The sequence below is a fragment of the Streptomyces venezuelae genome, from assembly GCF_008642275.1.
GTDB classification, from domain to species: domain Bacteria; phylum Actinomycetota; class Actinomycetes; order Streptomycetales; family Streptomycetaceae; genus Streptomyces; species Streptomyces venezuelae_E.
On record NZ_CP029189.1, the window covers coordinates 6476915 to 6592257 of the forward strand.

General features: G+C 73.7%; 92 protein-coding genes and 1 tRNA gene (2 of these 93 running past the window's edge). 42 read left to right on the forward strand and 51 right to left on the reverse strand.

Going from position 1 to position 115343, the window contains the following annotated elements:
• The 6 genes from DEJ51_RS28685 to DEJ51_RS28710 all read left to right on the forward strand — a co-directional run.
• On the forward strand, positions 1-612 hold the 3' portion of the coding sequence (locus tag DEJ51_RS28685) for an agmatine/peptidylarginine deiminase (RefSeq protein WP_150260465.1). The gene continues 417 nt to the left of window position 1, outside the view; only the last 612 of its 1029 coding nucleotides appear in the window; the start codon falls outside the window, past its left edge; it ends in the stop codon at positions 610-612.
• A gap of 95 nt (positions 613-707) precedes the next feature.
• Positions 708-2390: an ABC transporter substrate-binding protein gene (locus tag DEJ51_RS28690; RefSeq protein WP_150260466.1), complete on the forward strand. Its 1683-nt coding sequence runs from the start codon at positions 708-710 to the stop codon at positions 2388-2390.
• Positions 2387-3349, forward strand: a complete 963-nt coding sequence (locus DEJ51_RS28695; protein WP_150260467.1) for an ABC transporter permease — start codon at positions 2387-2389, stop codon at positions 3347-3349. Before DEJ51_RS28690 ends, DEJ51_RS28695 begins: the two co-directional genes overlap by 4 nt.
• Entirely contained in the window at positions 3346-4200 is an 855-nt protein-coding gene (locus DEJ51_RS28700) for an ABC transporter permease (RefSeq protein ID WP_150260468.1), read from the forward strand. Before DEJ51_RS28695 ends, DEJ51_RS28700 begins: the two co-directional genes overlap by 4 nt.
• Positions 4197-5204, forward strand: coding sequence for an ABC transporter ATP-binding protein (locus tag DEJ51_RS28705; RefSeq protein ID WP_150260469.1), 1008 nt, complete (start codon positions 4197-4199; stop codon positions 5202-5204). Before DEJ51_RS28700 ends, DEJ51_RS28705 begins: the two co-directional genes overlap by 4 nt.
• Entirely contained in the window at positions 5194-6018 is an 825-nt protein-coding gene (locus DEJ51_RS28710; protein WP_150260470.1) for an ABC transporter ATP-binding protein, read from the forward strand. Before DEJ51_RS28705 ends, DEJ51_RS28710 begins: the two co-directional genes overlap by 11 nt.
• A gap of 9 nt (positions 6019-6027) precedes the next feature.
• On the opposite strand, the gene DEJ51_RS28715 is transcribed toward DEJ51_RS28710, so the two are convergent.
• On the reverse strand, positions 6028-6678 hold the full coding sequence (locus DEJ51_RS28715; RefSeq protein ID WP_150260471.1) for a TetR/AcrR family transcriptional regulator: 651 nt from the start codon (positions 6676-6678) through the stop codon (positions 6028-6030).
• Between the two features lie 157 nt (positions 6679-6835).
• Between DEJ51_RS28715 and DEJ51_RS28720 the strand changes: the two genes are divergently transcribed.
• The 4 genes from DEJ51_RS28720 to DEJ51_RS28735 all read left to right on the forward strand — a co-directional run bounded on the left by DEJ51_RS28720 (position 6836) and on the right by DEJ51_RS28735 (position 13018).
• Positions 6836-7993, forward strand: a complete 1158-nt coding sequence (locus tag DEJ51_RS28720; protein ID WP_150260472.1) for an agmatine/peptidylarginine deiminase — start codon at positions 6836-6838, stop codon at positions 7991-7993.
• Between the two features lie 168 nt (positions 7994-8161).
• The gene (locus DEJ51_RS28725) at positions 8162-9979 is read left to right on the forward strand and encodes an ABC transporter ATP-binding protein (protein ID WP_150260473.1); all 1818 of its coding nucleotides are present in this window, start codon (positions 8162-8164) and stop codon (positions 9977-9979) included.
• A gap of 162 nt (positions 9980-10141) precedes the next feature.
• A complete protein-coding gene (locus DEJ51_RS28730; protein WP_150260474.1) occupies positions 10142-10879 on the forward strand; it encodes a carbonic anhydrase in 738 nt (245 codons plus the stop codon).
• A gap of 177 nt (positions 10880-11056) precedes the next feature.
• Positions 11057-13018: a flavin monoamine oxidase family protein gene (locus DEJ51_RS28735; RefSeq protein ID WP_150260475.1), complete on the forward strand. Its 1962-nt coding sequence runs from the start codon at positions 11057-11059 to the stop codon at positions 13016-13018.
• A gap of 24 nt (positions 13019-13042) precedes the next feature.
• Here DEJ51_RS28735 and DEJ51_RS28740 read toward each other — a convergent pair whose 3' ends face one another.
• Together DEJ51_RS28740 and DEJ51_RS28745 are read right to left on the reverse strand one after the other, a co-directional pair.
• Positions 13043-15010: a CASTOR/POLLUX-related putative ion channel gene (locus DEJ51_RS28740; RefSeq protein WP_150260476.1), complete on the reverse strand. Its 1968-nt coding sequence runs from the start codon at positions 15008-15010 to the stop codon at positions 13043-13045.
• 80 nt (positions 15011-15090) lie between these two features.
• Positions 15091-15672 carry an isochorismatase family protein gene (locus DEJ51_RS28745; protein WP_150260477.1) on the reverse strand — a complete coding sequence of 194 codons (582 nt, stop codon included), beginning with the start codon at positions 15670-15672 and terminating at the stop codon, positions 15091-15093.
• A gap of 111 nt (positions 15673-15783) precedes the next feature.
• Here DEJ51_RS28745 and DEJ51_RS28750 point away from each other — a divergent pair, with 111 nt between their 5' ends.
• Positions 15784-16344 carry a DUF6434 domain-containing protein gene (locus tag DEJ51_RS28750; protein ID WP_150260478.1) on the forward strand — a complete coding sequence of 187 codons (561 nt, stop codon included), beginning with the start codon at positions 15784-15786 and terminating at the stop codon, positions 16342-16344.
• A 7-nt stretch (positions 16345-16351) separates the two neighbouring features.
• Here DEJ51_RS28750 and DEJ51_RS28755 read toward each other — a convergent pair whose 3' ends face one another.
• Positions 16352-16915 carry a dihydrofolate reductase family protein gene (locus DEJ51_RS28755; protein ID WP_150260479.1) on the reverse strand — a complete coding sequence of 188 codons (564 nt, stop codon included), beginning with the start codon at positions 16913-16915 and terminating at the stop codon, positions 16352-16354.
• On the opposite strand from DEJ51_RS28755, the gene DEJ51_RS28760 reads away from it, so the two are divergent.
• Positions 16914-18074 (forward strand): enoyl-CoA hydratase/isomerase family protein, encoded by a 1161-nt coding sequence (locus tag DEJ51_RS28760; protein ID WP_150260480.1) that lies wholly within the window; start codon positions 16914-16916, stop codon positions 18072-18074. The two genes, DEJ51_RS28755 and DEJ51_RS28760, sit on opposite strands and share 2 nt — an antisense overlap.
• On the opposite strand, the gene DEJ51_RS28765 is transcribed toward DEJ51_RS28760, so the two are convergent.
• From DEJ51_RS28765 to DEJ51_RS28815, 11 genes are all read right to left on the reverse strand, one after another.
• On the reverse strand, positions 18061-18792 hold the full coding sequence (locus DEJ51_RS28765; RefSeq protein WP_150260481.1) for a TetR/AcrR family transcriptional regulator: 732 nt from the start codon (positions 18790-18792) through the stop codon (positions 18061-18063). The two genes, DEJ51_RS28760 and DEJ51_RS28765, sit on opposite strands and share 14 nt — an antisense overlap.
• 198 nt (positions 18793-18990) lie before the next feature.
• Entirely contained in the window at positions 18991-19914 is a 924-nt protein-coding gene (locus DEJ51_RS28770) for an SDR family oxidoreductase (protein WP_150260482.1), read from the reverse strand.
• The gene (locus DEJ51_RS28775) at positions 19889-21151 is read right to left on the reverse strand and encodes an MFS transporter (protein WP_150260483.1); all 1263 of its coding nucleotides are present in this window, start codon (positions 21149-21151) and stop codon (positions 19889-19891) included. Before DEJ51_RS28775 ends, DEJ51_RS28770 begins: the two co-directional genes overlap by 26 nt.
• A 23-nt stretch (positions 21152-21174) precedes the next feature.
• On the reverse strand, positions 21175-22446 hold the full coding sequence (locus tag DEJ51_RS28780; protein ID WP_150260484.1) for an alkaline phosphatase family protein: 1272 nt from the start codon (positions 22444-22446) through the stop codon (positions 21175-21177).
• A gap of 56 nt (positions 22447-22502) precedes the next feature.
• Positions 22503-23507 (reverse strand): galactokinase, encoded by a 1005-nt coding sequence (locus DEJ51_RS28785; protein WP_223836004.1) that lies wholly within the window; start codon positions 23505-23507, stop codon positions 22503-22505.
• A complete protein-coding gene (locus DEJ51_RS28790) occupies positions 23504-25372 on the reverse strand; it encodes a class I SAM-dependent methyltransferase (RefSeq protein WP_223836005.1) in 1869 nt (622 codons plus the stop codon). The genes DEJ51_RS28785 and DEJ51_RS28790 overlap by 4 nt, the downstream gene beginning before the upstream one ends.
• On the reverse strand, positions 25369-26544 hold the full coding sequence (locus DEJ51_RS28795; protein WP_150262213.1) for a glycosyltransferase: 1176 nt from the start codon (positions 26542-26544) through the stop codon (positions 25369-25371). The genes DEJ51_RS28790 and DEJ51_RS28795 overlap by 4 nt, the downstream gene beginning before the upstream one ends.
• A 2-nt stretch (positions 26545-26546) precedes the next feature.
• The gene (locus DEJ51_RS28800) at positions 26547-27431 is read right to left on the reverse strand and encodes an alpha/beta fold hydrolase (RefSeq protein WP_150260485.1); all 885 of its coding nucleotides are present in this window, start codon (positions 27429-27431) and stop codon (positions 26547-26549) included.
• Between the two features lie 7 nt (positions 27432-27438).
• Positions 27439-27759 (reverse strand): acyl carrier protein, encoded by a 321-nt coding sequence (locus tag DEJ51_RS28805; protein WP_150260486.1) that lies wholly within the window; start codon positions 27757-27759, stop codon positions 27439-27441.
• On the reverse strand, positions 27749-32293 hold the full coding sequence (locus tag DEJ51_RS28810) for a type I polyketide synthase (protein WP_150260487.1): 4545 nt from the start codon (positions 32291-32293) through the stop codon (positions 27749-27751). The genes DEJ51_RS28805 and DEJ51_RS28810 overlap by 11 nt, the downstream gene beginning before the upstream one ends.
• Positions 32286-39161 carry a type I polyketide synthase gene (locus DEJ51_RS28815; protein WP_223836006.1) on the reverse strand — a complete coding sequence of 2292 codons (6876 nt, stop codon included), beginning with the start codon at positions 39159-39161 and terminating at the stop codon, positions 32286-32288. The genes DEJ51_RS28810 and DEJ51_RS28815 overlap by 8 nt, the downstream gene beginning before the upstream one ends.
• Before the next feature lie 718 nt (positions 39162-39879).
• Between DEJ51_RS28815 and DEJ51_RS28825 the strand changes: the two genes are divergently transcribed.
• From DEJ51_RS28825 to DEJ51_RS28840, 3 genes are all read left to right on the forward strand, one after another.
• The gene (locus tag DEJ51_RS28825; RefSeq protein ID WP_150260489.1) at positions 39880-40773 is read left to right on the forward strand and encodes a LysR family transcriptional regulator; all 894 of its coding nucleotides are present in this window, start codon (positions 39880-39882) and stop codon (positions 40771-40773) included.
• Positions 40774-40861: 88 nt separating this feature from the next.
• Entirely contained in the window at positions 40862-42145 is a 1284-nt protein-coding gene (locus tag DEJ51_RS35285) for an Ig domain-containing protein (RefSeq protein ID WP_223836007.1), read from the forward strand.
• Positions 42146-42229: 84 nt separating this feature from the next.
• Positions 42230-43513, forward strand: coding sequence for a cytochrome P450 family protein (locus DEJ51_RS28840; RefSeq protein ID WP_150260490.1), 1284 nt, complete (start codon positions 42230-42232; stop codon positions 43511-43513).
• Here the strand turns inward: DEJ51_RS28840 and DEJ51_RS28845 are convergent.
• The 3 genes from DEJ51_RS28845 to DEJ51_RS28855 form a co-directional block, all read right to left on the reverse strand.
• Positions 43469-45052: a molybdopterin-dependent oxidoreductase gene (locus tag DEJ51_RS28845; protein ID WP_150262216.1), complete on the reverse strand. Its 1584-nt coding sequence runs from the start codon at positions 45050-45052 to the stop codon at positions 43469-43471. The two genes, DEJ51_RS28840 and DEJ51_RS28845, sit on opposite strands and share 45 nt — an antisense overlap.
• Positions 45053-45193: 141 nt before the next feature.
• A complete protein-coding gene (locus DEJ51_RS28850) occupies positions 45194-47479 on the reverse strand; it encodes an alpha-N-acetylglucosaminidase TIM-barrel domain-containing protein (protein WP_150260491.1) in 2286 nt (761 codons plus the stop codon).
• Between the two features lie 18 nt (positions 47480-47497).
• Entirely contained in the window at positions 47498-49174 is a 1677-nt protein-coding gene (locus DEJ51_RS28855; protein ID WP_223836008.1) for a ricin-type beta-trefoil lectin domain protein, read from the reverse strand.
• A gap of 156 nt (positions 49175-49330) precedes the next feature.
• Here DEJ51_RS28855 and DEJ51_RS28860 point away from each other — a divergent pair, with 156 nt between their 5' ends.
• The 3 genes from DEJ51_RS28860 (at position 49331) to DEJ51_RS28870 (ending at position 51751) form a co-directional block, all read left to right on the forward strand.
• Positions 49331-49987, forward strand: a complete 657-nt coding sequence (locus tag DEJ51_RS28860) for a TetR/AcrR family transcriptional regulator (RefSeq protein ID WP_150260492.1) — start codon at positions 49331-49333, stop codon at positions 49985-49987.
• Positions 49988-50001: 14 nt separating this feature from the next.
• Positions 50002-50979 (forward strand): serine/threonine dehydratase, encoded by a 978-nt coding sequence (locus DEJ51_RS28865; RefSeq protein WP_150260493.1) that lies wholly within the window; start codon positions 50002-50004, stop codon positions 50977-50979.
• Positions 50980-51115: 136 nt separating this feature from the next.
• The gene (locus DEJ51_RS28870; protein WP_150260494.1) at positions 51116-51751 is read left to right on the forward strand and encodes a hypothetical protein; all 636 of its coding nucleotides are present in this window, start codon (positions 51116-51118) and stop codon (positions 51749-51751) included.
• Positions 51752-51946: 195 nt separating this feature from the next.
• Here DEJ51_RS28870 and DEJ51_RS28875 read toward each other — a convergent pair whose 3' ends face one another.
• Positions 51947-52417, reverse strand: coding sequence for a universal stress protein (locus DEJ51_RS28875; RefSeq protein WP_150260495.1), 471 nt, complete (start codon positions 52415-52417; stop codon positions 51947-51949).
• A 189-nt stretch (positions 52418-52606) separates the two neighbouring features.
• On the opposite strand from DEJ51_RS28875, the gene DEJ51_RS28880 reads away from it, so the two are divergent.
• A complete protein-coding gene (locus tag DEJ51_RS28880) occupies positions 52607-52972 on the forward strand; it encodes a hypothetical protein (RefSeq protein ID WP_150260496.1) in 366 nt (121 codons plus the stop codon).
• 46 nt (positions 52973-53018) lie between these two features.
• Here DEJ51_RS28880 and DEJ51_RS28885 read toward each other — a convergent pair whose 3' ends face one another.
• Positions 53019-53309 carry a hypothetical protein gene (locus DEJ51_RS28885; protein ID WP_150260497.1) on the reverse strand — a complete coding sequence of 97 codons (291 nt, stop codon included), beginning with the start codon at positions 53307-53309 and terminating at the stop codon, positions 53019-53021.
• Positions 53310-53533: 224 nt separating this feature from the next.
• Here DEJ51_RS28885 and DEJ51_RS35770 point away from each other — a divergent pair, with 224 nt between their 5' ends.
• Positions 53534-54322 (forward strand): hypothetical protein, encoded by a 789-nt coding sequence (locus DEJ51_RS35770; protein WP_317852427.1) that lies wholly within the window; start codon positions 53534-53536, stop codon positions 54320-54322.
• Here DEJ51_RS35770 and DEJ51_RS28895 read toward each other — a convergent pair whose 3' ends face one another.
• Together DEJ51_RS28895 and DEJ51_RS28900 are read right to left on the reverse strand one after the other, a co-directional pair.
• Positions 54323-56188 carry a hypothetical protein gene (locus DEJ51_RS28895; protein ID WP_150260498.1) on the reverse strand — a complete coding sequence of 622 codons (1866 nt, stop codon included), beginning with the start codon at positions 56186-56188 and terminating at the stop codon, positions 54323-54325.
• A tRNA-Cys gene (locus tag DEJ51_RS28900) sits at positions 56188-56263 on the reverse strand. Before DEJ51_RS28900 ends, DEJ51_RS28895 begins: the two co-directional genes overlap by 1 nt.
• Positions 56264-56657: 394 nt before the next feature.
• Here DEJ51_RS28900 and DEJ51_RS28905 point away from each other — a divergent pair.
• From DEJ51_RS28905 to DEJ51_RS28920, 4 genes are all read left to right on the forward strand, one after another.
• Positions 56658-57992: an ABC transporter substrate-binding protein gene (locus DEJ51_RS28905; protein WP_150260499.1), complete on the forward strand. Its 1335-nt coding sequence runs from the start codon at positions 56658-56660 to the stop codon at positions 57990-57992.
• 89 nt (positions 57993-58081) lie between these two features.
• On the forward strand, positions 58082-58975 hold the full coding sequence (locus DEJ51_RS28910) for a carbohydrate ABC transporter permease (protein WP_190620714.1): 894 nt from the start codon (positions 58082-58084) through the stop codon (positions 58973-58975).
• A complete protein-coding gene (locus DEJ51_RS28915; protein WP_223836009.1) occupies positions 58972-59886 on the forward strand; it encodes a carbohydrate ABC transporter permease in 915 nt (304 codons plus the stop codon). The genes DEJ51_RS28910 and DEJ51_RS28915 overlap by 4 nt, the downstream gene beginning before the upstream one ends.
• A 194-nt stretch (positions 59887-60080) precedes the next feature.
• Entirely contained in the window at positions 60081-63104 is a 3024-nt protein-coding gene (locus DEJ51_RS28920) for an alpha-mannosidase (protein ID WP_150260500.1), read from the forward strand.
• Here the strand turns inward: DEJ51_RS28920 and DEJ51_RS28925 are convergent.
• Positions 63079-63888 carry a hypothetical protein gene (locus DEJ51_RS28925; protein ID WP_190620716.1) on the reverse strand — a complete coding sequence of 270 codons (810 nt, stop codon included), beginning with the start codon at positions 63886-63888 and terminating at the stop codon, positions 63079-63081. The two genes, DEJ51_RS28920 and DEJ51_RS28925, sit on opposite strands and share 26 nt — an antisense overlap.
• Before the next feature lie 183 nt (positions 63889-64071).
• Between DEJ51_RS28925 and DEJ51_RS28930 the strand changes: the two genes are divergently transcribed.
• From DEJ51_RS28930 to DEJ51_RS28950, 5 genes are all read left to right on the forward strand, one after another.
• A complete protein-coding gene (locus tag DEJ51_RS28930; RefSeq protein ID WP_150260501.1) occupies positions 64072-66096 on the forward strand; it encodes an NADPH-dependent 2,4-dienoyl-CoA reductase in 2025 nt (674 codons plus the stop codon).
• Positions 66097-66142: 46 nt separating this feature from the next.
• Entirely contained in the window at positions 66143-66556 is a 414-nt protein-coding gene (locus DEJ51_RS28935; protein ID WP_150260502.1) for a PaaI family thioesterase, read from the forward strand.
• 86 nt (positions 66557-66642) lie between these two features.
• Positions 66643-67392 (forward strand): DUF4839 domain-containing protein, encoded by a 750-nt coding sequence (locus tag DEJ51_RS28940; protein WP_150260503.1) that lies wholly within the window; start codon positions 66643-66645, stop codon positions 67390-67392.
• Between the two features lie 49 nt (positions 67393-67441).
• Positions 67442-68899, forward strand: a complete 1458-nt coding sequence (locus DEJ51_RS28945; protein ID WP_411757361.1) for an MFS transporter — start codon at positions 67442-67444, stop codon at positions 68897-68899.
• A gap of 50 nt (positions 68900-68949) precedes the next feature.
• Positions 68950-69402, forward strand: a complete 453-nt coding sequence (locus tag DEJ51_RS28950; RefSeq protein WP_150260504.1) for an SRPBCC family protein — start codon at positions 68950-68952, stop codon at positions 69400-69402.
• A 141-nt stretch (positions 69403-69543) separates the two neighbouring features.
• Here the strand turns inward: DEJ51_RS28950 and DEJ51_RS28955 are convergent, their stop codons facing one another.
• From DEJ51_RS28955 to DEJ51_RS28975, 5 genes are all read right to left on the reverse strand, one after another.
• Positions 69544-71118 carry an alpha/beta hydrolase gene (locus DEJ51_RS28955; protein ID WP_150260505.1) on the reverse strand — a complete coding sequence of 525 codons (1575 nt, stop codon included), beginning with the start codon at positions 71116-71118 and terminating at the stop codon, positions 69544-69546.
• Between the two features lie 193 nt (positions 71119-71311).
• On the reverse strand, positions 71312-71881 hold the full coding sequence (locus DEJ51_RS28960; RefSeq protein WP_150260506.1) for a hypothetical protein: 570 nt from the start codon (positions 71879-71881) through the stop codon (positions 71312-71314).
• Positions 71882-71983: 102 nt separating this feature from the next.
• Entirely contained in the window at positions 71984-72982 is a 999-nt protein-coding gene (locus DEJ51_RS28965) for an SCO0930 family lipoprotein (protein WP_263411719.1), read from the reverse strand.
• A gap of 127 nt (positions 72983-73109) precedes the next feature.
• Entirely contained in the window at positions 73110-74564 is a 1455-nt protein-coding gene (locus DEJ51_RS28970) for an NADH-quinone oxidoreductase subunit NuoF family protein (RefSeq protein WP_150260507.1), read from the reverse strand.
• On the reverse strand, positions 74561-75412 hold the full coding sequence (locus DEJ51_RS28975; protein WP_190620719.1) for a hypothetical protein: 852 nt from the start codon (positions 75410-75412) through the stop codon (positions 74561-74563). The genes DEJ51_RS28970 and DEJ51_RS28975 overlap by 4 nt, the downstream gene beginning before the upstream one ends.
• Positions 75413-76191: 779 nt before the next feature.
• On the opposite strand from DEJ51_RS28975, the gene DEJ51_RS28980 reads away from it, so the two are divergent.
• Positions 76192-77310 (forward strand): PucR family transcriptional regulator, encoded by a 1119-nt coding sequence (locus DEJ51_RS28980; RefSeq protein ID WP_223836010.1) that lies wholly within the window; start codon positions 76192-76194, stop codon positions 77308-77310.
• 528 nt (positions 77311-77838) lie between these two features.
• Here the strand turns inward: DEJ51_RS28980 and DEJ51_RS28985 are convergent.
• The 4 genes from DEJ51_RS28985 to DEJ51_RS29000 form a co-directional block, all read right to left on the reverse strand.
• The gene (locus DEJ51_RS28985; protein WP_150260508.1) at positions 77839-79212 is read right to left on the reverse strand and encodes a DUF1996 domain-containing protein; all 1374 of its coding nucleotides are present in this window, start codon (positions 79210-79212) and stop codon (positions 77839-77841) included.
• Between the two features lie 9 nt (positions 79213-79221).
• The gene (locus DEJ51_RS28990; protein WP_223836011.1) at positions 79222-79863 is read right to left on the reverse strand and encodes a DUF4142 domain-containing protein; all 642 of its coding nucleotides are present in this window, start codon (positions 79861-79863) and stop codon (positions 79222-79224) included.
• A gap of 621 nt (positions 79864-80484) precedes the next feature.
• Positions 80485-81174: a sigma-70 family RNA polymerase sigma factor gene (locus tag DEJ51_RS28995; protein ID WP_150260510.1), complete on the reverse strand. Its 690-nt coding sequence runs from the start codon at positions 81172-81174 to the stop codon at positions 80485-80487.
• A 148-nt stretch (positions 81175-81322) separates the two neighbouring features.
• Positions 81323-82030: a hypothetical protein gene (locus tag DEJ51_RS29000; RefSeq protein ID WP_223836012.1), complete on the reverse strand. Its 708-nt coding sequence runs from the start codon at positions 82028-82030 to the stop codon at positions 81323-81325.
• Between the two features lie 354 nt (positions 82031-82384).
• Here DEJ51_RS29000 and DEJ51_RS29005 point away from each other — a divergent pair, with 354 nt between their 5' ends.
• Both DEJ51_RS29005 and DEJ51_RS29010 read left to right on the forward strand, forming a co-directional pair.
• Positions 82385-83503, forward strand: coding sequence for an MFS transporter (locus DEJ51_RS29005; protein ID WP_150262223.1), 1119 nt, complete (start codon positions 82385-82387; stop codon positions 83501-83503).
• A complete protein-coding gene (locus DEJ51_RS29010) occupies positions 83500-84597 on the forward strand; it encodes a sugar ABC transporter permease (RefSeq protein ID WP_150260512.1) in 1098 nt (365 codons plus the stop codon). Before DEJ51_RS29005 ends, DEJ51_RS29010 begins: the two co-directional genes overlap by 4 nt.
• Before the next feature lie 58 nt (positions 84598-84655).
• On the opposite strand, the gene DEJ51_RS29015 is transcribed toward DEJ51_RS29010, so the two are convergent.
• From DEJ51_RS29015 to DEJ51_RS29025, 3 genes are all read right to left on the reverse strand, one after another.
• Positions 84656-84904, reverse strand: a complete 249-nt coding sequence (locus DEJ51_RS29015; protein ID WP_150260513.1) for a hypothetical protein — start codon at positions 84902-84904, stop codon at positions 84656-84658.
• A 79-nt stretch (positions 84905-84983) separates the two neighbouring features.
• Positions 84984-86027, reverse strand: coding sequence for a hypothetical protein (locus DEJ51_RS29020; RefSeq protein WP_150260514.1), 1044 nt, complete (start codon positions 86025-86027; stop codon positions 84984-84986).
• 157 nt (positions 86028-86184) lie between these two features.
• Positions 86185-87336: an acyl-CoA dehydrogenase family protein gene (locus DEJ51_RS29025; protein WP_223836013.1), complete on the reverse strand. Its 1152-nt coding sequence runs from the start codon at positions 87334-87336 to the stop codon at positions 86185-86187.
• A gap of 203 nt (positions 87337-87539) precedes the next feature.
• Here DEJ51_RS29025 and DEJ51_RS29030 point away from each other — a divergent pair, with 203 nt between their 5' ends.
• Together DEJ51_RS29030 and DEJ51_RS29035 are read left to right on the forward strand one after the other, a co-directional pair.
• Positions 87540-89363 carry a CoA transferase gene (locus DEJ51_RS29030; RefSeq protein ID WP_150260515.1) on the forward strand — a complete coding sequence of 608 codons (1824 nt, stop codon included), beginning with the start codon at positions 87540-87542 and terminating at the stop codon, positions 89361-89363.
• A complete protein-coding gene (locus DEJ51_RS29035) occupies positions 89360-91036 on the forward strand; it encodes a class I adenylate-forming enzyme family protein (RefSeq protein ID WP_150260516.1) in 1677 nt (558 codons plus the stop codon). The genes DEJ51_RS29030 and DEJ51_RS29035 overlap by 4 nt, the downstream gene beginning before the upstream one ends.
• Positions 91037-91095: 59 nt before the next feature.
• On the opposite strand, the gene DEJ51_RS29040 is transcribed toward DEJ51_RS29035, so the two are convergent.
• The 5 genes from DEJ51_RS29040 to DEJ51_RS29060 form a co-directional block, all read right to left on the reverse strand.
• Positions 91096-91437 (reverse strand): ferrous iron transport protein A, encoded by a 342-nt coding sequence (locus DEJ51_RS29040; RefSeq protein WP_223836014.1) that lies wholly within the window; start codon positions 91435-91437, stop codon positions 91096-91098.
• Positions 91438-91810: 373 nt separating this feature from the next.
• On the reverse strand, positions 91811-92623 hold the full coding sequence (locus tag DEJ51_RS29045) for a metal ABC transporter solute-binding protein, Zn/Mn family (RefSeq protein ID WP_150260517.1): 813 nt from the start codon (positions 92621-92623) through the stop codon (positions 91811-91813).
• Positions 92581-93447, reverse strand: coding sequence for a metal ABC transporter permease (locus tag DEJ51_RS29050; protein ID WP_150260518.1), 867 nt, complete (start codon positions 93445-93447; stop codon positions 92581-92583). Before DEJ51_RS29050 ends, DEJ51_RS29045 begins: the two co-directional genes overlap by 43 nt.
• Positions 93444-94079 (reverse strand): metal ABC transporter ATP-binding protein, encoded by a 636-nt coding sequence (locus tag DEJ51_RS29055; protein ID WP_150260519.1) that lies wholly within the window; start codon positions 94077-94079, stop codon positions 93444-93446. Before DEJ51_RS29055 ends, DEJ51_RS29050 begins: the two co-directional genes overlap by 4 nt.
• 160 nt (positions 94080-94239) lie before the next feature.
• Positions 94240-94896 carry a DUF2278 family protein gene (locus tag DEJ51_RS29060; RefSeq protein ID WP_150260520.1) on the reverse strand — a complete coding sequence of 219 codons (657 nt, stop codon included), beginning with the start codon at positions 94894-94896 and terminating at the stop codon, positions 94240-94242.
• Positions 94897-95047: 151 nt separating this feature from the next.
• Between DEJ51_RS29060 and DEJ51_RS35635 the strand changes: the two genes are divergently transcribed.
• Complete coding sequence (locus DEJ51_RS35635; RefSeq protein ID WP_263411720.1) at positions 95048-95179, forward strand: hypothetical protein; 132 nt, start codon at positions 95048-95050, stop codon at positions 95177-95179.
• Positions 95180-95206: 27 nt separating this feature from the next.
• Here DEJ51_RS35635 and DEJ51_RS29065 read toward each other — a convergent pair whose 3' ends face one another.
• From DEJ51_RS29065 to DEJ51_RS29075, 3 genes are all read right to left on the reverse strand, one after another.
• Positions 95207-95647, reverse strand: a complete 441-nt coding sequence (locus DEJ51_RS29065; RefSeq protein ID WP_223836015.1) for a molybdopterin-dependent oxidoreductase — start codon at positions 95645-95647, stop codon at positions 95207-95209.
• 83 nt (positions 95648-95730) lie between these two features.
• Complete coding sequence (locus DEJ51_RS29070; RefSeq protein WP_150260522.1) at positions 95731-98499, reverse strand: molybdopterin-dependent oxidoreductase; 2769 nt, start codon at positions 98497-98499, stop codon at positions 95731-95733.
• Entirely contained in the window at positions 98496-99320 is an 825-nt protein-coding gene (locus DEJ51_RS29075) for an FAD binding domain-containing protein (protein WP_150260523.1), read from the reverse strand. Before DEJ51_RS29075 ends, DEJ51_RS29070 begins: the two co-directional genes overlap by 4 nt.
• 225 nt (positions 99321-99545) lie before the next feature.
• Between DEJ51_RS29075 and DEJ51_RS29080 the strand changes: the two genes are divergently transcribed.
• Positions 99546-101033, forward strand: a complete 1488-nt coding sequence (locus tag DEJ51_RS29080) for a PucR family transcriptional regulator (protein WP_150260524.1) — start codon at positions 99546-99548, stop codon at positions 101031-101033.
• 18 nt (positions 101034-101051) lie between these two features.
• On the opposite strand, the gene DEJ51_RS29085 is transcribed toward DEJ51_RS29080, so the two are convergent.
• Positions 101052-101450, reverse strand: a complete 399-nt coding sequence (locus DEJ51_RS29085) for a molybdopterin-binding protein (RefSeq protein WP_150260525.1) — start codon at positions 101448-101450, stop codon at positions 101052-101054.
• 276 nt (positions 101451-101726) lie between these two features.
• Between DEJ51_RS29085 and DEJ51_RS29090 the strand changes: the two genes are divergently transcribed.
• From DEJ51_RS29090 to DEJ51_RS29105, 4 genes are all read left to right on the forward strand, one after another.
• On the forward strand, positions 101727-102107 hold the full coding sequence (locus DEJ51_RS29090; protein WP_150260526.1) for a hypothetical protein: 381 nt from the start codon (positions 101727-101729) through the stop codon (positions 102105-102107).
• 168 nt (positions 102108-102275) lie between these two features.
• Entirely contained in the window at positions 102276-102695 is a 420-nt protein-coding gene (locus DEJ51_RS29095) for an ATP-binding protein (RefSeq protein ID WP_150260527.1), read from the forward strand.
• Positions 102696-102939: 244 nt separating this feature from the next.
• Positions 102940-103536 (forward strand): ECF RNA polymerase sigma factor SigK, encoded by a 597-nt coding sequence (gene sigK / locus DEJ51_RS29100; protein ID WP_411757406.1) that lies wholly within the window; start codon positions 102940-102942, stop codon positions 103534-103536.
• Positions 103533-104294, forward strand: a complete 762-nt coding sequence (locus tag DEJ51_RS29105; RefSeq protein WP_150260529.1) for an anti-sigma factor domain-containing protein — start codon at positions 103533-103535, stop codon at positions 104292-104294. The genes sigK and DEJ51_RS29105 overlap by 4 nt, the downstream gene beginning before the upstream one ends.
• Before the next feature lie 45 nt (positions 104295-104339).
• On the opposite strand, the gene DEJ51_RS29110 is transcribed toward DEJ51_RS29105, so the two are convergent.
• A complete protein-coding gene (locus DEJ51_RS29110) occupies positions 104340-104789 on the reverse strand; it encodes a GNAT family N-acetyltransferase (RefSeq protein WP_150260530.1) in 450 nt (149 codons plus the stop codon).
• A 560-nt stretch (positions 104790-105349) separates the two neighbouring features.
• Here DEJ51_RS29110 and DEJ51_RS29115 point away from each other — a divergent pair.
• Positions 105350-107416: a SpoIIE family protein phosphatase gene (locus DEJ51_RS29115; protein ID WP_150260531.1), complete on the forward strand. Its 2067-nt coding sequence runs from the start codon at positions 105350-105352 to the stop codon at positions 107414-107416.
• 7 nt (positions 107417-107423) lie between these two features.
• Here the strand turns inward: DEJ51_RS29115 and DEJ51_RS29120 are convergent, their stop codons facing one another.
• From DEJ51_RS29120 to DEJ51_RS29130, 3 genes are all read right to left on the reverse strand, one after another.
• On the reverse strand, positions 107424-108179 hold the full coding sequence (locus DEJ51_RS29120) for a DUF4118 domain-containing protein (protein WP_150260532.1): 756 nt from the start codon (positions 108177-108179) through the stop codon (positions 107424-107426).
• 149 nt (positions 108180-108328) lie between these two features.
• Positions 108329-109441: a mechanosensitive ion channel family protein gene (locus tag DEJ51_RS29125; protein ID WP_150260533.1), complete on the reverse strand. Its 1113-nt coding sequence runs from the start codon at positions 109439-109441 to the stop codon at positions 108329-108331.
• Between the two features lie 200 nt (positions 109442-109641).
• A complete protein-coding gene (locus tag DEJ51_RS29130; protein ID WP_150260534.1) occupies positions 109642-110916 on the reverse strand; it encodes a pyroglutamyl peptidase in 1275 nt (424 codons plus the stop codon).
• 284 nt (positions 110917-111200) lie between these two features.
• Here DEJ51_RS29130 and DEJ51_RS29135 point away from each other — a divergent pair, with 284 nt between their 5' ends.
• On the forward strand, positions 111201-112190 hold the full coding sequence (locus DEJ51_RS29135) for an MBL fold metallo-hydrolase (RefSeq protein ID WP_150260535.1): 990 nt from the start codon (positions 111201-111203) through the stop codon (positions 112188-112190).
• Here DEJ51_RS29135 and DEJ51_RS29140 read toward each other — a convergent pair.
• The 3 genes from DEJ51_RS29140 to DEJ51_RS29150 form a co-directional block, all read right to left on the reverse strand.
• Entirely contained in the window at positions 112177-113010 is an 834-nt protein-coding gene (locus DEJ51_RS29140) for an alpha/beta fold hydrolase (RefSeq protein WP_150260536.1), read from the reverse strand. The two genes, DEJ51_RS29135 and DEJ51_RS29140, sit on opposite strands and share 14 nt — an antisense overlap.
• Before the next feature lie 184 nt (positions 113011-113194).
• Positions 113195-114340 (reverse strand): ABC transporter substrate-binding protein, encoded by a 1146-nt coding sequence (locus tag DEJ51_RS29145; protein WP_223836016.1) that lies wholly within the window; start codon positions 114338-114340, stop codon positions 113195-113197.
• 133 nt (positions 114341-114473) lie between these two features.
• Positions 114474-115343, reverse strand: the 3' end of a protein-coding gene (locus DEJ51_RS29150) for a SpoIIE family protein phosphatase (RefSeq protein ID WP_150262227.1). The gene runs 1917 nt beyond the window's last position; only the last 870 of its 2787 coding nucleotides appear in the window; its start codon lies beyond the right edge, outside the window; the stop codon is at positions 114474-114476.

Here is a 115343-nt window from a genome sequence, read left to right on the forward strand (position 1 = left end):
CTCGAAGGCGGAGCCATCACCGTCGACGGCGAGGGCACGCTGATCACCACCGAGCAGTGCCTCCTGCACCCCAACCGCAACCCCGGCATGAACCGCGACCAGATCGAGGCCGAGCTCAAGTCCCGCCTCGGCGTCACCAAGGTCATCTGGCTCCCGTACGGCGGCCTGCTCGACACCGAGACCGACGGTCACGTCGACGGCGTCTGCGCCTTCGCCGCCCCCGGCACGGTCGTCGTCTCCCTGCCCTCCGACCCGGACCACCCCGACTACGCCCGGATGCGCGCCAACCGCGCCGTACTGGAAGCCACCACCGACGCCCGCGGCCGTCGCCTGGAGATCGTCGACGTGCCGCAGACCGCCTTCGCCGACGTGGCCGACGGCGAGATCGAGGTGTCCTACCTCAACTACTACGTCGCCAACGGCGGCGTCGTCGTCCCGGTGGCCGGCGTGCCCCAGGACGAGGAAGCCCTCGCCGTGATCGCCACCGCCTACCCGGGCCGCAAGGTCGTCGGCGTACGGGCGCTCGCCATCGCGTTCGGCGGAGGCGGCGTCCACTGCATCACCCAGCAGATCCCCGCGCAGCGGATCCCCGCGGCGCGGCCCACCGGCTGACCGTCCGCCCCGGGAAACCGGCCGCTCCCGGCGGGCCGCTCCGGCGGTCCGCCCGCTCCTCCCCCCGCATCCCTCACGGAACAGAGAGCGCGACGATGACCACCACCCCGCCCCGCACCGGCAGACGCCTGCCCGGCCTGCCCGGCCGGCTCGGCCGACTCCGCCCCGTGGCCGCGGCCGCGGCCGCCGCCCTGACGTCCGTCTCCCTGCTCGCGGCCTGCTCCGGCCCGCCGAAGGAGAACGCCGGAGGTGTCACCGACGTCCGGCTGTCGCCGTCCACGCCCGAGGCCGGCGGCGAGATCGACTCCTTCACCTGGGCCGTCTACGCCGAACCGCCCACCCTCGACTACACGGTGGCCTTCGACTACCCGCAGAACACCGTCCTGTCCAACGTCTGCGAAAGCCTGATGCGCTGGACCCCGGGCCTCACCACCGAGCCCGGTCTCGCCCAGAAGGCCTCCAACCCGGACCCCACCACCTGGGTCTACGACCTGCGCCCCGGCGTCCGGTTCCACGACGGCAAGGAGATGACCGCCGACGACGTGGTCTTCAGCCTCGGCCGCCAGAGCGACCCGGACAACGCGGCCGCCTGGGCGCAGGTGTTCCAGAACGTCGCCTCGATCACCAAGAGCGGCCCGCTGCAGGTCACCGTCAAGCTGAACAAGCCCGACTCGCAGTTCCCCCAGTACATGGCCACCGCCGCCGGCGTGGTCGCCTCCAAGGCCGCGATCGAGGCGGCCGGCAAGGACTACGGCACCACGGGCGGCCTCGGCTGCACCGGCCCCTTCCGGCTCGGCACGTGGAACAAGGGCCAGTCGATCGAGCTGGAGCGCTTCGACGGCTACTGGGGCAAGAAGGCCAAGTCGAAGAAGGCCGTCTTCCGCGTCCTGACCGACCCCTCCGCCCGGACGAACGCCCTGCTCAGCGGGGAGGCCGACGGCGGCTACCTGATCCCCACCGAGAGCTACGCCCGCCTCAAGAACAGCGGCACCGGCACCCTCTACTTCGGGGAGGGCCTGAGCACGGTCAACGTCAACGTCACCGACATGCAGGGCCCCCTCGGTGACATCCGCGTGCGCCGGGCGCTGTCCCTGGCGCTGGACCGCTCCGGTTTCGTCAAGGCCGGCCTCGGCGGGGCGGGCACCGTGACCAACTCCCTCACCACCCGGGCCGCCTGGGCCGCCGCCCCCGAACGCACCCTGAAGACCGCCTTCGACAGCCTGCCGCCCACCGGCCAGGACATCGAGAAGGCCAAGGCCCTGGTCAAGGAGGCCGGCGCCACCGGCAAGACGCTGACCGTGGCCACCAGCTCCATAGGCCAGGACGTCTCCCTCCTCGCCACCGCCGTCCAGGCGGCCGGCACGCAGATCGGCCTGGACATCCAGCTGAAGACGATCGCCCCGAACGCCTTCACCGCGCTGTTCACCGACCCCCAGGCGCGCGAGGGCATCGACATGTTCCCGCTCACCTACTACGACTCGATCACCGACCCGCTCGACCTGCTGCAGAACTTCAAGACCGGCGCGTACATGAACTTCGCCGGCTACAGCGACCCCGAGTACGACAAGCTCGTCGACCAGGCGAGCGCCGTCTACCCGGTCGAGCAGCGGATGGACATCGAGGCGAAACTGCAGCACCACGCCTCGGAACAGCTGCTGTGGATCCCCGTCGCCGAGTGGCCCACCGCGCTGTTCATGAACAAGCGGATCACCGGCGCCCCCACCACCATCTCGTACATGTACTACCCGTGGGCCGCCGACGTGGGGGCCGCGCAGTGAGTTTCGTCAGATTCGCGCTGCGGAGGGCGGCGGAGATGGCCGCCACCCTCCTGACCGCCTCGTTCGTGGTCTTCGGGGCCATGTACCTGGCACCGGGCAACCCGGCGAGCTTCCTGCTCGCCGGCCGCTCGGCCTCCCCGGAGGCCCTCGCCTCGATCAACGCCCAGTACCACCTGGACGACCCCTTCCTGATGCGGTACCTCCGCTGGCTGGGCGACATCCTGCAGGGCGACTTCGGACGGTCGATCACCTACCGCACCGACGTCTCGCGCCTGCTCGCGGACCGGCTGCCCACCACCCTGGTGCTCATCGGGATGTCGCTCGTCGTGGTCGCCGCCGCGGGCCTCCTCCTCGGCCGGATCGCCGCCGTCCGCGGCGGGGCCGCCGACTCCGCGATCCTCGTCACCACGACGTTCGCCGTCGGCACCCCGTCGTTCGTCGCGGCGGTCCTCCTCCAGGGCCTCTTCGCCGTCAACCTCGGCTGGTTCCCCAGCAGCGGGACCGGTGAAGGCGGCTTCGGCGACCTTCTGTGGCACCTCACGCTCCCCTCCGTCGCCCTCGCGCTCTACCTGATCGGCATGCTCGCCCGCGTCACCCGTTCCGCGATGCTCGAAGCCCTCGACAGCGACCACGTCACCGTCGCCCGCAGCCGGGGCGTCCCCGAACGCCAGGTCATCAGGCGCCACGTGTTCCGCAACTCGCTCGGCACCGTCCTGACCACCGGCGGCCTCATCGTCTCCACGCTGCTCGTGTGCACCATCCTGGTGGAGACGGCCTTCAGCATCGGCGGCATCGGCCAGCTCCTCGAACTGTCCACCACCACCAAGGACTTCCCGACCGTCCAGGCGATCTCCCTGATCATCGTCGCCCTCTTCATGACCGTGAACCTGATCGTGGACCTGCTGCTGCCCCTGGTCGACCCCAGGGTCACCCTCGGATCGAGGAGCGCCGCCGTATGACCGCCGTCCTGACCCGCAGGCCCGGCCTCTCCCGGATCCGCGCCACCGGCTCCCCGCTCCACCTGGTCTGCCTGGTGCTCGTCGCCGTCGTCGTCCTGGCCGCCCTGCTCGCGCCCTGGCTCGTACCCCACGACCCCAACGCCGTCGACCTCGGTGACGCGCTGGCCGCGCCCTCCGCCGCGCACCCGCTCGGCGTGGACGCGGCCGGCCGCGACACCCTCTCCCGGCTGCTGCTGGGCGCCCGTACCTCGCTGCTCGGGCCGCTGGGCGTCGTCGCCTTCTCCACCGTCGCCGGCATCGCCGTCGGCACGGCCGCGGCCTGGCGGGGCGGCTGGATCGACTCCGTGCTCTCCCGCAGCACCGAGCTCGTCTTCGCCTTCCCCGGCATGCTGCTGGCCATCCTGATCATCTCGGTCTACGGAGAGGGGCTGCTGGCCCCGGTCATCGCCCTCGCCGTGGCCTACCTGCCCTACGTGAGCCGCCTCACCCGTTCGCTGGTCCTGGCCGAACGGGCCCGCCCGTACGTCAGCGCCTACCAGGTCCAGGGCCATTCGGCGCCGCAGATCTGCCTGCGCCACATCCTGCCCAACATCGCCCCCGTCGTCCTCGCCCAGTCCACCATCAACTTCGGCTACGCCCTGATGGACCTGGCCGGACTGTCCTTCCTCGGGCTGGGCGTACCGGCCCTCACCCCCGACTGGGGCCGCATGGTCTTCGACGGGCAGACCGCCATCCAGCACGGCTACCCGCTGTCCGCGATCCTGCCCTGCGCCTTCGTCGTGCTGACCGTGGTCGCCTTCAACGTGGTCGGCGAACGCTGGGCCGACCGTATCGCCAGGAGGGCCCGATGAGAGCTCCGCAATCCACCACACCGGTGCCCACCCTCGACATCCAGGGGCTGCGGATCACCCTGCCCGGTACCGCCCGGCCCGTCCTCGACGGCGTCGACCTCACCGTCTCCACCGGCGAGACCGTCGCCCTCGTCGGCGAGTCCGGCTCCGGCAAGAGCCTCACCTCGCGCAGCGCGCTGAACCTGCTGCCGCCGGGAGCCGTCACCGAAGGAGCCGTCCGGGTCGGCGGCGAGGACGTCCTCACCCTGAACGCCGACCGGCTGCGCGCGGTACGCGCCTCCGCCGTGGCCATGGTCTTCCAGGACCCGCGCGCCGCCGTCAACCCCCTGCGCCGCATCGGGGACTTCCTCACCGAGAGCGCCACCCTGACCCGCGCCACGAGCCGGGCGGCGGCGACCGCGCGCGCGACCGAACTCCTGCAGGCCGTGGGCCTGGACCCGGCGGTCATGCGCAAGTACCCCGGCCAGGTGTCCGGCGGCATGCTCCAGCGCGTGGTGATCGCGGCGGCCCTCATGGGCGACCCCGTCCTGCTGCTGGCCGACGAGCCCACCACCGCGCTGGACGTCACCTCCCAGGCCGAGGTCGTCGCCCTGCTGGCCGGACTCCGGGCCCAATTCGGCACCGGCCTGCTGTTCGTCACGCACGACCTCGACCTCGCGGCGGCCATCAGCGACCGGGTCTACGTCATGTACGCCGGCCGGATCGCCGAGAGCGGGCCCGCCGAGGCCCTCTTCGAGCGCCCCCGGCACCCGTACACGGCCGCCCTGCTGGCCTCCACCCCGCGGATGGACGGCCCGCGCGGCCGGCTCGCCGCCATCGAGGGCCAGCCGCCGGACCTGCGCCAGGCCCTGCCCGGCTGCGCCTTCGCCACCCGCTGCCCGCTCGCCACGGAGGTCTGCGACCGGCAGGTCCCCCTGCCGGTGGCCGCCCCGGGCCGGCCGGGACACCTGGCCGCCTGCCACCACGTGGACCGGCTCGAAAGGAGCACCGCCGATGCCCGATAACGGACCCGGACCTCACGGCAACGTCCTGGAGGTCACAGGGCTGCGCCGCTCCTACGGAGCCGTGCGCGCCGTGGACGACGTGTCCTTCGTCCTCCCCGAAGGCGGCTCGCTGGGGATCGTGGGGGAATCCGGCTCGGGCAAGACCACCACCGCGCGGATCGTCGTCGGCCTGGAACGTGCCGACGCGGGCGAGGTCCTGGTCGGCGGCCGGAACCGGACCGCGCGGGGGGAGGGCCGTGGCCGTGCGCGGCGCCTGGCCCGCGCCCGCGAGGTCCAGATGGTCTTCCAGGACCCGTACCTCTCCCTCGACCCGCGCACCAGCGTCGAGGCGGCCCTGCGCGAGACCCTGCGCCTGCACTTCCCCGGCCGTGACCACGCCGGGCGGATACGGGAGCTGCTCGACCAGGTGGGTCTGGGTACCAGGGCAGCCGAGGCCCTGCCGCGCCAGCTGTCCGGCGGACAGCGCCAGCGCGTGGCCATCGCCCGGGCCCTCGCCGTCGAGCCGTCCGTCCTCGTCCTGGACGAGGCGGTCGCCGCGCTCGACGTCTCCGTACAGGCGCAGATCCTCAACCTGCTCGCGGACATCAGGGAGCAGACCCGTATCGGGTACCTCTTCATCACCCACGACCTGGGCGTCGTACGGTGCGTCACGGACGAGATCGTCGTGATGCGCCGCGGCCGGATCGTCGAGGCGGGCGCCACGGCCGAGGTGCTGGCCGCGCCCCGGCACCCGTACACCCGGCTGCTCCTGGAGTCGGTGCCCCGCCCGGGGTGGGACCCGCAGGCGATCGCCGCGGCCCGCCGGGCGCTGTAGCGGGGGCGGTCAGGTTCCCGGTCCGGCTCCCGCGGCGAGGGTACGGACCAACGTCCGCAGGACCGGCTCGGTGCCGCCGTCGGCGCCGAGGGAGTCCATGGCCGCCAGGCCGTCCACGGCGGCGGCCACGGCCAGGCCCAGGGGGCGCGGGTCGAGGCCCCCGCCGCGTTCGTCTGCCAGGACCTGGAAGAGGGCGACGAAGCAGGCGCGCCAGCGCCGGTATTCGGCTTCCAGGCTCTCCCGGACCCGGGCGTCGTTCAACGCCTGCCAGTGCAGGGCGGAATGGAGGTGGGAGAGCTCGGGACCCTCGGGCCGGCCGAGCAGGGAGACGACGCGTTCGGCGCGCTCGGCGAAGGGGCCGGGTCCGGCTACCGCCGCCTCCAGCGGTGTGATCCATTCCGGGCGGATGTCCTCGATGACCGCCAGGACGAGGTCGGTCCGGTCCTGGAAGTGGTAGTGGCACATTCCGTGCGAAACGCCCGACAGCGCGGCGACGTTGCGGGTGGTGAAGCCCTCGCCGGTCTCGCCCGCGAGCAGGGTCCGCGCGGCGGCGACCAGCCGTGCCCGGGTCTGTTCGCCCTTCGCCGAGGCCCGTGGCCGGCCGGCCCTTGCGGGGGGAGCGGCCGGCCGGCCCCCGGAGTCCTTCGCGACAGCTGCCATGGCGTCACTCTAACCAGCCTTCGGGGCGCGACCTGGGGCTTTCCGTGATCCACCGGAATAGCCTCGTCCAAACTATTGACCGAGCGCTTGGCCAGTTTTAGCTTTCCGGTCAACCCCGCTGTCCCCGCGGGGAGTTGAGTCATCGGAGGACCCCCACATGAACGATCACGCAGTGAACCGGCCCGCAGCCGAGGGCATGGGCAGACGCAGGTTCCTGGCAGCCGCGGGACTCACCGCCGCCGCGGCCGCACTGGCCGCGGCCGAAGGACGGGCCGGGGCGGCGCCGGCACCCCGCCCGGCGGCGGCGGGCGCCTTCCGCGTGCCCGTCGAGGACGTCCGGCACACCCGCACCTGGATGGCCTGGCCGGACTCCACCGCCATCTGGGGCAACACCCTCGGCGGCGTCCAGCAGGACATCGCGCTCATCGCGCGGACCATCGCCAAGTACGAGCCGGTCTTCATCTGCGCCAACTCCGGCAGCGCCGCCAAGGCCCGCTCGATGTGCGGCTCCGCCGTCACCGTCATCGCCACCATCCCCGTCGACGACTGCTGGATGCGCGACACGGGACCCGTCTTCCGCACCGACGGGTCCGGCGCTCTGGACGCCGTCGGCCTCAACTTCAACGGCTGGGGCAAGAAGCAGGCCCACTCCCGGGACAACCTGGTCGCCGGACGGATCGCCTCCTACGTCGGGGTCCCCTTCACCGCCGCCGCCCTGGTCGGCGAGGGTGGAGCGGTCGAACAGGACGGCGCCGGAACCCTGATGGCGACCCGCAGCAGCCTGGTCAACAAGAACCGCAACCCCAACAAGACGCAGGCGCAGATCGAGTCCGCCCTGCTCGCCGCCTACGGCGCCACCAAGCTCATCTGGTTCGACGGGGTCAAGGGCCAGGACATCACCGACGACCACGTCGACGCGACCTCACGCTTCCTCGCCCCCGGCAGGGCCGCCGTCCAGATGCCCCTGGCCTCGGACAACGACGTGTACGCCAAGGACGCCCGCCAGCAGTACCAGATCCTCTCCGCGTCCACCGCCGCCAACGGCGCACGCATGACGGTCGACCAGATCCAGGGCCCCGACTACAACAAGATCCGCTCCTCCAACCCGGACTTCCTCGCCTCCTACGCCAACTACTACCTGTGCAACGGCGCCGTCATCAGTGCCCACTTCGGCGACACCCGCGCCGACACCGCCGCGAAGGCCACCCTGGCCCGGCTCTACCCCGGCCGCACCGTCGAGCAGCTCAACATCGACCGGCTCGGCACCGGCGGCGGCGGGATCCACTGCGTCACCCAGCAGCAGCCCGTCCCGTAGACCGGGACCAGGGGCCGTTCCGGAGCGATCCGGAACGGCCCTCCGGTGCTACCGGGCGCGAACAGGGACGAGATACCGCCATTCGGGAAAACCCTTGGACCACGCGGACGCCGCCACGGGACACTTCGGTTCCTGCAAGCCGCCCGCACACAACAGCACAGGGTTGTCATGGGAACGCCTGAATCGCCCGAAACCCCACCGGGCAAGGGCCCGGTACTCCTCGCACTTCGCTACTACGGACGGGAACTGGTCCGCCACCGATGGCTGACCGCACCCGCGATGCTGCTCCCGGCGCTGGGCAACATCGGCATCAACTACATCGCGCCGCTGATCGTCGCCAAGCTCGTCGGCCGCATCGCCGGCGGTGGCAGCCCCACCGTCGACGCGATGCTGCCGTACGTCCTCGCCTTCGCCGGAGTCCTGCTCCTCGCGGAGGCGCTGTGGCGCCTCGGCCTGCACTGCCTCAACCGACTCGACGCCCGCGGCATCGAGCGCCTGTACATCGTCGGCATGGACGAACTCTTCGCCAAGGACGCCGCGTTCTTCCACGACAACTTCGCCGGATCGCTGACCAAGCGGGTGCTGAGCTTCGCCTCCCGCTTCGAGGAGTTCGTCGACACCCTGACCTTCTCGGTCATGGGCAGTTTCGTGCCCCTGGTGTTCGCCTCCGTGGTGCTGTGGCAGTACGACCCGCTGCTCGTGGCCGGCCTCCTGGTCATGATCGCCGTGACGGCACTGGGTGTGGCACCGCTGATCCGGCGCCGCCAAGGGCTCGTCGCCCAGCGCGAGGAGGCGATCGCCCGGGTGTCGGGGCACGTCGCCGACAGCCTGATGAACATGGACACCGTCCGGGCCTTCGCCGCCGAGGAACGCGAGGCGGCCGAACACCGCTCGCGCGTCGCCGAGTCGCGCCGGCTCACGCTGCGCTCCTGGGACTACGGCAACCTGCGCATCGACACGGTGGTCGCACCGATGTCCGTACTGACCAACGCGCTCGGTCTGCTGCTCGCCGTCACGCTCGGCGGGGGAGAACACGGCGTGGAGGCGGTCATCGTCGCCTTCACCTACTACGCCAGCGCGACACGGATCATGTTCGAGTTCAACCAGATCTACCGCCGGCTGGAGAGCTCGATGACGGAGGCCGCGCAGTTCACCGAACTGCTGCTCACGCCGCCGACCGTACTCGACCCGGCATCCCCCGAGCCGCTGCGGCCCGGGTCCTCCGACGTCCGCTTCGAGCGGGTCACCTTCGCCCACGGCGGCGGCAAACCGCTCTTCGACAGCCTCGACCTGAACGTGCCCGGCGGGACGAAGATCGGCCTCGTCGGCCGCTCCGGGGGAGGCAAGACCACACTCACCCGGCTGCTGATGCGGATGACGGACATCGAGTCCGGCCGGATCCTGATCGGCGGCCAGGACATCACCCGGCTGCGCCAGGCCGACCTGCGCAGCCTGATCGCCTACGTCCCGCAGGACCCGGCGATGTTCCACCGCACCCTGCGGGACAACATCGCCTTCGCCCGGCCGGACGCCACCGAGGCCGAGATCCGCCGCGCGGCCGAGGCGGCCCACGTCACGGAGTTCACCGACGCCCTGCCCGACGGCTTCGACACCATGGTGGGCGAGCGCGGAGTCAAGCTCTCCGGCGGGCAGCGCCAGCGCGTCGCGCTCGCCCGGGCGATCCTGCGCGACGCGCCGATCCTCCTGCTGGACGAGGCGACCAGCGCCCTGGACTCGGAGAGCGAGATCCTCGTCCAGGAGGCCCTGTGGCGGCTCATGGAGGGCAGGACGGCCCTCGTGGTGGCACACCGGCTGAGTACGGTCGCGAACATGGACCAGCTCGTCGTCCTCGACCGGGGACGCATCGTCGAACACGGCACGCACCAGGAACTGCTCACCTCGGACGGCGCCTACGCGAAGCTGTGGCAGCACCAGTCGGGAGGCTTCATCGACGACACCCCCGCCGCGCGCTCCGACCTGCGCTGACCGCACGCTCCGACCTCCGCTGACCGCGGGCCCGGCCCGCCGGGCCCGCCCCGCGCGGTGATCGGCGGGGGTCGGCGGACCTGATCCCGAGACCCCGCCGAGTGGCCGCACCCGAGAGCGGCGCCCGCCCTCCCCACGGGAAGGTGCGTAGCTTGTCCGAATATGAGCTTCCCTGTTGAACGTCACGGCAGCCCGGGGCGGCGCCGGCTGCTCCGGGTGGTACTGACCGGCACGGTCGCCCTGGGGGCCGGACTGGTGTCCGGATCCCCCCGCGCCCCCGAGGCCCCCGTCACCGGGGGGCCCGGAAGGGTCCGGCCCGCCACCCCCGCATCCGCGCTCCGCGAGCTGGAGACGGGCAACGCGCGCTGGCGGACCCTGCACGAGCGGCACCCCGACGAGACGCGGACCATCCGCCAGACGCTGGTCGCCGGCCAGCACCCCTTCGCCGTCGTCCTCGGCTGCGTCGACTCCCGTGTCCCGCCGGAGCTCGTCTTCGACCAGGGGCTGGGCGATCTGCTGACCGTACGGTCTGCGGGCGAGGTCCTGGACGAGGCGGTGCTCGGCAGCATCGCCTACGGAGTCCTCGAACTGGGCATCCCGCTGATCGTCGTCCTGGGCCACCAGTCGTGCGGGGCGGTCGCGGCGGCCGTCCGGGCCGACGAGGGCGGGCCCGCGCTGCCGGGCCACATGCAGTACCTGGTCGACCAGATCCACCCGGCGGTCGACCACACCCTGCGCGGGGACGCACGGATCGACGCGGCGATCACCGCGAACGTACGGCTGGTGCGGGCGCGGCTCGCCGCGGAACCGGAGCTCGCCGCCAGGATCGCGGCCGGGGACCTGGCCGTCGTGGGAGCCCGGTACGAACTCACCAGCCAGCGGGTCCGCCGGATCGGCTGACGGCGCGGTCCGCCGGGTCCGCCGGCCGGGACGAGGCGGCGCGGTCCGGCGCCGTCCGGTCCGGCACGAATCCCAGTTCGTCAGCATCGGCGGGCCGGCACCGCACGTCCGGATGATTGTTGCCCTCACGGATGCCTTTGGGCGATCAAGAAGCTCGGAGGCCGGGAGAGTTGACACATGATCACCGATACCGTGCCCGCGCCCGACCCCACCCCGGGCACCCCCGGCGAGCCCGCCCCGGCCCCTTCCCGCCGCCCCTCCCGCCGAAAGGTCATCGGCGGTGCGGCCGCCGTCGCGGGAGTCGGCGCCCTCTCGGTCGCCGCCGCCTCCGCCGGCACCCCGCAGGCCCCCTCCGGCTCGGCACGCCCCGACTGGGACACCTGCCTCACCATCGCCCGGGCCGTCCTCGTACGCGACGAGGACGACGAACCCCTGGTGCCCCGATACTCCGACATCCTGCTGAAGAACGGCCTGCCCCGCTCCCGTACCCGCAAGAAGGTGCTGATCGTCGGTGCCGGGCCCGCCGGGCTCACCGCCGCGCACCTGCTGCGCGAGGCCGGGCACCAGGTCACCGTGATCGAGGCCAACGGCAACCGGGTGGGCGGCCGGATCAAGACCTTCCGCACCGGCGGCCACGAGAAGTCCGCCGCCCCCTTCGCCGACCCGAAGCAGTACGCCGAGGCCGGCGCGATGCGCATTCCCGACAGCCACCCCCTGGTCACCGGGCTCATCGACAGCCTCGGCCTGAAGCGCCGGCGCTTCCACCTGGTCGACGTCGACGGCTCGGGCCGCCCCGCCTACCGCACGTGGATCCACGTCAACGGCATCCGCGTCCGCCGCGCCGACTACGCGCGCAGCCCCCAGGCCCTCAACAAGTCCTTCGGGGTCCCGGCGGCCTACGAGTCCCTGCCCGCCGCACAGATCGTCCGCAACGCCTTCGCCCCCGTGCGCAAGGAGATCGAGGGCAAGAAGGACAAGCAGCTCGTCGAGGGCTGGGCCCGCGTCATCCAGCGCTACGGCCACATGTCGATGTACCGCTTCCTGACCGAGGAGGCGAAGCTCGACGAGCGGACGATCGATCTGATCGGCACCGTCGAGAACCTCACCTCCCGCCTGCACCTCGCCTTCGTGCACAGCTTCATCGGAGCTTCGCTGATCAGCCCGGACACCGCCTTCTTCGAACTGCCCGGCGGCACCGCCACCCTGGCGGACGCCCTCTACGCCCGTGTCGACGACCTCGTGCGGCTCGACCGCCGTGCCACCCGGATCACCCACGGGGAGGACGGGGTCAGCATCGAGACCGTCTCCGAGGGCCGCGGCGGCAGCCCCGTACGGCGCGAGACCTTCACCGGCGACACCGCGATCATCACCGTGCCCTTCTCCGGGCTGCGCCACATCCCGGTCGCGCCCGCGCTCTCGTACGGCAAGCGGCGCGCGATCACCGAGCTGCACTACGACGCGGCGACCAAGGTCCTGCTGGAATTCAGCCGCCGCTGGTGGGAGTTCGACGAGGCCGACTGGAAGCGCGAGCTGGAGGCGGTCCAGCCCGGTCTGTACCGCAAGTACCAGCTCGGGCAGACCCCGGCGGACGGCTCCCTGCTCGGCGCACACGCGTCGGTCCCCGACCGCGGCATCCCGGCCGGGCAGCGGGCCCACTACGCGGCCTGCCGCCCCGTCACCCGCGACCAGCCCGAGGCGGCCCACGTCATCGGCGGCGGCTCCGCCACCGACAACCCCAACCGCTTCATGTTCCAGCCCTCCTACCCCGTCGAGGGCAGCGCGGGCGGGGTCGTCCTCGCTTCCTACAGCTGGTCGGACGACGCCCTGAAGTGGGACTCCCTGGACGACGAGGAGCGCTACCCGCGCGCGCTCGCCGGCGTGCAGGAGGTGTTCGGGCAGCGGATCGAGGTGTTCTACACCGGCGTCGGGCGCACCCAGTCCTGGATGCGCGACCCGTACGCCTACGGCGAGGCCTCCGTACTGCTGCCCGGCCAGCACACCGAGCTCTTCCCCCACGTCCGCAGGGCCGAAGGGAACCTGCACTTCGCCGGGTGCCACACCTCGATCAAGCCGGCCTGGATCGAGGGCGCCCTGGAGTCCGCGGTCCGCACCGCACTGGAGGTCCACTCGACCCTCTGAGCGGGCGGCGGGCGGCGGGCGCCCTCAGCTCTCGGCGAGCACGATCAGCCAGTCGTGCTCGCCGAACCGGACCCGCTGCCCCTTGTCCGGATTGAGCCGCACCCCGTACCCGGGACCGGTGGCGGTCTCGGCGTGCAGCCGGTAGCCGACCGCGCACTCGCGGCGCCGGCGAGCCGACTCGACGAGGGTCGCGAACGTCACCTCGCGACCGGTGCGCACGTAGTCCGTCACCGGCTTCAGGTGGAACTCGTTCCCTTCCGCCTCGAACAACTCCTCGAAGACGGCGGCGAGACAGGGGCTCTCCGAGATCTGGGTCATGAGGAGACTGATCAGCCGGCCGCTGACGATGAAGTCGGCGCCCTCCCGGGCCGGGGCCAGCAGCCGGTTGCCGTCGTCGGACATCTCCGTGGTGAGCGACAGCTCCCGGCCCGCCGCCTCCCCGACGGCCCGCAGATGCAGCAGGGTGACCAGGGTCCGGTCGTCCGTCTCCGTCCCGGTCTCCGGCACGAGACCGAGGTCGACCGCGCGGGCGGGCGGCAGGGCCGCCGCGTGGGGGACCGGATCGTGTCCGGTCTCGCCGATGACGATCACCCTGTCGTACGAGGGCACGTCCAGCTTGGCCAGCAGCTCGGGATCGGTGATGTCCCCACCGTGGAAGACCACTTCGAGGTGGCTGCGCGCCCGCGGGACACCGGTGGCGGCGCGCGTGCGCACGACGTCGGCGAGCGATACGACGTCGAGCGTGGTCCCGGGGCCGACGAACTGGTCGAGCTGCTCCACGACGAGCGGTGCGCGGCGGTTCCAGCCGAGCAGGAGCAGCCGTTCGGCCCCGGGCGTCCTGGGCCGGGCCGTGACGATCGCGTCCTGGTCGACGTACGGGGAGGCGTCCGCCGGCACGGCCGTGTCGTCGTCCTCCGAGATGAGGATGATCCGGTCGTCCGCGCCGATCGTCGTCCCGGGGCACGGGTTGAGGGCGACACGGCCGTCGGCGTGCAGCAGACCGACCACCGAGGACGTGGTGAACGCCAGCAGGGCCTCGCCGAAGGTGCGTCCGGCGAGGCCCCGGGCTGCGGCGGTGTAGAACTCGTCGCCCGCGAAGTCGAGCAGTTCCTGGTAGACCAGCGACAGACCGGGCTCGCGGGCGGTCTGGACGAGGAGCCGGGCGATGATGTCGTCGACACACAGGACGTGGCCGCCGGGCCCCGCGGCCAGCCGGGCGGTGAGACGGCTGCGGGTGTCGCGCACGGCGGCGACCACGACCGCCCCGCCGGGCCCGGGGACCGCCGCGCCGAGGGCGAGGAGCGTCTTCACCACCTGGGCGTCGCCGGCGTCCCCCTCGGGGGGCAGCACGAGGACGGCCTTCGCCGTCCCCGGACTCACCCGGGCCAGCTCGGCGGGGTCGGTGGTGCGGCCGTTGCGGCAGATGATCCGCGTCGTTCCGGTGCCGAGCGGGGTGCCGGCGAAGGAGGTGGCGATCTCCTCCTCCATCTCCACCTTGTCCTTCGGTGCGAGGACGGCCACGGCCGCCCTGCGCTGGTTGGCGTTGGCGGCCACGAGCTCCCCGACCACCGGAAAGATCTGGTCCGACCAGCCCAGCAGGACGGTGTGCCCGGATTCCAGCACGGTGGAGTGGCCGCGGCGCAGCAGCATGATGCGCCGGTTGATGCCGGTGGTGATCAGACCGACCAGGGTGGAGACGAACAGCAGGGCGGTCAGTGCCAGGACGACGGAGGCCAGCACGTAGAGCGGGGAGCCGACCGCGCCCCCGATCTTGAGCGTCTGCCCCACGCTGACCCACACGGCGCCGAGCCGGCCGGAGAGGGTCGCCGGGGCGGCCCGGTCGGCCCATACGAGCACCGTGCTCGCCGGGACCACGACGGCGAGACAGGCCAGGGCGAACCAGCCGATGAGCGCGGTGGTGCCGCCCGCGACCAGATGGTCGAACCGGTACCGCAGGCGCAGCCGTAAGGACGTCGTGTGCCGCTGCGCCATGAGAACTCCCTCGCCTCCAGTGCTGCTAACCCCCGGGCGCCCGCCCGGTTACGGGTGAACCGCCCCCGGAGGGCGGCCGGTCAGGAGTCCAGCGCCGCGATGATCTCGTCCGTGGTGCTGACCTTGCCGATGCGGGGAAAGATCTTGCCGAAGGTGTGGTCGTGCGAGTCGGGGTCGGTGTCGGCGGTGGCGTCCTCGGCGAAGACCACGTCGTAGCTGAGCTCCCACGCCGTCCGGGCGGTGGACTCGACGCCGACGCTGCTGGAGATGCCGGCCAGCACGATGCGGTGGATGCCGCGGCGGCGCAGCTGGAGGTCCAGTTCGGTACCGGTGAAGGCGCCCCAGTGGCGTTTGGTGACGACCACGTCCCCGAGGGCTGCCAGCTCGGCCGGGATCTCGGAGAACGCGGCGGGCGGGGCGGAGGCCGGGCCGGGGCGGTCCACGTTCGCGGTGGGCAGGTCGCCGCCGTCCGGGGACCACGCCACCCTGACCAGGACCACGGGCAGCCGGTGGGCCCGGAACGCCCGGGCGAGCGCGATCCCCTTGCCCAGGATCTCGGGGGCGGGCTTCGCGGCGGGCCGTTCGAGGATGCCCGTCTGGAGGTCGATGAGGACGAGGGCGGTGTCCCCGCCGAGGGTGAGGCGGTGGGGTTCGGCGGTCATGAGATCTCCTCCGACGAAGTGGGGCATAGGGCGCAATTTACAAGGTGACCGGTCGATTTCCCCGGCCCGCCTGCCCCTCCCGTGGGATTCCTCCGCCCCTATGATGGGAACGTGAGTACGAATACGGGGGAGTCCCGGCCCGCCCTGACGCCCGCGTTGACCGGGACCGAGCTGCTGCGCTGGTATTGGACCCTGGCCGAACTGAGTGCGCTCGCAAGGGAGATCGGCCTCCCGGCAGGCGGTGGCAAGGCGGCCGTCACCGCGCGGCTCGCCGCCGCCCTCGACGGACGTCCCGCGCCCGCCGCCCCGGCGGCCCCCACACCCCGGCGCGCCGGGCGCCAGCTCTCGGACCCCGTCACCGGCGCGACCGTGATCCCACCGGGCCAGCGCTGTAGTCAGGTGCTGCGCGCGTACTTCGTCCGCGAGATCGGACCCGGCTTCCACTTCGACGCCTTCATGCGGGACTACGTCGCCCAACACGCGGGGCACACCCTCGCCGAGGCCGTCGCGCACTGGCACGCGACCCGCGCCCGGGCGGCCGGACCCCAGGAGGTGGGCGCGCAGTTTGAGTTCAACCGGTTCCTGCGCGCCTGGCACGCCGAGCACCCGGACGGGGCCCGCGCCGAGGCCCTGGCCGCGTGGCGGGCCCACCGGTCCCGCCCCCGGGACTGACCACCCGCTACGGGCGCTCGTAGCGCAGCAGGACGACGCCGTTGCCGAAGGTGTGGGTGTCCGTGTGCCGCAGGGTCACCGGAGCGTAGTCGAGGGTGGGGAAGAGCGGCGTGCCGCGCCCGATCCGCACCGGGTGCACGTAGATCCGGTACGCGTCCACGAGGTCCTGGCGCAGGAAGGAGGAGGCGAGGTCCGCCCCGCTCAGCGTCAGGTCGCCGCCCGGGGCCGCCTTGAGGGCGGCGACCTCCTCGGGCACGACGTCCCGCACGACCGTGGTGTTCCACTCGGCCGACCGCAGGGTGCGCGAGTACACGTACTTGGGCATGGACCGCCAGATCTCGGCGAACTCGGCCACCGGGCCGGCGTTCGCGGGATCGGCGTCGGCGGTCGGCCAGTAGTCCGCCATCAGCTCGTGCGTGACGCGTCCGCTGAGGAAGCCGCCCATCGGGCGGAGGGTGTCGTTCATGTGCTGGTGCAGCTCGTCGTCGACGCAGTGCCAGTCGATCTGCCGGTCCGGCCCCTCGACGTACCCGTCGAGCGACACCCCGGCCATCAGCACGATCTTCCGCATGACGGCCCACGGTACGCCCCGCCACCGCCCGGCGGCGGGCGCGGCGCGGGCCGCGGTGATACTGGCCGGTGTGAAGACCGAAGACGCGCAGACCGCGGACGCGAACACCGTGCTGTTCCACACCGACGGCCGGACCGGGGTGGTCACCCTCAACCGCCCCAAGGCCCTCAACGCCCTCACCCACCCCATGGTGATCCGCATCGACGAGGCGCTCGCCAGGTGGGCGGACGACCCCGCCGTCGACCAGGTCCTGATCCGCGGCGCCGGGGAGCGCGGCCTGTGCGCGGGCGGGGACATCCGCGCCATCCACGACGACGCCAAGGCCGGGAACACCGCCTCGGCGGACTTCTGGCGGGACGAGTACCGGCTCAACGCCCGCATCGCCCGCTACCCCAAGCCGTACGTCGCCCTCATGGACGGCATCACCATGGGCGGCGGCGTCGGCGTCTCCGCGCACGGCTCGGTCCGGATCGTCACCGAGCGCTCCCGCGTCGCCATGCCCGAGACCGGCATCGGCTTCGTCCCCGACGTCGGCGGCACCTACCTGCTCGGCCGCGCGCCCGGCGAACTCGGCACCCACCTGGCCCTCACCGGCACGGCGGTCGGCGCCGCCGACGCCCTGCTGTGCGGGCTCGCCGACCACTTCGTGCCGGCCGACCGGCTCCCGGAGCTGACCGCCGCCCTGGCCGGGGCCCCCGCCCACGAGGTGCTCCCGCGGTATGCCGCGGCCCCCGCGCCCGGTGAACTCGCCGCCCGGCGGGGCTGGATCGACCACTGCTACGCGGCCGGCACGGTCGAGGAGATCGTGGAGCGGCTGCTCGGCCAGGGCGAGCCCGCCGCCAAGGAGGCCGCCGAGACGATCCTGGCCAAGTCCCCGACCGCCCTCAAGGTCACCCTCGCCGCGCTGCGCCGGGCCGCGGAGCTCGGCCCGCTGGAGGAGGTCCTGGCCCAGGAGTTCCGGGTCTCGTGCAACGGGCTGAGCGCGCCCGACCTGGTCGAGGGCATCCGGGCGCAGGTCGTCGACAAGGACCGCGCACCGCGCTGGTCCCCGGCGACCCTGGCGGAGGTGGCCGGCGCGGACGTGGAGCGCTTCTTCACCCCGCTGGGGCAGGACCGTGAGCTGCGCCTGCCGCCGCGGGAGGACCTCAGCCGGGGCTGAGCCGGGCCTCCAGCCCGTCCAGGATCCGCTGGAGCCCGTAGTCGAAGTTCTCCTCGCGCAGCTTCCGGGGGTCCCGGCGCTGCCTCGCCGAGTGCTCCTCGGCAGGCAACGGGCGCCCGCGCGCCGGTCGTCCCTGCTCCCGCTGCCCGCCAGCGGCGGGCAGCGGGAGGGAGGCGGCCTCGCCGGTCGAGGCGCCGACCACGTAGGAGACGACCGCGTTCACGGCGAGGCCCGCCTCGTCCGCCGGGAACCCGGCCGTCCGCAGCAGTGCCAGCATCCGCTCCGACATGTGCGTCAGGTTCGGGCCGAGGCGCGCCGGCCCCGGCCGGCCGAGCAACGAGGCCACCCAGGGGTGGCGCAGGGCCATCGCGCGCAGGCTGTGGCTGCCGCGGGAGACGGCTTCGCGCCACTCGGCCGCACTCGCTGCGCCGGGTACCTCCAGCTCGCCGCAGACCTCGTCCACCACCAGCTCGATCAGCTCGCCCTTGCTGGCCACGTGCCGGTACAGGGAGGTGGCGGCGGCGCCCATACCGGTGCCGAGGCGGCGCATGCTCAGCGCCCCGATGCCCTCGGCATCGAGCAGCCGCACGGCCGCCGCCACGATCTGGGCCCGGCTGAGCGCCGGCTGCCGCTCCTTGCGGCGTGGGTGCGCCCAGTCGGAGGCGAGGGCGGCAGTGGCTCGCGCGGGAGGACGGATCTGCGGCGCGTCTGCTGACATGCCGCCAGCCTAATACCGTGACCGGCAGGGTCCACCAGGGCCACCCAGACCACCTGGACGCCCCGGCCACCGGCTGCGCACCGGGTACGGGGCCGGGCTACGAGCCCGCGTACGCGCGCAGATGACGGGCGGTCAGGGTGTCCGCCCGGGCCGCCAGGTCCGCCGGAGTCCCCTGGAAGACCACCCCGTGGCGCGTGCCTAGCGGTAGCCCGTGGTGTCCGCGGGGCGGCCCGGGTCCTGGACCTCGACCATGTAGCGCCAGCAGTCCGGCCGGCTGCCGTCCAGGTCCGTGAAGCCGTAGACCTGCGCGAGCTGCCCGCTGGAGACGGACGCCCCGTTCCAGCGCGCCACCTCCGGGTCCGCGGCGAGGGCCGCGACCGCCCGGCCCACGTACGACGGGGTCTCGGAGATGCCGAAGTGCGGGACCCTCGTGAGGGCGTCCCGCCAGTTCGCCTCCGTCACGCCGAAGTTGTCCAGCATCATCTCCGACCGCAGCCAGCCCGGGGTCAGCGCCACCGCCGTGGCCCCGCGCGGCCCCAGCTCGTGCCCCAGCGCGAACGCCATCCGCAGCACCGAGGACTTGGCGATGTCGTAGAAGAACGACACCCGGTAGTTGGCCGCGTTGTACTCGGCGGTGCCGTCCGTCATCTCCACCACCAGCCCGCCCGGCTCGCGCAGCAGCAACGGCACCGCGAAATGGCTGGTGACGGCGTGGGTCTCCACGGCCAGCCGCAGCAGCCGCAGCCCCTTGTCCAGGTCGTGCTCCCAGACCGTGCTGTCCCACTCGAAGAGCAGCTCCCCGCCCCAGACGTCGTTGACCAGGACGTCCAGACGGCCCTGCTCCGCGTCGATCCGGCCGACCAGGGCCTCGACCTGCGCCGGCACCAGATGGTCGGCCACCACCGGGATCCCCCGCCCGCCCGCCGCGGTGACCAGCTCGGCCGTCTCCTCGATGGTCTCGGGCCGGTCGTACTCCGAGCGCCTGCCCCGGGTGCTGCGCCCCGACACGTACACGGTCGCCCCCCGCGCACCCAGCTGGACCGCGATGCCCCGGCCCGCGCCCCGCGTCGCCCCGGCCACCAGGGCCACCCTGCCCTCAAGTGTTCGCTGTGTTTCCGGCATGTCCCGACCCTACGACGGCGACCGCCGCCAGAGAGAGCAACAGCCCGGCCGCCGCCAGAGCCAGCGCCGGGCCCGGCCCCCACAGGGTCCAGGCCGCGCCGAACAGCAGGGAGCCCGCGAACCGGGCCAGTGCCTGGGCCGTCTGGAGTACCGCGAGCCCGGTCGTGCGCAGCTCGGCGGGCAGCAGCGGCCCGGCCGCGGCCATCAGCACCCCGTCGGTGGCCGCGTAGAACAGCCCCAGCGGTACGAGCACACCGGCCACCAGCAGCGCCCCGGCCGGTACCGGGGCCATGAGCAGCAGGCAGGCGCCGAGCAGCAGCACGTGCCCGCCGAGGAAGACCCGGCGCCGGCCCAGCCGGTCGGCGAGCCGGCCCACGGGCAGCGCGGCCAGCAGGAACACGGCCGCCGTGCCGACGGGCAGCAGCGGGAAGTACGCGGCCGACAGGCCGAGCCGGCGCTGGAGCAGCAGGTAGAGGAAGGCGTCGCCGACGGTGAACAGGCCGAGGACGGCGGCGGTCAGGCAGAGCCCCCGCAGGCCGGGAAGGCGCACCAGGGTGCGGACCGGGGGCTGCGGGGGACGGCTCCGGGCCGGCGCGGGAGGTCCCGCCGGGGCCTCCCGGACGAAGAGGGCGAGCAGCACCACACCGAGGACGGCGACGCAGCAGCTCACGGTGAACACGGCCTCGTACCCGTCCACCGCGACCCACAGCACCCCGAACGCGGCCAGCGGCCCCAGCAGGGCACCCGCCGTGTCCAGTGCGCGGTGCACCCCGAAGGCGCGGCCCTGCTCCCCGGGCGGAACGGACAGCGAGATCAGTGCGTCGCGCGGGGCGGTGCGCAGGCCCTTGCCGGTGCGGTCGGCGGCGAGCACCGCCGCCACCGACCAGGGGGTGGCGACGGCGAGCAGGGCCGCCTTGCAGGCGGCGGAGAGCGCGTAGCCGGCGCCCGCGACGAGCTTGTGGCGCCGGGTGCGGTCGGCGATCCGCCCGCCCGCGAGGCGGAGCACCGCGGTGGCGCCCTGGTGCAGGCCGTCCAGGGCGCCGAACGCGAGCGGGGACATGCCGAGTCCGGCCATCAGGTACAACGGCAGGACCGCGGTGACCATTTCCGCGGAGACGTCCGTGACCAGGCTGACCAGCCCGAGCGCGAACACCGTGCCGGGGACGGCCCGCAGCGGGCCCTTCGGGGCCGGGGTGGCCCCGGCGATGTCCGAGGCCCGGCTGGTCGACAGGTACACGGATGCCTCCAGGGCAGGCCGGTCTAGAACCAGTTGACGGTGAGCGGGAACGCGGTGGTGACGGTGGTGCCCGTGGAGTCGGTGGCGGTCGCGGTGACCTGGACCGTGCCGCTGCCCCAGGGTTTGCCGCTGATCCGGCCGGAGCCGGCGTCGACGGTCAGGCCCCAGGGCAGCCCGGTGGCCGCGTACCGGACCGGAGGTCTGCCGCCGGTGGCGCTGAGCTGGACGGTGCAGGACTGGTTGAACTTGCAGCTCTGGGGGCCGGGGTTGGCCAGCTGCAGACCGCCCGCGGTCGGAGTGGGCGTGGGCGTCGGGGTGGGCGTGGGTGTGGGTGTGGGAGTCGGGGTGGGCGTCGGGTCCGTGGAGGTGTCGAAGACCTCCGTGATCGGCTGGACGTTGGCGGCGTTGCCCGCGTGCGTCGCCGTGCCGAACAGGTCCTCGAAGGTCCTCAGCAGATGGTGGTGGTTGAAGGCCGTGGCGTACCTGCCCGTCTTGACCTTCGCCCCGTAGAACACGGTGGCGATCTGGTTCGAGCCCAGGTAGTTGTCCTCGTCCCAGGTCAGGACCAGCAGGCTGTTGTTGGCCTTCGCCCACTGCGCGTAGGCGTCGAGGTTGTTCCTGGTCCAGGTGTCACCCGTGCCGACCGGGCACGAGTGCATGTCGTTGCACTGGTTGGGGACCACGAAGGACAGGCCCGGCAGCGCCGCGAAGTCGTTCCGGGGGAACTGCGCCCACGTCTTGCCCGTGTTCAGCGGCACGTTCCTGAAGGCGAACCACGGGTTGTGCTTCTGCGCGTACTGGCCGTTCGTGCAGGCCGTGGACCCCTCGCTCGGCAGGTCCTCGTTGTACGTCGCGAAGGTCCTGCCGGCGGCGATCAGCTCCTGGCCGAGGTTCGGCGCCGTCATCGACTGCGGGGTGTAGCAGCCGTCGCCCGTGATGCCCTGGGTGGCGCCGGAGAAGAGGTTGAAGTAGTTCGGCTGGCTGGGGTGGGTCAGCGCCTTCATTCCGGTCAGGCTCGCGCCGCCGTTCGCCAGCTGGTTGATGTACGGGGCGTTCGCGCTGCCGATGATCTCCCCGTACTGCTTGTTCTCGTACACCACGACCACCACGTGGTCGTACGCCGGCAGGGCCGCCGCCGTGGCGGCCGGCGCGGCGGCGGAACCGGGCACGGCGGCCTGGGAGTTGGCCACGGTGAAGGCGCCCAGCAGGCCGAGCGCGCCGATCCCGGCCACGAGCGCCGGCCATCGGGCCCCGCGTCTCGCGCGCGCCGTCGGGGTGGGTCGAAGGGTGGGCATGGGTGTCGTCCTCCTCGGTGTCGCCCGGGCCGGGGCCCGGGGCGTGGTCGTCGCCGTCATTCCTCGCGCCGGGCCGCACCGGCCACGGCGATGTTCAGGAACCGCGGTACGGGCCGCCCCCGGTCGCGGAAGTCCTCCGCCACCGCGGCCCGTACCGCCGCCAGCCGCGCCTCGGGCAGCAGCACCAGCGCGCTCCGCCCGGGCGTCCGCGCCTGTACCGGCGGCCAGGCACTCAGCGCCCCGGCCCGGCGGGCGCCGGCCACGGCCCGCGCCAGCTCCCGTGGCCGGTCCGCGGCCTCCCCGCGGACGGCGACCAGCACCAGCCGCGCTCCCGAGGCCGCCGGGTCGAAGGCGACGTAACGCCGGCGCCGCCGGGGCTCCGCGCCCAGCAGCAGGGCCCTGCCCGGCCGGGCGAAGAGCACCGCCCGGCGCAGTCCGTCGTCGCCGTCCGGGAGCGCCCCGGCCAGCAGCCCGGCCAGCCGCTCGCGGTCCGGCTGCTGACCCGCCGCCGTGTGTACGTCGGCCACCGCGAGCGCCACCGCGCACTCCGCGGGCTCCGCCGTGGCCAGCCCGGCGGCGCCCGTGAGCGAGCCCTGGACGTGCAGGTCGGTCCCCCCGCGGCCGTATCCGGCCCGGGCCAGCGCCCGGAGCACGGCGTACGGCCGGACCGCCCAGGCGGGCGCGGCCGGAGGCGGACCCGACAGGGTCAGCGGCAGATCGCAGCCGTCCGCGGGATGAGCGAGGGAGCTGAGCCGCACCAGCCCGTCCGTGCGCGGAGCCGCGGCCGCCGCCGTGGGCCAGCCGGCCGCCGCGACCAGCCCGGGGGAGCCCAGGTGGAAGGCGTACGGGGCGCTCCACACGGCGGCCGGGGTCCGCCCGTGCGCGGCCTCCAGGGCGTAGGCGACGAGACGGTACAGCGGATCGGCCGTCGCCCGGCGGGCGAGGTCTCCTCCGGCACGGTCGGCGGCGAGGGCGCGGTCGGGTGCGGGCCCGGGCTCGGCCCCAGTGGCACCGCGGGCCCCGGACGTCACCACGACGCCGACGGGATCCGCGCCCGTCACGGCGTGTCCTTGCGGGCCAGCATCCGGTAGGCGTTCCCGCCGTCCGTCCGCCGGGCCACCGCCGCGCGCACCGTGTCGAGCGCCGCCGCGGCGGCGAAGCACGGCAGTGCGGCCACCCGTACGGCGTGGGCGAGCAGCCGGGCGCGCGGCGTCGGCCCCGGGCCCCACGGCCGGTCCGGATCCGGGGACAGCCGCGTCGCCGCGAGGGCCACCGCGCCGAAGAAGTCGTTGCCCTGGTGGGCCGGTCCGTGCTCCTCGGCGACCACGGTGAACCCCCGGTCGGCCAGCGCCTCGCGCAGATTGGCCGCGGGCATCAGGTGCTGGTGCTGGGGCTGGAACCAGGGCAGCCAGAACGGCCCGACGAGCCGCGCCATCCGCGACTGCGGATCGGGCAGTTCGATGGCCAGGAACCCGCCGGGGGCGAGGACGGTGGCCGCCGCGTCCAGCTCGGCGAGCGGCTCCCGCGTGTGCTCCAGGTAGTGGTACATGCTGACCACCTCGTACTGGCCCGCCAGTTTCGGGGCGAACTCCGGGAACTGGCCCAGGTATCCGGTCTCCACCCAGCCGCGCCGCTCCGCCTCGCGCACCCCGTCGCCCATGTCGAGCCCGTCGAACCGGGTCCGCGGCCAGACCTCGCGCGCCGCGTTGCAGAAGTGTCCGTGACCGGTGCCGACGTCGAGCCAGGACGCCGGGTCGGCGTGCGGGAGCAGCATCTCGGCGCGCCCCCGGTAGGCGGCGCCCTGCGTGCCGAAGACGACGCCGGTGCCCTCGCCGCCGCGCCCGTCGTAGAAGTCCCGGTAGTAGAACTCCAGCCCTTCCAGGGTCAGTCGGGGATTCTGGAAGACGTGCCGGCACTCCCCGCACCGCTCCAGCGTGAACCGGCCCGGCTTGCCCTGGAGCAGGTCCGGCACCCGGACCTGGACGGTGAGCCGGTCGGACCCGCACCACGGGCAGTCCGCGCGGCGCGGTTCGAGGAACCGGTCGACGCCCGCCGCCAGATCCGCCCGGTACGCGGCCGCCCGCGCGGCCTCCTCCGCCCCGTCCGCGGGGGAGCTCCGGCCGGCGGCCGCGGCCGTACGCAGGCCCGCGCCGAGGGAGCGGACCGGCCGGGCCGCCGTGGCCCGGCCCAGACCGGCGGGGCGCAGCGCGGATCCCGGCCCGCCGAGGACCAGGTACGGCTGGAGCCAGTACAGCCCGGCCGCGGCCGCGCCCCACCGGCCCTGCCGCACGGCGACCCCCGCCAGCAGCGCCAGACCGCCGAGCTGCGCGGCGGCCAGCGCCCCCGGCGGCAGCCCCTGGGCCCGCAGCTCGGCGGCCCGCGCCGGACCTCCGGGCTCCCCGGCCCCGCCACAGCCGAGCCCGGGGGCGATGGCCAGTCCCGTGGCGTCGGCGGCGTACTCCTTCAACCGGCGGGTCAGTGCCAGCAGTTCCGCCGGTTCCGGGCGCGGGCCGGCCGGATCCACCCCGGCCCGGGCCAGCACCTCCTCGGTGACGAGCACGGCGAACCCGGCCCCGCGGCCCGCGGCGAGCCGGTCCTGCCGGTACCGGGCGGGGTCGACCAGGCGCAGCAGCCCCAGCGCCCGCTCGGCGGGCAGGTCCGCGGGCAGCAGGTCCAGCACCCGCAGGCCCTCCGCCTCCGCGTACCCGCAGGCGGCGAGGAAGGTGGCCGCATCCGGCTCGACGCCCCGGGCGGTGAGCAGCCGCCACCCGGCGGCGCGCGGCCCCCCGGCCGCCACCGCGGGCGGGGTCACCGGCAGCACCGGGATCGCCCGCAGCCGGCGCCGGGCACGTACGGTGCCGGCGCCGAGGGCGGCCAGTAACAGGACGGAGGTCCAGGGGACCCGGGAGAGCGGGGGTGGCGTCATGGCAGTTTCTCCAACCGGTCGGCCGCGGCGGCGGCCCCGCCCGCCGCGGCGAATGAGGCCTGGATCCGCCGGGCGGCCCGGCGCGGGCCGGGATCGTCCAGTACGGCGGTGAGTGCGTCGCGCAGTTCCTCGGCCCGGGTCCGGCCGAACCGCACCCGGACGCCGGCTCCGGCCAGGGCCACCTGCCGGGCCACGATCGGCTGGTCGTCCCGGATCGGGGCGACGACCAGCGGCAGCCCGTGGGCGAGGGCCTCGCAGACGGTGTTGTGGCCCGCGTGGCAGAGCACCGCGTCCAGGTGCGGCAGCAGCTCCAGTTGCGGGACGCTCTCCTGGAGCAGGACGTGGCCCGGTACGGTCCCGACCAGGGCGGCGGGCGCCGCCAGGACGAACTGGACGTCCTCGGCGAGCCGTTCGGCGGCGCCCAGCACCGCACCGTAGAACCGGGCCCCGGCCGCCTGGTTGAGGGTGCCCAGCGACACCAGCACCCTGCGCCGCGCCGGGTCCAGCCGCAACCAGGGAAATCCGGGGGCCGGCGGGCGGGCTCCGAAGGCGGGCCCCACGAAGGCGTAGCGGGGCGGGAAGTCCTGTTCGCGGCCCACGAGTTCGGGAGTGGAGAAGACCAGCACCAGCCGCTCGGAGAACCGCGGGTCCCAGTCCGCGCGGTCACCCGGATCCCGCGCCGCGCCGAACTCCGCGAGCAGGCCGGAGATCTGCCCGGCCACCCACTCCCCGACCTTCGGGAAGTCCGCGAAGGGCCGGGTCAGCTCGGCCGAGGTGCTGGCCGACGTCACCCACGGGACCCCGAGCCGCCGGGCCACCAGCGGCCCGGCCAGGGCCTGCTGGTCGGCGACCAGCACGTCCGGCCCGAAGGCGCGGACGGCCCGGGCGACCCCCGGAACCATCGCCCGGGCCAGCGGCACCAGCGCCTCCTCCCAGAGGAACCGCAGCGCGCCGACCCCGCGCAGATCGCGCCAGCTCTCGTGCAGCGCCGCGTACCCGCCGGGACCGAGCTCCTCCCCGGCGGGCAGGATCCGGGCCTGCGCGGGCAGCAGCCGGGCCAGCGCCGAGGGTGGTCCCGTCCAGGCGATCTCATGTCCCCGGGCGGCCAGTTCGGCGCCGACGGCCACGGTCGGATTGACGTGCCCCGCCAGCGGCGGCACGGTGAACAGCACCCTCACGGGACCAGCGCTCCCACCCGCGGCGACGCCGCCGTCGCCGCGCCGGTCCCCGTGCCGGCCGTCGTACCGGTGGCCGCGTCGGCCGTGGCGCCGGCCGTCGCGGCGAGATGGGCGAGCACGGTCTCGCGCAGCACACCACTGCTCTCCTTCAGGACGTCGTGCCCCAGGTCCGGCAGGATCCGCAGCACGCCGTGCGGGGCATGGCGCGCCAGCTCCTCGCCTCCCGGCAGGAGTTCGGAGTGCTCGCCGCAGACGACCAGGACCGGGCAGCGCAGCCGGGCGAAGTCCGCCGAGGTGAAGACGCGGCTCGCCGCGATGTCGTCGATGAGGGAGGTGCGGTTGAGGAGGGCGTCGGCGATGGCCGTCAGGTTGGCGGCCTTGCGCAGGCGCAGGGTGAGGAGCTCGGTGGGGACCGTGCTGTCCTCCAGGCTCAGCGCGGCGGCCGACAGGGTGTCCACCATGTTCTCCACCCAGGCGCCGCCGAGCGGCGGTTCGAGGAGGGTGAGCCCGGTGACCAGGTCCGGCCGGGCCAGGGCGGCGTGCAGGGCGAGCGTCCCGCCGTAGCTGTTGCCGACCAGGTGGACGGGGCGCTGCCCGAGGTCCAGCGCGCCGAGCAGGGCGAACAGGTCCCGTACGGCGGTGCGGCTGTCGTAGCCGGACCCCGGGCGCTCGGTGCGGCCGTGGCCGCGCAGGTCGTAGAGGACGGCCTCGTGGCCGGCGCGGGCCACGGGCAGGGCCAGGGGGCAGTAGAAGGAGGACAGGTTGTCGACGACCAGCCCGTGCAGGAACACCACGACGGGCCGGTCGGGGGCGGCGGCGCCGGCGGTGGCCGGGAGCCGCTGGACGTGGAAGCGCAGGGAGCCCGCCTGGACGAAGGCCATGGCCGGCTCAGCCGGCCGACGCGGGGGAGGACCCCGCCGCGGCCCGGGCCAGGGAGGTGTGGGTGATCCGGCCGATGTGGGTGACGAGCTCGCCGACGGACATGGCCAGGATGGCGTCCATGTCCTTCTCGGCCAGGAAGCCCATCAGGTCCACGCCGGCGCCGTAGCGGTGGTGGAGCAGTTCGGCGAGGGCGACGAACTCGATGCTCTCCAGGGCGAGGTCCTCGTTGAAGGTCGTCTTCATCGTGACCTCCTCCGCGAGCAGGTACTCGTCGCCGACGATCTCCACGAGCATGCCGGTGATCTCGGCGAGGATGTCAGTTGCCATGACGGGCCTCCGTGAGGGGAAGGGGGACGGGTACGGGGCGGGGCGCCGCGGGGTGGGCGGTCCAGGCGACGACGTGGCCGGGCACGGCGTCGGTGGGCGGGGACGTGAGCGGTCCCGTGACCGGCGTGGCGAGCGATGTGGTGCGGACCGGGTACGGGTCCCCCACGGGGGAGGTCACGAGCAGCGCGCCGGAATCCGGGTCCCAGGCCACCCGCCAGTCCCGCGGCCGGCCGCCCAGCCCGCTCCCGGCGGCCTTGGCAGCGGCTTCCTTGGCACACCACAGGGCGGTGAGCGCCGCGGGCAGCCCGTTGCCCTCACGGGCGGCCAGCCCTTCGGCGAGGCGGAGTTCGTCCGGACCGAGCGCGATCCGGATCAGCGCGTCCGGGTCCGCCGTCACCTGTTCCACGTCGATGCCGGCCGGGCGGGCCGGGTCGGCGAGGGCGACCGCGATCCGGTCCTTGTGGGCGATCGACAGCCGGAAGCCGGCGGTCAGCGGGGACTCGGCCAGCGGGCGCCCCGCCGGGTCGTTGCCGATCGGCACCTCCGCGGGGAACACCGGCCCGGCTCCGCCGTCCCACAGCAGCTGCCGCAGCGCGTCCTTGGCCGCGATCCGGCCCAGCAGCCAGGGCGCCCGGGCACGCGGCGACAGCCGCTCGTAGGAGGCCCGTTCGGCGGCACCCAGGTAGCGGCGCATGACCAGTTCCTGCGAGGCGGGGTCGCTCCAGCGGCGCCGGGCCAGACACCAGCCCTCGGGCCGGGGTTCACCGATCCCGCACACCTCCGGGGTGAACTTCATCGGCCAGACCCGCTCGTCGGCGCCGAACCGGCGGTACGTCCACCCCTCGATCCGGGCCCACACCCCGCCGTCCGCCCCGCGCAGCTCGATGTCACCGCGCACGGTGACGTCCTGCACCGCGCGGATCCGGGCCGTGGCGGTCACCAGCTCCCGCGGAGCGGGCGCAGGCCCGTAGAACCGGACGCGGTCCACGGTGGCCGGGAACACCAGCCGGTCCACCGGCAGGCGCAACTGCATCCAGTGCCCGAAGAGCTGCCCGGCGGCGTCGAGCAGCGCACCCGGGTCGGGCAGGGCCCGCAGGACCCCCTGGATGCCGTCCGAGCCGACGGACCGCACCTCGTGCACCCCGGCGAAGCGCGGGCCGTGGAACATCCACCGGTCGCGGTACAGGGCTTCGGCGCTGACCGGGGCGGGCCCGGGATCGCGCAGGGGACTGCCGTCGGGCGCGGGCGGCTCCCCGTACCGCTCGCCGAGCAGCACGACCACCGAGGCGTACTCCCCGAGCCCGACCCGCATCCGGCCCGGGCCGTCACCGCGGACGGTGACCTCGACGTCGACGGCCGGCTCGACCGCGAGCCACCGCAGGGCCCGTACGTCCTCGTAGCCGACGACGACCAGGCCGGGCGGGGCGTGCCGCCGGGCGGCGTCGGCCGCCAGCTCCAGCATCGTGGTCATGGGCACCACCGGGAACCGGTCCGAGTCCTCCGGCCAGTCGTCGGGCTGGAGGTACACGCAGTGGTCCCGTACGTAGGGGAGTGCGGCGAGGGACAGCCGCAGGGTGTGACGGGCCGGTCCCGGATCCGGGACCGGAGCCGCAGCCCGGAGCGGGGCGGACACCGCCGGATCCGGGACCGCGGTCGACCAGGCCCCGGTGACCGCCCGGACGGCCGACTCGGCGTCGGCCAGCACCGCGTCCAGCGCGGACAGCAGCGCGGGCCGGCCGTCCGCGGGTCCGCCCGCCGGTGCCGGTGCCGGTGCCGTGGGTGCCGGTGCCAGGAGGCCGGCGAGTGCGGCCCGGTCCTCCTCGCCGAGCCGGACCAGCGGGGACCCGAGGTCCAGCGGCATCCCGCGCCCCGGAGAGCGCACCGGCGCCGGTACGGGCGGCGCCTCGGTCGCCCCGTCCCACCGCGGCGCGTACCCCTCGACCCAGAGCGCGGCACAGGTGCGGCGGAGCGCCGCCAGGCCCGGCAGGCGCGGGGAGGAGGTGGAGACCGACAGATGCGGGCGTTCGCGCAGGGTGTCCTCGACGAAACCGGGCAGGCTGCCCGGGCCCAGCGTGACGAAGCCGCGCACGCCCTCGTCCTCGTACAGCCGCAGAGTCAGCTCACGGAACCGGACCGGCTCCAGCAGGTGCCGTACGACCAGGTCGCGTACGTCCTGCGGCGCGGACGGGAACGGCGCGCACGTGGTGGCCGACCACACCGGGAGCGCCCCGGGCCGCAGCGGAAGCCGGTCGAAGGCGGCGCGGACCTGCCCGAGGTACGGCTCCCACATCGGGGTGTGGAAACCCGAACGGAACGGCAGCTCCTGCCCGAGCACCCCGTCACCGCGCAACCGGGCCACAGCCGCCGCCACTTGTGCCGGATCCCCGCAGACCACCGACTGGTGGGGGCAGTTGTCGTGGCTGACCACCACCCGGTCCAGGTCGTGGAGCGCGGCCCGGGCCCGCGCGGCGCTGCAGCCCAGTGCCGCGTACACGAGATCCGGGACCCGGAGAGCGCCCGGCCGCAGGGAGCCGAGGAAGGCGTCCGCCGCCTCCTGCGGGTACATGCCGGCCGCCACCATCGCCGCCCACTCGCCCAGGCTGTGGCCCGCCAGCACATCGGCCTCGACACCCAGTCCGGGCAGGACGCGGGCGAAGAAGCGGCCCGTCGCGATCGCGTCGAGGGCCCGCTCCACCAGGGACGTGCCACGGGTCAGCCGGGGGGCCGTCAGCGCGAACCGCTCCGCCACGTCGTCCACGACGGGAGCGAACTCCGGCTCCAGGCCCGGGAACAGGAACGCCACCCGGCCGCCCAGTGGCTCCGGGGTGAACCACACGTCCCCGCGCCCCCGCCACGGCCGCCCACGCGCCACCACCTTGGCGGCGAGCGCCAGCCGCTGGGGTGTGGGCCCGACCACCGCGACCCGGCAGGGCCCGTCGCCGCCCGACACCGGGACGGCCGCCGCCAGCCGGGCCGCCAGCTGCGCCGGACCGTCCGCACCGACGAGGAGTACGTCGCCCCCCGCGGCCGGCCCCACCGGCGCGGCCGGTCCTCCCAGCGGCAGGAACCGGCGCACCGGGGCCGGACGCGAGGCCGCCGGAGCCTCCTCCAGCACCACATGGGCGTTGATCCCGCCGAAGCCGAAGGCGTTGACCCCGGCCCGGCGCGGCCCGGGCCCGCGCTCCCAGGGCTCGGCCGCGTTCACCGGGCGCATCCGCGTCCGGGCCAGGTCCGGGTGCGGCTCCTCGATGTGCAGCGTCGGCGGCAGCACCCCCTCGTGCACGGCGAGGGCGGCCTTGATCAGCCCGGCCATGCCCGAGGCCTGCATGGTGTGCCCGAGCATCGACTTCACCGAGCCGAAGCCGATCCCGTGCCCGCCCGCCGGTCCCGGAGGTCCGAACACCTGGGCCAGGGTGTCCAGTTCGGCGCCGTCCCCGACCGGGGTGCCCGTGCCGTGGGCCTCCAGCAGACCCAGCGCGCCCGGCGCCCGCGGATCCAGCCCGGCCTCCCGCCAGGCCCGTTCCAGGGCCTGCACCTGGCCCGCGACCAGCGGGCTCATCAGGCTCGCCGCGCGGCCGTCCCCGGCCACGCCCGTACCGCGGATCACCGCGTACACGCGGTCGCCGTCGCGCTCCGCGTCCGCCAGCCGCTTCAGCAGCACCACCCCGGTGCCCTCCGACAGCAGGGTCCCGTCCGCCCGGCGGTCGAAGGGCCGGATCCGCTCGCTCGGGCTGAGCGCCCGCAGCTGGGTGAACACGCTCCACAGCGTCGCGATGTGACAGTGGTGGACCGCCCCGGCGACCACCGCGTCGCAGCGTCCCGCGGCCAGCAGCCCCACCGCCTGGTCCACCGCCAGCAGGGAGGAGGCGCAGGCCGCGTCCAGGGTGTAGGCGGGCCCGCGGAAGTCCAGCCGGTTCGCGGTCCGGGCGGCGGTGAAACTCGGCACCAGCCCGATCGACGCATCCGGCCGCTCAGGCCCCAGAGCGTCCTGGAAGGCGGAGCGCACCGCCGCGATCCGCCGCTCACCCAGCTCCGGTGCCAGCTCCCGCAAGGTCTGCGCCAACTGGTGCGCCGTACGCACCCGTTGGTCGAGCCGCGCGGTGGCCACTCCCATGAACCCGCCGCGCCCCAGCACCACCCCGATCCGAGACCGGTCGGCCGGCAGCCGGGCCTCGCCGCCCGCGTCGGCGATCGCCTCGGCCGTCGCGTGCAGGGCCAGCATCTGGTCCGGCTCGGCCCCCTCCACGGCGGCCGGCATGATCCCGAACCGGGTCGGGTCGAAGGCGGCGAGGCCGTCGACGAAGCCGCCGCGCCGGCAGTAGAACCGGTCGCCCGTCACCGGACCGGTCGCGCCCTGCGGGTCGTAGTACACCTCGGGGTCCCAGCGCCCCGGCGGGACCTCGCCGACGCAGTCCGTACCGGCGAGCAGATTGCGCCGGTACGCGGCCAGATCGGCGGCCCCGGGGAACACCGCGCCCATGCCGACGATCGCGGCATCGGCCGGGCGCGGCCCGCGCCGCTCCCCGTCACGCATCGCCCCGGCCCTCCTGTGCCATCAGGACCACCTGTACGTCGCCGCCGCAGGCCAGTTCGTCGAGGAACGCGGCGGTGCCGGCCTCCGGTGCGATCAGCGGGATCCCGCGCCGGACGTAGGCACGCTCCAGCTCGGGGGTGACCATCCCGCCCGCCTCCGCCGCCCAGGGACCCCAGTCGACGGACAGCACCCGGCCCGGGAAGGACTCGGCCCAGGTGTGCGCGAGGCCGTCCAGGGCGTCGTTGGCGGCGGCGTAGTCGCACTGGCCGCGGTTGCCGTACACCCCGGAGACGCTGCCGAAGAGGGCGAGGAACCGGGGCGCGGGACCGTCCCCGTGCTCGGCGGCCGCCGAGGCCAGATGGCGGGCCCCGTCGACCTTCGTGGTGAACACCGCGCTGAAGTCGGCCGGTTGCTTGTCCCGCAGCAGGCCGTCCCGCAGGACGCCGGCGCCGTGCACGATGCCGTCGAGGCGGCCGTGGCGCTCCCGGATGCCGGCCACGACCGCCCGCACGGCCCGCTCGTCGGTCACGTCGGCGCAGTGGTACCGCACGGAGGCCGCCGCGGTGCCGAGGGCGGCCAGGGTGGCCCGGACCTCGCGCTCGGCGAGGATCCGCGAGGCCGCCGCCTCGATGTCCGCGGGTGTACGCAGCCCCGCGGCGATCAGGGCGGCACGCAGCGCGACCCGGTCCTGGGCCTGCCCGAACTCCGCCTCCCCGGCGAATGGTTCGGGGGTGCGGCCGATGAGTTCCACGTGACAGCCGGTGGCGTGGGCCAGGGCGAGCGCGGTGCGGGCCGTGATGCCACGGGCCCCGCCCGTGAGCAGGACCACCGAGGCGCGGTCCAGCAGCGGCGGGCCGTCGGACGCGCGCAGGGGAGCGGGAACGGGGCGGCGGGCGACGCGGGTTCCCTCGGCGGTGTACCCGACGGAGGCGGTCGGGCGTGCGTCACCGCTCGCGCCGCTGCTGCCGCCGCTTCCGTCCGCGCCGTCGCTGCTCAGTTCCGCCACCAGCTGCGCCGCGATGCGTTCCGGGTCCTCCTTGGGGCAGATGTCCACGGCGCGGACCAGCGCGGCGGGGAACTCCAGGGCCGCGCTGCGGGCGAAGCCGTGCAGACCGGCCCCGGGGGTGCCGGGGCCGGTGACGAGCAGCAGCCGCGGGGTTCCCGCCGTCAGAACCGTCCGCAGACCCGGGAAGGCGCCGGGCAGCACGGGAGCGGCGGTGGTCCGCAGCGCGGAGAGGTCGACGAGCCCGTCGAAGCCGGGCCCCGCGGTGCTCAGGAGGACCGGCTCGGCGCCGTGCTCCGCCAGGGCCGCGACGAGGGCGGGCGCGACGGCCTGGCCGTCCTCGACGACTCCGATGCGCAGGCCCCGCAGGGACCCCGGGTCGCCGTCGGGCCCCGGTACGGGCAGCAGGGCCACCCGGAGCCGGACGATCGGGTGCGGGGCGGGCGCCGGTGCGGTGCCCGGCCCGGCGGGTACGGGGGGAGCGGCTGCCGCCGCGGGTGTGCGGGAGGTGATCCAGGCGACGATGCCGTGCAGGGTCTTGATCCGGGACAGTTCCTCGACCGCGGACTGGGCGGAGCCGCCGCCCGGATCCCGGGGGAGTCCGATCCGGTCGGCGAGGGCGCCGATGATCTCCACACGTTTGATGGAGTCGATGGAGAGGTCCGCTTCGAGGTCGAGTCCGGGGTCGAGCATGTCCCGGGGGTAGCCGGTGCGGGTGTGGACGATCTCCAGGACGAGGTCCATGACCTCCTCGGCGGTACGGGGGCCCTGCGGTGCCGGGGCGGGTGCGGGTGCGGGTGCCGGTGCGGGGGCGGCGGCCGTGCCGGGGCCGGTGGCGCGCCGGGACGTCTCCTCGGACGCCGAACGCGACGGGGGGACGGACGGCTCGACGGCAGGCCGGTCGGCGCCCAGCGCGGATCGCCCCGGCACCTGCCCGGCCGGGGCGCCGGATCCGGGGAGTGCCCCGGCGCCCAGGAAGCCGAGCAGGACGTCGCGCTGGGCCTCCACCAGCTCGCGGGTGCCGCGCAGGTACTCCAGTACGGCCTCCTCCCGGCGGTCGGTGCCGGGCACCGCCGCCGACGGGTCCGCCGTACGTGCCTCCACCACCGGCGCGGGCACCCGGCGGGCCGGGCGGAGGCCGCCCGGGACGGGCTCGCCGTCCGCGGTGCGGACCAGGTGGCCGTCGACCAGCCAGCCCGGTCGCCGCGGGGCGTGCGCCGGCAGCCGGGAGGTGCGGCCGCGGAACAGGGCCCCCGGTGCCACCGGCACACCCGCAGCAGCCAGCTCGGCCAGTGCGGTGACCAGCCTGACCAGGCCGTGCTCGCCCGGAACGTCCAGCGGGACCACCGTGTGCGGGCGCCCGTGCAGGATCCGGCCGACCAGACCGGAGAGGACCCGGCCGGGCCCCGCTTCCACGAACGTCCGGACGCCGGCCGCGTACATGGCCTCCACCTGCTCGACGAACCGGACCGGCTCCGCGACCTGGCGCGCGGCAAGGCTCCGTACCTCTTCGGCCGTCGCCGGATACCGGTCCGCCGTCGTGTTCGACCAGACCGGGGTGTGCGGAGCCCTCACCGGCGTCGCGGTCAGTTCCGCCGCGAGGGTCTTCGCCGCCCCCGCCACCACCTCGCTGTGGAACGCGCACGCCACGGGGAGGGGTTCGGCGGCGAAGCCCGCCTCGCGCAGCGCCGTCACCGCCATCGACACGGCTGCCGTCGGGCCCGAGACCACGCACTGCCGGGGCGCGTTGTGGTTCGCCACCACGCATCCGGCGCGCTCCGCGATCTCCCGTACCTCCCCCGGCGCGGCCGACACCGCCGCCATCGATCCGGGATCCGCGCCGGCGGCCGCCACGATCGCCTCGGCCCGGCGGGCGCTCAGCCGCAGCAGGCTCTGCGTGTCGTAGGCCCCCGCCGCCCACAACGCGGTGAGTTCGCCGTACGAGTGCCCGGCCACGCAGTCCGGCCGGACGCCGAGCCCGCCGAGCAGCAAGTGCGCCGCCGCCCCCGCGAGGCCCAGGGCCGGCTGCGCCACGCGGGTGTCGGTGACGGCCGCCCGCTGCGCGGCCCGCCCCTCGGCGGTGAAGGCCGCCGGAGGGAACATCGTCGACACCACCGGGGGCGGGGCCGAGTCCAGCAGCCCGCGCAGGGCGGGGAAGGCCGTGAAGAGGTCGGCGAGCATGCGCGGGCGCTGGCTGCCCTGGCCGGGGAAGAGGAAGGCCACCCCGCCCGGTTCCGCAGCCTCCTCCCGTACGTGCACCCCCGGGCCCGCGGTGAACGTACGGGCCTGCTCCAGGCGGGCCGACAGTTCGTCCAGGTCGGCGGCCACGACCGCCACCCTGATCCTGCCGGGGGCCGCGGCGGTCTCCGCCGCGAGGTCCCGCAGCGCCCAGGGCCGCCCGGCCGCGTCGTTCTCCTCCAGCCGCGCCGCGAGCCGGGCCATCGCCCGGCCCGCCGCCCGCCGGTCCTCGCCGCGGAAGCAGAACAGCTCCGCCGGCCACTCCTCCAGCCCGTGCCGGGGCTCCGCCGAGCCCCCGTGACCGGCCAGGACCGCGTGGTAGTTGGTGCCGCCGAAGCCGAAGGCGCTGACCCCGGCGAACCGCCGCTCCGCGGGCACCGGCCAGGGCCGGGCCTCGCTGTCGAAGGAGAACGGGCTGGTCTCCGCCCGCCAGGCCGGGTTGGGCGCGTCGATGTGCAGGGTCGGGGGCCGCACCCCGGTGTGGACCGCCCGGGCCGCCTTGATCAGCCCGGCCAGCCCGGCCGCGCACTTGGTGTGCCCGAGCTGCGACTTCACCGAACCCAGGGCGCAGGAGCCGGGCTCGGCGCCCGACGCGGTGAACAGGTCGCTCAGGACCGAGAGTTCGGTGCTGTCCCCGACCACGGTGCCGGTGCCGTGCGCCTCGACCAGGCCCACCTGGTCGGGGGTGATGCCCGCCCTGGCATACGCCCGCTCCAGGGCCCGCCGCTGCCCTTCCGGCCGGGGCGCGGTCAGACCGAGGGAGCGGCCGTCGCTGGCGGCGCCCACCGCCTTGATCACGGCGTACACGCGGTCGCCGTCGCGTTCCGCGTCCGCGAGCCGCTTCAGGACCAGCGCGCCGACGCCCTCGCCGAGCGCGATCCCGTCGGCGGCCGCGTCGAAGGGCCGGCAGCGGCCACCGGGCGACAGGGCGCGCACGGAGGCGAACATCAGGTAGTCATTGATGCCGTTGTGTACGTCGGCGCCCCCACAGATGACCATGTCGCTGTCGTGGTCGCGGAGTTGGCGGCAGGCGAGGTCCAGGGCGGCGAGCGAGGAGGCGCAGGCGGCGTCCACGGTGCAGTTCGCCCCGCCCAGGTCGAGGCGGTTGGCGACCCGTCCGGCGATGACGTTGGCGAGGATCCCGGGGAAGGAGTCCTCGGTGAGGCGCGGCAGTTGCCCGTCCAACTCGGGCGGGAGGTCACCCAGGTAGGCGGGGTGCAGGGCGCGCAGCCCGTAGGCGCCGGCGAGTTCCGTACCGGCCTCCGCGCCGAACACCACCGAGGTCCGGGAGCGGTCGAAGACGCGGTCCTTGCCGTAGCCCGCGTCCCCGAGGGCCCGCGCCGAGATCTCCAGGGCCAGCAGCTGCACCGGCTCGATCCCGGCGAGCGAGGCGGGCGGGATGCCGTGCGCGAGGGCGTCGAAGGGCACCGGGCCGAGGAAGCCGCCCCAGCGGGACGGGGTGCGCTCACCGGCCCGGGCCGGGTCGGCGTCGTAGTAGAGCTCCGGGTCCCAGCGTTCCGCCGGCACCTCGGTGACGGCGTCGGTCCCCGCGAGGACCATGGACCAGTAGGCGGCGAGGTCGGGGGCGCCCGGATAGGCACAGGCCATCCCGACGACGGCGATGTCCAGCGGGTCGGCGGGCTGCGCCCCCCGTCGCGCCGAGAGCCCGGCGCCGGCGAGCTCGCGGGCCCGCCGCTCCAGCAGTGCGGTGGCCCCCTCGGTGACCTGCGCGTGCAGCGCCGCGACCGTGGTGGTGGCCGTACGCAGGGTGGCCGCCTGCCCGAGCATGAACAGCCCGTCGGTCCGCTGCTGTTCCTCGGACACGGGCTCCAGCGCACCGTCCCGGTCGGGGCTTCTGCGCAGGCCCTTGCTGGCGATCCGCAGCCGCCCCAGGTTGAGCCGCTCCAGCTCCTCCCACATCGCGCGCGGTTCGACGCCGTTGCGCGTGAGCCGCTGCCGGGTCGCCTCGAAGGCCTCGGCGTACGGGGTGGCCGCGCACCGGGTGGCGTGTCCCGGCGCGGTGTGCAGCAGCACGGTGTCCGTGCACTCCACCGCCGCCCGCTGGAAGCCCGGCCGGACCGCGCCCGCCGTGACGGCCTCCTCCGTGAACAGGTAGGCGGTGCCCATCAGCACCCCGGCCCGGGCACCCCGGGCGGCCAGCGGGGCCGCCGCCGCCATCGCCATCGCGGCGGAGCGCGCATCGTGGATCCCGCCAGCGAACAGCACGTCCAGGGCCTCCGGTTCGGGGCAGTCCAGCAGGCGCTCGATCTGCTCCTCCCACAGCGGGAACGAGGCGCGCGGCCCCACGTGTCCACCGCACTCCAGCCCCTCGAAGACGAACCGCCGCGCCCCCTCGGCGAGATACCGCTCCAGCAGCCCGGGCGAGGGGACGTGCAGGTGGGTCCGGATCCCGGCCGCCTCCAGCGGGGCCGCCTGCGCAGGGGTGCCGCCGGCGATGATCGCGTACGGCGGGCGGGCCGCGGTCACGGCTGCCAGCTGCTCCTGCCGCAGCCCGGGCGGGGCGAAGCCGAGCAGGCCCACGCCCCAGGGCAGGTCCCCGAGCCGCTCGGCGGTCTCCGCCAGCAGCCGGCGTACGTCCGGGCCCTCCATCACCGCGAGCGCCAGGTACGGCACCCCGCCGGCGCCGGCCACGGCGGCGGCGAAGGCCGCCTGGTCGCTCACCCGGGTCATCGGGCCCTGCGCGACGGGGTGCGGCCGGCCGAGGGGCCGGGCCCGTACCGCCGCGTCCAGGTGCCCGGTGACGGCGGCCCGAACGGCCTGCAGGACACCGCCCGTGGTCCGGTACCGCGCGGCCAGCCGGGACGCCGAGGCCCCGTCCTGCCCGACGGGCAGCAGCTGGGCGCGCAGGTCGCGGGCGCCGAGCAGGGTGTGCACGGGCCCCTCGGGCGGGGTCAGGTCGGGCCGGGCGAACACCCGGTGGCCCGCGACCAGCCGGGTCTCGGAGCCGTCCATCACCCGCAGCGCGGCGACGACTTCCTCCGGGAGTCCGGCCTCACACTCGGTGGTCAGGGCCAGTTGTACGTCGAGCAGCACCCCGGCGGCCCCGCCCGCGACGGCCGCGGCGGCCGTGTGCGGGCCGATCCCGCCCCGGGCCCGGACGGGGACGGTGACTGCGGGGTCGCCGAGGAGCTGCTGGAGCAGGACGAAAGTGGTCGCCGGACCCACCCGGCCGCCTCCCTCATGGCCGTTGGCCACCAGAGCGCCCGCTCCCGCGGCCACGGCCGTCCTGGCCTCGGCCGCACCGGTGACCTCGGCCCAGACCCGGGGCCGCCCGGCCGCCGAGGCCCAGGCGGCCACCTGCTCGGGGGTGTGCGAAGCGGGGTCGGCGAGCAGCACGGTGTCCACGGCGGCGGGCAGCTCCCCGGGGCCGAGCGGGCACCCGGCCGGCACCCGCACCCCGTACCGCCGGGTGTCACCGCCGAGGCGGCGGCCCAGTTCCGCGAGACCGCGCCGTGCCGCGCCGGCGTCCCGTCCGAGGTCGAGCAGGCCGAGGGCACCGGCGCGTTCGGCGGCGGTCACGACGGCCGGGTGGGGTTCCTCGAAGGGGCTGACGGCGACGACGAGGTCACGGGTGGCGGCGGCGGGCTGCGGGTGCTGGGGGGTCACGGGCGCTCCTCTACCAGTGCTGTGTGACATGACGCTGTGCGGGAGGAAAGAAGGGACGAAGGGATGAAGGGCGGTGGACCGGCGGCGGGTGAACCGGCGTTGCAGGTGTACCGGCGTGCGGGTGAACCGGCGTGCAGCTGAACCGGCGTTGCGGGTGGACCGGCGTGCGGGTGAACCAAGGTGCCGACGAGCCGACGAGCCGACGAGCCGACGAGCCGACGAGCCGACGAGCCGACGAGCCGACGAGCCGACGAGCCGACGAGCCGACGTGCCGAGGTGCCGTGCAGCGGCAGTGCGGGGCGGGGCGGACGAAGGGGGAGCGCGGCGGTCACGCGCACACCGGCCGGGGAACCCGCCGCGGGTACGACGGGCTTGAACCGTGGTCAAACACCCGCAATGCCGCGTTGCATCGTGCGGTGGCCGCCCTGCACTGTCAACAGCCATGCGGAATACGATGCTTCGCACTCGCGACGTACACGTGCCACCCGAAATCCCGGCCGGGCGGAGCCCTGACACCCCCCGCCCGAGGCCGTGGCCTGCGGAGTTCTCCACCAGGCCGGGCCGGCCCCGTCGCGCGGGCCGGCGTACCGCCTTCCGGGCGGGCATGCCGCGCCGGCATGCGTAGCCACCGACCGGGCATGACCGTGACGCCGGGCCGGGGCAGTTGTTCACCCGACGAACCCTTACAGGTACGGCCTCACGCGGTTACCGTCCGGTCATGACCCCCACCCTCGCGCAGCTCCGCTACCTCGTCGCCGTCGCCGACTGCCGGTCCATCACCGGGGCCGCCGCCTCGGTCTTCGTCGCCCAGTCCGCGCTGTCCCGGGCCGTGCAGGCCATGGAGCGGGATCTCGGCGTCGAGCTCCTGGCCCGCCGGGGAAGGGGGGTGGACCTCACGCCGGAGGGGGCCCGGGTCGTCCGGCTGGCCCGGACCGTGCTCAACGCGGTGGAGGCCATCGACGACATCGGGACCCCACACGGCGAGGGCGCCCGGGCGGCCCTGACCCTGGTCACCACCCCCACCCTCGCCCTCGACCTGGCCGCCGACCTGATCGCGGCCTTCACCGGACGGCATCCCGCCGTCGACGTCCGGCTCCGGCAGCACGGCAGCAGGGAGGGCCTGGTCGAGGAGGTCACCCAGGGGCGCGCGGAGCTGGCCCTGGTCGACCTGCCCGTCGACAAGGAGCTCTCCACCCACTTCATCCAGGAGCGGGAGGTGGTGCTGATATCGCCGCCCGGCTCCCGGCTGCCCCACCCGATGCCCCTGCGCATGCTCGACGGGCTGCCGATGGTGCTGCCCACGCCGGGGACCGGCCGGCGCACCGAGATGGAAGCCATGTTCAGCTGCCTCGGAGTACGGCCCGTCCCCACCCTGGAGGTCGACGAACGCCTCGCGTGGGTGACGGGCGTGACGGACGGCCGTGGCTCCCTCATCTGGTACCGGGACGTGGTGCTGAGAGCCTTCGGGAGCCGGGCCGAGATCCGCTCCTTCACACCTCCGCTGCTGCGCCCGGTGGGCATCGCCCACGCCCGGCGGCCGCTCAGCCGGGCGGCCCGCGCGTTCATCGCACAGGCAGGGCACAAGGCACCCGTCCGGGAGCCGGTGCGCTGACGGGACATGCCGGCACGGCATTGAACGATGCTCGAACGGGAGGCGGCGGGGTCTGGTACGCCGGCTGATGTCCCCTCACATTGTGCGCATGTCCCGACTCCTGACACTCCCGCGCGCCGCCGCCCTCGCGACCGCGGTCCTCGCGACGGCCCTGCCCGGGCTCGCCTGGACGGCCACGGCCACGGCCACCGCCTCCACCGCCTCCACCGCCTCCACCGCCTCCACGGCCACCGCCTCCACCGTTTCCGTCGCCCCGCCGGCCTCGGCCGCCGTGGCCCCGGCGCCGGAGCGGAAGTGCACCCTCCCCAGCGGCCTCGCCGAACTCAGCGGCCTCGCCATGAGCCGCAGACATCCCGGGGTCTTCTACGCCGTCAACGACAGCGGGAACACCAACCAGGTCTTCGCCGTCGACTGCAGCGGCGCCACCGGCCGGCTGGTCGCCACCCTGACCGTCTCCGGCGTCGGCAACACCGACTGGGAAGGCCTGGCGCTCGGTACGGACGCCGACGGTGGCCCGGCGATCCTGGTCGGCGACATCGGGGACAACCTCGGCGGGCGCGCGGAGATCACCGTCCACCGGTTCGCCGAGCCCGTTCGGCTCGCGAACGCCACGGTCACGCCCGTGACCTACCGCTTCGCCTACGCCGACGGCAGACACGATGCCGAGTCCCTGCTCGCCGATCCCGTGACCGGCCGGCTCTACGTCGCCAGCAAGCTCATCGGGGCCGCCGGCCGGCTGTACCAGGCCCCGCTGCCGCCGGTGACCGGTCAGGTCAACACCCTCACCGCGGTCCGGCCGGGCCCCGTGTTCGCCACGGACGGCGCCTTCTCGCCGACGGGTGCCTCGTACACCCTGCGCAGCGGCGGGCCGCTGGGCGCCAACACGGCCTCCGTGTACGACACGGCCGGGGTCAAGCTCGCGGACGTCGCCCTCCCGGCCCAGTCGCAGGGGGAGACGGTGACGTACGCCGACTGCGCGAACCTCCTCGTCGGTTCGGAGAACGACACGCAGATCTGGCGGGTCCCGCTGCCGCCGGAGGCCACCCCGGGCTGCGGCACCACCCCCACCCCGACGCCCACCCCCACTCCGACGCCCACTCCCACCCCCGGCGGGCTGAAGTTCACCGACCCCGGCCCGCAGACGTGCAGGTTCAACCAGTCCTGCACCGTCCAGCTCGTCACCACCGGGGCGAAGCCCCCTGTCCGGTACGCCGTCACGGGCCTGCCCTGGGGCCTGACCCTCGACGCTGCCTCCGGCCGGATCGGCGGCAAGCCCTGGGGCGGCGGCGTCTTCCAGATCACCGCCACCGCGAGCGATGCCGGCGGAGCCACCGCGGGCACCACCTTCACCCTGACCGTCAACTGGTTCTGAGACGGGACGGGAACGGGCTTGTCCAACCCGGCTCCGAGGCCGCACTGTTGACCGAGTTCCGTCCATCAGGTCAGGAGAACCGGCTTGTCGTCCCCCACCTCACCCGTCCCGCAGGGCCAGGCCGCCCCGCACGTGATCGACCCCGTCGGCGGCTGCCCCCACGCCCTCAACGCCCGGCTGCGCGCCGAACACGGCTCCGTGGCCGAGGTCGTGCTCCCCGGTGGGGTGCCCGGGGCGGTGGTCCTGGGCCACGACGCGCTGCGGGAGTTCCTCGCCCACCCCGACGTGGCCAAGGGCGCCCGGCACTTCCCGGCCCTGCACGACGGCACGATCCCCGCCGACTGGCCGCTGCGCGTCTTCGCCAACGCCGTGGGCATGCACACCGCTGACGGCGCCGACCACCGCCGGCTGCGCGCGCTGGTCGGCAAGGCCTTCACCATCCGCCAGGTGGAACGGCTGCGGCCGCGCGTCGAGGAGCTCACCGCCGGACTCCTCGACGACCTCGGGCGGGCCGCGGCCGGGTCCGCCGACGGGACCGCCGACCTGTACGAGCACTTCGCCCTCCCGCTCCCGATGAACGTCATCTGCGAGCTGCTGGGCGTGGACCCCGAGCACCGGGGCCGTCTGCACCACCTGACCAACAAGGTCGTCATCGCCACCGACATCACCCCGGCCGAGAAGATGACCGCCCTGCAGGAACTCATGGCCCTGACGGCGACGATCGCGGCCGCCCGCGCCGCGAACCCCGGCGAGGACCTCACCAGTGCGCTGATCGCCGCCCGCGAGGACGACGGCGACCGGCTCACCGAGGTCGAACTCATCGGCACCATGCGGCTGATGCTCGTCGCGGGCCACGAGACCACCCTCAACCTCGTCGTCAACGCGGTCCGTGCGCTGTGCGCCCACCGCGACCAGCTCGCCCTGGTCCTGGACGCCAAGGCAAGCTGGTCGGACGTGGTGGACGAGACGCTGCGCTGGGACACCCCGGTCAGCTGGTTCCCGTTCCGCTACCCCACCCGCGACCTGACCGTCGACGGGACCGTGATCCCGCAGGGCACCCCGGTGCTCGCCGGGTACAGCGCGGCGGGCCGCGACGAGTCCTTCCACGGTCCGGGCGCCGACCGGTTCGACATCACCCGCCCCACCGCCGCCCGCAGCCTCTCCTTCGGCCACGGCGCCCATTACTGCACCGGGGCCCCGCTCGCCCGGCTGGAGGCCACGATTGCCCTGGAGCGGCTCTTCACCCGCTTCCCCGACCTCGACCTCGCGGTCCCGGACGCCGAACTCCCCTACCAGAACAGCTTCATCAGCAACAACGTCCGCTCACTCCCGGTCCGCCCCGGCCGACAGGCCGCCGCCACTTCCTAGCGCCCGGACGCGCACGTCCACCGCGTGCCAGCCCGTCGCCCCGTCCGGCACGGTCCCGGTGCGGACCCCCGTCTGCACCGCGCCCGTGCCGTCCGTGGCGCGGACCTCCAGGGTGTGCGGTCCTGCGGTCGCCTCCCACGGCCAGACCCACTGGCGCCAGGTGTCCGCGCCGTCCGCGGTCCCGAGCCGGGCCTCCTGCCAGGGGCCGCCGTCCACCCGTACCTGGACCCGCGCGATCCCTCGGTGCTGGGCCCACGCCACCCCGGCGACCGCCACCCGGCCCGGGGACAGGTCGGCGTAGGGGCGCGGGGTGTCGATCCGCGACTGCGTCTTGACGGCGGCCTGCTGGGCCCAGGACCGGCGCACCCAGTACGCGTCGTAGGCGGCGAAGGTGGTGAGCCGCAGCTCGGTGATCCACTTGCAGGCGGAGACGTACCCGTACAGGCCCGGTACGACCATCCGGACCGGGAACCCGTGGGCGAAGGGCAGCGGCCGGCCGTTCATGCCCACGGCCAGCAGCGCCGCCCGGCCGTCCATGACGGTCTCGACCGGTGTGCCGATGGTCATGCCGTCCACCGACCGCGCCACCAGCTGGTCGGCCGGTCCGCCCTCGGACGGCGGCCGCACCCCCGCCTCGCGGAGCAGGTCCCCGAGGCGGACCCCCAGCCAGCGGGCGTTGCCCGCGTACGGGCCGCCGACCTCGTTGGAGACACAGGTGAGGGTGATGTCGTGTTCGACCACCGGGCGGGCGAGGAGCCGGGGCAGGTCCAGGGTCAGGGGCCGGGTGACTCCCTCCCCGTGGATGCGCAGCCGCCAGGTGCCGGCGTCCACGCGCGGGACGACCAGGGCGGTGTCCACCCGGTAGAAGTCCTGGTTCGGGGTGAGGAACGGGCCGAGCCCGGGCACCCGCAGGTCCGCACCGGCGGGCACCGGCGGCGCGGGCACGGTGGGCCGGGGGAGTACGAAGCGGGCCCGCGAGGCGGTGGCGTCCGCGCTGCCGTGCGCACCCAGGCGCCGTGCCCCGAGCCCGACCCCGGCCGACGCGGCCAGGACGGCGACCACCAGGCGGCCGAAGCCGCGCCGGTCCATCGAGCCGGCTCCGCCCTGCGCGGCGCCGGCGGGCCGGGCCCGTCTGCCGGCGGTGACCAGCAGGTACAGCACCCCGGCCGAGACCAGGGCACCCACCAGCGAGGGCAGCGCGTCCCGCCACGACGCCTCCGGACGGCTGAGCGCGGCCAGCGCCCCCACCAGCCCGAAACCGCCCGTGACGGCGATCGCGGCGGGGAGGTGGCGTACGGCGAGCAGGCCGGTGCCGACCGCGACCGCGGCCAGCACGGCGAGGATGCCGAGGCCCAGCGCCAGCTTGTCGGAGGTGCCGAACAGCCGGATGGCCCATTCCCGGACCGCGACCGGCGTCAGGTCGACCACGGCTCCGCCGACGGCCGTGACCGGCGAGGCCTCGGGCCGGCCGGCGGCAGCGGCCAGCTGCGCGGACGCCAGTCCGGCGACGGCCGCGACGATCCCGCTGACCGCGCCCATCGCCCGCCACGGCCGCACGGGACGGCTCGGGTCTGCCTCCACACGGCCAGTGTGCCGCGCCCGGCCCCTCCCGCGCCGCCGCCGCGCCCGCTGCCCGCCCGGGACCCGGGCGGGCAGCGGGCGCGGGTCAGCAGGCGCGGGTCAGCGGACGGCCGACGGGGGCAGGGCGGCGGCGATCTGCGCGGCGAGCCGGTACGGGTCGCCGGCCGGCCGGTCCGGATGGCGGGTGGTGCGCGCCGCCCACTGCGCCTCGAAGGCGTGCCAGTCGATCTCCCGTGGTGCGGCCCCCGTCACCAGCGCCTCGTCCAGCGAGGCGAAGTAGCGCGCCCAGCGGGGTGCGTACAGCTCCGATACCAGGCCGCTCCACTCGCGGTTCGCGTAGTCGTGCAGGAAGCCGCCCTCGCTGGTGCTGCGGAGGCCCCACACGCTGAGCAGCGAGCGGGCGTCGTACTCGTACCGGTCCTGCTCGGCCCGGTCCGCGCCCCGGGAGCGGGCCCCGGAGAGCCAGCTGCCGAGGAGGAAGGCCGGGTCGGAACCGGTGACCGCGTCCAGCTTCCGCTCGGCGTCCTGCCATGCGGCCGTCAGGGCCCGGAAGCGGGTCAGGTCCTTGGCCTCGTAGGCCGCCTTGATCTGCGGGAGCAGCACCCGCGAGTGGTTGGCGAGGGCCTGCCGGGCGGTGTCCACCAGATCGAAGCGGTAGGCACTGGAGCCGCGCAGCGCCGGATCCACCTTCAGCAGGTGGTCCAGGGCCCTGCGCACCGAACCGGCCGGATAGCGCATGGACCGCGGACTCCAGTAGGCCGCACCCGCCGCCGTCAGGCTCGGCCGGGCGGTGAACAGGCTGTCCTGGGACTCCGACCACAGCCCCGACGAGGTGCTGTACGGCCCCGTGCGGAGCTCCTCCCAGGCGGCGGCCGCGGCGGCGTCCGGGCGGCCGTAGCGGCGGGCCGCGAAGTCGGCGAACCACCTGCGCTGGTCGATCGGCCCGCGCTCCCAGGCCAGGTCGGTGAAGAGGTCGAAGGCGGCCGGGTTGGTCCCGGTGGCCTCGGGGAGGTAGGCGATCCCGGCCAGCGCGCTGTTCGCCTTGTCCCGCCAGGGGCCGAACCGTTCGATCCACACGGAGCTGTTCGCGCCGATCGTCGTGTGCCCGCCGAAGTTGTAGATGGTGCCCATCGCGTACGGGGTCCCGCCCCAGCGGGACTCGCGGTCGAGCCGGTTGTACCGGTCGGAGAGCCCGTCCAGGATCAGCAGCTTCGAGGTGTCCACCCCGGCCAGCAGTTCCGCGGTGGGGTCGTCCTGCCAGCCCAGCACCGCCCACAGCGCACCCGGGTGGGCGGCGTGCAGGGCGCCCTGGATGGCGCCCGCGGCGGCGGCGACGTCGACGGAGCCGGTCTGCCCGCCCTCGTGCAGCGGGCTCATCCGGTACATCGTGCTGTCCCCGAACACCGCTTGCTGCTCGGCGTAGTACGCGGCGGCCAGTCTCCCGAACACCGGCGAGGCGGGGTCCAGCCAGTCCGGGCGGTCGAAGCCCGCCCAGTCGCCCTGGGCCACCGTCGCCGCACCGGGGTTGCGCGCGGCGAAGCCGGGCGGCACGGTGCCGAAGTAGCCCGGGAGGACCGGGGTCATGCCGAGCCCGCGCAGCTGCTCGGCGATCCGCCCGCCCAGTTCGGCGCGTTCGCGCATCAGCCGCTCGGTGACGGGGCCGCCGAAACCGCTCAGGTTCTGCAGCAGCCACCAGCTCTGGTGGCCGGGGCCGGGGATCCACTGCCGCAGTTCCCCGGCGGAGTAGCCGAACCCCTGGAGCGCCCGGTAGTACGGGTACTCGGCGCCGACCTGCACGAACACCTCGTTGATGCCGTGCAGGGCGAGCAGGTCGATCTGCCGCTGGTGCTCCTTGAAGGAGCGGTACGGGCCGGAGTACCCGTCGTCGGTGTCGTTCAGCGCGTACCGGTGCGGGACCTGTGCGCTGCGGGTGACCGGGGCGGGGACCGCGGGCAGCCGGCCCGGCAGCATGCCGATGCTGTCGCCGGGCCAGCCGATGTCGACCCCGGCGACGTGCTGGAGGTACCAGCCGACCCCGGTGAGCAGGGTGGCCCCGGTGCTGCCGCGCACGGTGACCGCGCCGGCGGTGCCGGACACGGTGAAGGTGTCGGGGCCGGCGGTCGCGTCGGGCACCAGGGTGAACTGCCCCCAGTGGCGCGGGAGCAGCCGCCGCAGGGCCTCCCGCGCGGGCCCGGCGTCGAAGGTGCGCGCCGTGCGCGCTTCGGTCGTCACGGCGGAACGTACGGGCGTCCCCGCGCCCGGGGCGGTGGCCCCGGGCGCGGGCCCCGCGCAGACCAGTGCCAGCAGCGCCGCCGGAAGGGCGGTGAGGGCGAGCGGGCGCCGGCTCCTCGTCCGGCGCCCCCCGCGATGCGTCGGGTTCCTCATGCGTTCGTCGCCCGGCCGTCAGACCGGCAGGGCCCAGGCCTGGTCGACCCGGTGGTCGCCGCAGTCGGCCAGCCGCAGCCGTTCGGACGGCGCGGCGGCCGCGGGAGCCGTCAGGCACATCCCGCTGACCTCCTCGACGAGGGTTCCGTCGCGGCGCTGCGACCAGCTCTGACCGGGCTGCTCCTGCGGGCGGTCCGCGCAGTCGGCCAGCTCCACGATGCGGTCCTCGCCCGCCGACAGGCACTCGCCGGCCAGCCGCAGGGTCGCGTCCTTGGCCACGGTCCAGCGCTGGTCGGGGGCTCCGGTGCAGGCGGCCATCACCACGGCGCCGACGCCGGTGGTGTTGGCGCCGTCGGCACAGCGGGCGCCGTCACCGACGATCTGCCCGGTCGGCACGGCCTCGGCGCAGCCGCGCGGGCTGAGCCGCCAGACCCCGGTGTCGTGCCCGGCGACCTTCCCGGTCAGCTTCTCGGTGACCTCGCGGCTCGTGCCGCTCCACAGGTCCCGGGCCCCTGCGGTGCAGTCGGCCAGGCCGATCTCGTCGAGCGGCACGTTGATGTCGCGGGTGGCGGCGGAGCGGTTGAGCACGGCCACGGCGCGGTCGCCGTTCGCGAGCGGCCGCACCAGGATCTCGAAGGTGGCGTTGGAGGAGACCACGGAGCCCTGACGGCCCATCGGGTCCTGGTCCAGCTCGATCATCCGGGTGTTGCCGAGCGCCGTGAGGCCCGCCGGGGTCAGCTTCGAGACGTCCGACGACAGGATGAAGGGCGACGCCATCATGGCCCACAGGGCGACCTGGCTGCGGCTCTCGGCGGCCGTGAGCCCGGGGGCGCCCGCGATCAGGAAGTCGGGGTCGTTCCAGTTGCCGGGGCCCGCGTACCGGCCGAGCCAGCGGTTGTATCCGTAGTTGCCCAGCACCGCGCTCCACCGCGAGGTGGCGGGTGCGGCCGGGTTGTAGACCTTGATGTCCTTGCCCTCGCGCCACAGCTGGCCGGTCTCGCCGACCCAGCCGAGGACCTTGTGCCAGTCGGAGCCGCCCCATTCGCCCTGCTGGAAGTAGGCGGGTGCGGAGGCCGAGAGGACCATGTCCCGGCCGCTCTCCCGCAGGGCGTTGGCGACGGAGTTGTAGGCGTCGCGGTAGGCCTGCTCCTTGGTCGTGCCCTCCGGGACCCAGAGGTTGCAGCCGTCCATCTTGACGTAGTCCACCTTCCAGGAGGCGAACTGCCGGGCGTCCTGCGCGTAGTGGTCCGCGCCGCCGCCCTGGGGCGCGCCACTGCCCGGGTACTTCTCGCAGGTGAGGGAGCCCGCGTCCTGGTAGATGCCGAACTTCAGGCCCTTGGCGTGCAGGTACGCGCCGAGCCAGGCCATGCCGTGCGGGAACTTCGCCGTGTCGACGACCAGACTGCCCTGCGCGTCGCGGCTCTTGGTCATCCAGCAGTCGTCGACGGTCACCGTGTCGTAGCCCTTGGCGGCGAGCCCGGTGGACACGAGCGCGTCGGCGTTGGCCACGACCTTGGCCTCGTCGATGTCGCACATGTAGTGCGCCCAGTTGTTCCAGCCCATGGGCGGGGTGAGCGCGAGCGGGGTGTCCGCGGTCGCCCGGGGCTCGGCCGCGACCGGGGCGGAGGAGAGCGCGAGGGCGAACAGGGCGGCCGCGGTCAGGCAGGGGAGCGTTGCACGCAGGCGAGGCGGCACGGAGTCTCCTTGACGTGGGGGCAGTCGTGGGCCCAGTGCAGCGAGGCGACTACCCACTGTCAACACAAGTCGCTGATTGTCGGCTGATGACCAGCAATATGGCTGCAACCGACGTCACACGAACGTGTAGATACGTCGTATGTTACGATGTATCTTATGCCGCGAAGATCAGCCGCCCTGGACCGTGCGACCCCGGAGGCCATCGCCGTCGCCGCCCTGCGGATCCTCGACGAGCAGGGGCCCGGCCACCTGAGTTTCCGCGCCCTCGCCGACCGGCTGGAGGTCTCCCACGCCACGGTGCAGCGCCGCTGCACCGACCTCGCCGGCCTGCTCGACCTGTGCACCGAGCACCTCGCCGGGCAGCTCCCGCGGATCCCCGCCGGCACGGACTGGGCCGAGGCCACCGAACAGCGGTTCCGCGCTCTGTACCGGCTGCTCACCGCGCACCCGGGACTGCTCGTGCTGCGCGGCAGCCGGCCCTGGCTCGGGCGCAGGCTGCTGGCCGGGCTCGTGGAGCCCGCGCTCGCCGACAGCGTGGCCGCCGGAATGACCGCCGCCGAGGCGATGACCGTCTACCGCCGGATGTACCTGCTCACCCTGGGCAGCGCGGCCTTCGTCGACCACCGGGATCCGGGCGCGGCCACCGCCGCCTCACGGGCGGCCCTGGCCGCGCTGGATCCCGCGGAGTTCCCCGTGCTCGCGGGCGCGCTGCCCGACGTACTGCCCGCCCTGACGGACCACGAGGTCTACTACGGGGCCCTGCGCCAGCTGATCGAATCCGCCCGGCCCGACCGGCCCGCCGACCGCACCTGACGGGGAGACCGCCCATGCACGCAGCACCGGCCCAGCAGCTCGACCACGAGGCCGTCCGCTCCGCCGCCGACCGGATCGCGGGCGGGATACGCCCCGTCACGGTGGCCGCGGCCGGACCGGGCGTCTGGTACGCGCTCGAATACCTCCAGCACACCGGCTCCTTCAAGGCGCGCGGCGCCCGCAACTTCCTCGCCGCCCACCACGAGGCCGGCGCACTCCCCGCCGCCGGGGTCACCATCGCCTCCGGCGGCAACGCCGGGCTCGCCTGTGCCTGGGCGGCCCGCGCCCTGTCCGTGCCCGCGACCGTGTTCCTGCCCGCCAACGCCCCGCGGGTGAAGGTGGAACGGCTGCGCGGATACGGGGCCGAGGTGCGGCTCGTCGGCGACCGGTACGCCCAGGCGCTGGCCGCCTGTGAGGAGTTCGCCGCGGAGAGCGGGGCACTGAGCAGCCACGCCTACGACCACCCGCTGATCGCGGCGGGCGCCGGGACCCTGCTGGAGGAGATCCGGGCGGCCCTGCCCGGGCTGGACACGGTGGTCGTCGCGGTCGGCGGCGGCGGACTGTTCGCCGGGGTCGCCACGGCCGCGCGCGAACACGGCGTACGGGTGGTCGCGGCGGAGCCGGAGAACTGCCGGGCCCTGAACGCGGCCCTGGCCGCGGGACGGGTCGTGGACGTGACCGTGGAATCCGTCGCGGCCGACTCCCTGGGGGCCACCCGGGTCTCGGCGGACGCGCTCGCCGCCGCTCGGGAGGAGAACGTGACGTCGGTCCTCGTGCCCGACACGGAGATCACGGCCGCCCGGCGGGCGCTCTGGGAGGAGCACCGGATCGTGGTCGAGGCGGGCGCGGCCACCGCCGCGGCGGCACTGCGCACCGCGCCCGAGCCACTGGGCGAGCGGGTCGCCGTCGTCCTCTGCGGTGCCAACACGGACCCCCGGGACCTGATGGAACCGGTCGGCATCCGGGCCGGTGGGCGCAGCCACGCTCCCTGAGCGGTCGGGGACGGGCTGCGGAACCCCGGCGACGGCTCAGCGCGGTGTCGTCGGCAGGCCGCACCGGCCCCGGCGGTGACGGTGGCCGCGGGAAAACAAGTGGGGGGAGGGTCCTCCTTCTTGCCACCCTTGAGGGATGCTGTTCACACTGACCGGCTCCAGCTGCTCGGGCAAGACCACGCTCGCCTGCTCCGTGGGTGCACGCCTTCGGAACGCCGTCGTGCACGACGGCGACGAACTCGGCGTGCCGGAAGGCGCCGACCGCCGATGGCGCAACCGCATGACCGAGATGTGGGTGCGCCGCGCCCTGGAGTACCAGGACCGAGGACTCGATCTCCTGCTGACCGGCCAGTCCCCGCTCGGAGAGGTCCTGGCGGCGCCTTCGGCGCCACTGCTGGACGGCATCGCGGTCTGCCTCGTCGACGTGTCCGACGAGATCCGGCGCCGGAGACTCGTCCACCGCGACCCGGGCCGGTGGGCCCCGTCGGCGGTCGACGCCTTCGTCGGGTGGGGCGACTGGCACCGCGGGCACGCCCGGGACCCCCGGTACCGGCCCGACGTCATCATCGACGACAGCTGGCGTGAGATGGCCTGGCACCAGTGGACCGGATGGACGGCCGGGGACCGGCGATGGTCCACCCACGTGATCGACACGACGGACCAGTCCGTCGCGGACTCCGCGGACCAGGTCGAACAATGGGTCGCCGAACGGCGTGAGGCCCTCCGGTCCGGCCGCCTCGCGCTGTCGCGGGGCTGGCCGGACCCGAGCTGATCCGAGGCCGGCCCCACCGTCGCGCCCGCCGGACCGGACGGGGCGTGGCAGGCGGCGGACGGCGGCGGGGCCGTGCCCGAAGTCCCTTGCGCAGGAAGCCGTTCGAGCCCGCCGGGGCCTGGGTCGGTCCGCGCGCGGGCCCCGGTGGGTGTTCCTGGGTACGAGGACGACGGACGGAGGCGGGTGCGGCGGACGTCAGTCGTTCTCGTCCGCGCCCTCGCGGACGATCACGACCGTGCCGGCGGAGTACTGCACGACCTGCTGGCTCACCGACCCCAGCAGCGCACCCTTGAAACCCCCGTACCCGCGGGTGCCGACCACCGTCAGGTCCGCCTCCTTCGAGGCGTCGACCAGGACCTGCGCCGGGGACCCCTGCTCGACGCGACGGAACACCGGTACGCCGGGCGAGGTGCCGACGGCCGCGGCCACCGTGTCCGCCAGCTTGCGGCGGGCTGCCTCCTCGGCCGTCACCGCCTGCGCGTCGGCGGTCTCGGCGGCCGTCGGGTTGATGGCGAACGGATTGCGGTTCCACTCCCAGGCCATGACGGCGTGCACCCGGCCGCCCGTCATCGCGGCCTGCGCGACCGCCCAGCGCAGTGCCTCCTTGGAGTGGTTCGACCCGTCCACGCCGACGACGATCAGAGGCTCGGTGGTGGGCTCACTCATGGTGGTTCCTCTCGCTTCGCCCGGATAGTCGGTCTCCTCCCTGTATACACGCAGCAGTGGGTCCGACCTCGAACGACGATCGTTGCGACGAGTGGCGACTTTCGAGGACAGCCCGCCGCCCCCGCCCCTTGCGAGAGTGCGAGTGTCCAGGCGACCGCCGCCGGACGCGAACGACATGGAGGAACGGGCGTGGCTCAGCGCAAGGGTTGTCTGATCGGGTGCGCGGTGGCGCTGGTACTGGGCGTGGGCCTGCTCGTCGCCGTGGTCTTCGGGATGGGGAAGGTCCTCGACATGGCCGACAAGACCCTGGTCGATCCCGCTGTCTACGAGGCCGTGAAGACCGGGGACGCGGAGAGCGAGGTCCGCGGCAAGCTCCCGTCCGGCGACAGCTTCGTCAAGGGCGCCCTCAAGGAGGGCGGACCGGCCGAGCCCGAGGGCAGCACCTGCTCCTGGTACGTGTCCACGGGGGCGCCCGAGAACGGCGAAGAGACCGTGCTCCGCTTCTGCTTCAAGGACGGCAAGCTCGCGGAGAAGGCCAAGTACCCCATGAAGTGACCGTGCCGGACGCCGCCCCGGCGCGCGCACCATAGGTGCGCGATCCTCACTTGCCCTTGAGCAGTTGGTCGACCCGGGGTACGGACAGCCCTATCAGTTCCGACACTTCCCTGAGGGTGCGCCCCTGACGCAGCTCTCCCACGGCTGCGGTGCGTATGTCCTTGACCGTCTTCGCCACAGCGGGCAGCAGCTGATCGGTGAACAGCCGGGCGGCCCGTTCCCGCGCGACGGGGGACTCGATCCGGGCAAGGCGCGACCGGACCGCGCTCAGGTACTCGATCGTCAAGATGCGCAGGTCATCGTGCACCTGCTGGTCGGCAGGGATGGTGTCGGTCATGGGGACAGCGTACGCAGACGTGGTAGGAATTTAAGATGACCTACCCCGTCGGCGCGTGTCGCGCCGGGCGGGAGAAAGGGTCAAGTGGGCGCCCGGGGCGAGGTGTTCGGGGTGGCCGCCTACCTGTCCGGTGGCCAAGTGCCCCAGCCGGTCACTCCGTTGCGAGGAACGGACCCGGGGCGTCGGCCGTCGGTCCGCCGTCGTCGCATACCGGGAGCGCCAGCATGATCCTCGAACTCGCCGTGATCTACACGACCCGGCTCGACGCCTGCCGCGACTTCTACCGGGGCATCGGCCTCGACCTCGTGCAGGAGCGCCACGGCAACGGGCCGGAGCACTACGCGGCGACGCTCGCCGACGGCGGCGTCCTGGAGCTCTACCCGGCCACGAGCCGCCCGGAGAGCGGGTACTTGCGCCTCGGCCTCACGGCCCCGCCGAACGGCGCCGGGTTCCTGCCGCCGGGCCGGCACACGCTGACCGACCCGGACGGCCGTACGGTCGTCCTCACCGTCGGGGAGGGCGGCCCGGGCCCGGTCCCGCCGGAGCCGCCCGCCGGCGCGCGGACCCGGTCGGCCGGCGCCGCCCCCCGTGCGGCGAACGGCGGCCCCGTACCTCCCGAAGGCCGTGCGGGCGTCACGTACGCCGAGATAGCCGAGCACTACGGCATGAGCGCCCGCTACCTTTCGGAGAACCCCCGATGGGGCCGGCACCCCGGATGGCCGGCCGCGATCGGCAGGCGCGGCAGGACCATCGAGTTCGACCCGGCGGCCATCGCCCGGTTCTTCGGCGAGCACCACACCAGGGAAGCCACCGCGCTCGAACCGTCCCGCCGGTACACGGTCGTCGAGATCGCAGAGGCATCCGGTCTGCAGCCCGACAGCATCCGATCGGACATCAGCCGTGGCCGGTGGCCCGCTCCGGACGAGATGGACGGAGACCGGAAGCTGTGGCGGGGCGAGACGGTCGCCACCCACCTGGCGGCCCGACGCATCTACCGCAACAAGCCCAAGTGATCACCGCACGGCGGCGGCGGCGAGCCGCAGGCCCGCGAGGCGCTCCGCGATCCGCGCGGCGGCGCGGGCGGGCAGCCGGGCGGCTTCCGCCTCGATCCAGGTGAGTACGCGCGCCTGCTCGTCCGCGTCGCACAGCGCGAGGTGGAACAGCAGCTGCCGCCAGGCGCACGCGGTGCTCTTCCCGGTGGCCGCGGGACCGGTCGCGGCGGCGAACGCGCCCCGGGCCACACCGTCCCAGCCGCCCCGCGGGGTGACGCCCGCGTGCACGACCAGGGTGGCGAGGTTGGAGGTGGTGAGGATCCGCGCCTGTTCGACGACCGCCGCGTCGCTCACCGGCAACGGGCCCGTTCGCCCGGGAAGCCCGGTAACCCCGGCTCGCCCGGCGCGCTCGGCGCACAACCGGGCGAAGCCGGCGCCGTCCTGTGCGTCCGTCAGGCCCCGCACCGCCGCGTAGTCGATGCCGTGGTAGCGCTCGTACACCGTGCCGCGCAGCAGCCCGGCGGCGGTCCGCGCGGCCGCGAGGGCGGCGGGGTCGGCCGTCCCGCCGTACGGGTCGGCCAGTGGCTCGGCGGCGAACGGCACGGGCACTTCGGCGAGCCGAGCGAGCCCCGACAGCGCCCGTACGGGCAGGTTGGGCAGCCCGGCGCCGGGGAAGGCCCGCACACAGGCCTCGCCGAGCATCCGCAGGGTCGAACGGGCCTGCTCCACCGGGTCGGCGGCCCAGGGCGCGACGGCGCGGACCCAGGGCAGCCCGGTGATCCGCTCATGGTGCTCCGGGGTCCACCACAGCGGGTACCGGCGGCCACGCCGGGCCCGGTAGGTCGCCGCCATCAGCGTGCGCAGCGACGCGTCGGCGTATCCCCGGGCGGTGTGCGCGGCGACCAGCTGTTCCGCGACCTCGCCCAGCACCTCCGCGGAGGGGATCAGCCCGTGCTCCAGCAGCGTGTCCAGGGGCGCGCTGCGGGCCGCGGTGACCGCGGCCCGTACCGACGCCGGGACGACGGTGCCGGCCGGCAGCCCGGACTCCCCGGCCTCCTCGGCGGTCACCGGGCCGATCAGCGGCCCGACGTCCGCCAGCCCCCGGCTCGCGTCGAGCGGGGCGAGCCGGCGCAGCACCAGGGCGGCCAGGTCGTGGTGCGCGGGCCGGTCCGCCTGGCGGGCCTGGTCCCGGCGCAGCCGGGTGTGTTCGGGGGAGCCCGGCCGGCCCCGTCTGGCGACCATCGAGGCGACGGCATGGCGCAGCAGTCCGGCGAGGCGGGGCGTCAGTTCGCGCCCGGCGACCCTCTCCTCCAGCGCGCGGCGCAGGACGGCCGGGTTGGACTTGGGGTCGAGGTGCTTGGTGCAGCGGGTGTGCGCGGCGGCCAGCCGCCGGTACCGCGCGAGCAGGGCGGCGCCCTCGCCGCTGTCCTGCCCGGTTGCCGCGCCTGCGCGCAGCCAGTGGTCGAGCAGCTCGTCCTCGAACGGCCGCCAGACGGTCAGCGCCTCGTGCTGCGCCTCGATGCCGGGACGGGGCCCGCGGCGCGCGAGCGCTGCGGCGACCTCGCCGACGGTGCGCACGTGCACGTCGTCCGCGCCCGGTACGGGCTGGTCCGCGGGGTGCGGCGCGAACCGGACCTCGCCGGCGAAGGGCCGTATCTCCTCGACGAGGGCGGCCGCCGCACCGGTCTCCCCGGCACGCACCAGCCACGCGAAGCAGAGCAGCGCGGCCTCCTCCGGCGCGCGCACCTCGTAGCGCCCGCTGTCGAGCAGTGCCCACAGCCAGGCGAGGCCCTCGTCGGTGAGGCAGTGGTCGAAGAGCCCGGTGGTGGAGAGCCCCGGGGCGGGGAGTCCGGGGGCCGGGAGCTGGGTTGCGGTGTTCTTGTCCATGGCCGGCGTGGCAGGTCCTGCCCCTGCGCCCTCCGACTGTGCAGGTCGGTGCTCTGGCTTCTGAGCTACACGCCGTTCGAGGTGAAATCTAGACGGACCTCCGGCGCTCGCACAACCCGGTTCCGTACCCGTCGCCGCAGACCCCGGATAAAGCCGTATCGCGGCGCACGGATAAAGCGCATTAGTGCAGCCCTGGCGTGAACCGTCGACAAGAAGTCAAAGTCTGACGCAGAAGCACCTTCGTTATCGAATCGATACCATCCCCAATCGCCTTTGTACTAAAGCGCATCAGTCCAGTTCAGCGCAGTGACGATCGAGGTTCCCGCGACGGGTTCAGGCGGGTCGCGCCATTCCGCACCAATGCCTCACCGGCCAGCCGTCCTCCTGCCTCATTGACGAGGTCTTGCTTTCGGACGACCGTGGGCACCGCCTCCGGCGATGAGGCCGGACTTCTGCAAAGGCGGCGACGATGACCCGTTCGAACCCGACCCGTTTAGCTGTCGCCCTGCTGGCGACGGGAACCCTCCTCTCGACCGCCGCCTGCGGCCTGGACGGCGGAGCCGCCGACGCGCAGGAAGCCCGGCGGACGGGCACGGTGGCCGGTGGGATCACCTTCCGGACCCTCCAGCTGAAGCCCACCTACACGGCCTACGTACAGGGGGTCATCGACGCCTTCGAGAAGCGGTACCCCGACGTCGAGGTCACCTGGGAGGACGTTCCCGGCGACGGCTACAACGAAAAACTCGTCGCGGACGCCCAGGCCGGAGCCCTCCCCGACGTGATCAACCTCTCCACCGACTCCTTCCAGCTCCTCGGCGACCGGGGCATGCTCGCCGACGTGGCCGCCCTCGACGGCGCGTCGGCCGGGGAGTACGTGCCGGGCGCCTGGGAGCAGTTCAAGCTGCCCGGCAAGGGCGACAGCGTGTACGCGTACCCCTGGTACGTGACCCCGGAGATCCTCACCTACAACAGAGAGCTCTTCGAGAAGGCCGGTCTGGATCCGGCCGCGCCGCCGACCGGAGTGGAGCAGTTCTTCGACTACGCGGAGCGGATCGCCGCCGCATCGGGCGGCCAGTACTCCGCCTTCATGGCCGACCCCAAGGGCCGGCTGCCCGGGGACTGGCAGAAGATGGGCATCCCGATCCTCGACGAGAAGCGGGAGCGCTTCACCTTCGACACGGACCGGGCCGTCCGGTGGGTGGAGCGCATGAAGGACCTCTACGCCAAGGGCGCCATGCCCAAGGAGTCCCTGCTCAAGTCGGACGACATCAACCAGCTCTACGGCGGCGGCAAGCTCGTCTTCGGTCCGGGGTCTCCGGGCTTCGTCAAGGACATCAAGCAGAACGCCCCGCAGATCTACGCCAAGACCCAGGTCGCCGGGGCCGTCACCGGCGAGCTCGGCCACATCGGCATCTACGCCCAGTCGCTCGGCATCAGGAAGGACACCAAGCACGTCGACGCGGCGGCCGAGTTCGCCAAGTGGGTCACCAACGGCCCCAACCAGGTGGAGTTCTCCAGGAAGGCCACCATCTACCCGTCCAACGCCCGGGGCCTCGCCGACCCGTTCTTCTCCGACAAGGGCGACGGCAAGGACGCGGAGACCCTCGCCCGCGCGGTCGGCGCCGACCAGCTGAAGACCGCCGCGCTCGACGCCAACACCCCCGTCCAGTGGACCAACCAGGTCGGCGACGCCGTCGTACGGGAGATGCAGAAGGCCATCAAGGGCGAACAGGACCCGCGGACAGCCGTACGGAAGGCGCAGGAAGCGGCGAACGAGCTCCTCGCCGCCGCGGCCGACAAGTGACCGGCCTCGCCGCCGGACGGACGCGGAGCCGCGCCGCGGCACAGGAACGGCGTCGCGCCGCCGCGCGCAGGCGGCGCGCCCTGCGGGCCATGGAGACCGAGACCGGACTGCTCCACCGCAGGTGGTGGACCCCCTACCTGTTCCTCGCGCCCGGCCTCGTGATGGTGACGCTGTTCAGCATCTGGCCGTTCGTCAACACCGTGATCCTCTCCCTCACCGACGCCCAGATCCTGCGCGGCGGCGGCTTCGTCGGCCTCGACAACTACCGGCGTGCCTTCGCCGACCCCGACTTCTGGGTCGCGACCGGCAACAGCGTGCTGTACCTCGTGGTCGTCGTCCCCTGCCTGGTCCTCCTGCCGCTGGCCCTCGCGGTCCTCGTGCAGGCGAAGGTCCCCGGAATCGGCTTCTTCCGTTCCGTCTTCTACACCCCGGTGATCGCCTCCGCCGTGGTCGTCGGGCTGATCTGGCAGTGGGTGCTGCGCAGCGACGGTCTCGTCAACACCGTCTTCCAGAGGCTGCACCTCGTCTCCGAGCCGGTCCCGTTCCTCACGGACTCGGCGATGCTGCTGGTCTCCGCGATGATCGTGACCGTCTGGAAGGGCCTCGGCTACTACATGGTCTTCTACCTGGCGGCCCTCGGAAACGTCCCCGCCACCCTCCACGAGGCGGCCGCGATCGACGGCGCCGGCCCCGTCCGCCGCTTCTTCAGCATCACCGTGCCCCAGGTGAAGCCGATGATGCTGCTGGTCGGCACCCTCTCCGCCATCTCGGCGCTGCGCGTGTTCACCGAGATCTACATCCTCGGCGGCGAGAGCGGCGGCCCGGGCGGCGGCGCCCGCACCCTGCCCTTCCTGATCCGCCAGGTCGGTCTCGGCTTCTCCGGCGAGACCGGCTACGCCTCCGCCATCTCCATCCTGCTGTTCCTCCTGACCCTGGTCTTCAGCCTGCTGGGCCGCCGCCTGTCGAAGGGGGACGAGCGATGAGCGGCACCCCGTTCCCCGCCCGGAGCGGTGACGTCGCCGACCACGACCGAGGCCGGAGCGGGCGGCCGCCCCGGCGCACCGCCGCCGCCCGCAGACGCCACCGGATCGGCCTGGCCGGGCGGTACGCCACGCTGGTGCTGATGCTCGTGGTCATGCTGGGCCCGATCGTCTGGCAGTTCCTGACCTCGGTACGCGGCCGTACCGAGAACGTGTACGACGGCGTGCTGCCCGCGCAGCCCACCCTCGACAACTACGTCCGGGTCGCCGAGTCCTTCCCGCTGCTGCAGTACGCCGGCAACACCCTCACCGTCGCCGCCCTGGCGGTCACCTCGAACATGCTCTTCGCGGCGATGGGCGGCTACGCCCTCTCCCGGGCCTCGTGGAAGGGCCGACAGGTCGTCTTCACCGTGCTGGTGGCGACCCTGATGTTCCCCTTCGAGTCCGTGATGATCTCGATGTTCCTGACCGTCCGCGAAATGGGCCTGGTCGACACCCTCATAGGCGTCTGGCTGCCCGGCGCGGTCTCCGTGCTCAACATCATGATCATGCGGGCGGCCTTCCTCGCCGTGCCCCGCGAGGTCGAGGAGGCCGCGGTCCTGGACGGGGCGGGCGAGTGGACCCGCTTCACCCGGGTGTTCCTGCCCGCGGCCAAGGGCGCCCTCGCCGTCGTCTGCATCACCAGCTTCATGGGTGCCTGGGACGACTTCCTGTGGCCCCTGCTGGTCCTGACGAACAGCGACCACTACACCCTCCAGCTCGGCCTGAAGACGCTGGCCGGCACCACCACCGTCAACGACCAGCGGCTCGTCGCCGCCGGAGCGATGGCCGCGCTCGTCCCGATGATGCTGCTCTTCTTCGCCCTCCAGCGTTTCTTCTTCAAGGGCGTGGGCGAGGGAGCCGTCAAGACCTGAGCCGGCCCCCCGCCCCCGAGCCACCGGGACCCGTCCGCACCGAAGCCGAACCACCCCGCACCGAAACCGAACCACCCCGCACCGAGTCGACCTCCGCACCGAGTCACCTCCGTACCGAGTCACCTCCGCACCGAGACACGAGACGCGTCCGCACCGGCACGTCCGTACCGGCCACCCTCCCTGGAGCAGCAGTCATGCATGACGACCGCAGCATCACCGAACACCGCCTCCGCCGGGTTCTCAAGGAGCGCGTCAAACCCGCCGTCCATTCCCGCGCGGTCCCGCTGACCGTGGAGCGCTGGGAGGCCCCCGGCGAGCCCGTCCCCGTGGCCGAAGGACTCGCCGCGGCCTACGGACCCTGCGCGGTCGGTGACCCGTGGGGCCCGGCCTGGGGCACCACCTGGTTCAAGGTCACCGGTACGGTCCCCGCCGACTGGGCCGGCCGTACGGTCGAGGCCGTCCTCGACCTCGGCTTCGACCGGATGATGCCCGGGTTCCAGTGCGAGGGCCTGGTCCACGGGGCCGACGGCGGCGAGGTCAAGGCCCTCAACCCGTACAACGACTGGGTGCGCGTGGCCGACCGGGCCGAGGGCGGCGAGCAGGTCGAGTGGTACGTCGAGGCCGCCTCCAACCCGGTGCTGGTCGACCACGCCGCCACGTACGAGGGGGACCTGGCGACCAGCGGCGACCAGCCCCTGTACCGGCTCGCCCGGATGGAGCTCACCGTCTTCGAGACGGAGGTCTGGGAACTGGTCCAGGACCTGGAGGTGCTCTACGACCTGATGACCCAGCTCGACGGCGGGGACGCCCGCCGGCACGAGATCCTGCGGGCCCTCGGCGCGGCGCTGGACGCCCTCGACCTCGGCGACGTGCCCGGCACGGCGCCCGCCGCCCGCGGGTGCCTGGCCGGGGTGCTGGCCGCACCGGCCAACGCCTCCGCGCACCGCATCAGCGCGGTCGGCCACGCCCACATCGACTCCGCCTGGCTGTGGCCGCTGCGCGAGACGGTCCGCAAGGTCTCCCGCACCGCCTCCAACATGGTCGGCCTGATGGACCGGCACCCCGAGTTCGTCTTCGCGATGTCGCAGGCGCAGCAGCTCGACTGGATCAAGACGTACCGCCCCGAGCTCTTCGAGCGGATCAAGAAGAAGATCGCGGACGGGCAGTTCGTGCCGGTCGGCGGCATGTGGGTGGAGTCCGACACCAACATGGTCGGCGGCGAGGCCATGGCCCGCCAGTTCCTCTACGGCAAGAAGTTCTTCCTCGACGAGTTCGGCATCGACACGCAGAACGTCTGGCTCCCCGACTCCTTCGGCTACACCGCCGCGATGCCGCAGATCGTCAAACTCTCCGGCTCCCGGTGGTTCCTGACCCAGAAGATCTGCTGGTCCCAGACCAACGCGTTCCCCCACCACACCTTCTGGTGGGAGGGCATCGACGGCACCCGGGTCTTCACCCACTTCCCGCCCGTCGACACCTACAACTCCGACCTCGGTGGCGCCCAACTCGCCCACGCCGCCCGCAACTACCGGGAGAAGGGACGCGGTTCACGCTCGCTCGTCCCCTTCGGCTGGGGTGACGGCGGTGGCGGCCCCACCCGCGAACACCTCGCCCGCGCCCGCCGGCAGCGGGACCTCGAAGGCTCCCCGAGGGTCGCGATCGAACGCCCGGACGCCTTCTTCGAGAAGGCCCGCGCCGAGTACGCGGACGCGCCCGTCTGGGCCGGTGAGCTCTACCTGGAGCTGCACCGCGGCACCTACACCTCCCAGGCCAAGACCAAGCAGGGCAACCGGCGCAGCGAGTCGCTGCTGCGGGAGGCCGAGCTGTGGGCGGCGACGGCCGCCGTGCGGGTCGCCGGGTACGCGTACCCGTACGAGGACCTGGAGCGGATCTGGAAGACGGTGCTGCTCCACCAGTTCCACGACATCCTCCCGGGCTCGTCCATCGCCTGGGTGCACCGCGAGGCGCGCGAGACGTACGCGGCCGTCGGCGAGGAACTCCAGGGGATCACCCTCGCCGCGCAGCAGGCGCTGGCGGGTCAGGGCACAGCGGAACTCGTCTTCAACTGCGCCCCGCACGCCCGCCGCGGCGTCCCGGCCGGCGGGGCGGGCCGCCCGGCCGCGGCGGGGGAGCCGGTCACGGTGGAGGAGCGGCACGGCGGCGGGCACATCCTGGCCAACGGACGGCTGCTGGTGGAGATCGACGGGCGCGGCCTGATCGTCTCCGTCTACGACCTGGAGGCGCGCCGCGAGGCGATCGCCCCGGGGTCCGCGGCGAACCTGCTCCAGATCCACCCCGACTTCCCCAACATGTGGGACGCCTGGGACATCGACGAGTTCTACCGCAACCGGGTCACCGACCTCGTGGAGCTGGACCGGCTGGAGGTGACGGAGAGCGGCCCGCAGTCGGCGACCGTCCGCGTGACCCGCTCCTTCGGCCGCTCGGAGGCGGTCCAGCAGATCACCCTGCGGGCCGGGGCCACAACCGTCGACATCGTCACGGAGGTGGACTGGCACGAGACGGAGAAGTTCCTCAAGGCCGCCTTCCCGCTGGACGTGAAGGCAGAACGGACCGCCTCCGAGACGCAGTTCGGGCACGTGTACCGGGCCACCCACACCAACACCTCGTGGGAGGCGGCCAAGTTCGAGATCTGCGCCCACCGCTGGATCCACGCGGAGGAGCCCGGCTGGGGGGTGGCGCTGCTCAACGACTCCACGTACGGCCACGACGTGACCCGGGACGTACGCGCCGACGGCGGCCAGACCACCACCGTCCGGCTCTCCCTGCTGCGCGCCCCGCGCTACCCCGATCCCGAGACCGACCAGGGCTCCCACACCCTGCGCTTCTCGATCGCGCCCGGCGCCGGGATCGGGGACGCGGTCCGCGAGGGCCACGCGCTGAACCTGCCCGAGCGGGTGGTCGGCGGTGCGGGCCCGGTCGCCCCGCTGGTGGCCGTGGACGAGGACGCGGTGGTGGTCGAGGCGGTCAAGCTGGCCGAGGACCGCAGCGGTGACGTGATCGTCCGCCTCTACGAGTCCCGCGGAGGCCGCGTCCGGGCCACCCTCACGGCGGACTTCCCGCTGTCGGCGGCTGTGGAGAGCGATCTCCTCGAACGGCCCCTGGCGGGCGCGGCGGTGGGCGTCCCCACCCCCGAGGGCCGGGTTCCGCTCACCCTGCGCCCGTTCCAGATCGTCACGGTCCGCCTGCACCGTCGCTGACCCGGCCGGCAGTGGTCCCCGGCCCGGCGCCCCGGGGCCGGGGGCCCTGTGCCAGTGCGGTGCGCAGCCCGGCGAGGCGCTCGGTGTCCGGCGGGAGGTCCAGGCCGTCGAGGAGGGCGAGGCCCTCGGCGGGGTCCACGCTCCCGTAGGTGTCGTGGTGGCTGCGCAGGACGGCGCGGAACACGGCGTGGTGCAGGGCGGGCACCCGGGCGGCCGCGCGGTAGGTGCCGGTCTTGGCGTCCCAGGGCACGGGGCCCGAGTGCTCCAGCACCCGCCGGGCCCGGCGCAGCAGCGGTTCGGGGGCGCCCGGCAGCAGCCGTTCACGATCGTTGCCCAGGACTTCGGCGAACGCCTCGGCCGCGGTCGGGAAGTACTCGAACCAGTCGAACCAGAGCGAGCAGGTGATCGCCTCGCACTCCGCGGGAGCCTCCAGCCGCCGGCGGTACCCGCCCCACAGGACGTCGGGCGGGAGGGGGCCCAGCGGTCCCAGGTGCGCGGAGTGGATCTGATCGGTCACCAGGGGGTGCCAGCCGAGGAGGTCCATGAGCCCGAGCGCCACCCGCAGCCGGCCGGCGACGTCGAGCCTCTCGTCGGTGAAGGCCATCGAGCCGAGCCCGTTGCACACGTCCTGCGTGGTGAGGACCTGCGCGGGCGGTTCGGCGTCGTACCACGTGTCCGGGCCGGTTTGGGTGAGGCCGTCCTCGGCGAGCCAGCGCCGGGCCAGTTCGCGGTCCGGCTCGCCGGTGGGCCCGTCGTCGGGCTCGTCGTGGGGGAAGTCGGTCATCCGGCCGACGGTACGGGGGCGGGGTGAACTGCGCCACAGGGTTCCGGGCCGCCCGCGGGCGGGCCCCGGGATTACCGGGGCGGATGGGTCCCCGGTCGCCCGCTTTGGTTATGCACCTAGTTGCAAAACCGACCTCCGCTCGCTAGAACAGGTTCATCACCCCCGCGCGAGGAGGCGCCCCTCATGAGTTCCCAGAGCCGGTACCCGCACCTGCTGAGCCCCCTGGACCTCGGCTTCACCACCCTGCCGAACCGCGTGATCATGGGCTCGATGCACACCGGTCTCGAAGAGCACCAGGGCGGCTTCGAGCGGCTCGCCGCCTTCTACGCCGAGCGCGCCCGCGGCGGCGCCGGCCTGATCGTCACCGGCGGCATCTCCCCGAACGACGCCGGCCGCCCCTTCGAGGGGGGCTCCCGCCTCACCACCGAGGACGAGGCCGCCGAGCACCGGGTGATCACCGAGGCCGTGCACGCCGAGGGCGGGAAGATCGCGATGCAGATCCTCCACTTCGGCCGCTACGCCTACCACAAGGACCTGGTCGCCCCCAGCGCCCTCCAGGCCCCCATCAGCCCCTTCGTCCCGAACGAGCTCACCGACGCCGAGGTCGAGCAGACGGTGGAGGACTTCGTCCGCGCCGCCCGCCTCGCCAGGCTCGCCGGCTACGACGGCGTCGAGATCATGGGCTCCGAGGGCTACCTGGTCAACGAGTTCATCGCCGCCGCGACGAACAAGCGCACCGACCGCTGGGGCGGCGCCTACGAGAACCGCGTGCGGTTCCCGCTGGAGATCGTCCGGCGCACCCGCGAGGCCGTCGGCGAGGACTTCATCCTGATCTACCGCCTCTCCATGCTCGACCTCATCCCCGGCGGCTCCACCCTCGACGAGGTCGTCCACCTCGCCAAGGAGATCGAGGCGGCCGGCGCCACCATCATCAACACCGGCATCGGCTGGCACGAGGCCCGCATCCCCACCATCGCGACGTCCGTCCCGCGCGGCGCCTACACCTGGGTCACCAAGCGGCTGATGGGCGCGGTGAGCGTCCCCCTCGTCACCAGCAACCGCATCAACACCCCGGAGATCGCCGAGGAGCTGCTCGCCGACGGCCGCGCCGACCTGGTCTCCCTGGCCCGCCCCTTCCTCGCCGACGCCGACTTCGTCGCCAAGGCCGCGGCCGGCCGCTCCGAGACCATCAACACGTGCATCGGCTGCAACCAGGCCTGCCTCGACCACACCTTCAGCGGCAAGATCACCAGCTGCCTCGTCAACCCGCGCGCCTGCCACGAGACCGAGCTCGTGCTGTCCCCGACCCGGACCAGGAAGCGCGTCGCGGTCGTCGGCGCCGGTCCCGCCGGTCTCGCCTGCTCGGTCTCCGCCGCCGGCCGAGGCCACGCCGTCACCCTCTTCGAGGCCTCCGGCCACATCGGCGGCCAGCTCGACGTCGCCCGCCGCATCCCCGGCAAGGAGGAGTTCGAGGAGACCATCCGCTACTTCGGCACCCAGCTCGTGGAGTCCGGCGTCGACGTCCGCCTGAACACCCGCGCCGACGTGGAGACCCTCCAGGGCTACGACGAGGTCGTCGTCGCCACCGGCGTCACCCCCCGCACCCCCGACATCGAAGGCGTGGACCACGCCAACGTCGTCAGCTACCTCGACGTGCTGCGCGACGGAGCCCCCGTCGGCGAGCGCGTCGCCGTCGTCGGCGCCGGCGGCATCGGCTTCGACGTCGCCGAGTTCCTCACCGACAGCGGCGAGGGCGCCTCCCAGGACCCCGACGTCTACTTCCGCCACTGGGGCGTGGACACCACGTACGCCGGCCCCGGCGGGCTCACCGCCCCCGAGCGCCCCGCGACGCCGCGCCAGGTCCACCTCCTGCAGCGCAAGACCACCAAGGTCGGCAAGGACCTCGGCACCACCACCGGCTGGATCCACCGCGCGGAGCTCAAGCACCGGGGCGTCGTCTCCGTCGCGGGGGCCACGTACGACCGCATCGACGACCAGGGCCTGCACATCACCGTCGGCGGCGAACAGCACCTCGTGCCCGCCGACACGGTGGTCCTGTGCACGGGCCAGGAACCGCGCCGCGACCTGTACGAGGCCCTGCGCGCGGCCGGTGTCGAGGCCCACCTGATCGGCGGCGCCGACGTGGCCGCCGAGCTCGACGCCAAGCGGGCCATCCGGCAGGGCACGGAACTCGCCGCCGGCCTGTGACCGGAAGGGGATTGTGGCGGCCTTGCCGGGCCGCCACAATCTCCCGGTGACGATCTCACCGGCAGACGCAGACAAGATCCTTACCGACAACTTCGCCCCCTGGGTGCTCGCCCTCGGACTGACCGTCCAGGAGACCGGCGAGCGGCACGCCGTGCTGCGCCTGCCCTGGTCCGAGGAGCTCGCCCGCGACGGCGGCGGTCTCTCGGGGCAGGCCATGATGGCGGCCGCCGACACGGCCACCGTCATCGCGATCTCCGCCGCCCGCGGCGCCTACGGGCCGATGACCACCGTCCAGCAGTCCACCAGCTTCCAGCGGCCGGTGGTCGGGGCCGACGTGCTGATCCACGTGCGGGTGACCAAGCTCGGCAAGCGGATGGCCTTCGCCGACATCACCCTGACCCCGGAGGGCGCCGAGGACCCGGCGGCCACGGCCTCCACCGTGTACGCCCTGCTCGGCTGACGACCGGTCGGCCGCCTTCCCGCGCGGTCCCCTATGCTCGCGTGCCAGTTGGTGTGAACAGTTCATCCAGGGGGGCGCAGGGGCGCATGGCCGACGAGATCACGTACGAGTACAAGACCATGCAGGCCGTTCGGGGCGTCGAAGGCCCGGTGATCTCGAAGATGCGGAAGGACGGCTGGGAGCCCGTCGGACAGACCCAGGGCATGCTGCGCACCGCCCTCGATTTCCGTCGGCCGAAGAAGCCCCTGCCGCGGCTCCCCATCGGTGTCGCGGCAGGGGTCCTCGTGCTCCTGGCCGGCGTCATCGGCCTGGGTGTGGCACTTGAAGACGGAGGCGGGAAGAAGGACACGTCGGACAAGCCGGCGGCGGCCGCCGCGAGCGGGCAGCCCTCCGTGAGCGGGCAGCCCTCCGCCATCCCCGCCCCGGACGCGGCCGCGGCGGCCACCGCCGAGGTGATCACGCCGCAGAACGACCCGGAGTTCGCGGCGCTGCTGAAGACGGCCGACTCCTGCGACGACGTGAACCGGGCGTTCGCGGCCAAGCACAAGGGCAGGACGGTCGCGTTCGACGGCTCGATCGTGCACATGGCGCACCACGGTGACGCCGCCACCCGCTACGACTTCCTCCTGGGCCCGGGCGACGAGGGACCGAAGACGGGCACCGGTCCGGCCTTCACATACCAGGACGTCAACACCCAGCAGCTGAAGCTGACCGGCCAGGACGTTCCCGCCGGCGTCCGCGCGGGCGACAGATTCCGCTTCGTCGCCGAGGTGGGCGAGTTCGACGCGAAATCCTGCCTCTTCTTCCTCAAGCCCGTATCGACGGAGACCCGGTAGCCGACAGCCCCGTACCCGAGCGGCGGGGCAGCGGGCGGGCGAAAACGCGTTGGCGGGCGCGGGAGCGGCTCGCCTACGCTCGCACCCGTCGACCGACCAAGACGGCGGACGCGCGGCACGGGGGAGCGGGATCATCGCAGCGGCCCATCCGGGGGAATCCGGAACCTACGGACCGAGGCCGCCGCTGCGGCGGAACAAGGACTTCACCGTCTTCTGGCTCGGCCAGGCCCTGTCCGTGCTCGGCGGGTCCGTCTCGATGCTCGCGCTTCCGCTGCTCGTCCTCGACGCCACCGGATCCATCGTCCAGATGGGCCTGGTCACGGTCGTATCCGGTGCCACCGCCATCGGCACGGGGATCTTCGCCGGCTACGTGGTGGACCGGGTGGACCGCCGCCGGCTCATGATCGTCTGCGATCTGGCGCGGGCGGTGCTGCTCGGGGCGGTCCCGCTGGTCTGGTGGGCCGCCGGGCCGCAGATCTGGCTGCTCTACCTGTTGACCGCGCTCGCCGCCGTACTGAAGACGCTGTTCGACGTCGCGTACGTGACGGCCGTCCCCAACCTCGTGCGCACGCAGGACCTCACCGCCGCCAACGGGCGGCTGATGGGCACCTTCGCCCTCGGGAGCCTGCTCGGGCCGGTGGTGGCCGGTTTCCTGACGGCCGGGGTCGGCGCGGACTGGGCCCTGGCCCTGGACGGCGCGACCTTCCTCGTCTCCGCCGCGAGCCTGGGGTGGGTGAGGTTCACGGCGCGCCCGGCGGCAGCGGCAGCGGCGGCGGACACCGCGGCCGACGGGGCGGGGAACGAGACCGCGGACAGCGCCGGCGCCGACGCCGGGTCCGGGGTGCTCCGCGAGATGTTCGTGGTCGGCTTCCGCTTCCTGTGGGGCCACCCGCTGCTGCGCCCGCTCACCATCCAGCTCACCCTGCTGACCTTCGTCACCATGGGCGCCACCGACCTGCTGATCTACCGGGTCCAGCACGACCTCGGCCGGGACGCGGCCACCCTCGGCTACGTGATCGCCGTCAGCGGGGCCGGATCCGTCGCCGGGGCCCTGAGCGCGGGGCGGCTGCGCCGGGTCCTCGGCTTCGGCACGTGCTGGCTCGCCTCGATCGGGATGATCGCGGTCGGGGTGACGGTGACGGGCGTCAGCCGCAGCGTGCCGGTGATCGCCGCACTGGCGGCCGTCTTCATGTTCGGCATCACCCTGGGCGGGATCTGCACCATGACCCTGCGCCAGGAGGTGACACCGGACCACCTGCTCGGCCGGGTCACCTCCGCCTTCTGGACCGTGCACAACGCCTCGGGCCCGGTGGGCGCGGCCGTGCTCACACTGCTGGCTGCCCGCCACGGAGTCCCGGCGGTCAGCCTGGCGGGCGGGGCGCTGTGCCTGCTGGTCCTCGGCGGCGGGCTGCTGACCCCGCTGCGCGGCAGCCGCGCGGGTGGCGCGGCGGCCGGGCCATCCGCCCGGGAGCAGGAGCCCGCCGCCGGGCCGCCGGCGCGCGCGTAGGACGGAGGTCTGGGATGGTGGATCACAGGCAGCCGCACCGAGGAGCCCACATGTCCGGACAGTTCGAGGCGAGCGTCGAGATCGACCGACCGGTGGAGGCGGTGTTCGCCTACCTCGCCGACGGGCGGCACGACCCCGAGTTCAGCCCGCGCGTCCAGGAGATCGCCAAGACCCCGGACGGCCCCACGGCCCTCGGCACGGTCTTCCGGAGCACGGTCAAGGACGCCGGGATGAAGACCGGCCGCGAGTTCCGCATCGTCGGCCTGGAGCCCCCTCACCTGATCCGCTGGACGGAGCAGAGCCGCAACCTCGTCACGGCAGAGGGCGGCTACGACCTCGAACCCCTCCCCGGCGGCCGCACCCGGGTCCGCATCTTCAACACCCTGGAAGGCCACGGCCTCGGCAAACTGCTCGTCGGCCTCGCGGTCGGCGCGGCCCGCAAGGACGCCCCCGACTTCGGCCGCCGCATCAAGGCCGCCGCCGAGGCAGCCCTCCCTGCCTGAGCGCCCCGACCTTGCCGGCTCGTCCCCTCCCGCAAGCACGGCTGCGGAACCCGACCGGGCCCGTCGGGCCTGGTGCGGGTTCCGCAGGTCAACGCGTGGTGCCACGCGGGGCCGTGCCCTGGAGCGCGGGCCCGGCCGGTGTCAGAACCGACCGGGGGCGGACGGCAGCGGCAGCCTCTTCTCGGGCGCCGCCGATTCGCGCCGCTCGGCAGAGGCCGGCGGGTTCTGGCAGGTCACGTCCTGGGCGGGCAGCTTGCCGGTGACGAGGTACGCGCTCACCGGGGCGTTGGCGCAGGAGGTGGGGTCGAAGAGGTACACGCCGTGGCCCTCACCGCCCGCCGCCAGCACCATCCGCGAGCCCTTGAGGGCCTTGTGCAGGCCCTGGCCGCTCACCAGCGGGGTCTGGGAGTCCCACTCGTTCTGCACCGTCAGCACGTTCGCCCTCTTGTGCATGGGCGTGGCCGCCTCGACCGGCCGGTCCCAGAAGGCGCACGGCTTGATGTTGGACGCGAAGTCCCCGTACAGCGGGTACCTGGCCTTGTCCTTCACCGCGTCGCGCTCGTACTGCTCGGTGTAGCGGGGCCAGCTGCCGGTGTCCCCGCACGCCACCGCCCAGAACACGGCCGTGCCGTTGTCCGAGGCGGGCTCGGCCGCCGCGCCGCCCGTCAGCTGCCGCTTCAGCTGCGTCACCGTCACGCCTGCGGGCAGCGGCCCGCCCTCGGCCGCGGCCTTCAGGGCCGCGACCAGCGGGGTGGCCTGCGCGGGGTAGAAGAACACCCCGCGCGCGGAGCGGATCATGTCCCCGTCGACCTTCATGCCCTCGAAGTCGATGGGTTCCTTGTCGGCGCGTGCCACCAGCGCCCAGAAGGTGTCGGACACGGCCTTCGGGGTGTCGCCCAGCTCGTACTCCGCCGACCGCTGCGCCGCCCACTGCGTCCACCGCGCGAAGGCGGGTTCGGCCTCGGTGGCCCAGACCTGGATCATGCCGCGCCAGATCCGCTGCGGGTCCACGCCGCTGTCGAGCACGAACCGGTCCGTGCGGTCCGGGAACATCTGCGAGTAGACCGCGCCGAGGTAGGTCCCGTAGGAGTAGCCCAGGTAGGAGAGTTTGCGCTCGCCGAGGACCGCGCGGATCGTGTCCATGTCCCGGGCCGTGTTGCGGGTGGTGATGTGGGGAAGCACCGAACCGGCCTTCTCGCGGCACTTGTCGGCGACGGTACGCGCCCAGGCCACGTCGGAGCCGTAGCTCTCCGGACGGTAGGCGCGGTCGAAGTTCTGCTCGGCGTCGGTCAGTCCGCAGGTGATCGGGCTGCTGGCGCCCACCCCGCGCGGGTCGAAACCGATGAGGTCGTAGCTCTCCCGTACGTCCTTCGGCATCGCCTCGCCCACCAGCAGCGGCAGGTCGAGGCCGGGACCGCCCGGGCCCCCGGGGTTCAGCAGCATGGCGCCGTGCCGCTTGGCCGGGTTCGTGCTCTTGACCCGGGATATGGCGAGGTCGATGGTGCGCCCGTCGGGACGCCGGTAGTCGAGCGGGACCTTGAGCGTCGCGCACTCGTACGAGGCCGGCTGCTCGGGGCTGCAGCGGTGCCAGGCGGGTTTCTGCCGGAGGTGGTCCGCGGCCGGGGCGGCGGACGCCTGGGTCGCGGACAGCAGGGGCACGGTGGTCGCGATGAGACCGGCGGCGGCGAGCAGCGGTGCGAAGCGTTTCAGGCGCACTGAGCCGTTCCTTTCGGTGAAGTCGCTTACGCGTCCACCTTGTTGCACCCGGCGCCGGGGCGAATCATCCGGAAGGTCCGTGCCTGTGCTCCTCGCGGACGAGCCGACAACAGGACACGTGGCCGACACGCCGCAGTCGGCCCCCGGTCGTGCTCCGGGGGCCGACTGCGGCGTGTGCAGGAGTGGCCTCGCCTCAGTGGCCGCCACCCTGCCCGCCGTCGTGCCCGGCCTCGTGCCCGCCCTCGTGTTCGCCGCCCTGTGCCGCACCGGGGGTCTCGTCAGGAGTCGCGCCGGGCGTTCCACCGTGTGCGTCGCCGTGCGTGTCGCCGGTCTCCAGGGAGCCGCCGAGACGCCCGCGCAGTGTGGTCAGGGCTGCCTCCGTGGGCGCGGTGACGACCCAGCGGTCGCCCACCAGATAGAGGCCGCCGTACATCCGGGCCTCGGTCAGCCAGGAGCGCAGTCCCTGCTCGGCGGTGAAGGTGACCATGCGGTAGACGACTTGCCCGGCCTGACACCCGCCCTGGCGCAACTCCTCGACCTCCACGTTCACTTCGGCGGTACAGCCGATAGCCGTGGCGATCTGTTCGAGGGTGGTCCCGGGCGCCGCCGCCGCGGTCGCCGGGGCCGCGGCCGAGGTGTGCTGTGCCGCCGCCTTCGAGGAGCAGCCCCCGCACAGCAGCGCGGCGGCACACACGGCCGCGACGGCCGGAAGCGACGGGCGGATCCGCCGGATCCGGCGGGTGCGGCGGTCGGTGGACGCCATGGTGACCTCTCTGGCTGATCGGGGAGGAGCCGTGGCGCCCGGGCGGGGAGGTACCCGGGCACCACGCGTTTCAGGGGCGGATCCGCGGGCCGCGGACAGGGGCTAGCCGACGACCTTCGCCTTCTTGCCCTTGTCGGTGATGGCGAACCAGAGGCCCTTGTTGTTGTGCCCGGTGGTGTCCCCGGGTTCCTTGTCACCGGTGAAGGTGTAAACGGGCCAGCAGTCGATCGTCAATTGCTCGCTGCCGTCGGGGCGCTTCACCTTTCCAATCAGTTCGGGAGCGATTCCGTTTACCTTTTCCTTGTCGACCGGCTTGGCAGGCTTCCAGGTGTCGGTGCAGGCGTCCACGCAGCCGATCTTCATCGGCCAGGCGCTGTCCTTGTCGAACCGGTAGAGCGTCTTGCCCTCCCCGTCCTCGACGAGGGTCCCCAGCTGGGGGTTCTGTACGGCGGTGAGCTCGCCGCCCTTCGCCGCGGTGTCCGCCTTCTCCTCCTTCTCCTTCTCCGCTCCGGCCCCGGCTCCCTTGCTCGCTCCGGCCGGCTTTCCGCCCGGGCCCAGTACGTGCCAGGTGCCGCCGACTCCCTCGCCGAGCGCGTCGCCGGCCTTGGCGTCCTTGGCGTAGCGGTAGACGGGCCAACCGGCCAGCGTGAGCTGCTTGGTGCCGTCGGCCCGGTCGACGGAGCCGAGGAGGGCCTCGTCGATCCCCTCGCTGACCGAGGCGTCGTCGGCCGCCACCGCGGGCCAGACCGCGGCGCAGTCCCCTTCGCAGTTGGACTTGGGCGGCTTCGGGGTGTCCTTGTCGAACCGGTAGAGCGTGAAGCCCTCGCTGTCGGTGACCCCGGGTCCCAGGCCCTGGACCTCGGTCACCTTCAGCTGGCCGGCCGACTTGCCCGCGGCGCCCGCCGGGGCGGCTCCCGAACCGCTTCCGGCACCGCTTCCGTAGGGGTCTCCGTAGCCGGATCCGACCTGTTTGCTGTCGCCCACCGGCTGGACCGCGGGTGCCTTTCCCCCGTAATTGTCGGAGCTTCCGCATGCGGCTGTTGTCATCATCAGTACTGCGACCGCTGACCCGGCGAATATCTCACGACGCTTAATCTTCACGATCTCTCCTTCAGATTCGGTTCCGCGTTTCCTTGCCCCCGGTAATTGATACGGGGCCGGGAGCGGCGGAAGCGAATATCCCCGGGAATTTGTCAGATCGCGCCAACATTGAACCCGGGGTATTGGTTCAGTCCTGGATGCGCAGCGCCAGGGCCGGGCAGCGGCGCACGGCGCGCAGCGCCTTCTGACGCTGTGCGCGGGGTACGGCCATGGACGCCTCCGCGGGGAAGCCGTCCAGGTCCAGGCGGACCACGTCGGGCAGGACGTCCACGCACAGCCCGTGGCCCCTGCAGAGGGTCCAGTCGACCAGGAGCCGCTCCGGGTTCTCGTCGTCGTCCTCGTACAGCGGAAGGGCGCCCAGCACCCGTCTGCCGCAGCCGCTGCCGAGCGCATGGTCGCGGAACTCGTCCGGGAAGGTCCTGAGCGCCGAGGCGACGAAGTTCGAGGTGCCGTCCGGATGGCTGCACGCGCCGCGTTTGAGCACCGCCTTCATCCGGAGCTCCAGCATCTCCAGGGCGGGTTTGCCCCCGCCCCGGATGGCCTCGTCCAGTACGTCGGCGATGGCGGGCAGCCCGCGTACGCACGGGCCGCACTGGCCGGCCGACTCCTTGGCCAACCAACGGGTCACGCGTGCCACTTCGCCGGCCGGGCAGGTGTCCATGGGCAGCGGCATCACCGCCCCCGCCCCCAGCCGTGCGCCGAGCCGGTCGAGGGACTCGCGCGATATCTCGGCCGCACGTGCGTTCGCCGGAGTGAGCCATTTGCCGTGGAACCCGCCGACCAGGACGCCCTGGCCCGGATCGGTGCCGCACAGTTCCAGGATGTAGGAGAGCGCGGCTCCGCTCGGCGTCTCGACGACCGTGTTGCCCGCGACCGTCAGCATGATGGTGCCCGGCTCGCTGGGCAGGCCGGTCGCACGGAAGTCCAGCGCGCCGAGCCGGGCGGCGACGGCCAGCTGGGCGAACGTCTCGGTGTTGGAGAACAGGGTGGGCACGCCGTTCAGGCCCCGGTCGCTGGTGCGCACCTTCTGGCCGGACGGCAGCGTCGGCCCGCCGTTGAGGCCGTTCACGTGCGCCGTGCTCTCGCCGGTCACGAAGCGCTCGGGGAGCAGCGTGACCTGCACCCGGCGTCCTGCCGGGCCGCGTTCCGCGACGGCCTCCCGCAGTGACTGCTCCACGTCCCTCCGGGTGACGCCCACCACGACGTCCTCGGAGTTCAGCGCGGCGGCGGCCAGCAGGGCCCCGTCGAGCACCAGATGGGGGGTGTGCAGCAGCAGCGCGGTGTCCTTGAGGCAACTCGGCTCGCCCTCGCTGCCGTTGACGACGACGGCGGTCTGTCCGTCCCCGGCGCGGGCCGACCGCATCACGGAGCGCAGTTTCTTGGCGAATGGGAAGCCCGCGCCGCCGCGACCGCGGAGGTCGATGTTCTCGGCGAGGTCGACGAGCTCCTCCGGCCGGTAGCGGGGCATTTGGCCGTGTGTCGTCAGATGGGCCACGCGGTCGAGCCGCGCGGCCTGGTCGAGCCCGGCCAGCAGCCGGGGAGCGCCCACGCAGCCGAGGCTGGGGCGCGGCTCACCGCTCACAGCCACTGGTCCCGGCTGATGAGCGTCTCGGCGTCAGCGGTTGCGCGGGCGCGGCTCGGCGCGTAGACGGCGGTGCGCGGAGGTTCGTTGCTCAAGGGCGGACGGTTGCTCAAGGCCGGTCGGTCCGGTTGGGGCGGTTGGGCCTGGTTCGCGGTCACGGCTGCCGCTGCAGGGCGTGAGCCGCGCCTCTGTCGGGGCACGCCGCCCTTGACGGGTGCCGGCGCCACGGGCTGCGGGACGGGCGGCACGAAGACGGCCGCTTCCTGCATCCGGCTCCTGACCCGGAACGCGAGCACACCCACGATGCCGAGCAGGGCCAGCGCGTACGCGGACGTGACCCAGGGGGCGGCCGCGCGGCCCGACTTCAGGCCGTGCACCAGTGAAGCGCCCCAGGCCGGATAGGCGGCGAAGTGCAGGACCCGCCACCACGCCGAGCCGCTCCTGGTGTTGAACACGCTGCGCACCGCGCCGGAGATGGCCACCGCAATGAAGAGGTATCCGGCCAGACTGCCGAGCCCGACCAGGACGGGCCGGGTGGCATCCGTGAACGGCACGGCCGCGGAAGCCGCGGTCGTCCGCTGTCCCGCGACCTTGATCCAGATGTGCAGGGCGAGGAAGAGGAGCCCTGACACGGCGAGGCCGCGGTGCGCGCCCTGGGCGAGCAGCCGGTGTCCCGAACCGAGGACGACCCGGTCCGTCGCGGCCAGTCCCCATAGGACGGTGGCGGTGAGCGAGACGAGCGAGAGCACGCCCGCTCCGAAATCGAGGAAGGCCCATAGTTGGGTGAAGGCGCCCGCGCGGGCAGCCACGGCGACGAGCACGATGGCCGCGCCGACGGCACAGAGCACGCCGCGGCTCAGCCTGCCGTCCTTGGGGAGGAGGGAAGGCCGTCGGACGGCCCTCCTTCCGGTCGCCGCAGCCGCTGCCGAGGCATGGCGGTTCTTGCGGCGGGCCCTGTGTGAGCTGGGCATTTGAGGCTGGGGCAGGGGCATCCAGGTCTCCTGTGCGCCTGGGCATACGAGCACTCCACCTGGCGCTCGGTACCCGGGGGTCGTTGTCGTCGTACCCGGCAGCGCTGTGAAACTCCGCGCCGGCCGAGGGAACTTGGGGCCGGAGTGCAGCAGCATCGTGGAGCTGCACAGCAGCTCCACAGGATTTATCGAAACGTGATAATTTCTCGCACCGCGTCTCCGACGCATCGAACAACACCGGAAGATTCCCCTCCAGCGGGGGTTGCGACAGGCCACCGCACTGACCGTCATCTACGCGTCCCCGACGGTAAAGACACGGCAAAACAACGGGACCGTAAGTGGTCGGACCTCTCCAGGAGGGAGTACGAGGGCCGCAAAACCCGCGCCAGACACGGATGTTGGCGTGAGGGGCAACCTCGGCGGGCTTGTCGCTCTTCCCCCTGACAAGCCTCACCCCGGCACGAACGAGGAAAACGATGTGTGAACTTCTGAACCGCATCTGGTCCCGCCCGCGTGGCGAGTGGACGCGCGTCCTGCGTAAGGAACTGCCTTCGCTGGCCGCCGAGATAGTGGAGGAGCTTCTGCATGGAATTCCGGAATTTTCCGCACTTATCGATGACAACGATGCCATTGATGACGAGTTGTTCCGGCAGCGGGTGGAAGAGGCTCTCCTCACCGTCCTCGGCTACCAGGAACAGCCCCGGGAACAAGCACCGGAGCACGATGAACCGGCCGAGAGCGAGGACAAGATCGAAAACCAGGTCAAGACCGAGAGCCAGTTCGACAGCAAGGTCGAGCACGGGATCGAGGTCGGACTCGCGGCCAGGGGCGAGTGCGAGGTCACGCACGAGGGCCGGCACGAAGGCCTTCGCGACGCGGCCCGCAACCAAGGCCTCCGCGGGGGCCGCCTCCGCGAGGTCCGCAACGAAGGTCTGGGCGAGGCCCGGCACGAGGCCCGGCACGAGGCCGTCCGCGAGATCGATCGCGCGCGGCACGACCTCTTCAAGACCCTCACCGACGACAGGGACGCATCCGAGATGTCCCTCAGCGAGCTCGCGGAGGCGGCCGGCTGGCCCCTCCCGCTCGCCGTCCGGGCCATCGTGCCCGCCACGCCGGGTGAGACCCAGCAACTCGCCGCCGTACTGGACCACTGCCTCGTCGGCATGTTCGCGGGCCGTCCCTGCCTGCTCGTCGCCAGTCCCGAACCGGACAACCGCGCCCCGCTGGAACACCTGCTGCGCGGCCGGTTCGCGGCCGTGGGCCACGCCGTACCGCTCCGCGACACGGCCTCCTCGCTGCGCTGGGCCCTGCGCCTGGCCGCGCTGACGCCGGCTCGTCCCGGTGTGGAGACCAGGCCCGTCTTCGTGGACGACCACCTCTCGACCCTGCTGCTCCTTCAGGACGAGCCCCTGGCCCACGCGCTGGCCGCCCGGTGGCTGCGTCCGCTGGCCGACCTGACCCCCCGCCAGAGCGAGCGGCTGGAGGTGACACTGCTCGCCTGGCTGGAGGGCGGCGGCGCCCCCGAGGCCGCCAAGGCGCTCAGCGTGCACCCGCAGACCGTTCGCTACCGCATGCGTCAGCTGGAGAAGCTCTTCGGAACCGGCCTGCGGGACCCCCGTACCCGCTTCGAGCTGGAGATGGCTCTGCGCAGCCGCCGGCTGATGGCCCAGGTCCGGCGCCAGCACTCCCGGGTGGGCCGCAGGGCCGCCCGCGTGATCCAGGCCGACTTCACCCCCGTCGTCGTCGGACGCATGGCTCGCGTCAACGGCCTCTGAGCCTCGAACAGCCCGGCCCGGCCCCGTATCACGGGGCCGGGCCGGGCTGCTTCGTGTGGATGCGTCTGTCACGGGAGCGTCGTGTCCTGTCCGCGCCGCGAGGCCGGGCGCTGCGTCGTGCGGTACGCCGTGGGGACGGGGCCGTGTGGTGCGGTGGGCCGCCGTGGGTACGGGCGCCGTGCCGTGGGCCGTGGGTACGGGCGCTGCGTCGTGCGGTGCGTCCCGGGTACGGGCCCTGCGTCGTGCGGTGCGTCCCGGGTACGGGCGCCGTGCCGTGCGGTGTGCCGTGGGCTACGTCGGGGGACGGGCCGGGGGAGACGCCGTGCGGCCGGCGGCGTGCCGTGGGGCACGCCGTCCGGCCGGTCTCGGGTCATGCGTACGCCGCCGGGACTCGGCGGCGGCGTACACATACGTACGGTGTGGGCCCGAAGTCGGCTTCGGGCCCACACCTTCCCGGGCCGGACGCCGGGGTGGGGGGGGTGAGGGGCGTCCGGCCCGGGAGCGGAGGGAGAGCCCCCGCTGCGGGGGTCAGCGGCAGTTCTGTCCGTTGTTGATGCAGTTCACGGCCTTGTTCATCAGGCCGTTCGACATCACGTTGATGAAGTCGCCGTGGTCGGTCACCGGCTTGTGGAGCTGCTCGGGGAAGCTGTCCACGGCGAACCGGGCACCCGGTGCCACCCCGTAGGTGAGGCGCATCACCAGCTGCGGCATGGCCTTGAAGCCGTTCGGGCAGCGGCCGTTCTTGTCCGCGAAGGCCACGTGCGTGCGGTGGTTGGCGCTGTCGACGTTCTTGCCGTCAAAGCAGCTCTGGAAGTTGAAGGTGCGCACCACGTCACTGCCCTTCGGGCAGACCGGGTACTTGTCCTTCAGCTGACGGTTCTCGAATCCCGTGCAGCTCCACGAGGCGTTGGCGTTGGCGTTGCCGTTGGTGAAGGCCTTGGCGTCACCGGTGATGACACGCATGAAGCGGGGCATCGCCGTGACCTTGCCGGCGGGGCTGCCCTTGAAGGTGAGCGACACCTGCTTCGGCTTGAGGATGGTGCCGACGTTGCCGTCCTGGCCGCCGCCGGGGGCCTTCGCGTCCTTCTCCACCTTGCCGTCGCGCAACCGCAGCACGGGCCAGTAGTACGTGGACTGGTCCCCGTTGGTGCAGGTGGTGCCGGACGCGGCGAGGCTGCCGTTCGTGGAGAAGGCGTCGGCGGTCAGGTTGCCGACGTAGTCGTGCATGTGGTGGGCGCCGTTGGAGACGCCGGGGGCGACGATCACGTTGTCGGGGTTGAAGTGGCCGTTCTCGTTGCGGCCGCACTGCGAGGTGAAGGAGCCCCGCGAGGCGTTCCCCGCCTGCTGGGGATTGCGGACGTTCGGCTTGACCTTGGTGATGTTGACGAAGTCGTTCTTCGACGGACCGCCCTTCTGTGCGGCTGCCTGGGCGGCCGCACCCTGCTCGCCCTTGCTCGCGGCGTCCACCTTGGCGTCGGCCGCCTCCGCGGCGGGTGCGTCCTTCATCGTGCACGTGCTCAACGACTTGATGTCCGCGGGAGCCTGGCCCGCCCGGCCCATCGCGTCGCTCATGCCCTTGATGGTCTGGTCGCGCTTCTGCTTCAGGTCGCCGAGGAGGGCCTTGCCCTTCGCCTGGCCGGCCGCGAGCTTCTTGTACGCGTCGGCCACCTGGTCGTCCAGTTTGGCGAGGTTCGCGTCGACCTCGGGTTTGGCCTGTTCGGGGACCGCGGTGAGTTTCTCTCCCACGTCGGGGCAGTCGATCGTCTGTATCGCCCGGTCGTTCTGACCGGCGGACGCGTTCCCGGCGATGACGGCGACCCCGCCGCCGCCCAGGACGAGCGCGGAGACCACGCCTAGGACCTTGTTCGACACCCGTGAGCGTTTGTGGCCCTTTTTACTCATGCGATCACTTCACTTCGTCGGTTGGGCATTGTTGGAAAGCGCGTCGAAGTCGACGAGGCCGGTGTCTTCGAGGACCGTGATGTGGTCCAGGACCGTGGTGTTGGCGGACGTGGCGAGGGCCCGGACCATCGAGTTCTTGGTCTGTGCCCGAATTCCGGCCAGCAGGGCGAACACCTTTCCGTGCGCCGCGCGCAGCAGCTGCACGAACAGCCGCTCGTATTCCTCTCCGCGTGCGCGGTTCATCTGGCCCAGCCAGTCCTGCTGCTGTGCGGAGGGCTGGTTGGGCAGATCGACACCGAGGGCCTGGCCGACCTGGATGACCTGTCGGTCCAGCTCGGTGTGACCGTCGATCAGGTGCTGGCCGGCCGTCTTGATCGCGGGCTTCGACCCGCGTTGCTGGGCCTGGCGGCCCGCGGGCAGCTCCCAGAGTCCGGCGAGCCGGACCTTGCGGACGAAGTCCCGGTCCGCGGCGGTCAGCGGCCCGTAGGCCGTGCTCAACGTTCCGCCGCCGTCGTCGTCGCCCGCAGCCGGCCCCGCCACGGCGGCGGCGGGCCGACTGCCGAAACTGTCCACGGGGATCAGAAGCGCGATCAAGGTGAGGGCAAGGGCGGTGATGACCAGGCCGCTTCCGATCGTGTATCGCGTGGCCACCGACAAACTGCTGATGGATCTCCGCCGCAATGACGGCACTGTGCCTCCTCGCTCCAAGGGCCGGGAGGGGGTGGCGGGGCAGGAGGGGCCGCACGAAGTGTGCGGAGCGCACCCGCATTCCCGGGGTGTGACGGGACGCTAGTGCCGGGCACGGCGACGAGGTCGTAGGACATCACCATCGGACAAACATCCTGGCGTCCTCGCGGAAGGCTGATATCTTGCGGCGCGCCCGGACGTTCGGCCGAGCGGTGCCGCCGTACCCCGTCATGCCCAAGTGCCGTACGGCCCTGCCCGCGTGCCGCCGGCCCGGTACGGGCCCGCACCGGGCGTCAGAGGCCGCCACGAGGCGGTCGAAGGCCAGACCGCCGCTCGCACGGTCGGGCCCACTCCGGGCAGCTCGGCCGGGCGGAGCCGGTGCCGTGCCGCCGCACTGCCCTGCGGCCGCTCGCCGTACCACCGCGCGTAAGGGGCATCGCCGGTGCCGGGCCCCGTACGCGCGGAGCCGGTACGGAAGCCGTCCGTCCCCGTGCCGCCCGGCGACGGCGGCGATACGGAGGTCCGACGCGGGAGAGCCGGGGCGCACACGCCGCCCGCAGCCCTCCCGCCGGTCCGGCCGCAGGATCAGGCGAGCGCCGCTGCCGCCGTGAGCATCCGCTCTCCGGTCCGGTCCTGCCGCGGCGCCGGGGGCTCCGGTGCCGGCTCGGCCGTGCGGGTGTCCGTCAGGAGGGCGATCAGAGAAGTACGGGCACGGGCGACACGGGAGCGGACCGTACCGATCGGGCAGCCGGCGGCCGTGGCCGCCTCGGCGTAGGACAGACCCAGCAACTGGGTCAGGACCAGGGCCTCCCGGCGCTCGGACGGGATCAGAGCGAGCAGTTCCGCCAGGGCGATGCCGTCCTCGAAGCCCGGCACGTCGTACGGCTGGGTCTGCTCGGCGGCCGTCTGCCAGTCGCAGCGGTCCGAGAGTCTGGGTCGGGCGGCCGCGTGGCGCAGGCTGTCCACGACCGTGCGGCGGGCTATGGACAGCAGCCAGGTGCGCGCGGAGGAACGGCCCTCGAACCGGTGCAGGCTCGCCAGCGCGCGGAGGAAGACGTCCTGGGTGAGGTCGTCGGCCGCCTGGGTGTCGGCGCTGAGGTAGGCGACGTAGCGCCAGACGTCGCGGTGGAGCGCGCGCACGAACCGGTCGGTCTTCACGGGATCGCCGTCGCGGGCGTCCAGCGCCAGCCGGGTCACCGCCGCGTCCGAGTCGGGGGTGCGCCGGGCCGGCCGGTCGCCGGCGGTACGGGAAGGGGTCGTCAGGGCAGCAGTCATCGCCACAAGGTCCTTACGGGCAAAGGGAGTCCGGCGCCACGAACGTCGGGGCCGGTGAGGGGTGCGGCCTGCCGGAGGGCACGACCGAGGCCCGAGGCGCGGCGTGCGGTGCGAGAGAGGTCGCGGACGCGGCTCGGGGAACCAGCTGTCAGAGGACAGCGGTTCCCGCCGGCGGGCCCCGTGAGGTGATGGCGTGGACGAGGAACAGCCGGCGCGGCGCGCGGTGCCGGCGCCGGCGCCGGATCCGGATGGGCGGCCGGTGCGCCGGCACCGTCGTACGGAGCAGCAGGCGCAGCGGAATCCAGAGGCGTCCGGCGACCGCGCGCACCACCCGGAAGGCGGCCCGCTCGCCGTGGGCGAGCCACAGCCCGCACAGCACGGCGGCCAGCAGGTGCGCCGCGGTCATGCCGACCGGAGACATGGCGGCCGCCTCGTGCACACCACCGGGCAGCGGCCCACCGGTCGCGGTGGTCATGGCGGACGCGACGTCGGCCGTGCCGTGCATGGCGTGGTGCAGATGAGCACCGGCTTCCGGCGTTCCGGCGCCGGACGGCCGCGGCATCCCCGCCATCGATGGCATCGCCGCCATCGAGGACATCAGCGGCATCCGCCCGGATCCGGACGGCGTGGCCGCCCCGGCAAGGGACTGGGCCATGGAAAAACCGGCGTGCAGCACCGTCTGGACGGCGACGGCGGCCGCCGTCACGGCGAACAGGCCGCGTTCGCGGCCCGCGAGCGCCCAAGCGGTCGCCGCCGTGCCGGGGAACGCGACGGATAGGGCCCACCAGGGCACCGCCACACCCGACATGAGCAGGTGTCCGGTCGCAGCGAGCAGCACGCAGAGGGCTGCGAACATCGCAGCCCGTAGGGCGCGTAAACAGCGGACCGGGTTCATGAAGGGCTCATCCTTGCACCGGCCTCCCGAGCCGCACATCAGGGTGCGCACTTCCGGACAAGTTCCCGCGTCCCGGCCGGTCATGACCGGTACGCCCGCCTCGTGTGGTGCAGGGCACAGCGGAGCGGGGGAACCTGCCCGCCGCTCCAACCGACTGCCTACCCGCTCGGTCGGAGAGTTCAACGTCCTGGGAAGGGAGACTTCGTGACGGCGGAGGGCACGGGGGAGGGGACGGCGGGGGGCCCGGCGATCACGGCGCCGGCGGACAAGGACCGTGCACCGGGGCGGCAGTTGACCGTGCTGCTGACGTGCGCCATGGCGTTCTCGATGCTCCAGCTGTTCCTCCTCGGCGCGCTCGGCCCGCGCCTGGTGACCGAACTGGACGTCTCCCCGGCCGTACTGGGGCTGACGACCACGATCGGCTTCGGGACCGCCGCCGTGCTGTCCCCGGCGGGCGGCCGGATCGTGGACCGGATCGGCCCCCGGCGCTCACTGGTGATCCTGCTGCTCGTCTCCGCGGGCGCCCTCGCCCTGATCGGCGCCGCTCCCGGCGCCGGCCTGCTGCTCGGCGCCGTCGCACTGGGCGGCGTACCCCAGGCGCTGGCCAACCCGGCGACCAACAAGGCCGTGCTGCGCGCCGTCCCGGCCGAGCGGCGGGGCGCGGTGACCGGGCTCAAGCAGTCCGGGGTCCAGCTCGGCGCCTTCGCCGCCGGACTGCCGCTCGCCCTGCTCGCGGGCGGCATCGGCTGGCGGGGTGCGGTCTGGACCGGGGCCGGCGCCGCCCTGCTCGCCGGGGTGTGGGCCCTGCGCGTCCTGCCCGCCGATCCCGCGGCGCCGCCCGCGGGGACCCGGACGCCGCTCGTACCGCGGGGGATGGTGGCCTGGCTCGCCGTCTTCTCGCTGTTCCTCGGTGCCGGCATCGCCTCGGTCAACACCTACCTCGCCCTGTTCGGCGCGCAGCGCCTGGGCATGGGCCCGACGACGGCGGCCGCACTGGTCGCCGTACTGGGCGTGGCGGGGATCGCGGGCCGCGTCGGATGGTCGAAGGCCGCCCGGCCCGGTCGGGCCGAGTGGCTCCCGGGCTGGCTGGCCTGCGGGGCGCTGGCCGCGGCGGTCCTGCTGGCGGGCGCTCTGGCGGCGGGGCCGCTGGTGTGGGCCGGTGCGATCGCCGTCGGCGTCTTCGCCGTCTCCGGCAACGCCGTCTCGATGGTGCTGGTCATGCAGCGGGCCGCCCCCGGGCGCGCCGGTCAGGACTCGGCGCTGGTCGCGGCCGGGTTCTTCGGCGGATTCGCGGTGGGACCGCCCCTGTTCGGACTGCTCGCGCAGAGCGGACGGTACGGGCCGGGCTGGCTGCTGGTGGCGGCGGAGTTCGCGGCGGCGGGCGCCGTCGCGTTCCTGTGGGCCGTACGGGACCGGCGCGGGGACGCGGCATGAGCGCAGGCGCCACCGGGCCGGGCCCCGCCCTCGCCTCCGTCATGGCACGGGTGGCGGTCACCGCCGAGGCGGTCGGCCCCCGCTTCCCGCTCTACGCGGAGCCGGACGACGGACGGTGGACGACCACCGGCCGCGGCTCCTGGACCGGCGGGTTCTGGGCCGGGCTGCTCTGGCTGCGGGCCCGGTACACCGGCGCCGCGGCCGACCGCCGCGCCGCCGCCGAGTGCACCGCCCGGCTCGCACCCTGGGCGGGCGCCGACACCGCCACCCGCGGCCTGATCCTCTGGTACGGGACCGCTCCGGCCGGGGACCACGAGGCGGCCGCAGAGCTCCAGGACCACGGGGCCCGGGCCGTGCTGTCGGCCTACGACCGCGAACTCGGGCTCGTGCCCTGGGGAGACGCGCTCGGCGGGCCCCGCATGCTGGCCCGCGTGGACGGGGTGCCGGGGACGGTGCCCCTGCTGGCCGGGGCCGGACCGCAGGGCGCGGCCGCGGCGGTCGCCCACCTCCACCGCCACCTCGATCTCTGTCTCGGCGTGCGCCGGGACCGGGACCTCGCTCTGCGCCCCGCCCTGCGCTTCGACGCGGTCGCGGGCTGGCAGCCCTGCGCGGACCCGCCGCCGGGCTGGAGCCGGGGCCGGGCCTGGCTGCTGCTGGCGGTGGCCGACGCCCTGCTGCGCCCGGAGCTGGTGATGCCCGGGTGGCCGTCCCGGCTCGCCGAGGTGGCCGAACTCCTGCTTCCGGAAGCCGAGTTCGCGGCGGGCGGGCTCGTTCCGGCAGCCGACGCCGCCCGGCCGGACGGGCCGCTCGACACCTCGGCCGCCGCGATCACCGCGGTCGCCCTGCTGAAACTCGCCCGTGTACCCGGCCCCCGGTCGGCCGGGTACGCGTACCGGGCCGAAGCGGTCCTGCGCCGCCTCGCGGAGCACCACCTCAGCGGCCCGGCCTCCGGACGCCCGCCCGGGATGCTGCTGGACGGCTGCTACGACGCCGGGAAGGAGCTGGCCGTCCGGCACGAGCTCGTCTGGGGCGACTTCTTCCTCGCGCTCGGCCTCGCCGCCCTGCACGGGATCGTCGACATCACCCGCGTCTGAGCCGTCTCCTCCGGAACCTGCCGGGCCGAAGCAGACGGCCCGGGCCGGGAACCAGGAGTCACGGACGCGGATCCCGCTGAAGGCGCCGCGCTCCGGGCCCGCAACGCGTGGACCAGGAACCGGCCGGCGACGACCGCTGTCCGTCCGCTCGCAGGACGACGAGCCCGGCGCGGTCGAAGGAGATGCGGTCACCGGCGGCCAGGAAGAGCGGGCGGGCCAGCTCGAAGGCATGACCGTCGTCGGTCTCCAGGTCCTTCACCAGCACCAACCGTGAGGTCGGCGTGGTCCCGTCAGCTGTCAGGCGCATGCTGTCATCGTTCCACAGTCCCTGGGGCCACCTCGACCCGGTTCAGCGGCCGGACACCTCTGAACGGGCCCCCGGCCGGCTACTGCATCAGTTCGATGTGGGGGTGCTCCGGCGCCGCGGGGCAGACGTACAGCTCCTGTCGGTAGCCGCTGCCTATCTGGACCCCGGTCGGTCGCCACATGGCGCGGTGGCGGTCGTCGTCGGAGAACTCGGCGGCCCGGTCCTCGTACGGGATCCAGCTGCGGGTGCCGTTGTCCCATTCGAAGGTGCTGATGCTCAGCAGCGGTTCCATCGCGGTGTCGCAGGCGGGGCACTGCCGGGGGGAGGGGTCGGTGTAGCCCCACTGGGGCCAGCCGCCGGCCTTCCAGCCCGGGGCGATCGAGAGATTGCTGCGGTAGAAGGACTCCGGATAGGCCGCCCAGGAGCTGTCCAGACCGGCATCGGCCGCCTCCCACCTGCGCCAGTCTTCCAGCTGCTCCCGCAGCTCCTTGCTCAGCTCAAGGGAGTTGGGGTACTCGGTGATCTGCTCCGGCGCGAGCACGCACGGCTCGGGCACGTACTCCTCCTGCTCCACGTCGAGCGGTTCCGGGGGTGAGGTGAGGATGTCGGTGACGGAGGCCGCGGACCGCCAGAACACGGCGGTCCTGGGCATGTACATCTCCGGGTGGTCGAAGGGACACCACAGCACCTGGAGCAGATCGGCCTGACCGGGCGGGCGCAGCACGGGCACGTCACGCACGTACAACTGGGCCACGGGCAGCAGCGGGACCGGGCCGTCGGACGGCTCGGCGTCCCAGTCGATCCGCTCCAGGACCGCCCGCTCCTGCGGCGTGTACCCGAAGACGCCGGGAGTCCCCTCCGGGTGCGCCGCCTCTCTCGCCCGCCTGCTCTGTTCCACCCGCACCGCGGCCAGCGACTGGCCGCCCTGCTCGTGCTCGGCGTCGCAGTGCGGCCACGGCTCGTCGGCGGGCCACAGCAACGGCCCCCCGACCGAGCTGTCCTGCGGCGTCGGCACCCCGGGGCGGGGGTGCAACCGGGTTGCCGGACGTGCCAGCGGCGCAAGTTCGGGGAAAATCGCCGCGACGTCGACCGGCCGTGGCGGAGTGGTACGGATGAAGGTCATGACACCGATGCTGCCAGGCCCCTCCGACAACGGGCCGGCGGACCAGCGGCGTCACTCCCCGGCCGGTCCGCAGGCGTCATCCCGGCCGGGGTTCCCGCGGCAGTCCGCCACGGTCTCGCTCCCTCTGATGGTTCCCACCGCATTCTCCGCGAGGGTCCTAAGCCTCCGGGGCGAGGCCGTCCCCGGCGTAGCCGCGCAGGACGCGGCGGGCCACCGAGGTGATGTGCAGTTCGTCCGGGCCGTCGAGGATGCGGGCCGCGCGGCCGGTGCGCAGGAGGCCGGGCAGCGGGGTGTCCGGGCCGAGTCCCGCGGCGCCGTGCACCTGGATGGCGGAGTCCGCCACGTGCTGGAGCATCCGGGCGGTGGCGACCTTGGCGAGGCCCACCTCCGTACGCGCGTCCCGCCCGGCGGCGATCAGTGCCACGGCCTCGTGCACCAGGGGCCGGGTGGTGCGCAGGGCGAGCAGGGCGTCGAAGACATGACTCTGGATCAGCTGCTGGTCGGCGAGGGGCCCGCGGGACCCGCTACGGGTGGCGGCCCGCTCGCACATGAGGTCGAAGGCGCGCCGGGCCTGGCCGAGCCAGCGCAGGCAGCGCAGCGTGCGGCCCAGCTGGAGCCGCTCACCGGCGATGGCCAGGGCGTCCCCGGGCTCGCCGAGGAGGTGGTCGGCCGGGACGCGGACCCGGTCGAGTGCGATCTCGTACTGGCCGCCCGTACCGAACACGGGGAGTTCGCGCACGACACGGAACCCGGGCGTCGCGGTCGGCACGAGCAGCAGCGACAGCCCCTCGCGGTCGCCGGCGCTTCCGCCGGTGCGTGCCATGACCGTCACCAGGTCCGCGCCCGCGGCGCCGGAGGTGAACCACTTGCGGCCCGTGACGAGCCAGCTCCCGTCCGGCCCGCGCTCGGCCCGGGTGCCGGTGCCGAGGGGGTCGGTACCCGGGACGTCCGGCTCGGTCATGGCGTAGCAGGCCCGCATCTCCCCGGCGACCAGCGCCTTCAGGTACGCCTCGCGGACCGCGCTGCTCCCGTGCCGTGCCAGCATCGTCACGTCGAGCAGGGGTGCGGATCCCAGGGCGGCCGGGCCGTGGTCACTGGCCCCCTCCGCCTCGGCCAGTGCGGCGTAGGCCGGGAACCCCAGCCCGCCGCCGCCCAGTTCCACCGGGAGCGGCAGCGCCCACAGGCCCTCTTCCCTGGCCCGGCCGCGCAGTTCGGCGAACGCTTCGGCCGCCGCGGGTCCGCCCCCGTCCAGCACCGCCTCCCGGGGGATCACCCGGGTGCGGACGAAGCGGTCGACCCGCTTCCCCAACCCGTCCTCCCCCGATGACTGGTGTGCGTCCCGGATGGGGTCCGTGCCTGGATCCGTCACTTCTTTCCTCCTCGTTCCCGGGAACTCGCGGCAACGGCCGGCCGACTCCCTGTCCGTGGAACTGGTCGGGTGCGAACGCTCCCCGGTTCCCCGTATTCGGCAAGACCCGGGCGCCGGCACCGCCGCGCCAGGAGAGGAGAGGCATGGCGTCACCAGCAACCACGCAGACGGTCCGGCCGCTCGACACACTGCGCTTTGACACCTCGGGGCCCCCGCAGATGACGAGCGTCATCGCCGACCACCTGCGGCTGCTCGGCGCACGGACGGACCGCCCCGCACAGGGGGACGCGTTCACCGGCACCGCCACCGTCACCGGTGGCACCACCCTGGTCGGCGGCGGGTTCGAGCCGGCGCACGCGACGGCCACCTGGGCGGATCCCCGAAGCGGGCTCGCCGACGAGGCCACGGTGCAGGCCGCCACCGGGATCATGGCCGTCCACGGCAGGCGCGACGGCAGCCCGCGCGGCCTCGCCGCCGACTACGCGGCCACCGCCACCGGAGTCCTGGCCGTACAGGGGCTGCTCGCGGCCCTCGTGGGCCAGGCCCGCGGCGGCTCCGCCCGTACGGTCACCACCGGCGCGGACCGGGCCGGCCTGCTCGCGGTCTCCCAGTACCTCGCCGCCGCGGGGGCAGACGAGGGCGAGGCCGCGGAACTGGCCCCCGGAGGGCCTCCCTTCACCTCCGCCGACGGCGTCCTCTTCGAACTGGAGACGCTCGATCCGGGTACCTGGGCGGCCTTCTGGAAGGCCCTGGGGGCGCCCGCGGAGGCCCTGCGCACCGGCTGGCGGCCGTTCCAGTTCCGCTACGCCACCGCCTGCGCCCCCTTCCCGGCGGCCCTCCACCTGACGGCCCGGTCCCACGGCTGGGAGCGGATCCGCCGGGCGGCGGCGGCCCACGGCACCGAGGTCTGCGCCCTGCGTCCGCTCACGGAACGGGCCGCGGAACGCGCGGCGGAACGCGACGGCACCGCCCCCTGGTCCCTGGCACCGTCGGCCGCCAGGCTCCTGCCCCCCGGCCCCGCCCAGCCGTCCGGCGACGCGGCTCCCTCCGGCGGGCCCCTGGCCGGGCTGACCGTGCTGGAGGCGGGCCGCCGTATCCAGGCCCCGCTCGCCGCGCATCTGCTCGGGCTCCTCGGCGCCGACGTGATCCGGATCGAACCGCCGGGCGGCGATCCGCTGCGCGGCATGCCCCCGGCCTGTTCGGGGATCTCGGCGCGCTGGCTCGCCCTCAACCGGGGAAAGCGCGCCGTGGAGATCGACATCAAGCAGGAGGCCGACCGCCGACGGCTGCGGGAGCTGGCGGCCGGCGCCGACGTCTTCCTGCACAACTGGGCTCCGGGCAAGGCCGCCGAGCTCGGCCTCGACTCCGAGGACCTGGCACGGGTCAATCCCGCGCTCGTCTACGCGTACACCAGCGGCTGGGCCGACCGGATCGGGGACCCTCCCATGGGCACCGACTTCATGGTCCAGGCCCGTACGGGGGTCGGCGAGGCCGTCCGTCCCGACGGCGAGGCCCCGGCCCCCTCCCTGATGACCCTGCTCGACGTACTGGGCGGACTGCTCGGCGCCGAAGCGGTCCTCGCCGGACTGCTGCTGCGCGAGCGCACCGGCCACGGCGTACGGGTGGACTCCTCCCTGCTCGGCGCCGCCGACACGCTGACGGCCCCGGCCCTCCGCCGGGCGGCCCGGGGCGAGAACCCCCGGCGGCCGGCCGGATTCCGGCTCCCGCGGCCGACGGCGGACGGCTGGCTCGCGCCGTCCGACGCCGACGCCGGCGCCGTCGCCGCCCACGACCTGGGCGGCCTGTCCACGACCGAGGCGCTGGCCCGGCTGCACGAGCACGGGCTGACCGCGACCGCGGTCACCACCGAGCTGTCCGACCTGCACCACGATCCGCGCTTCACCGGCTCGATCAGCCGCGACGCGCACGGCGCCCCCGCCGTCCCCAACCCCTGGAGCTTCGTATGACCGCCGACAGGCTCGTCCTGCACGACCTGCTGCCCGCCGAACTCCGCCGGTCCTGGGTGGTCGACGGAACCTGCCCCGACCTCGACCTCTACAGCCTCTTCCGGGCCCGCCAGATCGCCGACCTGCACCGCACGGCCGTCCTCGACGCCAAGGGCAAGCTCTGCTACACGGCACTGGACCGCAAGGTCCGATGTCTGGCCACCGGCCTGCGGGAGCTCGGGATCGGCCCGGGTGACGTGGTCGGCGTGCAGCTCCCCAACAACCGCTTCGCCGTCATCGCCGATCTCGCGCTCGCCGCGCTCGGCGCGATCGCCCTCCCGTTCCCGGTGGGCCGGGGGGTGCTCGAAGCCGAGTGCCTGCTGCGCCGTGCCGAGGCCGTCGCCGTCATCGCGGCCACCGAGCACCGGGAGTTCCGGCACGCGGCAGACCTGAGCACGCTCGCCGGAACGCTCCCGGCGCTGCGCCACGTCATTTCCGCGGGTCCCGGAGCCACGCCCGAAGGAACGATTCAGCTGTCGGGGCTGCTGCGCTCCGACCCCAGCGGATTCGTTCCCGCCCGGCCCGATCCCGACAGCGCCGCACGCATCCTCGTGTCCTCCGGCTCCGAAGCCGAGCCGAAGATGATCGCGTACTCGCACAACGCGCTCGCCGGCGGACGGGGGAACTTCCTCGCGTCCCTCATCCCGGACGGCACCCCGCCGAGCTGCCTGTTCCTCGTACCGCTGGCCTCCGCCTTCGGGTCCAACGGCACCGCCGTCACCCTCGCCCGGCACGGCGGAACCCTCGTCCTGCTCGACCACTTCACGCCGGACGCGGCCATCGAAGCGGTACGCGAACACCGGCCCACCCACATCCTCGGCGTCCCCACCATGGTCCGCATGATGCTCGAACGCCTCGACGGGACGGACGAGAAGCTGCCCCCGCCCACCGCGCTGGTCCTCGGCGGGGCACCGCTCGACGAGACCACCGCGGCCGCCGCGGCCCAGGCGTTCGGCTGTTCCGTGGTGAACCTCTACGGCTCCGCGGACGGCGTCAACTGCCATACGGGACTGGGCAACGCGGTCCCGCCCACCGACGGATCCGGAGTGGTCGCCGGCCACCCCGACCCCCGGGTCGCCGAGATCCGCATCGCCGACCCCGACACGCACGAACCGCTGGCCGACGGCACCGTCGGCGAGATCATCTCGCGCGGCCCGATGACCCCGCTGTGCTACGTGGGCGCGCCCGACCTGGACGCCCGCTACCGCACACCCGACGGCTGGGTCCGCACCGGTGACCTCGGGTACCTCGACTCCGACAGCGTCCTGCACATCGTCGGCCGCCTCAAGGACATCGTCATCCGCGGCGGCGCCAACATCAGCCCGGCGGAGGTCGAACGCCAACTCACCGCCCACCCCCAGGTCCGGGACGTGGCCTGCGTCGGCGTCCCGGACCCGCTGATGGGGGAGCGGCTGGCGGCCTGTGTGGTGCCGCGCGGCGGGCAGCCCCTCACCCTCGCCTCCCTCGGCGAACACCTCACGCGGCGCGGGCTGGAGCGGAGCAAGCACCCCGAGCGGCTGCTGCTGCTCGCCGAACTGCCCCTGACGGCGGCCGGCAAGCCGGACCGCGCGGCCCTGCGCGAGCGCCTCGCGGCGACCTCCGCGACGGCTCCGCCGCTCGCGCAGGCGGGCTGACGCACGGGGGCCGGCGGCAGATTCCTGCCGCCGGCCCGCCGGCACGGACGCATCCTGCCTCAGGGGCTGGGCCGCAGATACCGGTCCCAGATCCACGCCTTGCGGTACGGGCCGTCCCCGTCGCCGTCGTACTGGGGCTCGTCGAAGGTGACCCAGTACGCCAGCTCGCCGGCCCGCGCATGGCGGTGCTCGACGGGTTCGGGGGCTCCCATGGCGTCGATCGTGCCGAGGAACTCGTTGCGCCAGGGCCCGTCCCAGCCCGGATCACGGACCACGACGACCCGACTGCCCGCGGCGAGCGCGCCGGCCGGCCAGTCCTGCCGCAGCGGACGCCCCGTCAACTGCTCGACGGCACGCCGGTCGGGGCAGGGGGAAGGAGAAGGAGGGGAAGAAGCAGCCATGTTCCCACCCTCCCCGCGGCGGGCCCTCGGAGCCACCGGATAAACCGGTGGGACGGCGCTCGCCCGTGGCATCGAACCGACGGACCCGCCGGTTTCGGACCCGCGACCTGCCGGCCCGCGCCGCTGGTACTCGGCGCGGGACGCGCCCGTGGTGAGAGACCGCCCGGTGGCCGCGCGCGCAGCGGCGTTCCCGTGCGTGCTCCCGGCCTCGCACCCGGCACGGAACGGTTCCCCGGAAGGCCCCCCCGGCACCCGTGGCGTCGAGGCGGCACCCGGCCGCACGGCGGGGTGCCCCCCCCCACCGCCCGGGCCGCGGGGAGTGCCGTCGGCCGGGCAGGGGGAGCGCCCCGAGCACCGGTGGGGGAGCCGCGCGTCAGGAGGCGCCCATGGCCTTCTTCAGCTCCGCCGCGGCGTTGCGGTAGACCGTCAGCAGATCCAGATCCTCCCCCGGATAGTTGACGATCTTCACCTGCCTGGCACCCGAGTCGGGCAGTACCGTGCCCGTGGACATGTGCGCGTTGTCCAGGACCAGTTCCGGCTTCTTCGCCGCGAGTTCGGCGAGCTGCGCCGGGGTCACGGCCTCGGGGCCGTACGTGCCCACCGGGGTGGCGCCCGCGAGCTTCGCCGACCACGCCGTGAAGACCTGGGTCACGACCGAGGGGCTCCGGCCGCCGGGCCAGGCCGCCTGGACCTCCTTGTTCAGCTTCGCGTACTCGGTGTCGAAGCCCGCCTTCCACTGCGTGGCGGCGTCCGGGGTGCCGAACAGGCCGGCCAGCCGGGCGACTTCGGCGGACGCCTTGTCGGGGTCGTTGTCGAGCTCCACCTCGACCAGCTTCGCCTTGGAGCCCGCCGCTTCCTTGATCTTCGCGGCGTACGGCTCGAAGGGCGCGTAGAGCACGAAGTCCGCCTTGGCCACGGCGGCGAGGTCCGACGGCTTGGGGTCGTAGTCCGGGGCGTGGTGAACGGACTGCGGCACGATGACCTTGACGTCCTCGGCGCCCGCCGCCTTCGCGAAGGCGCCCTCCCAGGTGGTGGTGACGACGACGACCGGCTTGCCGGCCTGCGGCCGCGGGCCGTCCTGGGACTTCGCGTCCTGGGGCGAGGGGGTGTTCCCGCAGCCGGCGGTCAGGACGAGCGCCGCGCTCAGTGCGAGGAGGGAAGGGATACGGACGCGGGTGCGCGCCATGAGCTGATTCTCCGTTCGGGTATGAAATGCACCGCGAGGACCAGTGCCCCCGCAGTCAGGACGAGGACCGGGCCGGGCGGCCAGTCCAGCCACAGGGCCAGCAGGAACCCCGTCAGGTTCACCGCCACGCCGATGCCGACCGCCCAGAGGGTGATCGACTTCAGTGAGCTGCCCAGGCGGCGGGCGGCGAGTGCGGGCAGCAGGGTCAGGGCGTCCACGAGCAGCGCGCCGGTCAGCTTGATCGCCCCGGCGACCGCGATGGCGACCAGCACCAGCAGGGCGGCCGTCAGCGCCCGCACCGGTACGCCGGAACACTGGGCGAGCTCGCGGTCGTACAGCAGCAGGCCGATCTCGCGCCGCCGCCACCAGAACAGGCCCGGTACGACGACGGCCAGCACGCCCAGGACGACGAGGTCGGCAGGGCCCACCGACAGGATCGACCCCCACAACAGGGCGAACGCACCTGAGGCGTTGACCCCCGACACGGCCAGCAGGAGCAGCGCCGCGGCGATGGCCAGGCTCATCAGCAGGCCCATCGCCCCCGACAGTCCGTCCGGGGTCCGGGCGAGCGGGGCCACCCCAGCGCCGGCCAGCGCACAGGCGACCAGTGCGCACAGCATGGGGTCGAGTCCGGTGAGCAGCCCGACGGCGATCCCCAGCAGGGCCACGTGCATCATCGCGAACCGCACCGGCATGATGTCGAGCCCGACGATGACCACACCGATGACCGGCAGGCCGATCGCGGCCAGCAGCAGGGCCACGCCCGCCCGTTGCACGGGCAGCAGCTGCAGGAGTTCGCCGAGGTCGGCGGTGGCCAGGTTCACCGGACCTCCCGCAGGTGGCCCGCGGCCATCTCCAGTACGCGGTCGCAGCGGTCCGCCAGCGCCCGGTCGTGCGTCACCACGATCAGGGTCACCGGCAGGGAGGTGAGGACGTCCGCGGCTTCCGACTGACCGTCGAAGTCGAGGGCGGCGGTCGGTTCGTCGGCCAGGAGCAGCTCGGCTCCCGCGGCGATGCATCCGATCGCCCGGGCGAGGTACATCCGCTGCAACTGGCCGCCGGAGAGCGTGTGCAGGGGCCGCCCGGCGAGGTGGCCCACTCCGAGCCGCTCCGCGGCCTCGGCCGCCTCGGCCGGCGCGTTGCTGGCGGCGAGCAGTTCCGCGCCGAGCAGGGGGAAGCGGCCGGCGGCCGGCTTCTGCGGAATCCAGGCGCAGGCCCGGCGCCGCCACGCCCACTCGGCGGGCGAGCGGCCCTCCCGGCCGCCGACCAGGATCGAGCCCGTCGTCTGACGGTGCAGACCGAGGACGGCGCGCAGCAGCGTCGTCTTGCCCGAGCCGTTGGTACCGGTCAGCGCGACGCGCTCACCGGCGGCGATCTCCAGATCGACGTCCGAGACGGCCTCCACCCGGCCGTGCCGGCACACGACCTCCCGCATGCGTACATCCAGCCCGCCCATCTCACGCCTCCTCCGCCACGTGGGAAGGCGAGGATCCGCCTCCCACGCGGGAGTAGTCGGACGGGGGGCGCCCCGGGTTCCCGGCTACCAGGACCGATTCCGCGGAAGGCGGCAACGCCGACCCGGACGCAGGACGGTCCGGACCGGACCGCGGCCCGGATCAGAGCGGGTGGCCGGAGGCGTCCGTGTGGTCCTTCTGGCCGGAGAACTTGTTCAGGAACACGTCGTAACGGCCGTCGGGGCGTCGGGTCATGGTCGCGCCGTCCTGCCAGATGCCGTTCTCGGGCCACCACTGGCTGCCGTACGCGTCGCCCTGGTTCTGGTGGATGTTGTGGACGCCCAGCCCGGTGTCGAACGGTTCGCCGAAGACCAGGATCGGCCGTCCGACGGCGAGGATCGGCTCGAAGGCGTTGGCGGCTTCGACATTGGAACCCGAGGTCCAGGGCGGGGACGACTTCAGGAGCCGGTCGAGGAGGTCGCGCAGCGGGCCGGGCAGCCACCCGGGCCACTCCTGGAGCCTGCGCAGGGCCGGATGGCGGAGGTAGTCGAGGGCGCCGGACCGGGGTACGCGGTCGAGGTCGTGGAACCCGGGCGCCAGCGCGGTCACCGGACCGAGCGCCGCCGCGTCCACGGTGAAGACCTTCCACTGCACGCCGGTCTGAGAGTCGTGGCTGTCCACGTCGACGGCGCACTTGTAGCGCCCGTCCGGGGCGTCGACCCGGAGGTTGACGTGGAACCAGGCGCCCTCCGTGTCGGGGGTGTCGCGGAAGTGCTCGTGGAGGGTCCCGGCCAGCACGCCGTAGCGGTCGAATGGCATGTCCCCCAGTGAAGCACCGGGCCAGCCGGCCGGGTGGCCGTGGCGCGCGGGCACGAGGGGGATCGGGCCGCAGCGGATCCCCTGGCCCTACGTGCGGTGGCGTGCGGCCCCTTCGGACCGCGCGAGGCGCCTGCGCACGGGTCGAACCTTCATGAGTCCCAGCATCCGCAACCAGCTCGCGCGCACCGTCACCGCCGACGGCGTCCAGGCGCTGGGCCCGGTCCCCGGATCCTCCGCCGTGGCGCTGATCAAGCCGACCGAGATCTCCCTCGCCGGCGCCTGAACCGTACGCGCCGTCCGGCGGCCCGGCTCAGAGCCCCGGCGCCGCCAGCGAGCCGAACCACACATGCGTGACCGCGCTGACGTACCGCGCCCCGCACCGGTCCGAGGGCACCACCAGCTGGGCCCCCGACTCGTCCAGGTCCTCCCCGTCCAGGCGGGTGGCCAGCAGCACCGGACTGCCCCCGAAGTCGGCGTCCAGCTCGGCCCAGGCGAGGACGCTGTGGTGGCCGTCCCCGCCGCTGACCGCCAGCAGGAAGCGCGACCGGTCCTTGCGGCGCCGGGCGTCGAAGGCGGGTCCGGCGCTCGCGACCACCTCGCGCAGCAGCACGCCCTCGAAGACGTGGTGCTGCGGGCCGTTCGTCGCGCAGTCGAACACCACCTTGGCCCGGTGCCGCTCCCATGCGCGCAGGTCGGCGACGCTGAGCAGGGCAGGGCGGTCGAGGTCGCCGTGCAGCATGAGTTTGGCCATAAGGGCCCGATTCCCAGGTCCCGTCATCCCGGAAACGTATCTGCCATCCTCATCTCACTATGTGAGTCGCATATGAGCGCGTTCTACGCCTTCCCGGCTTGCATCTTCTGCCATACGACGTCCCGGGTCACCGGCATCTCCGTGAACCGCACCCCCGTCGCGTTCCGCAGGGCGTTCGCGAAGGCCGGGCCCACCGGGTTGAACGGGCTCTCGCTCATCGACTTGGCGCCGAGCGGCCCGATCGCGTCAGAGGTCTCCATGAAGTGGACCTCCGTACGCGGGATGTCCGCGTACTGCGGGAGCCGGTACCGGCGGAACGCCGCCGTGGTCACTTCGCCGCGCTCGTCCACCCGTACCGTCTCGAAGAGGGTCGCGCCCAGTGCCTGGGCCACGCCTCCCTCCACCTGGCCGCGGCACTGCATCGGGTTCATGACCTTGCCCGCGTCGGCCGCGTGCACACTGCGCAGGATCCTCATCTCACCGGTGTGCGGGTCGACGGCGAGGCGAAACCACTGCGCGTTGAAGGCGACCGAGCGGGGGGAGCCCGTCCAGTGGCCGTCCGCGGCCGTCTCCTCCAGCTTGCCCTTGTCGTACGCGGCCTCGTACAGCTCCTTGAGGGTGACGGTGCGGCCCGCGCAGTCGACGGCCTCGGGCCCCAGCTTGCACAGGTGCCGGGCCACACCCGTATGGCGGGCCGCGAACGTCTGCAGGCGCTCCGCGAGCGAGTCCGCCGCCAGCAGCACCGCCTTGCCCGCCACCACCGTGCCGGCCGAGCCGAACGCGCCGGTGTCGTGGCGGACGACGTCGGTGTCCGACTGGCGGACCGCGATCCGGTCCACCGTCGTGTTCAGCGCGCCGGCCGTGATCTGCTTGTGGACGGTGGTCGTGCCGTTGCCGAACTCCGCCGTGCCCACCGCGATGTCGTACGTACCGTCACGCAGCAGGCTCACCCGGGCGTCGGCGAAGTGGCCGCCCGGCGGACCGGTCGCGATCATGGCGACCGCCGAGCCCGTGCCGGTGAGCCAGCCCTCCGGGACGTCCTCGTGGCTGCGGTCCTCGGCGATGGCCTTGCGCACCACGTCCATGCACTGCTTCATCCCGTACGAGGCGATGAAGAGGTCCTCCTCGTGGCCGATCGGGGTGACCAGGTGGTCGCCGGCGCCGATGACGTTCTTCTCGCGCAGTTCGAGCGGGTCCATGCCGAGCCGGATGGCGAGTTCGTCCATCGCCGATTCGAGGGCGAAGAGGACCTGGCCCAGGCCGTAGCCGCGGAAGGCGCCGGCCGGGACGCCGTTGGTGTAGACCGAGTACGCCTCCACCTCCTTGTTCGGTGCCTTGTAGACGGCGAAGGACTCGCCCACGCTGTGGAACATGACCGCCGGGCCGTGGTTGCCGTAGGCGCCGGTGTTGGACACGACGCGCAGGCGCAGCGCGGTCAGGGTGCCGTCGGCCCTGGCCCCGATCTTGATGGTGATCTTGAAGGGGTGGCGGGTCGTGGCCCCGTAGAACTGCTCGGCCCGGGTGAACTCCAGTTTCACCGGCCGGCGCAGCTTCAGGGCGGCCAGGACCACGATGTCCTCGGTGAGCATCTCCTGCTTGCCGCCGAACCCGCCGCCCACGCGGCCCGCGACGACGCGGACCTCGTCCTCGTTCAGGTCGTAGAGGGCGCACAGCGCCCGCCGGGTCAGGAACGGCGCCTGGGTGGAGGAGCGGACGGTGATGCGCTCGCCGTCGCCCTCCTCCTTCGGTTCGAAGTAGGCGACGCTGCCGTGGGTCTCCAGGCTGGCGTGCTGCACGCGCTGGGTCTGGAAGGTCTCCTCGTAGACGACGTCCGCCTCCGCGTAGCCCTTCGCCATGTCGCCGAGCGTGTTGTGGACCTCGCCGCACACGTTGTTCTCGGCGCGGAAGATCCCCGATTCCGGTCCCTTGGGGTGCAGGACGGGGGCGCCCGGAAGCATGGCCTCCTCCGGGTCGATGACGTACGGCAGTTCCTCGTACGTGACGACGACGCGCCGGCAGCCCTCCTCGGCGGCCTGCTCGCTGTCGGCCACGACGGCCGCCACGCGCTGGCCGACGAAGCGGACCACGTCGTCCAGGACGCGGGTGTCCATCGGATCCTCGGTCGGGTGCTCGTGGCGGGCGGACGAGTACAGCCGGTCGGGGGAGTCGTGGTGGGTGAGGACCGCGTGCACGCCCGGCACCTGGAGGGCGTCCCTGATGTCGATGTCGACGATGCGGGCGTGCGGGTGCGGTGAGCGCAGCAGTTTCATGTGCAGCAGCCCGGGCACCTCCACGTCGAAGGTGTAGCGCGCGGTGCCCGTGACGACGAGGGGGCCGGCGGGGGCGCCCAGCGACCTGCCCACGGCCTGCCCGGCCTCCGGGGCCTCGGTGTGCCGGACCCCGCGTACGGCGTCCTCGATGGCGCGGTAGCCCGTACAGCGGCAGATGTTGCCCTTGAACGCGCGCGGGAGGTCCTGCAGCTTGCCGTCGTCGTGGGCGGTGCCCTCCTCGGCCTGGAGGGCGGCGGTGGTCATCAGGAAACCGGCGGTGCAGAAGCCGCACTGGAAGCCCTGGGCGTCCAGGAACTGCTGCTGCGCCGGATGGAGTTCGCCGCAGGAGCGGGCGAGGCCCTCCACGGTGGTGACGCTGCGGCCCCCGGCGCGGACGGCCGGGTAGAGGCAGCTGTGTGCCGGCTGCCCGTCGACGTGGACCGTGCAGGCCCCGCAGTCGCCCTGGTCGCAGCCCTTCTTCACGCCGAACCAGCCGCGTTCGCGCAAGTAGGTGCGCAGGCACTGGCCGGCCCGCGGCTCGGTGTCGAAACGCCGCTGGTTGATCTCGATCTCGTAGGTCATCGGGGGTCCTCGGTGGTGAGCTCGCGGCGGATCTCCTCGGCCAGGCGCAGGGCCATGTGGCGCCGCCATTCGGGCAGCCCGTGGATGTCGTCGTACCACTCGTCGGGCCGGACGGCGGCGTCGATCGCGTCGCGCAGTTCGGCGGCCGTGGGCGGCAGCGCGAACCAGAAGCGGAAGGGGCGGGTGGTGGCGGCGGAGACCGTCACGGCGAGAGAGCCGTCGGCGGGGTCGCAGACGCCGATGACCAGCGCGCCGGAGCGCCCGAGTCCGTAGAGGGACGCCTGGCGGAAGGCCGTACGGGAGTCCAGCGCGTTCGGGGGCAGGCGCACGGACCGCAGCAGCTCGCCGTCGCGCAGGTCCTTCACGCCGGCGCCGAGGATGAACTCGGTGACGGGCATCCGGCGGGTGGCGCCGTCCTGGCCCTGGAGGAAGACGGTCCCGTCGAGGCCGGCCGTGAGGGAGACCATCGGACCGGCGGGCAGGCCGTTGCAGAGGTTCCCGCCGACGGTCGCCATGTTCCAGATCTTGAAGCTGGCGAGGAAGGCCCGGCAGCACTGCTCGAAGAGCGGGGCGGCCGTGGCCGGCAGGGTCCGGCCGAACCGCGAGAGCTCGGTGATCGTGCAGGTCGCGGCGATGTCCAGGGAGCCGTCGGGCTGCCAGGACAGGGGCGGCCAGCCCATGCGGGAGAGGTCGACCAGGCGGCGGATGTGCGGCTGGGGCTCGGAGAAGAGGTACGTGCCGCCGCCGAGCCAGGCGTCGCCGGGACGCCAGGGTTCGCGGCGGCGGGCGTCGCGCACGTCGAGCACCGTGTTGAGATCCAATTCGCGACACCAGCCTTTCCGGCCTGACAGGGGGTTTCGGCCAGTGAAGCAACGCGAACGGGGGTGGGACGACTGGTCCCGGCCACGGAATCGAACCGGCCGGAAACCCTCCCTCCTGGAGGATCAACCAAGAGGCATACCAGGTGCTTCACCTAGCATTTACGATGGCTCAGCCTCTGTTCACCTCGCGAATGTGGGCGCTGCCCACCGCAAGGAGTCCCCGCCATGCACGTCCTCGACCTGCTCCAGCTCGACAGCCTCGGTCTCAGCCTGCTCTGGGGCGAGGAAACGCTTCTCGGCCAGGAGGTCGCGGGCGTCACCGCCACCGACCTGGAGGAGCCCGGCCGCTTCCTGGGGCCGGGGGAGCTCGTGCTGAGCGGGCTGGTGTGGTGGGCCGAGGGCGACGTGGCCAAGGCGGACCGCTTCGTCGGCGCGCTCGCCGACGCCGGAGCCACGGCGCTGCTCGCCGGGGAGGAGACCCACGGCAGGGTCCCCGAGGAGGTCGTCGCGGCCTGCCGGAGCCACCGGGTGCCGCTCGTGGCCGTCCCCGCGCGCACCAGCTTCCGGGCGGTGACCGAGGCCGTGTACCTGCGCCAGTGGGGTGACCTGAGCCGCCGCCCGACCCGGCTCTTCGCACTCCCCGAGAACGTGCGCGGCGAGCTGAGCCGGCTCGTGGAGGCGGGGGCCGGCCCGGACGAACTCCTGGACCGGGCGTGCGCGCACCTCGGCCGGGTCTCCTGCTACCTGCTCACCGCCAGTGGCCGCACGGTGGCCCGCACACCGTCCGCTCCCGAGCTGCCCGCCCGGCAGGCGTCGGCGGCCTCCGCGCGCGGCGGGGTCTGGCTGCGCATCGAGACCGAGAGCTCCCCGTACGACGCCTGGCAGCTGCACGTGCCCGACCCGGACGCGGCGCCGCCGCGGGTGCTCCACGAGATCGCCGAGGTGCTCGCCCAGAGCCGGGGCGCGCAGACCCGCCGGCTCGCCGCGGAGCGGCTGGCGGGGCAGGAGCTGATCGGTGTGCTGGAGGGCACCCTCGCGGGCCCCGCCCCCGCCGACACCGGAGCGCTGGAGGAGGCGCTCGCGGGCGCCGGGCTGCCCGTGGGAGGGGCGTACCGGGTCCTGGCGGCCACCTCGGGCGACGCGCTGGCCGAGGCCCTGCGCCACCTGGAGGGCGCCACGTACGCTGTCGGCCGGTCGGTGGCGGTGCTGCACGAGGACCCGGCCGGCGCGACCGACGCGGCCGGCGCCACCGACACGATCGGCGCGCTGCGCGCCGTGTGGCCGATGATCCAGCAGTGCGGGGGGCCGCAGCCGGAGCTCCGGCTCGGCCTCGGCACGCGGGCCGAGGGACTGGAGGGGCTGCGCGCCTCGCTCAGCCAGGCCCGGTTCGCGCTGACCTCGGCCGACGAGGCGGTCCCGGTGCGCGGGGTCGAGCAGCTGGAGACCCTCGGCGAGCTCATGGCGGGAATCCCGCCGGAGGTGCGGTCGGTGTACGGGGCGCGGATCTTGGGGGCGCTCGGGGACGGGATGCTGCGGGAGACCCTGGAGGTCTTCCTGGCCAACAACTGCTCCTGGGCCCGCACGGCGGAGGCGCTCCACCTCCACGTGAACACGGTGCACTACCGGATCGAGCGGGTGGAGGTCCTGACGGGCCGTGATCTGTCGCGCCTGGACCACAAGCTGGACCTGTACGCGGCGCTGCGCTGCGGATGACCGCGCTCCGCCCGGGGCCTACGGTGACGAGATGTGGACCTCGGTGGACTTCACCCGGGCCGTGACGGTCGAGCCGACCGTGATGCCGAGCTGCTCGACCGACTCCCGGGTCACCACGGACACCACGTGGTGCGGCCCCGACTGGATCTCCACCCGGGCCGCGACGTCGTCGAGCCGTACGGCGGTGACGATCCCGGCGAAGGAGTTCCGTACGGAGGTCAGGGCGGAGCCCGGCGGCAGCGGGTGCGTTCCGGCGGCGCGTTCCTTGGCGAAGGCGGCGAGGGCCACGCCGTCGACGGCCCGGGAACCGTCCGGAGCGCGGTCGGCCGCCAGCCGACCCGTCCCGGTCCACCGGCGGACGGTTTCGGGGCTCACGCGCAGCAGTCGGGCGGCGAGGCCCATGGAGTACGACGGCACGGCCGCAGCATAGGCGGTGCCGCTCCGGCCGTGAACGGCGAGGCGGCGGGGGCGGATCGGTCGGGGGTGCCCGCCCGGACCGGCTCGGGAGCGGTGCACGCGCGGCGCGGCGGTCCGGTGGCCCGGTGAACCGCTCGTCACCCCACACCGGCGGTTTTGTCCGTCGATGAGGTTCTTCCAATCCCTCACCCCGTTCGTGGCGAATCCCTGATGAGGCTCCTGAGCTCGACGGGGCCGCTGAACCGACTGTCCGATGAAGGGAAGGAGGTGAGTGCGATGACCGGTTCGCTGCGCACCCGGCGCCTGATCGTCGGAGCCGCGTCCGCCGGGCTGCTGGCCGGCGGGTCGCTGCTGGGCCTCTCCGGCGCCGCGACCGCCGCTCCGGCGGCGTCCGCCACGGTGAACTCGACGCTCACCAGTGACCGTGACCGTGACCGTGACCGCGACCACCGGCAGGACCGCCATGACCGCCACCACCGGTGGGACCGCCATGAGCGGTGCACCTGGGTGAAGGGCCACTGGGAATCCAAGGGGCACCACGGCAGCTGGCACCAGGGCTACCGCGACCACCAAGGCAACTGGCACGACGGCTGGTGGGGCAAGGGCTACTCGAAGCACTGGGTGCCCGGACACTGGAACTGCCACGACAAGTGGTAGTCGCGCCGACTCCGCAGCGCCGCAGCGCCGTGGCGCCGACCTGGCACAAAGGGGTTCCGGGGTCACCGCCCCGGAACCCCGTCCGTTCCCGGCCCCGTCTCGGCCCGGCCCGGCTCGGCCCGATCCGGCCCGGATCCACCGGGGCCGCTCGCACCGCGAGGAACCGTCATGGACACCGCAACCGCATCCCCCGCGCGGCCGAGGACCGTGCACCACCCCCTGCCGCCGGGACCGCAGGCCGCCGGGGAGGCCAGACGCAGCGTCGCACGCACCCTGGCCCTGCACCCCGCGCGCTGCCCACAGGAGGCCGCCTGCGACATCCTGCTGATCGCGTCCGAGCTCGCCACCAACGCGGTCCGGCACGCCGTCCCCCCGTACGCGCTCACGATCAGCCTGGACCGCGGCCGGGCGGGCATCTGCGTCAGCGACGGATCGCTCTCGCTGCCCCAGCGGGCCGACGGCCACGGCACCGACGCCACCCGGGGGCGCGGCCTGCAGATCGTCCGGGCGCTGGGCGCGGACCTCTTCGTCAGCCGCTCACCGCGCGGCAAGCAGGTCATCGCCGTGCTCACGTGGCGGGACGGCTGACCCCGCGGTTCCCTCGGACGAGGGAACCGCGCGCCGCCCCGGCCCGTGAACGCCCTCCCATCCGGGCGCGCCTCCGCTACGAAGAAGCGTCAGACCCATCCCCTGGATCCGTGGCCGACACCGCCCCGCACGGCGGTCCGGCCGCCGCTCTCCGGACAAGGACCACCATGCGATGGACACCCCGCCCCCGGCCGGACGCCCCCGGCCCGCCCTGCGTCTGGTCCCCACGGCCGGAGCCCGCACCGTGAACCAGCCGAGCCCCGCCGCTCCCGACCCCGCCGCCGGCGCCACCGGCCGCGCCGACCTCCCCCAGGTCATGCGGCAGGTCGCCCACGGCGACAAGGAGGCGTTCGCCGTCCTGTACGACGCCCTCGCGCCCCTGGTCTTCGGGATCGTGATCAAAGTCGTACGCGACCGGGCCCAGTCCGAGGAGGTCGCCCAGGAGGTCATGATCGACCTCTGGCGGCAGGCCGCCCGCTACCGGCCCGCATCCGGCAGCGTCGGCACGTGGGCGGCGACCATCGCCCACCGGCGCGCCGTCGACCGGGTCCGCTCCGCCCAGGCGTCCGCCGACCGGGAACGCGCGCAGGCCGCCCGCGAGCACCGGACGGCGTTCGACGAGGTCGCGGAACAGGTCGAGACCCGCCTGGACAGCGAACAGGTCCGCCGCTGCCTGCGCGGCCTCACCGAACTCCAGCGCCAGGTCGTGACCTTGGCCTACTACCAGGGTCTGACCTACCGCGAGGTCGCCGAAGTCCTCCACACACCGCTTCCCACCGTCAAGACACGTATGCGCGACGGACTGATCCGGCTCCGCGACTGCATGGGGGTGACCACATGAACCAGCACCGGTCCGACCGGTCCGACAGCCACACCCTCACCGCCGCCTACGCACTGGACGCGCTGGACCCCGGCGAACGCGGGCCGTTCGACGACCACCTCTCCCGCTGCGCGGAGTGCCGCCTGGAAGTGGCAGGTTTCCAGGCCACCGCGGCCCGGCTGGCCTCCGCCGTGGCCCAGCCGCCGCCCGCCGCCCTGAAGCAGCGGACCCTGGCGGCCGTCGAGCAGGTGCGCCAGCTCCCGCCCCGCAGCTCCACCACCCTCGCCCCGGTCCCGCTGCGCGGCGCCCTGCGACGCAAGGCCGGCCTGCTCGCGGCGGCCGCGAGCGTGGCCGCCGCGGCCCTGTTCGCGGGCCTGGCCGCCTGGCAGAACCAGGAGAGCCACCACTACGAACAGCAGGCCCGGCAGATCGAGCAGCGCCTCGGCGACGTCAGCACGGTCCTGGCCGCCCCCGACGCCCGTACGGCCCACGGCCGCACCAGCAACGGAGCCTCCGCCACCGTCGTCTCCTCGGCCCTGCGCGACCAGGCCGTCTTCACCGCCGGCGGCCTGCCCGCTCCCGTCCCCGGTACGACGTACCAGCTCTGGCTGGACCACGACGGCACCATGAGCCCCGCCGGCCTCATCCACCAGGACGGCACCGTGCTGATCGACGGCGACACCGCGGACGCCGCCGCCATCGGCCTCACCGTCGAGCCCGCCGGAGGATCCCCGCACCCCACCACGGCCCCGCTGCTCCTGATGGACCTGCCGGCCTGACCGCGTACCGGAACGCACACGGCGGCGGCAGCCCCGGCCGGCGGTTCAGGGGGCCATGTCGTACGTGACCCACATGGTCCGCGTGGCGACCTGGTCGTACTTGGACCGTGCCCGGTGGTTGTCGTCGGCGGTGATCCATCGGACCACGCTCCAGCCGCGCTCGGCCGCGAGCGCGCGCAGAGCGCCGAGCAGCAGGTCGGCGGCGCCGGAACCGCGGTACTGCGGTGCCACGAACAGGTCGTCGAGGTAGCAGCCGACCGTCGCGGAGAGCGGCCGGGCGAACGGGCGGTAGTGGGCCAGGCCCAGCAGCCGGCCCTCGGTGTCCTCGGCGACCAGGGCCCCGACCTCGTGGCCGGGGTCGGTCACCCAGGACCACACGGTGGCGGCCGCCTCCTCGGACTGCTCCACCCCGTAGAAGTCGGCGTAGCCGCGGTAGAGGGCGCGCCACTGGGGGAAATCGCCGTCCCGCACGGAACGCACGCTGATGTCGGACATGGGGCTGGACTCCCGTGCTCGGAGGAAGGCGCAACGGAGCGGGGTGTACGCCGCCGCGCCGGGTCAGAGCATCGATCATGCGGGAGCCCGGCGGGCGGGGCAGGGTGCCGGGGTGTCGAAACGGGCGCCGTCCCAGCGCCACGATGTACGGGTGCGGCCGCCGGGCCGGCCGGCGGGGCCCCGCGCGCCGAACACCGCTGTCGGCGCGCGGGGCCTCGTGCACCAGGTCGCTCCGTGACCGCGAGAGCCGCCAAGCGGTCCGGAGGGTGGTGGCCACGGCCAGTCAACCAGCGGCGACCCCGGGGCGGCACCTGGTCCGGGGCACGGATTCGGGCCGGCCGGCCCGGCGTCCTCACGGTGGATCATCCAAGAGAGGTGAATCGGCCACTGCTGCCTCCAGTCACACGGTGAAGTCGGTGCTTCGCCCGGTGAATGCGGGTCCGTACCGGCGTGGAGTGCCGGCGCGACGGCGCTCCGGGCCGCCACGGGGCCTCCGGCGTGCCCGCACGACCTGTCCGCATGATGATGTGGAGAGGACGGCGTGCGGAAGGGGGCGTCTCGTGCCATCGGCCCGGCCGGGGGGCGAGGAGACCCACGGCCCGATCTGGGCCGAACCCGGGTCGCTGCTGGAGCGCGTACCCGTCGCGGTCCTCGGCATCGACGAGCACGACCGCGTCTGTTTCTGGGGGCCCGGGGCCCGGGACCTGTTCGGGTACGAGCCCGGCGCCGTCCTCACCCGCCCCGGCGCCGTCCTCTTCGCCGACGCCTCCCGCGGCGCATCCGCGTCGTGCGCCCGGCTCACGGAGCAGGGCCGTACGCAGGGATACTGGCGCGGCCGGCTCACGGCCCGGCACCGTGACGGCACCGCCTTCGACTGCGGCTTCCGCTCCTTCTCCGTGACCGGGTCCGGTGGCCCCTCGGTGGTGATGGTGCTGTCGAGCCGCAGCGACGAACTCGACCGGGTCAAGACCAACCTCGCGTTCCTCGACGCCCTCTTCGAGACCTGCCCCATCGGTCTCGTCATGGTCGACGAGGACCTGCGCTACATCCACCTGAACCAGGCGCTCGCCGACATGGACGGCCTACCGATCCGGGCCCACCTGGGCCGGCGCATGGACGAGATCATGATCACGTCCGACGGCGGTGAGTACGAGCGCATGGTGCGCGCCGTCGCCCGGGGTGGAGCGCCCGTCGTGGGGACCCTGGTCGGCGTCCGCCCGCGCGGATATCCGGACCGGGACCAGGTCCGGTCCGTGAGCTTCTTCCCGCTGAGCCGGGCCGTCGGCACGCATGCCGGAGTGGGCGGGTTGATGATCGACGTGACGGACCGGGAGCGGGCCATCCTGGAAGCCACCGCCGCGCGTCGCCGGCTGGCCCTCCTCGACGGGGCCTCCACCCGGATCGGGACCACCCTGGACGTCAACCTCACCGCCCAGGAACTCGTCGACGCGTCGATGCCGGACTTCTGCGACGGCTCCGTCGTCGAGATCGTGGAATGGATGGACGAGACCGAGGACTTTGATCCGGGGCGGCCCCTGTTCACCCGCCGCATCGCCTCCGGGACGACCCTGCCCGCTCCGGCCGTCGAGCTGGTGAGCGGAGTCGAGAAGGTGCGCTATCCGCCGGGCTCCGTCATCCACGACATGCTGAGCACCGGCCGCGCCATCTCGGCCGTGGTGGACGAGGAGTTCCTGGCCCGTACGGTCGTCACCGAGTCACGCACGAGGATCATGGGCGAGAGCGGGGTGGCCTGCATCCTCGTCGCCCCGCTCATCGCCCGCGGCACCGTCCAGGGCATCGCCATGTTCGGCCGGTCCGCCGCCCGTCCGCCCTTCTCCGAGGAGGACGTCAGCCTGGCCGGCGAACTCGCCTCGCGCGCCGCGATCTGCCTGGACAACGCCCGCCTCTACAGCCGGGTCCAGGACATCGCCCTCACCCTGCAGCGGGCCCTGCTGCCCTCGGCGCTGGCGGCTTCCCCGTACGTGGACGTGGCCCACCGGTACGTGCCCGGCAGCAGGATCACCGAGGTCGGCGGTGACTGGTACGACGTGATCAACCTGCCCGACGGCCGGGTCGTCCTCGTGGTGGGCGACGTGATGGGGCACGGGGTGTCCGCGGCAGCCGCCATGGGCTACCTCCGGATCACGACCAAGGCACTGGCCCGCCACGACGGGGAGCCCGCCGACCTGCTCACCGAACTCGACGCGTGTGCCCAGGAAGCCGGGATCGAGCTCGCGACCTGCGTGTACCTCGTCTACGACCCGCGCAGCGGACGCGCCCGCATCGCGAGCGCGGGCCATCCCCCGCCCCTGGTGCTCCGGCCGGACGGCACGGTGCGGACCGTCGACGAGGTCCTCGGGGTCCCGCTGGGCGTCGGCGGCTGCCCGTTCCGGACCACCGAGATCGAACTCCCCGAGAACGCGACGCTCGCCCTGTACACGGACGGCCTCGTCGAAGCCCGGGGACGGGACATCGAGGTCGGGCTGGACGCGCTTCGCGCCCAGCTGGGCGACCACGGACAGTCGCTGGAGGACATGGCGGACCGCATTCTGGCCGGCCTGCTGCCCGAACCGCCCACCGACGACACGGTCCTGATCCTCGCCCGCGTCCACCGCCACGCCCCGTGAGCCGGACTCAGCCGCGGTGGCACACCCCCGCCGTGTCCAGCGCGGCGCCCGCCAGCGCGGCCAGGGCGACCGCCACCGAGCGGGCCTCCTCGGGCGGCAGGCGGTGGCCGGGGAGGGGGTCGAGGAGGAAACGGCCGTAGTAGTGGCCGCCCCCGACGACCCGCAGCTCGGTCTCGCCGTCCGGCCAGTCGGCGTACCCGGTGACGCTGCCGCCGCGGCGCAGCCACAGGCGGCCGTCGTGCTCCAGCCGCGGTCGGTGCCCGATCAGGGACCCGTACTCGAAGCGGCAGCCCCGCAGGTCCAGCAGACGGACGAGTTCCTGGCGGACGAACTCGACCACCGCGTCCGGGGAGCCGCCCCGCTCGATCAGCCGGGCGGTGCCCTGGAGGCTCGACAGGTGCGCGGCGCCGGTGACCGCGGCCTCCTCCATTCTGCGGGCGCGGACGGCGGGCCGGGCGACGATCAGCCCGATGGCCAGCAGCAGGACGGCCGTCTGGACCTCGTCCCGGTCGGCGATGCCGACGTGCTCGTAGGGCCGGGTCAGCAGGAGGAGGCCGAACCAGGCGGCCGCGGAGAGTGCGGCCAGGGCCGCGGCGGCCCGGGTGCCCGACGCGGCGATCGCGACCACGGCCACGACCAGGACCAGGGCCTCGTTCGCCGGGGAGAGCCAGGTGCGGAAGGGGACGAGCGCGAGTGCCACGAGGAGGGGCACCACCAGGGCCCCGAACAGCGCGGCACGGTCGTGCAGTCGGTACCCGGGCATGTGATGCCTCCCGTCCGATGTGACAGAACCAGCTGGCCGATCGGCTGTCGCCAGGTCCAGCCTGCCCACGGCGGGGCGCGGAGGCACCCGCCGTGGTGAGGTCTTGACGCACCGCATACCCGTTCCGCACCCGGGCCGCCCCGGAGGGCCTACCGGCTGCCGTCCCTGAGCAGCGACGGGGGCGCCTCGCGCTGGTGCGGGACCGGCGGGTGCGGCGACGCCGGCGGCTGGACGCCGTCCCGGTGGAGCGCGACCGTACGCGTCGGAGCGGGGATCGAGATGCCCTCCGCCCGGAACCGCTCGTGCAGGCGCTTGATGAACTCGTGCTTGATCCGGTACTGGTCGCTGAACTCGCCGACGCCCAGGATCACCGTGAAGTTGATCCGGGAGTCGGCGAACGTGTGGAAGCGGACGGCCCCCTCGTGCGCGGGGTCCGCGCCGTCCACGTCGGCCATCACCTTGGCGACCACGTCGAGGGTCACCCGCTCGACGTGCTCCAGATCGCTCTCGTAGCCCACACCCACCTGTACGAGGATGGAGAACTGGGCCTCCGGCTGGGTGAAGTTGGTCATGTTGGTCCGGGCGAGACGCCCGTTGGGGATGATGACCAGGTTGTTCGACAGGTTACGGACCACGGTGTTGCGCCAGTTGATGTCGACGACGTAGCCCTCCTCGCCGCTGGTGAGCCGGATGTAGTCACCGGGCTGCACGGTCTTCGAGGCGAGGATGTGCACACCGGCGAAGAGGTTGGCGAGGGTGTCCTGGAGGGCCAGCGCCACGGCCAGACCACCCACACCGAGGGCGGTGACAAGCGGCGCGATGGACACGCCGAGGGTCTCCAGGGCGACGAGCACGCCCATCACGAGGACCACGATCCGCGTGATGTTCACGAAGATCGTCGCCGAACCGGCCACACCGGTGCGCGCCCCCGCCACGGACTGGACGAGGCCCGCGACGACCCGCGCGGCGCTGAGCGTGGCGATGAGGATGAGCAGGGCGGTCAGCGACTGGTTCACGAACCGCGAGACCCGCACGGTCAGCGGCAGGGTCGTGGCGGCCACGGCCGCGCCCGCGATCAGGGCGGCTCCCGGCGCGATGGTGCGCAGCGCGTCGACGATGATGTCGTCCCCGCGCCACCGGGTCCGTTCGGCGTGCCGGCCCAGCCAGCGCAGGAGCGCGCGCAGCAGCAGCCCGGCCGCGGCGCCCGCCGCCAGCGCGATCCCGGCGACAAGCCAGTCGTGCAGGACGAGATCCCGGATCAACGGACCCCCTCCGGTGCGCCGCGCCGGCCCGGGGGAGTGGCAGCGGGCGCCGCCGGCCGTCGTATGGGGTGTGGGTGTGTGGTCACCTTGTCACCTGTCAGTTTGTCGTGCGTGAAGCCGCGTTCGGGCGTGTGTACGCATCCGGAACGGGCTGCCATCCTGCCCCATGGCAGCAGGACGCACCGCAGGCGGGGCCGCCGCTACCGCCGCGCGGCGGCGTGTTCGAGTACCGCGCGGACCTCCGCGGTGATCGCGCTCTCGTTGGCTTCGAACTCGGGGCCGGTGAGCTGCCGGGGGTCCGCGGGCAGGCCGGTGAGCACCGGCGTGTGGAGATGGCCGCCGGGCAGGTGCGGGGCGAGTTCGGAGCGCAGCCGGTTGGATCGGTAGGCCACCTCGTTGGACAGGTAGCCGCCTCCGCCGCCCGCGACGGCCCGCGAGCCCGGGGTCGGGCCGTCGGTCCGGTCGACGGGCGCGGTGCCGCCCGCCGGGATCTCGGTCACGTCGCTGTTGAGCAGGACCGGGTACGGGGTCTGCACGGCGCCGGTGACGGCGTCCGCGGGGAGCGTGGTGCGGATGAACTCCGGGCCCGGGCCGAGGCCGGGGGCGGTCACCGGGTGCTCGCGGGTGCCGCCGGACAGGGCGCGCACGTTGTCGGGGTACGGGTCGGCGGACCGCGCCCGTCCCGCCCAGTCCTCCAGGGTGAAGATGCCGGGGTAGCCCTGGCTGACCGTGGTGATGACGTCGGCCGAGGCGGGGCCGGCGGCCAGGCGCGGGGCGAACGCCCGCTCCACCATGCCGGCGTCGAAGTCGGCGTACCGCACGGGGAGGACGACGGCGCGGATCTCGGCGGCGCTGCCGTCGGCGAGGGTGACCCGCCGTCCGTTCAGCTGGAGCGCGGCCGATCCCGACGGGTTGGCGCGGCGTATCTCCGCGTCGAGCCCGAAGGGGTCGAACCCGCTGATGAAGACGCGCCGGACGCCCGGCGCCGTCCGGAAGGCGTTGTTCGTCAGGCCCCGGGAGGCGTCCTCGAAGCGGGCGCGGAGCGCGGCCCGGTCGGCGGTGAACTCCGGCTGCCAGCGGGCGAGTGCGGCGGTCATGCCGAGCCGCGCCCAGTACAGCGGCCGGTCGTCCCCGGGGGCGAGGTCGCCGCCGGGCCGCCGGCCCTGGGCCCGCTGTACGGAGGCCTGCCAGAGCGCCTCGCCCCAGTCGGCGACGAGCCGGCCGGCCCCGGCGGGGTCGCGGGTCGCGCACAGCGCGGCGGGGAACCGGCGGACGAAGTCCCCGAGCCCGCCGCGCTCGACGAGGGCCGTGGTGCGGGCGTCCGAGAGGCGCGCCTGTTCCGCGTCCGGCGGCGCGGAGGTTGAGGCGCGGCAGGCCGGCGAACCGTCGGCCGCGTGCGCGGGCGGGGCGACGGCCAGGGGGAGGACGGTGGCGAGAAGGGCAGCGGCCGATGCCGCACGCCGTAAGAGCATCATGCGATGTGACATTACATAGCCGCCCCCACCCCCACCAGGCACACCGGCCGCGATGGCCGTGACTGTCTCAACCCTGGTGCCCGTGCGGCTGGTTCGGTGCGGACGGCCGTGGTCACCCGCGCCGGTCCGCTCGAAGGAGTGCGGGGGAGGGGGGAACGGTGGAGCGGTCACCGCCGCCTTAAAGCCAACTCCTTGCGTTAGCTCGCGGTAGGACTTACCGTCACTTAAAGCGAATGAATCGCTTTTGTTGTCGGCCGGCCCCCTGCAGACGAAGGAACAGGCGCATGCACACCGCACAGTTCACCGAACCGGCCCCCTCGGGAACCGCTGCCCACTGGTCCGTCGGGGAGATCACGGTCCACCGCGTCGACGAGGTGCCCCTGCCGCCGGCGACCGGGCCGTGGCTGCTGCCGGCCGCCACCCCGCAGGTGGTGGGCGAACACGACTGGCTGCGGCCCGACTTCGCCGGACCGGACGGTGTCCTGCACCTCGACAGCCACAGCTTCGCGCTGGTCGTGGACGGTCTGCGCGTCCTCGTCGACACCGGGATCGGCAACGGCAAGACACGGGCCAACCCGGCCTGGCACCAGCTCCGTACCGACTACCTCGCACGCCTCGCGGACATCGGATTCACCCCAGGCAACGTCGACCTGGTGATCCTCACCCATCTGCACACCGACCACGTCGGATGGAACACCCGCGAGGTGGACGGCACATGGGTGCCCACCTTCACGGGTGCCCGCTACCTGACGTCGAGGGCGGAGTACGCGTTCTGGGCCGCCTACGACATGGACGAGGCGCGGCGCGGCATGTTCCGCGACTCCGTCGTACCCGTCGAGGAGGCGGGTCTGCTCGACCTGGTCGACGTACCGGCCGAGGGGATCGACGTGGCCCCGGGGCTGCGTCTGCTGCCCGCTCCGGGGCACACCCCCGGGCAGATCGCCGTACAGGTGAGCAGCGCGGGCGCGACGGCCCTCGTCACCGGGGACGCCGTCCACCACCCCGTGCAGCTCGCCCGTCCGGAGATCGGCAGCTGCGTCGACATCGACCCGGTGCAGGCCGAGGCCACCCGCCGGGCGCTCCTCGCCCGGCTCGCCGGCACCGGCGCGCTGGTCCTGGGGACGCACTTCCCCCCGCCGACCGCCGGCCGGGTGGTCGCCGACGGGGACGGCTACCGGCTGGAGCCCGTGGCCGCCGCCCCGGCCCCCGCGGCGGTGCGGGCCGCGGAGTCCGGGGCGCGGCGGCCCGCCGGGCCGGGCCCTACTTCCCGATGAAGGCCAGCAGGGCGTCGTTGACCTCCTGGGCGTGGGTCCACAGCAGGCCGTGCGGGGCCCCGTCGAGCACGACGTAGTCGGCGTGCGGGAGGGCCTTGTGGAACGGTTCCGCGGTCGCCCCGATCGGGAGGATGCGGTCACCGGTGCCGTGGAGGATCAGGGCGGGCACGTCGATCTTGGGGATGTCGGCCCGGAAGTCCGTGGTCCAGGTGAGGACGGCCGCGCGCGAGGCGTACGCGGAGGCACCGGCGGCCGTGGCCCAGCTCGCCCGGACGGTCTCCTCGCTGATGCGCGTGCCGAGGTTCTCGTCGAGGTTGTAGAAGGCCTGGTAGAAGTCGGTGAAGTAGGCGTACCGGTCCTTGGTGACGGCGGCGAGGATGCCCTCGAAGACGCTGCCGTCGACGCCGGTCGGGTTGTCCTCGCTCTTCAGGAGGTAGGGCTCGAGACCGGCGAGGAAGGCGGCCTTGGCCACACGTCCGGAACCGCGGGTCCCGAGGTAGCGGCCGACCTCGCCGGTGCCCATGGAGAAGCCCACGAGGATCGTGTCCGTGAGGTCGAGGGTCTCCATGAGCGTGTGGAGGTCGTCCGTGAAGGTGTCGTAGTCGTAGCCGGTGGTGGGCTGGCTCGACTGCCCGAAGCCGCGCCGGTCGTAGGTGATGACACGGTGGCCGGCGTCGAGCAGGGCCGGGAGCTGCTTCTCCCAGGAGTGCCCGTCCAGCGGGTAGCCGTGGATGAGCACGACGGGCTGCCCGCTGCCGTGGTCCTCGTAGTAGAGGTCGATGTCGGTGCTGTTCTCCTGGCCGACGGTGATGAAGGGCATGCTGGCCTCCTGTGGTGGTCCGGGTGCGTTCCGCGGCAGCAGTGTCCCGCCCCGGAGCCCCCGAACCGCGTCGGAACACGGCCTTCCGTCTCGCCCCTCGCCCGAGGAGCTGTGGGCCGTGCTGGAGCCGGCGCTCACGTAACGGCCCGCACGCGGCTCCCGCGCCCGGCGCGGGGCCCGGCGCTCAGCTCCGCACGGCCTTGGACCAGTTGCGGTTGACGGTCTCCCTCGCCTTCTCCCGCTGCTCCTCCGTCGGGAACGTCGGCGTGCCCTCGACCGTCGGCAGATTCTGCGCGGCCGCCTTGTCGAGGGTGCCGTCCTCCCGCATGGCCTCCATGAGGACGGGGCGGGCGTAGGCGCCGAGCCGGAGGTTCTGGCCCTCGGGGCTGAAGACGTACTCCTGCCACAGACGTGCCGCCGCGGGGTGCGGGGCCTCCTTGTTCACCCCGTTGGCGTAGTACTCGGCGAAGCTGCCGTCGAAGGGGATCGCGGTCCGCCAGTCGACGTCCGCGCCCTTCTCGCGGAACTGGTCGGCGTATCCGAGGTTGAGGAAGTCCCAGTCGATGCTGATCGGGGTCTCGCCCTTCGCGATCGTGTCCGGTGAGGATTCGACCGGGTTGAAGTTGCCGTTCCGGTTCAGCTCGGCGAAGAAGTCGATCCCCGGCTGGATGTCGTCGAAGGACCCGCCGTTCGCCAGGGCCGCCGCGTACACGCCGGCGAAGGCGGAGGCGGACTTCGTGGGGTTGCCGTTGAGCGAGACCTGGCCCTTGTACTCCGGCTTGCGCAGGTCGGCGAAGGTCGACGGGCAGGTCTTCACCCGCTTCGCGTCGCAGCCGATCGAGATGTAGCCGCCGTAGTTGTTGTACCAGCGGGCGCGCTCGTCCTTCTGTTCCTCGGGGATCTGGTCGAACGCGGCGACCTCGTACGGAGCGAGCAGGCCCTGCCGGGCGGCCGACTGCGCGAACGAGCCCCCCACGTCGATCACGTCGGGGGCGCGGCCGTCGCGCCGGTGCTCCTTCAGGGCGTTGATCTCGTCCTGGCTGGTGCCGTCCGGGTTCTCCACCTCGACCTTGATCCCGTACTTCTTCTCGAAGCCGTCGATCAGCGCGCCGTAGTTGGCCCAGTCGCGCGGGAGGGCGATCGTGTTCAGGGAGCCCTCCTTCTTCGCCGCCGCCACCAGTGCGGCCATACCGCCGGCGTCCGTGGCGGAGGTGGCCACCGCGGGTGCCCTGGGTGCGGGAACGGGCTTTTCCCCGCAGCCGCCGAGGGGCGCCGCCGCGAGGGCCAAGAGGGCGGCGACGATGGCTGTCCGGAGACGAGGTGTGGGCACAAAGGCTCCATAACGGGCGGTCGCGTACCGATCGAGGCCAGCGTACGTTCGCCGACCCCGACGACGCAGTCCCGGGCCGTGGTGTCCGCCGTCTTCCCGCCGTCTGCCCTGCGGCTGCCGTAGCGCGGCGGTCTCAGAGCCCGTCGTCGTCCCACGCGGCCAGGAGTGCCTCCCCGAGGTCCATCGAGGCCGGCGCGCCGCCCTCGTCGAGCGCCTGCTCGCTCCAGATGATCTTGCCGCGGGCGGTGTAGCGGGTGCCCCAGCGCTCGGCGAACTGCGCGACCAGGAACAGGCCCCGGCCACCCTCGTCGGTGTCCGCCGCCCGGCGCAGGTGCGGCGAGGTGCTGGACCCGTCGGACACCTCGCAGACCAGGTAACGGTCGTACAGCAGCCGCACCCTGATGGGCTCGGTGCCGTAGCGGACGGCGTTCGTGAGCAGCTCGCTGAGGATGAGCTCCGTGGTGAACGAGATGTCCTCCAGACCCCACTCCGCCAGCCGGCGGGCACAGGCGTTGCGCACCGGGGACACCGCCGCGGGATCGGGGTCCACGTCCCATTCGGCGATCCGCTGCGGATCGAGCAGACGGGTACGGGCCACCAGCAGCGCGACGTCGTCGCTCGGCCGGGCGGGAAGCATCGCGTCGATCACCGTGGTGCAGGTCTCCTCCGGGGTACGGGCGGGCCCCGACAGTGCGGCGCGCAGCGCTGCCAGGCCCGCGTCCGGATCACGGTCGCGGCTCTCGATCAGCCCGTCGGTGAAGAGCGCCAGCCGGGATCCCTCGGGCAGGGTCATCGCCATGGTCTCCATCGGCAGACCCGCGCCGAGGCCCAGCGGCGGGGAGACCGGCACCTCCGGGAAGGACACGGTCCCGTCGGGGCCGACGAGAGCGGGACCCGGGTGGCCGGCGGACGCGGCGGTCACCTGCCCCGAGACGGGGTCGTAAATGGCGCACAGGCAGGTGGCTCCGGTGATCCCCTGCCACTCCTGGCCGTCGGTGTCGAT

Bases quoted from the DNA above. Each gene is read 5' to 3' on its own strand.
- DEJ51_RS28745 (WP_150260477.1), bottom strand. From the start codon at position 15,672: ATGACCGCCGAACCCCACCGCCTCACCCTCGGCGGGGACACCGCCCTC.
- DEJ51_RS35285 (WP_223836007.1), top strand. From the start codon at position 40,862: ATGTCCCGACTCCTGACACTCCCGCGCGCCGCCGCCCTCGCGACCGCG.
- DEJ51_RS29080 (WP_150260524.1), top strand. From the start codon at position 99,546: ATGCACGTCCTCGACCTGCTCCAGCTCGACAGCCTCGGTCTCAGCCTG.
- DEJ51_RS29040 (WP_223836014.1), bottom strand. From the start codon at position 91,437: ATGGCTGCTTCTTCCCCTCCTTCTCCTTCCCCCTGCCCCGACCGGCGT.
- DEJ51_RS28985 (WP_150260508.1), bottom strand. From the start codon at position 79,212: ATGAGTAAAAAGGGCCACAAACGCTCACGGGTGTCGAACAAGGTCCTA.
- DEJ51_RS28770 (WP_150260482.1), bottom strand. From the start codon at position 19,914: ATGCCGGAAACACAGCGAACACTTGAGGGCAGGGTGGCCCTGGTGGCC.
- DEJ51_RS29140 (WP_150260536.1), bottom strand. From the start codon at position 113,010: ATGCCCTTCATCACCGTCGGCCAGGAGAACAGCACCGACATCGACCTC.
- DEJ51_RS29135 (WP_150260535.1), top strand. From the start codon at position 111,201: ATGCACACCGCACAGTTCACCGAACCGGCCCCCTCGGGAACCGCTGCC.
- DEJ51_RS29095 (WP_150260527.1), top strand. From the start codon at position 102,276: ATGGACACCGCAACCGCATCCCCCGCGCGGCCGAGGACCGTGCACCAC.
- DEJ51_RS28705 (WP_150260469.1), top strand. From the start codon at position 4,197: ATGAGAGCTCCGCAATCCACCACACCGGTGCCCACCCTCGACATCCAG.
- DEJ51_RS29070 (WP_150260522.1), bottom strand. From the start codon at position 98,499: ATGACCTACGAGATCGAGATCAACCAGCGGCGTTTCGACACCGAGCCG.
- DEJ51_RS28725 (WP_150260473.1), top strand. From the start codon at position 8,162: ATGGGAACGCCTGAATCGCCCGAAACCCCACCGGGCAAGGGCCCGGTA.
- DEJ51_RS28760 (WP_150260480.1), top strand. From the start codon at position 16,914: ATGACGGCCCACGGTACGCCCCGCCACCGCCCGGCGGCGGGCGCGGCG.
- DEJ51_RS28860 (WP_150260492.1), top strand. From the start codon at position 49,331: ATGCCGCGAAGATCAGCCGCCCTGGACCGTGCGACCCCGGAGGCCATC.
- DEJ51_RS28690 (WP_150260466.1), top strand. From the start codon at position 708: ATGACCACCACCCCGCCCCGCACCGGCAGACGCCTGCCCGGCCTGCCC.
- DEJ51_RS29110 (WP_150260530.1), bottom strand. From the start codon at position 104,789: ATGTCCGACATCAGCGTGCGTTCCGTGCGGGACGGCGATTTCCCCCAG.
- DEJ51_RS28805 (WP_150260486.1), bottom strand. From the start codon at position 27,759: ATGGCAACTGACATCCTCGCCGAGATCACCGGCATGCTCGTGGAGATC.
- DEJ51_RS29060 (WP_150260520.1), bottom strand. From the start codon at position 94,896: ATGCCATTCGACCGCTACGGCGTGCTGGCCGGGACCCTCCACGAGCAC.
- DEJ51_RS28940 (WP_150260503.1), top strand. From the start codon at position 66,643: ATGGCCGACGAGATCACGTACGAGTACAAGACCATGCAGGCCGTTCGG.
- DEJ51_RS29035 (WP_150260516.1), top strand. From the start codon at position 89,360: ATGACCGCCGACAGGCTCGTCCTGCACGACCTGCTGCCCGCCGAACTC.
- DEJ51_RS29055 (WP_150260519.1), bottom strand. From the start codon at position 94,079: ATGGGCGGGCTGGATGTACGCATGCGGGAGGTCGTGTGCCGGCACGGC.
- DEJ51_RS28905 (WP_150260499.1), top strand. From the start codon at position 56,658: ATGACCCGTTCGAACCCGACCCGTTTAGCTGTCGCCCTGCTGGCGACG.
- DEJ51_RS28995 (WP_150260510.1), bottom strand. From the start codon at position 81,174: ATGACTGCTGCCCTGACGACCCCTTCCCGTACCGCCGGCGACCGGCCG.
- DEJ51_RS28915 (WP_223836009.1), top strand. From the start codon at position 58,972: ATGAGCGGCACCCCGTTCCCCGCCCGGAGCGGTGACGTCGCCGACCAC.
- DEJ51_RS28885 (WP_150260497.1), bottom strand. From the start codon at position 53,309: ATGACCGACACCATCCCTGCCGACCAGCAGGTGCACGATGACCTGCGC.
- DEJ51_RS28925 (WP_190620716.1), bottom strand. From the start codon at position 63,888: ATGACCGACTTCCCCCACGACGAGCCCGACGACGGGCCCACCGGCGAG.
- DEJ51_RS28720 (WP_150260472.1), top strand. From the start codon at position 6,836: ATGAACGATCACGCAGTGAACCGGCCCGCAGCCGAGGGCATGGGCAGA.
- DEJ51_RS28715 (WP_150260471.1), bottom strand. From the start codon at position 6,678: ATGGCAGCTGTCGCGAAGGACTCCGGGGGCCGGCCGGCCGCTCCCCCC.
- DEJ51_RS28910 (WP_190620714.1), top strand. From the start codon at position 58,082: ATGGAGACCGAGACCGGACTGCTCCACCGCAGGTGGTGGACCCCCTAC.
- DEJ51_RS28735 (WP_150260475.1), top strand. From the start codon at position 11,057: ATGATCACCGATACCGTGCCCGCGCCCGACCCCACCCCGGGCACCCCC.
- DEJ51_RS28790 (WP_223836005.1), bottom strand. From the start codon at position 25,372: ATGACGCCACCCCCGCTCTCCCGGGTCCCCTGGACCTCCGTCCTGTTA.
- DEJ51_RS28850 (WP_150260491.1), bottom strand. From the start codon at position 47,479: ATGAGGAACCCGACGCATCGCGGGGGGCGCCGGACGAGGAGCCGGCGC.
- DEJ51_RS28875 (WP_150260495.1), bottom strand. From the start codon at position 52,417: ATGAGTGAGCCCACCACCGAGCCTCTGATCGTCGTCGGCGTGGACGGG.
- DEJ51_RS28825 (WP_150260489.1), top strand. From the start codon at position 39,880: ATGACCCCCACCCTCGCGCAGCTCCGCTACCTCGTCGCCGTCGCCGAC.
- DEJ51_RS28870 (WP_150260494.1), top strand. From the start codon at position 51,116: ATGCTGTTCACACTGACCGGCTCCAGCTGCTCGGGCAAGACCACGCTC.
- DEJ51_RS28930 (WP_150260501.1), top strand. From the start codon at position 64,072: ATGAGTTCCCAGAGCCGGTACCCGCACCTGCTGAGCCCCCTGGACCTC.
- DEJ51_RS29065 (WP_223836015.1), bottom strand. From the start codon at position 95,647: ATGGCCAAACTCATGCTGCACGGCGACCTCGACCGCCCTGCCCTGCTC.
- DEJ51_RS28740 (WP_150260476.1), bottom strand. From the start codon at position 15,010: ATGGCGCAGCGGCACACGACGTCCTTACGGCTGCGCCTGCGGTACCGG.
- DEJ51_RS28700 (WP_150260468.1), top strand. From the start codon at position 3,346: ATGACCGCCGTCCTGACCCGCAGGCCCGGCCTCTCCCGGATCCGCGCC.
- DEJ51_RS28865 (WP_150260493.1), top strand. From the start codon at position 50,002: ATGCACGCAGCACCGGCCCAGCAGCTCGACCACGAGGCCGTCCGCTCC.
- DEJ51_RS29000 (WP_223836012.1), bottom strand. From the start codon at position 82,030: ATGTTCGCAGCCCTCTGCGTGCTGCTCGCTGCGACCGGACACCTGCTC.
- DEJ51_RS28960 (WP_150260506.1), bottom strand. From the start codon at position 71,881: ATGGCGTCCACCGACCGCCGCACCCGCCGGATCCGGCGGATCCGCCCG.
- DEJ51_RS28800 (WP_150260485.1), bottom strand. From the start codon at position 27,431: ATGGCCTTCGTCCAGGCGGGCTCCCTGCGCTTCCACGTCCAGCGGCTC.
- DEJ51_RS28845 (WP_150262216.1), bottom strand. From the start codon at position 45,052: ATGGGCGCGGTCAGCGGGATCGTCGCGGCCGTCGCCGGACTGGCGTCC.
- DEJ51_RS35635 (WP_263411720.1), top strand. From the start codon at position 95,048: ATGAGTCCCAGCATCCGCAACCAGCTCGCGCGCACCGTCACCGCCGAC.
- DEJ51_RS28810 (WP_150260487.1), bottom strand. From the start codon at position 32,293: ATGCGTGACGGGGAGCGGCGCGGGCCGCGCCCGGCCGATGCCGCGATC.
- DEJ51_RS28730 (WP_150260474.1), top strand. From the start codon at position 10,142: ATGAGCTTCCCTGTTGAACGTCACGGCAGCCCGGGGCGGCGCCGGCTG.
- DEJ51_RS29010 (WP_150260512.1), top strand. From the start codon at position 83,500: ATGAGCGCAGGCGCCACCGGGCCGGGCCCCGCCCTCGCCTCCGTCATG.
- DEJ51_RS29105 (WP_150260529.1), top strand. From the start codon at position 103,533: ATGAACCAGCACCGGTCCGACCGGTCCGACAGCCACACCCTCACCGCC.
- DEJ51_RS29005 (WP_150262223.1), top strand. From the start codon at position 82,385: ATGGCGTTCTCGATGCTCCAGCTGTTCCTCCTCGGCGCGCTCGGCCCG.
- DEJ51_RS28710 (WP_150260470.1), top strand. From the start codon at position 5,194: ATGCCCGATAACGGACCCGGACCTCACGGCAACGTCCTGGAGGTCACA.
- DEJ51_RS28920 (WP_150260500.1), top strand. From the start codon at position 60,081: ATGCATGACGACCGCAGCATCACCGAACACCGCCTCCGCCGGGTTCTC.
- DEJ51_RS35770 (WP_317852427.1), top strand. From the start codon at position 53,534: ATGATCCTCGAACTCGCCGTGATCTACACGACCCGGCTCGACGCCTGC.
- DEJ51_RS29015 (WP_150260513.1), bottom strand. From the start codon at position 84,904: ATGCGCCTGACAGCTGACGGGACCACGCCGACCTCACGGTTGGTGCTG.
- DEJ51_RS28950 (WP_150260504.1), top strand. From the start codon at position 68,950: ATGTCCGGACAGTTCGAGGCGAGCGTCGAGATCGACCGACCGGTGGAG.
- DEJ51_RS29020 (WP_150260514.1), bottom strand. From the start codon at position 86,027: ATGACCTTCATCCGTACCACTCCGCCACGGCCGGTCGACGTCGCGGCG.
- DEJ51_RS28780 (WP_150260484.1), bottom strand. From the start codon at position 22,446: ATGCCCACCCTTCGACCCACCCCGACGGCGCGCGCGAGACGCGGGGCC.
- DEJ51_RS29090 (WP_150260526.1), top strand. From the start codon at position 101,727: ATGACCGGTTCGCTGCGCACCCGGCGCCTGATCGTCGGAGCCGCGTCC.
- DEJ51_RS28765 (WP_150260481.1), bottom strand. From the start codon at position 18,792: ATGTCAGCAGACGCGCCGCAGATCCGTCCTCCCGCGCGAGCCACTGCC.
- DEJ51_RS29045 (WP_150260517.1), bottom strand. From the start codon at position 92,623: ATGGCGCGCACCCGCGTCCGTATCCCTTCCCTCCTCGCACTGAGCGCG.
- DEJ51_RS28895 (WP_150260498.1), bottom strand. From the start codon at position 56,188: ATGGACAAGAACACCGCAACCCAGCTCCCGGCCCCCGGACTCCCCGCC.
- DEJ51_RS29030 (WP_150260515.1), top strand. From the start codon at position 87,540: ATGGCGTCACCAGCAACCACGCAGACGGTCCGGCCGCTCGACACACTG.
- DEJ51_RS29130 (WP_150260534.1), bottom strand. From the start codon at position 110,916: ATGATGCTCTTACGGCGTGCGGCATCGGCCGCTGCCCTTCTCGCCACC.
- DEJ51_RS28755 (WP_150260479.1), bottom strand. From the start codon at position 16,915: ATGCGGAAGATCGTGCTGATGGCCGGGGTGTCGCTCGACGGGTACGTC.
- DEJ51_RS29120 (WP_150260532.1), bottom strand. From the start codon at position 108,179: ATGCCCGGGTACCGACTGCACGACCGTGCCGCGCTGTTCGGGGCCCTG.